The following is a 111,918-nucleotide window of genomic DNA, read 5'->3' as shown; positions in this document are numbered from 1 at the left end:
GGCGCGCGCCATGGCTTCCAGGAAGTAAAACACGTAGGCCGGGCCCGAGCCCGACAGCGCCGTCACGGCATCGAGCTGCTTTTCGCTGTCCACCCACAGGTACTCGCCCGTGGTGGCCATGATGGCCTCCACGCTCTGGCGTTCTGCGTCCGATACGCCCGGGCGGGCGTACAGCGCGCTCATGCCCTTGCCCACCAGGGCCGGGGTGTTGGGCATGGTGCGCACGATGCGCTCGCTGCCCAGCCACTGGGCGATGCTGTCCGAGCGGATGCCGGCGGCCACGCTCAGGTGCAGGGCGTCCTGCGTGTGGGCACGCGCCTGGGCGGCGGCGTCCTTGAAGGTCTGGGGCTTGACGGCCCAGACTACGATGCGGGCGCGCTGCAGGGCCGGGCCGGCCTCAGTCTGGGCGTCGATGCCGTAATTCGCGCGCAGGGCTTCGCGCGCCTGTTCCCAGGGTTCGACGACCTCGATCTGGCTGGCCGGGTGGCCCTGGCGGACCAGGCCGCCGATGATGGCGCTGGCCATGTTGCCGCCGCCCATGAAGGCGATTGGGGGAAGGGAAAGGGACGTGGGGAGGGACATGGAAAGCACAGTTTGTTGTTGTGGTTGGGGAAGGTCGGGCATCACTCCATCACCCGGCCGTTGCCGCGGTAGATGCCCAGGGAGGTGTAGCGCGAGGCCACCTGCCTGCCGGGTGGCAGGGCCAGCGTGAAGTCGCCCAGGTCCACGCTCAGACCACGCTCCAGGGCCTTGCGCACGCCGGCGGCCGACGGGTCGTCGCCGGCCGCGCGCAGGGCCTCCACGGCAAAGCGCAGGTTGATGCAGCCCTCCAGGCTCAGCAGCGAGGGGCTGGCGTCGCCCGCGCGGGCCAGGCTGGCCTGGTAGTCGCGCACCACGCGGCGCGCGCCGTTCCAGGGGCTGGGGTACAGCATCGAAGTCATGATGCCGGCCACCTTGCCCTGCAGCTGGTCGGTGAGCACACGGCCACCGACCACATTGAGCACCGCCACGCGCGCGCCCGGCCCGGCCGCGCCCTGGTAGGCCGCGATGAAGGCGGGCGCCGCCTGCCCCGCGGCGATCAGCACCACGGCATGGGGTTGCGCGCGCTGAACCTGGGCCACCGTGTCCGGCAACTCGCCCAGGCGGATCTCTGCGGGCTGGCGGCCCGCAAAGGCCTTGCGCGCGCTGTCGAGCCCGGCGCGGCCGAAGGGTTGTCCTGGTAGACCAGGGCCACCCGGTCCATGCCGATGGTGGGCAGGATACGCGCAAAGCCCTCGAACTCGTCGCCGTTGCCGGCCTTGGTGTGGAACACCCAGCGGCTGCCGGGCAGCGACTCCTGGCGCAGCAGGTCGGCGCCGCTGGAGACGCCGACCACCGGCACCTTGAGTTCCGCCAACACCGGCTGCAGCTGCTGCAGCGAGCCGGTGCCCACCAGGTTCACGAAGGCAGCGATGCCCTTGCCCGCCAGCGTGCGCGCATTCGCCACCGCGCGCTCGGGCTCGTATCCGTCGTCGAGGTAGTGGATGGCCAAGGGCCGCCCGCGCACGCCCCCGGCGGCGTTGATGCTGGCCAGGCAGGCGTCCGCCCCCTTGCGGTACTCCTGCCCGTATTCGGCGAAGGCGCCGCTGAACGGAGCGGTGGTTCCCAGCTGGATGGGCGCGAGCGGGGTCTGCGCATGCAGCACCGCGGGTGCCAGCGCCCACAGCAGGACCGGGATGGAAAAACGTGCAAGCAGCATGGACAGCCCCTTGAAGCGCAAACGGACAGGAACGGACGGGGGATGGCGCACCGAAGCGCTCAGTGGGCGCGACCGCCCAGGTAGAGCTCGCGCACCTTCTCGTCGCGCATCAGCGCGCCGGCGTCGCCCGTGAGCGCCACCGCGCCCATGGAGAGCACGTAGGCGCGGTCGGAGATGCGCAGCGCCTCCATCGCGTTCTGCTCGACCATGAGGATGGTCACGCGCTCCTGGTCGCGCACGTGGACGATGGCGTCGAACACCTCGTGCAGCACCTTGGGCGAGAGGCCGGCCGAAGGCTCGTCGAGCAGCAGGATGCCTGGGCGCGGCATGAGGGCCCGTGCCAGCGCGAGGATCTGCCGCTCGCCGCCCGACATGGAGGCCGCGCGCATGTCCAGCTTGCGCGCCAGCACCGGGTACAGCGCGCACAGCTCGTCCATGCGCCGTGCGCACTCGGCCTTGGGCAGGTAGTGGCCGCCCACCTGCAGGTTCTCGCGGATGGTCAGAGCACTGAAGACGTTGTCCGTCTGCGGCACGAAGCCCAGGCCACAGTGGCGGATCTTGCGGTGCACGGGGATCTGCGAGACATCCTCGCCGCGCAGCGTGATGCGGCCGCTGCGCGGCAGCAGGAAGCCGGCGATGGTCTTGAGCAGCGTGCTCTTGCCGCAGCCGTTGGGCCCCAGCAGGGTCACGATCTCGGAGCCCTGGGCCTGCAGACTCATGCCGCGCAGGATGTCGATCTCGGCCGTGTAACCGGCCACCACATCGTGGATTTCTATCATGCGGCCTCCGGGCTCGGTTCGGTGGGGCGGGATGCGGTACCCAGGTAGGCCTGCAGCACGCGCTCGTTGCGGGCCAGCTCTTCGGGGGGGCAGCTGGCGACGATCTCGCCACGGTCGAGCACCACGCAGCGCGTGCAGACCTCGCGGATGAAGTGCATGTCGTGCTCCACGATCACCAGGGTCATGCCCTGGGCGTTGAGCCGCTGCAGCGCCGTGACGATGTCGCGGCGCAGGTTGGGGTGCACGCCCGCCGTGGGCTCGTCGAGCAGCAGCATGCGCGGCCGCGCCATCAGCGCGCAGACGATGCCAAGCAGCTTCTTCTGCCCGCCCGAGATGGCCGATGCCGGCAGGTCGCGCACGGGGGTCAGCAGCAACTCGCGCAGCAGATGCTCGGCCCGGTCGCGGGCGTCGCGCTCGGCATGGCGGGCACCGCGCGTGGCCAGCAGGGTGTCCCACACGCCGTGGTGGGCCGTGGCGGCGGCCATGGCCACCTCCATCACCGACATGCGGGTGGGCATGGACGGCAGCTGGAAGGTGCGCGCCATGCCGGTGCGCACGATGCGGTGCGCGGTGAGCCGCTCGATGGACGTGCCGGCGAAGTGCACGCTGCCCGCATCCGCCGGCGTGAAGCCGGTGATGACGTTGAGCAGGGTGCTCTTGCCCGAGCCGTTGGGCCCGAGCAGGCCGACGATCTCGCCCTGCGCGATCTGGATGTTCACGTCCGACAGGACCTGGTTGCCGCCGAACGCCTTGGCGACGCTGCGGACTTCGAGGAATGCATTCATGGGTGCGGTGGTGGTCATGGCATCTTTCTCAGCTTCTCGGGGATCAGGCCCTCGCTGCGCCACAGCAGGCAGGCCAGCAGGATGGCGCCGATCAGGCCCAGGCGCAGCGCGCCGGCCAGGTCGGAACTGAAGTGGAAGTAGTCCTTGGCAAACGGCACCAGCGCATAGGCGCCCTGCACCAGCACCACCCCGGCGAGCACGCCGGCCGTGTTGCCCATGCCACCGATCATCACCATGGTCCACAGCAAAAAGGTCTCCGACGCCACCATGTAGTCAGGGCCGGCGAAGCTCATGTAGTGGGCGTAGAGCGAGCCCGCCAGCGCCGTGACGGCGGCGCCGGCCATGATGGCCCGCGTCTTGAGCGATCGCAGGTCGTAGCCCATGCAGATCGCCAACTGCGGTTCCTCGCGCGTCAGGCGCAGTGCGCGGCCGAAGCGGCCATTGGCCAGGCGCCGCACCAGCAGCGCGAAGGCCGCGACCAGTGCCAGCACCAGGGCCAGGAAGGCCAGTGCGCTCCACGGCCGGCCGAGCCCGTCGAACAGCGAGGGGATGGCGCTGATGCCGTTGGCGCCGCCGGTCAGCCAGTCCTCGTTGGTGGCCACGGTGCGCAGGATCTCGGCGATGGCCAGGGTGGCGATGCCCCAGTAGTCCGAGCCGAGCTGGCGCCCCAGGCGGGCGATGCACCAGCCCAGCAGCATGGCCACGAGCACGCCGCAGCCGGCGCCCGCCAGCGGCGGCCAGCCGGCCTGCACCGCGATGCCGGTGGCGTAGGCGCCGATGCCGGCAAACGCGATGTGGCCGAAGTTGAGCAGGCCGGCATAGCCCGCCTGCAGGTTCAGGCCCAGGGCCATCAGGCCGTAGATGCCGGCGATGGTCAAGGTGGAGATCAGGAAGTCAAACACGGCGCACCTCGCGGTCGAACAGGCCGTAGGGCTTGAAGAGCAAGGCCAGCAGCAGGATCAGGAACGATGCGGCGCTGATGTAGGAGACCGGCAGGAAGGCCAGCGGCTTGCCCACCAGCCAGCCGAAGTCGAGGTTGGTGACCAGGGTCTCGGTCAGCGCGATCAGCGCTGCGCCGGCTACCGCCCCCAGCGGGTTGCCCAGGCCGCCCAGGATGGCGGCAGCGAACACCGGCAGCAGCAGGTCGTGGCCCAGGTTGATGTGGGCGCCGGTGGACAAGGCCAGCAGGCTGCCGCCCAGGCCGGCGATGGCGCCGCTGGCGAAGTTGACCAGGCGCGTGGTGCCCTCGGCGTTCAGGCCCGATGCCGCCGCGAGCGCCGGGTTGGTCGACAGCGCCCGCATGGCGCGCCCCGTGCGGGTGAAGAACAGCAGCAGAGTGAAGAGCGCCAGCAGCACGGCCGTGGTGCCCATGGCGGCGATCTGCCTGTGCGACAGGCGCACACCGCCCAGCACCACGGGCTCGGTGATCGGCAGGTTGAACATGCGCGGGAAGGAGCCCGCGACACCCTGCGCCACGGCCACGACCAGCATGGCCACGGCGAGCGAGCCAATCATGGCGATGGCCGGGCCCGAGCGCAGCAGGCGGCGGAACACCAGCAGGTGCAGCACCAGCGTGAGCAGGCCCGTGAGACCGCAGGCAGTGGCAATGGCCAGCGGCAGCGGCAGGCCCCAGGCGAACAGGGCATAGGTGGCGTAGGCACCGAGCATGGCGTACTGCACGTGCGCGATGTTGGGAAACTTGACCAGGCCGTAGACGGTGCTCAGGCCCAGCGCGACGAGCGCGAGGTCCGAGGCACGCAACAGCGTGTCGAAGAGGAGTTGAAGCATGGAAACGGGTCGGTGGGCCCGGCCCCGCGCGCAGTGCGCGGTGTGCCGGGCATCAGGGGATGCCGCGCCCGAAGGGGGGCGCGGCGAGAGGCTGGCAGGGGATCAGCGTGGCACGACCTTGCCGTCGTACCTGAGCTTGGCGTAGGGCGGGTCGGTGCGCTGGCGCTCCGCATCGAGGACGATGGGGCCGGTCACGCCCACATAGCCGCCCTTGCCCAGCTCCTTGAGCGCTGCCTGCACGGCGGCGGTGTCAGTGGATTTGGCCTTGTTCATTGCGGCGGCTGTCATGAGCACGGCGTCGTAGGCATAGCCGGTGTACGAGGTCTTCATGCCTTCCTTGTACTTGGCGGCAAAGGCGTCGGCATAGGCCTTGCCCGCCGCGCCGTATACCGAGCCCACTTCCATGCCGAGCTGGCCCTTGGCGATCTCGGGCGCGGTGTCGGACAGGCTCATCGAGATCAGGATGGCGTACCAGGGCTTGCTGCGCAGGCCCAGCTCCATGGCCTCGCGGTTGATCACCGCCGATTCCTGCCCATAGGCGGTGTAGATGTAGGCATCGGGGTTGCTGCGCGACATCTGCTGCAACTCGCGCCGGTAGGTGGACTGGCCCGCGGTGTAGAGCACCTCGGTCACGACCTTGCCGCCGAGCTTCTCGAACTCCTGCTTGAAGCCATGCACCACCCCCTGGCCGTAGGCGTTGTTGGGCGCCACCATGGCCACGTTGCGGTAGCCCAGGTCCCACACGTCCCTGGACGAGAACTGGTTGCCCTTGTCCTCCAGGCCGATCAGGTTGAACGAGCTGGCGCCCAGATCGCGGATCTTCACGCTGGTGCTGGCGATGTTGATGTGGGCCACGCCCTCCTTTACCAGGTACTGCGCCATGGGCAGCGTGATGCCCGAGGAGTACTCGCCGATCACCACGGGCACCTTGTCCACGCTGACCAGCTTGCGCGCCGCGTTCAGGGCCGTGGTGGCGTTGCCACCCGAGTCTTCCACGATCACGCTGAACTTCTTGCCGAGCACGCCGCCGTCGGCATTCACCTTGTCGACCGCCAGGGCAACCGCGCGGCGCACGTCCTCGCCGACCGTGGCATTGGCACCGGTGAGCGAGAGCACGGCGCCCATCTGCACGGTGTCCTGCGCCAGCACATGCGAGGTGACGGCCAGGCTGAAGGCGAACGCCATGGGCGCCCGGAGGGTTCGAAATTTCATGGACATGGAAGCTCCGTTAGGTGGATGGGTCAAAAAATCGGCTCGCGCCGCAATGCACGGGGTGCAGGGGGATGCCTGTAGGAGTGCCAGCCCGAACGGAGAGGGGGTCCCATGGCGGTGTGGCGACGACGCCCAGACCCTCACAAAGTAGCCAAATGCCACCTTATTGAACCCAATTCGTTTTGATTTAAATCCAACAAATCATCAATTGGATCCAATTCTATACATGCGGATCCAATATGACAATGGCATTGCGGCCTGTAGCCCAAGTTCTGATCCAATAGCGCCATGAGATCCCGCACCACCAAACCGCTTGCGCTGCACCAGGTCATCCGCGACGCGCTGCGCCACGACATCCTTGGCGGCAAGCTCGCCGCAGGCCACCAGTTGCGACAGGACGCACTGGCCACGCAGTTCAACGCCAGTCGCATCCCCGTGCGCGAGGCCCTGCGCCAGCTCGAGTCGGAAGGCCTGGTGGTGCACCACCTCAACCGCGGGGCGGTGGTGGCCGGCATGAACGTGCAGCAGATCTGCGAGCTGCTGGACATCCGTGTGGCGCTCGAATGCCATGCCGCCCGGCTGGCCGTGCCCAACATGGTGGAGCGCGACTTCGAGGCGATGGAGCGCATCCTGGACGACTACAGCAAGAGCGACGTGGTGGGCGACTGGGCCGAATACAACCGCCAGTTCCACCTGGCGCTGTCGGCCCCGGCCAACAACATGCGCCTCAAGCGCCTGATCGAGGAGTACTGCCTGAACACCGACCGCTACACCCACCTGGCCATGTCCACCGCCACGGGCAAGGACAAGCCGCAGTCCGACCACTACCAGCTGGTGGCCGCCTGCCGTGCGCGCGACGTCGCCAAGGTGGTGACCCTGCTCGAAGAGCACATCGACAACACCCGCAAGGAGTTGCTGGCCACCGCGCGCGAGCAGCAGATGCAGGGCGCGGACGGCACGGGCCAGCTGCAGCTGGGCTGAGAGGCCCTGCGGCCCGAGCCGGCAAGTCGGCGCGGGCTACCGGGCGGGCTGCACCAACAGGGCGCAGCCTGCACGCCGAAAGGGCCCCGGTGCACCAGGGCCGTGCCATGGGGCGTGCCAGGCCGGGCAGGGAAAACACCGAGCGCGCAGATTCGGCCTTCGTATATCTTCTCGTACACATAAAAGTATACGAATAGGTCAAATGCAGGAATGCGGCAGAGCATCTGGCACAGCTCTTGCATATTTCGTATACGAAGAGATATACAGATTCACCTCACCGCCTCTCCCGAGGCTTCACTCTCCCTGAAAGAAAGCGACCATGCTCTATTACTTTGCCTACTGCACCTGGCTCAACGATCCCGAGATCCGCCGCTACTGGCCGACGACCAAGGCCATCACCAAGGCCCACGCGGCCAACCACCGCCTGCAGTTCCATGCGGCCGGCGAGCGCAGCGACCGCGGCTGGTGCCACCTCAACGGGGTCTCCGACGCCGTGGGCAACAACGCCCTGGGCGTGGTGTTCGAGCACGAACCCCACCAGCTCAACGAGGACTACGACGACTTCGAACGCTTCTTCCTGACCGTGCACGGCGAGGACGGCAAGGCCTACGACTGCTGGACCTACCGCTTGTCCAAGCCCGGCATGGCCATGCGCCCGCCGAACTTCTACTGGGAGCACATCCCCACGGGCCTGGCGGCATGGAAGTTCCCGGCCGAGTACATCGCCTCGGTGCAGGCCACGTTCGACACGGCAGCACCCTGCCCGCGCGCAGACCGTCCCAACCCGTCGGCCATTCCGGGCAAGTCCGCCGAAAGCCGCTGAGCCACCGCCCACCCCTTGCGCGTACCTGAAAGGACCTCTCCATGCGTTTCCTGAAGCCACCATTCCGCAGCGGCCTGCTCTTGCTGGCGGCCGCCATTCCACTCCTGGGCCAGGCCCAGGCGGCCAGGCCCCTTGCCGCGGAGTTGCCGGCGGAGATCAAGGCGCGCGGCGTGCTCCGGGTGGGCTCGCAGCAGACCTTTCCGCCCATCGAATTCCGTGAGCCGGGCAAGAGCGAGGTCACCGGCGCCAGCCGCGACCTGCTGGCCGAGGTGGCGCACCGCCTGGGGCTGAAGCTGGAGTTCGTGCAGGCCGAATACTCCGCGCTCATCCCCGGCCTGGAGGCCGACCGCTTCGACCTGGCCTCGGGCGGCATCAGCGACACGGAAGAGCGCGAGCAGAAGGTGGACTTCGTGAACTACCTGTTCTCGGGCGGCAGCATCCTGGCGCTGGCGGCCAACAAGGAGCGCCTCGATACCATCGACGACTTCTGCGGCAAGGGCGTGGCCACCCTGCTGGGCAGCCGGGTCATCATGGCCCAGGTGGAGGCCGCGTCCGAGCGCTGCGTGAAGGGCGGCAAGCCAGCCATCCGCGCAGAGCAGTTGCCCTCGGCGCCCGACGCGCGCATGCAGCTGGACCTGCGCCGCGTGGACGGCTACCTGGGCGACTTCCCGGCCCTGGTGTACATGGGCCAGCAGTTCCCGGACCGTTACCGCATCGTCGGCGGCAACTACATGCTCACGCAGTACATCACCTCCTGGGGCTTCGCCAAGAACCGCACCGCCCTGCGCGATGCGGTGCAAAAGGCCACGCAGTCGATGCTGGACGACGGCAGCTACAAGAAGCTGCTCGACAAGTGGGGCGTGGGCGGTGCCGCCCTGCCGGCCATCAGCGTCAACCTTCCCGCGTCCAAACGCGGCAAGTAACCCTTGCGGGGGCGGCCTGCCGCCCCTCCCCTGCCCCGACCGGAACCTCGTGTGACCTCCGCAACCCCTCCATCTCCCTCTCCAGCCACCGTGCGACCGCGCCGTGTGGTGCACCGCCGCCCCTGGGGCCCGTGGATCTTTGCCGCCCTGGTGCTGGCGGCCCTGGCCGTGCTGCTGCACGCTGCGATCAAGGCCCAGGTGATGAAGCTCCCGGTCTTCCTGGAATACCTGTTCAGCCGCCTGGTGCTGGAAGGTGCCATCAACTCCCTGATGCTGGGCACCACCGCCCTGCTGCTGGCCGGCGTGGTCGGGCTGGTGGCGGCGCTGATGCGCGTGAGCGGCAACCCCATCCTCACGGCGTTCGCATCGACCTACATCTACCTGTTTCGCGGCACCCCCATGCTGATCCAGCTGATCTTTTGGTTCAACGCCTTTCCGATCATGTTCCCGCAGCTGCACATCGCCATCCCGTTCACCAGTTGGGTGCTGCTCGATGCGCCGATGACCGCGGTCATCACGCCCCACGTGGCGGCGCTGATCGGGCTGAGCCTGGCCGAGGGCGCCTACATGGCCGAGATCATCCGCGGCGGTTTCCTGGCCGTGGACAACGGCCAGCGCGACGCCGCCCGTGCCATCGGCATGCCGCATGGCCTGCTCATGCGCAAGGTGGTGATCCCGCAGGCCGCGCGCATCATCGTGCCAGCCGCGGGCAACCAGTACATCCTGCTGCTCAAGTCCACCTCGCTGGCCTCGGCCATCGGTTACCTGGAGCTGCTGCGCATCTCCACCGACATCTATGCAGCCAACTTCCACGTGGTCGAGCTGCTGGCCGTCGCAGGCTTCTGGTACCTGGTGATGACGGCCTTTGCCACGGCGCTGCAGACCACCCTCGAGAAACTCTTTCCCCACCGCTAGCAGACCATGTCCCAGCCGTCCCCCAACGCCATCGAATTGATGGAAGTGACCAAATTCCGCGGCACGCAGTGCGTGCTGCGCAATGTCAGCGCGCAGGTCCCGCGCGGCCAGGTGGTCGCCGTGCTCGGCCCGTCCGGCGCCGGCAAGTCGACCCTGCTGCGCTGCGTGAACCACCTGGAGACCATCGACGGCGGCACCATCGCCGTCGACGGCGCGCTCGTGGGCTACCGCCAGCGCGGCGATGCGCTGCACGAGCTCAGCGACCACGAGATCAGCCTGCAGCGGCGCCGCACCGGCATGGTGTTCCAGAGCTTCAACCTGTTTCGCCACCTGTGCGTGCTCGACAACGTGATGTCCGGCCCGCTGCACGTGCTGCGCAAGCCGCGCGCCCAAGCGCGCGACACCGCGCAGGCACTGCTGCGCCGAGTCGGCCTGGCAGACAAGGCCCAGGCCTACCCGCACCAGCTCTCGGGCGGACAGCAGCAGCGCGTGGCGATTGCGCGCGCGCTGGCCATGGAACCCTCGGTGATGCTGCTCGACGAGCCCACCAGCGCGCTCGATCCCGAACTGGCCCAGGAGGTCATCGCCGTGATCCGCCAGCTCGCCGAGGACGGCATCACCATGCTGATGGCCACGCACGAGATGGCCCTGGCGCGCGATTTTGCCGACCGGGTGCTGTTCATGGTCAACGGCGAGATCGTCGAGGACGTGCTGCCGGCCCGGCGCTTCTTCGAGGGCCCCGCGAGCGAGCGCGGCCGCCAGTTCTTGGCCCACCACCTTTCCCACTGACATTCTCACCGACCGAACGAGACTTCGCCATGAACCACCCCTTCCACCACCTGCACCATGTTTGCATCGTCGTGCACGACCTGGACAAGGCCGTCGCTTACTACGAGAGCCTGGGCATGGGCCCCTGGTTCGACTACCCCAAGGGCCAGCCCTATGTGGCCTTCGAAGTGCCGAACAAGGCCGCCTCCGACGCCATGCGCTACAAGTGCCTGGACCTCGGAAACTTCCAGCTGCAGCTGTGCCAGCCGTCCTTGCTAGACTCGCCCCAGCGGCAATTCCTCGACACGCGCGGGGAAGGCGTCTACCACCTCGGTTTCGAGGTGGAGGACTGCGACGAGGCCGAGGCCCATGCGCGGCAGGCCGGCGTGCTGCCGACCGCCCGGGGGCGCCGCGCCGACCGCTCCGGCTTCACCTACTTCGACACGCGCGCCGATGCCGGCGTGGTGCTCGAAGTGCGCCGCACGGCCTGATGCCACCCCGAAATCCGTTCGCCACAATGGGAACCCCATGACCCGCAACCACAACGGCTCGGCGCCGATCATCCAAGACGTCCACCAGCAGCTGCGCGACCGCATCCTGTCGCACGAGGTCAAACCCGGTGAACGCCTGGTGGAAGACGACATCTGCGCACTGCTCTCGGCGGGCCGCACCCCCGTGCGCGAAGCCCTGCTGCGCCTGCAGGGCGAAGGCCTGGTGAGCCGCAGCCGCGGCTGGGTGGTGGGCACGGGGGCACCGTTGGCGGTGCGCAGCATCTTCGAGAGCCGCATGGCGATCGAGGGCTATGCCACACGGCTGGCGGCCGAACGGGCCCCGGCCGAGGCGCTGCAGGAGCTGCGCCAGATCCTCGTGGCCATGGACGCGGCCGAGGCGGTCTCGCGCAGCGAGGTGAACCGGCTCAACCAGATCTTCCATCGCCGCGTGGTCGCGCTCTCGGGCAACGCCTACTTCGTCGAGCAGCACGAGCGCACGCAATTCCAGTACTGGAGCCTGCGGCTGCCGGTGATCTTCGCCAAGGACCAGCTGGCGCACTCCGCCAAGGAGCACCACGAGATCCTCGCGTCCCTGGAGCGGCGCGACGGCGACCGTGCCGAGCAGCTCACGCGCGAGCACATCGCCACCACGATGCGCATAGTGGCCGACGCGCTCGACGAACGCTGACCACCGTCCCGCCGCCATGACAGCCCGGCACCTGCAGGCTGGCGACAGCCATCTCTATCCCGGCGTGCGCCTGGGCCTTGGTCCCGCGGGCGACGTGACCCGCTGGCAACCTGGCGACCCGGTGCTGGTCGAGTTTTCCGATCTCACCGTGGGCGAAGGCCGGCTTGCGGCCGGGCCACCGGGTGGCTGGCTGCTCCAGCTGGCGGCGCGGACTACGGCCAAGGGCACGGCCCTGTCCGCCCAGGCCTGGTGGATCGATCACCACCCGAACAAGTCCGGCCTGCTGCGGGTACGCCGGCCCACCGCCTAACGCAGGCCTCCACTTTTTTCCGCCACATCCATGTCCGCCCACACCACGGGCAGCCTGCTCCTGATGGGGGCCATGGCTGGTTTTTCCGTGTCCGACGCGCTGGTCCAGCACGCAGGGGCCGGGCTCGGCGCCGGCCAGCTTGCCTGGCTGCGCTATGCCCTCTTGCTGCTCACCGTGCTGCCCCTGGCCGTGCACCGTCCCGGCCTGCTGCGCTCCGGCCGCCCCCTGCTCCAGCTGGGGCGTGCCTGCGGCCTGGTCGGCTCGGCGGTGCTGTTTCTGCAGGGCGTCAAGACGCTGCCCATTGCCGATGCCACGGCACTGGTCTTTGCCTCGCCGCTGTACGTGACGCTCCTGTCGATCATGCTGTTGCGCGAGCGTTTCGGGCTGCTGCGCAACGCGCCGGTGCTGCTGGGGTTTGTGGGGGTGCTCATCGTTGCCCAGCCCGGCGGCGCGGGCTTCGATGGCGCCATGCTGTTCCCGCTGTTGTCCTCGCTGGCCTGGGCGGCCTCGGTGGTCTGCACCCGGCTGCTCAGCGGCAGCGACCCGGCCCCCACCACCATGATCTACTCCGCCGTGCTGGGCGTGCTGGCCCTGTCACCGACAGCGCTGCAGATGGACCTGGCAGCCATCGCACGGCAGTGGCACTGGCTCCTGGCCATGGCCGGCAGCTGGTGCCTGGCGCAGTGGCTCATCGTCTGGGCCTACCGTGTGGCGCCTCCCTCGGCGATTGCGCCGTTTTCGTACTCCCAGCTGCTCTGGGCCGGGCTGCTGGGCTGGCTGGCCTTCGGCCAGGTGCCCGACCGGCATACGCTACTGGGCATCGCGGTGATCGTGCTCAGCGGCCTGTGGGCTGCATGGATGGCGCGGCGGCGTTGACCTGGGAGCCGGCACTGCGGCGCTGGAGCACCGCAATCAGCACATGCGCCGCCACCGCCAGGACCACCAGCACCGATGCGCCCAGGCCCCAGACCACCCACGCCAGCACCGCGACGGCGCCGGACAGGGCGGGCACGGTTTCCAGCGCCGCCTGGACCACCGGCCCCACGGAGGCGAGCATGGCTCCGAAATCCTGCGCCAGCGTGGGCGGTATCCAGGCCTTGATCCATTCGGGCAACAGCACTGCAGGGTCGATGGCAGCAGTGCCACCGGCCAGGGCCCCTGCGCTGCCCACCGCCCAGGCCGTCACCGCATGCACGCCCCAGCAGGCCAGGGACCACAGGGCCAGCAGCATGAGCGAGAGAAACCAGGTGATTGTGTAAAACATGGGCGTGCTGTCCTTTCAAGATGGCAAGCCCCGGAGTATTGGCAGCTCAGCAGGAAAGGAACAGCAGCCACGGCCGGATCCACAATCAGGTTTTTACGAACCAATGCCGCCATTTTTGGCAGGCAAAATCTGCATGGCATGCGGGCCTGCGGACGGCCCGCCCGCCCGGGGGTCAGATCGGCCGCGTCAGATACACCGCCTCGCGCCCCACGATGGGTTCGCGCGTGGGCATCAGCACCGTGCAGTCGTCGCACAGCGCGCGGATCTCCACGGTGCCGTCGGTGGCGATGAGTTCGTCCTTGGCGAAGGTCTCGAAGCCCTGCACCGGGCGCGTGAACGCGAAGTCCGGCGTGAGCACCATGCAGGTCTCGAGCAGCTCGAAGCGGCGCTGCGGGCCGGGGGCGGCGCGGTCGGCGCGCGGGGCGGTCAGACCGAAGTGGGCGATGAAGTCCTGCGCCACCTGGGTCGCCAGGTCGGCCGCCGATTGCAAAAAGTGCTGGCCGCATTCGACCACCATGGCTACGCCGGCATCGCCCAGGGCCTGGCCGTGGCGGCCGTGCTGGATCAGCGGCGTGCCGGAGCCCAGGCCGTTGGGCATGACCATGTGCACCGGCGGCAGGCCGATGGCCAGGGCCGCCGCCGAGTTGCGCTCGTAGGCCGGGTAGACCCAGAAGGGCTGCACGTCCTGGCTGGTGGAGTGGATGTCCAGAATGTGATCGGCCGCGGCCACCACGGGGCGCAGTTCGCGCGCGCGGCGCAGCTCGGGGCTGTCGTCGCTGCCATCGAGCTCGGCCGCCGACCAGACGCGGTTGAGGTTGTGCACCAGCTGGCGGCTCTCGAACGGGCGGGATTCGTCGAACGACTCGTAGGCCGCCACGTTGGCAAAACTGATGGTCAGCGTGCCGATGAGCGGGCGCACGCCGCTGTCGAGCAGGTGCGTGGCCGCGACCATGCCGCAGATCTCGTTGCCGTGCGTGAGCGCATTGACCAGCACATGGGGGCCGGGCTTGCCCGATTCGAAGCGGTGCACGTAGTCGATGCCGACATTGCCCTGGCGGTAGGCGGACAGGTCGCGGGGCAGCACTTCAAACAAGGGCGGGTTCTGGCTCATGGTGGGAGGGTTTCATTAACTGATAAGACAACACATCATTGTCGGTCCAAACGGGCGGGCATGCACGCCGCGCCGTGGCGACCTGCACGCGGTGTACGATGCCCGCCGACTGTTCATTGCCCTGAAAGCACCATGCCCAGCCTGCCCAGCCTGCGCCTTGTCCCCCTGGCCGATGTGGCCCATCTGCTGCCTGCCGACTGCGCCCTCGCCGAGCGCCTGCGGGCCGATCCCGAAGAATTCAGCGAGGAGACCGCCGCCTGGATCACCGGCGACCTGCAGTGGCCCGAACTGCACCTGGACACGCCGCTCGTGGCCGATGGCGGGCTGCACCGGCTGGCGCAGGCGCAACCCGAGCCCGTGGCCCTGCCCCGCCGCGCCCCCCACCTGCTGCTCGTCGAAGGCAGCCTGCGCATCGACGGCGCGCTGACCGCCAGCGACACCGATGGCACCACGAACCTGGTGGTGCTGGGCAGCCTGCAAGCACAGCACGCGGTGATCGGCGGGCAACTGGTGTACGTGAAGGATGTGCTCACGGTGGAAGAACTGCTCTGGGGCCACGATGACCACGGCGACCTGCACGTGGACGGAGGCCTCGCCGCGCGCGTGGCGCTGTTCACCGACGGGTACCACGTGCAGGTGGCCGGCGGCGAGCAGGTGGAGTTCCTCCTCGACGAGGTGCGCGGCGTGCCCAGCCTGGCGGAGTTTTCTGCCGAGGTGGCCGGCCTGGTGTTCCTGCCCGGGTACTTCGACGGCATCGACGATGGCACGGACGGCATCGGCGATCTGCTGGACCGCGAGCGCGTGGTGGAGGCCGTGCGCGCCAGCGAGAGCCCCGTGCGCACCAGCGCCGAGATCACCGCCGACATGCCGCTGGCCAGCGACCTCTTCGCCGACGAGGCCATCAGCGTGGCCAACATTCTCGCGGCGGTGAATTCGCCCATCGTCACGCACAAGGAGAAGAAGGCGCCCGGCTGGTTTGGCCAGACCGACTTTTCGCTGTGCCGCCGGCATGTGGATGCCGAGGGCGACCAGCGCGACGACAACGTCTTCATCACCGTCTGGAAGACCTGGGACTTTTACCTCTCGGTGGAGCACGAGCCCACGCGCAAAGGCCTGCTGGCACGCCTGGCGGCAGCCGTGCTGCGCAAGCCCATCCCGTTCAACGAGGTGGCGACGCTGCTCTACCGCGGCTACACCGAGGGCACGGGCGACGGCTGGAAGGTGCTCGACGACGAAGCGCCTGCCGAGGCGCGAGAAGCCTGTACCCAGGCCTGGCGTGGCGTGCTCGACTACCTGCGCCGTGCCGTGGGCCAGTCGCGCGCCGGCTACCCGCTGTACCGCCGGCTGCAGGGCACGCTCACGCCCAAGCACATCGAGCAGTTCACCAGCCTGCCTTATTTCACCGAGGAGTACAACGACTGGTGGGACAGCGACAGGAACGGCACCTGGCAGGGCGACGTGTGGGTGGGCGCACGCCAGCCCTGCCTGCACGAGGGCGAGCCCTATGGCCGTGCGCTCAAGCTCAGCTGGGAGAACGGCGAGCCCCGTCCCGGGGACGACCCGGACGACATGTACAGCGCCTACCAGCTCGACGTCGACGAGGCCCGCACGGGCCCGCCGCTGGTGGATTTCAGGTACGCCCAGCGGCAGAGCGAAACCAAGACCCCGCTGCCACGCGGGGCGGTGGACCACATCGCGCGGCTGCTGCGCATGTTGGCCCAGGTGGAAGCCAGGATCCGGGGCGCGCACGAGAAGCAGCAGGCCGAGCGCGCCGAGGCCCAACGCATCGAGGCCGCCGTGCGCCTGCTGGCCACGCCCCCGCTGGCACCGGACCTGCCCGATGCCGCCGTGTTCCCGGCCGAGCTGATGCTGCTGTCCGGGCAATGGCAGGCCGATGGCGAGGGCTATGTGGCGGCGATACGCGCCCACCAGTTGGCCCTGCTCACCCGCGCCGAACAGGGCAGCAAGGACGACGACAACGAGGACACCGACGACGAGGAAGACGGTGACGGCACCGCCCGGATCCCCGAAGACCCACGCAAGGCCAGCGCCCCCACGGTGCTGCAACTGGCCCGCGTGGTGAACCGCCATGCCGACGAGGCGTTGGCCGAGCGCTTTCGCCAGCGCTTTGCCTTTGCCCCGGACGCCTATGTGCGCACGGCAGCCAAGGCCGGACAGTTCATCGGCCCGGCCCTGCTGCTGTCGGACGGCCGCATCCTCGCGCGCATCGGGCCCACCTACAGCGATGCCGTGCACTGGGTGCAGATCGAAGGCGTGACCGTGACCTTGCTGACCGCGCTGCAGGGCCTGGGGCGTTCGGCCGACGGGCACTGCTTTGCCCAGAGCGACGGCACGCACATCACCACGCACCAGGGCTATGGCGGCCCGCTGATCGCGCAGTTGCCGCTGCCACGCGGCAACGAGGGCATCCCCGCGTCCATGGGCCTGGTGGCGGGCGCGCTGGGCCAACGCTGCGACGAGATCATCCCCTTCAACGACGGCCAGCGCGTGCTGCTGCGCAACCCCACCGGCATCTACCTGATCAGCGCTGCCCAGGGCGTGCAGCGCCTGCACCCGCAGGAGTTCGACGAGGGCGAAGACGGCGAGGACGATGGCGGCCCCTACACCTGGCCCAAGAACCACGAGGACGCCGCCGAGGGCGAGCCCCCAGGCAGCCTGCTGGCCATGGACATGCTGCACATGGCCCTGTCGCCCGACGAGCGCTTCATCGCCCTGGGCGACCAGGACAGCACGCACATCCTGCTCGACGCCCAGGGCCGGCCGCTGCGCACGCTGGACACCCACTCCTCCTACCCGCACCACGCCCGCTTCTCGCATGACAGCACGTGGCTGTGGTTCAACTCCTGCCACCTGTACAACGGCATCACCAGCGCCACGCGGGTGGATGACGCGCAGGACGGCGAGGGCACGCTCGTGAACACGCGCTGGCGCGTGTACGCCTCGGCCACGCTGCCGGGCCTGGTGGTCATGGGCGATGCCGACGGCTACATCCATGCCCTGGACGGCGAGGGCAACATCCTGTGGCGCCACCATGTGGGCAGCACCATCAGCGCCGTCGAGGCATCGGCGGACGGCAGCACGCTGCTGGTGGGCAGCTACGGCGGCTACCTGGCCGTGCTGGAGCGCACCGAAGCGGGCCTGGACCCGTATTCCATCGGCACCTCGCCCTACACGGAGGTGCGCCGCTGGATCTTCTGGGACAACGAGCCCGCGCCGCTGCGCTGGTGACGAGCGCAGCCCCGCCCGGGGCCGCTCAGAAATGCGGACCGGGCCCTTCCCGGGCCAGCGCATCCTGCGCATTGCGCAGCGGGCAGACCTTGAGCGACAGGCAGCCGCAGCCGATGCAGCCATCGAGCTGGTCGCGCAGCGCGGTCAGGGTGCGGATGCGCTCGTCGAGGTCTTCGCGCCAGCGCTCGGACAGGCGGCGCCAGTCGGCCACCGTGGGCGTACGGCCTGCGGGCAGGGCCTGCAGCGCCTCGCCGATGGCCGCCAGCGGCACGCCCATTCGCTGGGCGATCTTGATCACCGACACCCGGCGCAGCACCGAGCGCGGGTAGCGCCGCTGGTTGCCTGCGCTGCGCACGCTGGCGATGAGGCCCCGCGTTTCGTAGAAATGCAGCGCCGAGACGGCCAGTCCGCTGCGCCGGGCCACCTCGCCCACCGAAAGATCGGCGGCCAGCTCTGCCATGGAATCGCCTGGTGCGTCGTCGTGCTGCTTCATGACCCTGCTCCTAAAAGTGCCCGTTGACCTCAACTTAGCTTGAGGTTGAATACTAACAGCCTCTTCAACGATTTCAGGAACCCACCCATGTCCCAGATCGCCTCGCGCCTCACCTCCGCCCACGCCGCCACACTCGCCCACATCAACCCCGAGGGCGTGTACGACCCCGCCCCCAATGGCTACACGCACGTGGTGGTCGCGCCCCTGGCGGGCCGCACGGTCTATGCCTCGGGCCAGGGCGGCGAGAACCTGGCGGGCGAGCTGTCGCCCGACTTTGCCGAGCAGCTCGCACATGCCCTGGACAACATGCGCCGCGTGCTGGAGGCGGCCGGCGCCACCGTGCATGACGTGGCGCGGCTCACGCTGCTGGTCGTGGACCACACCGAAGCCCGCCTGGCCCTGTGGACCGAAGCCGCACGCCGCGTGTGGGGCGACGCACCCACGCCCGCCTGCACGCTGATCCCGGTGCCGCGCCTGGCGCTCGACGGCATGCTGGTCGAGGTGGAGGCCACCGCCGTGGTTGCAGCGGCGCGGGCATGAGACCACCACGCTCCCCGGCGCCCTGAAAAAAGAGCCACCATCCGTCATCGCGACCACCCCGGATGTGGCGTACCATGCTGCGCAGCGGTCCCATCCGGAGACCCAACCAGGAGGACCCATGGCCAAAGGTGAACAGCGCAGCAACAAGATGGCTAAGAAGCCCAAGAAGGACACGTCGATTCCCAAGGAATCCCACGGCTCCGACCGTCCCATGCCGCCCGTGACAGCCGTGCTGCCACGCGGCAAGGACAAGAACAAGTAAGCCAGCCAGCATCCGGCCCACCGCCGGACCGAACAACAGCCCCCGCTGCCTCCCGGCAGCGGGGGCTGTTTTCCTGGTTCAGACGATGGGACCGGGTGCAAGCCTGGCCAGCCAGTCCTCCTGCGGCTCGGGCCGGCCATAGAGGTAGCCCTGGTAGAGGATGTCGGGCGCACGCTGGCGCAGGAAGTCGGCCTGGGCCCGGGTCTCCACACCTTCGGCCACCACGCGCAGGCCGAAGTGGCTGGCCACCGACAGGATGGCCTGCACCAGCACGCCATCGTCGGCACTGGTGGGGGCATCGTGCACGAAGGAGCGGTCGATCTTGATCTCGTGGATGGGCAGGCGCTTGAGGTAGGCCAGCGAGGAGTAGCCGGTGCCGAAGTCGTCCAGCGACATCTCCACCCCCAGCGCCGCCAGCTCGCGCATCTTGCCGACGGCATCGTCGAAATCGTCGATCACCAGGCCCTCGGTGACCTCCAGCGTGAGCAGGCGCGGGTCGGCGCGGGTGGATTCGAGCAGCGCACGCAACTGCGGCACGAAATTGGCCTGGCGGAACTGGCGCGCGCTGAGGTTGACCGACAGGCGCAGGCGCTGCCCGCTCATCACCGGCAATGCCAGCAGCGCGCACGACTGCGCCAGCACCCAGTTGCCCAGGCCCACGATCAGGTCGGACTCCTCGGCAATGGGAATGAAGGCACCGGGCGCCAGCAGGCCATCGCGCGGGTGCTGCCAGCGCACCAGCACCTCGGCGCCCGTGAGCTGCCCCTGCGCATCCACCTGCGATTGCAGGAACAGCCGCAGCTCGTCGTCCGCAATCGCCTGGCGCAGCGTGCGCTCCACCAGGAAGCGCTGCTCCGCCGCCTCGCCCATGCCCTGCTCGAAGAAGGCCGAGCGCCCGCCCCCGGCCTGCTTGGCCCGGTGCAGCGCCGTGCCCGCGCGGCGCAGCGCCTCCTGAGGCGAGTCGGCCGGGCTCTGCGGGTACAGCGTGATGCCGATGCTGGCACCGAGCTGGGCCTCGTCGGCATAGCCCTCCAGCCGCAGCGGCTGCAGCAGCAGGGCCTGCACCTGCTCGGCAAAGGCCAGCGCCCGGCGGCTGGCCTGCGGCGCCTGGCTGGCCAGGTCGTGCAGCACGATGGCGAACTCGTCGCCGGCCACGCGCACCAGCAGGCCCTGGTCGGGCAGCAGCTCGGACAGGCGCAGCGCCACGGCGCACAGCAGCCGGTCGCCCATCTCGCTGCCGCGCGCGTCGTTGAAGGTGGTGAAGCGGTCCAGGTCCAGCAGCACCAGCGCATGCAAGGCCCCCGGCACATTCGGCGCACGCCCGGAGCGCCACTGCAGGGCCGACAGCCGGTCCATCAGCATGGTGCGGTTGGGCAGGCTGGTGAGCGCGTCGAAGTGGGCCAGGCGGTGGATCTCGTCGGCCGCGCGCTTGCGCTCGGTGATGTCCTGCTTGAGCTCCACATAGTGGGTGATGTGCCCATCGGACTGGCGGATGGGGGCCACCACCACCGCCTCGATCACCTCGGCGCCGTCCTTGCGGCGGTTGACCTGCTCGCCGCCCCAGTTCTCCCCGCGCTCCAGCGTGTCGCGCAGGCCCAGGCGCTGTGCAGGCGCCATGCCGTTGCTGGAGACCCGGGCCGATGGCTGGCCCAGCACCTCGTCGCGCGCATAGCCCATGCGGGCCAGGAAGGCGGCGTTGACGTACTCGATGCGCCCGGCCAGGTCGGTGATGACGATGCTCTCGGGGCTCTGCTCCACGGCGCGCAGCAGCTTGCGCAACTCGGCCTCGCTGTCGGCCAGGCTCGAAGCGGTCTGCTGCGCCTCCTGCACACGGCGCAGGTAGCTGCGGCGCGACAGCAGCGTGGCAGCCGCCGTCACGGACAGAACGCCCGTGAGGTAGGCCAGGTAGGCCAGGCGGTTGCCATAGCGGGCGTCCGGCAGCCAGCCGTGCAGGTCGGCCCAGAGGAAGACCAGCATCAACACGCCTGTGCAGCCCGTGAGCCACAGGGTGGCGCGTGCGCCCAGGATCCAGCCCGCAAACACGATCAGCACCGGAAAATTGAGCAAATTGGGCCCGCGCAGGCCGCCATTGCTGGCCGCCACCATGGCCACCACGCCCCACACCCCCCAGACCAGCACCAGCGCCGCCTGGTGCCAGCGCCCCATGCGGCCCAGCACCACGGACAGGGCACCCATGCCGCCCGCCCCCAGGTTGAGCAGCACATGCGTCCATGACAGCGGGGCGTCCAGCAGCAGCAGCGCGGCGATCAGCGTGCCGGTGACCGCAACCACCCACGCGCCGGCCCGCACCAGTTGCTGCGTGGTGGTGTCGTCGCGGTCGGAGGGCAGCAGGTGGGCAACAGCGCGCATGGTCGTCATCAAAGCGGTGGCAGCCGATGAATTGGCATGGTAACGCGATACATCGCGTCTATCGAGTCCTCAATTGCCACAGGCCGGCCCGGTCACCGGCCCCGCGCCGGGGCACCCCGGCTATTCGGCCTCGGCGGCGTCGCCCGCAGCGGGTTCGCGCACGCCCGATCCCTTGCCCTTGGACTTGGCGCGCGCGTCCTTCTTGGCCTGGCGCTTGGCGTCCTCGGCCAGGCCGGCGGCGCGCCAGGCCTCGAACTCGGTGGGCGTCTCCAGGGTGATGCGCCCCAAAATGGCCGTGCGAAAGTCGGTCATCACGATCTCGGCGGTCTTTTGCAGGTTCACCCGGCCGCCGCCCAGCATGGCGCCGCGCTTCCTGCCGATGGCTTCGAGCAGCTCCTCGTCGTGCATGGTGGCCATGCTCCCGGCAGGCAGGCCCAGTTTGTAGCGCGCCTCCAGCAGCGGCGCATAGTGCTGCTGCAGGCGGCGCAGCAGCTCCAGCGCCACCAGCTCCTCGTCGTAGGCATTGCGGCCCACGGCGCCGCTGGCGGCCAGGTTGTAGCCGCTTTCGGGAATGATGATGCGCGGCCACAGCATGCCGGGCGTGTCCCACAGGTAGAAATCATCGGCCAGCGTGATGCGCTGCTCGATCTTGGTGATGCCGGCCTCGTCGCCGGTCTTGGCCTGGCGCTTGTTGGTCAGGGTGTTGATCAGCGTGGACTTGCCCACGTTGGGCACGCCGCAGATCAGCACCCGCATGGGCTTGGCCATGCCGCCCCGGTTGGGCGCGAGGCGGTGGCAACCGTCGATGAGCTTGCGCGCGGGTGCGGCCTCCGACGCGTCGAGCGCCACCGCGCCCGTGCTGAGCTGGGCGTTGTACCAGTCCAGCCACAGCGCCGTGCGCGCGGGGTCGGCCACGTCCTGCTTGTTGAGCACCTTGAGCGTGGGCTTGTGCCCCGTGAGCTCGACCAGCAAGGGGTTGGCGCTGGAGCCGGGCAGGCGCGCGTCCAGCACCTCGATCACCACGTCGATGTCCTTGACACGTTCGGTGATGGCTTTCTTGGTCAGGTGCATGTGACCGGGGAACCACTGGATGGCCATGCGGGGGTACTTTCTAGTCGAACGGATCGGAAATCGGGGTGGCAAGGATAATCGCGGTTTGCCCTGGCGCTGTTTTAGCGCCTTTTCGGCATATTTTCTGCCAGCCATCGCCATGCCAACCAACGACAACACTCCCCGCAACCCCCAACAGGCCAAGGCCGACAAGGAGATGCTGTTCAAGGGCGTCACCTGCGCCCTCATCGGGCTGGTGATCCTGCTGGCGCCCTACGTCGCCAGATCGGGTGGCGTGCGCGATCTCATGGCCCAGGCCACCTTGGTGGGCTGGTTCGCTCTGGTGCTGGGCGGGGGCTTCATCGTGCAGTACCTGCTGCGCCGGGCCAAGCGCAAGCGGTGATCGGCGCCGGCACGCCGCCCGTGGCCCCGGTCGATGCCGCCCGGGCGATGTTTGCACAGCTGCAGCAGCAGGCTGCGGCGATGGGCATCACCCTGCGCGCGCCACCGCCTGAGCCTACCAGTTGTTGTGGGCGGGGGTGCAATGGGTGTGTGTGGGAGGGGTTCTTTGCTGCGGCTGAGTATTGGCGTGAGGAGGCGTTGCTGCAGTTGGGGTGACGGTGCTGTTGTTGCCCAGGCGTGGTTCAGCGGCCTGGTCTTCGTGGTTATTGCGTGCTTGGATTGAGGGCGGGAGCCGGGGTGTGCGCCCGGCGGCGCACCTACCTTCTTTTGCTTCGCCAAAAGAAGGTAGGCCAAGAAAAGGCGACCCCGCTGCCCGTGTCCCCTGCGCTTCGCTCCGGGGCAACCTGCGATGCTCGGTCCTGGGGTGCACCGCGGAACTCGCTGCGTTCCCCCTGCGGGTGAACTCCGCTCAAACATCCGCGGTGAGTCAGACAACGATGCGCGTGTCCTTCGGCACGCGCTCACCCCAGGCCCTGCGCTTCTCGGCACGGTCAGAAGGGGGTGGGAACGGGCCCCATACGGGCCATTGCTTCGCTCGGCCTGTGGTCCTTCGCTGCGCTCGGCTCGCCAGGACGATCGCCCAGCTCGTCGGCAGCGCGCAGCGCGTCACCGACACCCGGCGCAGCTGCGAAGCAGCAGCCGTTTTTGACCCCGCTCCCCACCCCTCTGGCTGCGCCGAGAAGCGCAGGGGCTCGGGTGGGTGCATGTGCCGCAGGACACATGCACTTCGTGATCTGGCTCGTCGATGCTGTTTGAGCGGAGTTCGAAGAACGCAGCGAGTTCATCGACGCCCACCCCAGATCCGAGCATCACAGGCTGCCCGCAGCGAAGCGAAGGGACGCAGACAGCGGGGTCGCCTTCTCTTTGGTGACTTTCTCTTGGCGACGCAAGAGAAAGTTACTGCGCCGCCGGGCGCACATCCCGGCCTCCGCCTTCAACCCACAGCAGAAGCCACCACAAACCAAACTCTCAGCCCAAACCACCCACGGCCATGTACTGCTCCCGCCAAGGCTCAAACGGCAAGGTATCCGCCGCCTCAATAGCCTTCTGCGCCGCCACGGAGTCATGCGCCATCTGCTCGAACCGCGCCTGCTGCGCATCGCTCCACGGCAAGGCCAGCAGCGTGTTCTGCGCCTTGGCCGATTGCTGGAAGGCAAACCGCTCGAAGTTGCTCTCGTGGTCCTGCACCATGCTGGCCAGCACGCGCGCCGAGGGCGTGCGCTCGGGCGCTTCCATCAGCGCACGCGCATCGCGCAGCGCGTCGCTGTAATCCGTGGTGCCGTGCGTGGCGTCCAGCGCCGCAGCCAGAGGCACGCACTCGGCCAGCACCTCGGCGCCCCAGGTGGTCAGCGGCACGGCCTGGCCGGCGCGCTGCAGCAGCAGGCCCGGCTCGCGGCCGCGCTCGGCCGTGAGGTGCTGGTTGTGCTGGAGCTCGGCGATCTCCTCGGGCGTGTCGGGCGGGCTGTCGGACAGCAGGCAGTGCAGCAAGAACACGTCCAAGAGGCGCATGGTCTGCGCCGTGATGCCCACGGTGACGAAGGGATCGAGGTCCATCAAGCGCACCTCGACGTATTCCACGCCGCGCTCGCGCAGCGCATGCAGCGGGCGCTCGCCGGTCTTCACCGTGCGCTTGGGGCGGATGGTGCCGTAGAACTCGTTCTCGATCTGCAGCAGGCTGGTACCGAGCTGGTTGTAGTCGCCGCCGGGGTTGCGCACGCCCACCGTCTCGTAGGCCGGATAGGGCTTGGTCAGCGCCTCGTGCAGCGAGTTGGCGTAGCCCTTGAGGCCGTTGTAGCTCACCGCCAGCGTGGCCTGGGCGTCGCTCTGGTAGCCCAGGCGCCCCATGCGCAGCGAGGTGGCGTGCGGCAGGTACATGGCCTGGCCCCTGTCGCCCAGCGGCAGCAGGCGGTGCTCGCGCCCCTGCACGAAGCAGGGGCACAGCGCGGGCGAGGCGCCGAACAGGTACAGCAGCACGAAGGCATGCCGGCGGAAATTGCGGATCAGCGCGAAGTAGTCATCGCTGCCCACGCCGGGCAGCGACCAGTTGTAATGGATGCCCGAGATGGTCTGCATGCGCCGGCCATAGCGGTGGCCCAGGCCCATGCGGTAGACGCTCTTGGCGCGGCCCACGTTGGAGCTGCCATAGCGGCCGATCGGGATCGTCTCGTCGGTGGGCAGGCCGCAGGGCATGCTCGACGCCCACATCAGCTCGCCGCCCTGGGCCTGCAGTGCGCGGTGCACGAACTGGTGCACCTCGGCCAGCTCGTTCAGGCAATCGTCCACGCCCTTGTGCGCGCCGGTGATCAGCTCCAGCTGCGATTCGCTGTAGTCGGTGGTGATCAGCGGGTGCGTGAGCGCCGAACCCAGCGCCGCCGGGTGCGGCGTGAGCGCCAGCCCCCCGCTGGGCAGCACGCGCAATCCCTCCTTTTCGATGCCGCGGCGTATCCCCGCCAGGGCGTCGGCGGGGTAGGCGGTCAGTCGTTCCTGCAAAGTTCTCATATCTTTATTACCGATCTCGTGTCGGCCCGGAACTTAGCACGGCGCACGATTGCGCGTGTGGATCTGGCTTAAACCCTGGCCGCCAAGGCCTTGCTCACCTCGTTGGTCCCCTGCGCTGCGCCGCTTTGTGGTACTTGCTCGCCGGCGCGCTCGGTCACGTCCGAGAGGCGGGCCGCGAGCTGCTCGGGGGTGTCGGCGCCAACGCCTAGGTGAATACCCTGAGTCAACGTGATGTGCGCCGCCTCGAAGGTGCCGGCGCCTGCGCACAGGATGGTGCGCGTGGGCGCGCTCTCGTGCGCCAACACCAGCATGGCGGGCACCACGGCCTCGGGCTTCAGGGCGTCGAGCACTTCCTGGGGCATCAGGCCCTCGGTCATGCGCGTGGCGGCCGTGGGCGCCAGCGCGTTCACGTGGATGTTGTACTTGGCCCCCTCAATGGACAGGGTCTGCATCAGCCCCACCTGGGCCAGCTTGGCGGCACCGTAGTTGGACTGGCCGAAGTTGCCGTACAGGCCGGTGGACGACGTGGTCATCACGATGCGCCCGTACTGCTGGGCCACCATGTGCGGCCACACGGCCTTGCAGCAGTGCGCGGCGCCCATCAGGTGCACGTCCACCACCAGGCGGAAGTCGTCCATCTCCATTTTGCTGAACGACTTGTCGCGCAGGATGCCGGCGTTGTTCACCAGGATGTCCACCCGGCCCCAGGTGTCGATGGCCTGCTGCACCATGGCCTGCACGGCCACGTAGTCGGTGACGGATGCGCCGTTGGCAATCGCCTCGCCGCCGGCCGCGAAGATCTCGTCGACCACGGCCTGCGCCGCCCCCACCGAGCCGCCCTTGCCATCCACCGCGCCGCCCAGGTCATTGACCAGCACCTTGGCGCCGCGCGCCGCCAGTGCCAGTGCATGCTGGCGACCCAGGCCGCCACCGGCGCCCGTGACGATGGCCACACGGCCCTTGAAATCGATACCCATGGTCAATGTTCTCCTGTGGTGGTTGGCTTTGAAATGGCGGCCTGGATCGCGCCGCGACAGCGCAGCGACTGTAAGCCACATCGCGCCGCAGGCCGGTACCGTGCGTGACTGCTGGCCGTGCAGGCAAAATCGCGGCTGGCGCCCCACCCTCGCCCGGGCGCCGGGCACTTGCGCCCCTTTCCCCCTCTCCAAGGATCTCCCATGAAAGCAACCTGGAACGGCGTGACCATCGCCGAAAGCGACGACACCGTGGTGGTCGAAGGCAACCACTACTTCCCCGAAGCCTCGCTCAAGCGCGAGTACGTCACCTTCAGCAACCACAAGACCATGTGCGCCTGGAAAGGCCAGGCCAGCTACCTCTCGCTGCTGGTCAACGGCGAAATGAACTCCGACGCCGCCTGGTTCTACGCCGATCCCAAGCCCGAGGCCGACGAGATCCGTGGCCGCGTGGCCTTCTGGAAGGGCGTGAAGATCGAGGCCTGAAACGCGGCAGCAGTTATCCCTGCCAGCACTGGACAATCATGTGGATAAGTTTTGGCAAGCCCTGTATGGCATCGCCAAGCCATTGATTCACAAGGGAAACCAATGCAGCGCCCATTTTTTGGGCAGCCCGGCACGGCCGACATCTGCGGGTTATCCCTGATGGCACTGGACAATCGTGTGGATAACCCCGGACAAGTTCTGTATGACCGATGCAAGTGCTTGATTCACAAGGCAATACTACGCACCGCCCATTTTTGAGGCAGCGCCGGACCGCTCACCACCCGCCGGTTATCCCAGCCTTCGCTGGACAATCATGTGGATAAGTTTTGGCAAGTTCTGTATGGGCGATCCAAGTCATTGATTCACAACGGGAATGGATGCGGCGCCTGTTTTTTAGGCAAAGGGCGTCCGGTTATCCCTGCCAGCACTGGACAATCATGGGGATAACTCTGGAGAACCGCTGTATGACCGTCCCAAGTGCTTGATTTGCAAGGCTTATCCCTGCGTTGATGAAAATTCAGGCACTTCGGCAAAGACCCTGTGAAGCCCCCTCTGCTTTCAATTTGATAGCATCGCGCCCCGCACTTTGTCCACACCCATGACCGCACCCGCCCTCCCCTGCAGTCCCGCTTCCGAACGCAACCAGCCCCCCATCCTGGCGGTGCTGCGCGGGTTGCTGCCCGATACCGGCACTGCGCTCGAAATCGCCAGCGGCACCGGCCAGCACGCCGCCTTCTTCGGCGCCGCCCTGCCCGGCTGGGCCTGGCAGCCCACGGACCTCAAGGACGAACTGTTCTTCGCCATCGCCGGCTGGGCCCTGCAGGCCGGTGCCACCAACGTGCAGCCCGCCGTGCTTCTGGACGTGCGCTCCGGCACCTGGCCCGATGGCCAGGCGCCCTTTGCCCAGGCCTTCGACCTCATCTACTGCGCCAACATGCTGCACATCGCCCCCTGGGCCTGCTGTGCGGGGCTGATGCAGGGCGCGGCGCGCCACCTGGCCCCCGGTGGCCGGCTGGTCACCTACGGGCCCTACATCGAAGACGGCGTGCCCACCTCGCCCGGCAACCAGGGCTTCGACGCCACCCTGCGCGCCCAGAACCCGGCCTGGGGCATCCGCAACCGCGCCGACGTGGAGCGCGAAGCCGCAGCCGCCGGCCTGCACCTGGCCGAGCGCCACGCCATGCCCTCCAACAACCTTTTGCTGGTGTGGCAACGCACCCCAGCCCCAGGCAACACCGCATGACCCAGCCCGCCATCCCCTTCTTCACCGCCCGCATCGAGCCCGATGGCGCCCAGTGCGATGCCTGGCCCGAACAGCCGCTGCTCGTCTCCATCGAGCAGGGCGGCATCGACTGGCCCAGCTCCTGCCGCAACGGCACCTGCCGCACCTGCATCGGGCAGTTGGTGGAAGGCCGTGTGCGCTACGAGATCGAATGGCCGGGCCTCTCGCCCGAGGAAAAGGCCGAGGGCTGCGTGCTGCCCTGCGTGGCCTACCCCGAGACCGATGTGGTGATCCAGGGCAGCATGATTTAGGAAGCCCCCCCTGAGTCGCTTCGCGCCTTCCCCCCAGGGGGACGCCGCCCCTGCGGCGGGGCGGCCCTTGCACGGCGGCACTGGTCTTGGGGCGCGCCAGTTTTTCGGGCACACGAACGTATCAGCCGCTGATTTGCGCCAACATGGCGCCCCTGCGTGGACGCAGGACTGCCCGGGTGCATTAAAATCAGTAACTTCCGGGGCAATATGCTCCGTCGACGTGCGGCAGCGCCGCATCGCATGTTCTTTGGGCGGTTTCTTGGAGGTGTGTGCCGTGTGGCGACCTCCGGCCACGGGAACCTGCGCTGCGCACGCTCGCCAGCCGTCCCCACAGAAAGCCCAAGCCTTCCATGAACACCCCCCTCACCCCCGTGCCGATCTCGCCCGTCGAGGACATCGTGGCCGAGATGCGCGCCGGCCGCATCGTCATCCTGGTCGATGAAGAAGACCGCGAAAACGAAGGCGACCTGGTGCTGGCCGCCGACCATGTCACTCCCGAGGCCATCAACTTCATGGCCCGCTTCGGCCGCGGCCTGATCTGCCTGACGCTGAGCCGCGAGCGCTGCGAGCGCCTTCGCCTGCCGCCCATGGTCACGCGCAACGGCACCAAGCACGCCACCGCGTTCACCGTCTCCATCGAGGCGGCCGAGGGGGTGACCACCGGCATCTCCGCCGCCGACCGCTCGCGCACCGTGCAGGCCGCGGTGGCACCCAACGCCCGCGCCGAAGACCTGGTGCAGCCCGGCCACATCTTCCCGCTGCAGGCGGTGGACGGCGGCGTGCTCATGCGTGCCGGCCACACCGAAGCCGGTTGCGACCTGGCCGTGATGGCCGGCTGCAGCCCCGCCTCCGTGATCTGCGAGATCATGAAGGACGACGGCACCATGGCCCGCCTGCCCGACCTGCAGCTCTTCGCGGCCGAGCACGGCCTGAAGATCGGCACCATCGCCGACCTGATCGAGTACCGCAGCCGCAACGAAACGCTGGTACAGAAGGTCGGCACGCGCACGCTGCAGACCGCTGCCGGCGAGTTCACCGTGCACGCCTTCCGCGACCAGCCCAGCCAGGCCGTGCACCTGGCGCTGGTCAAGGGCCAGTGGGGAGCCGACGACGTGGTGCCCGTGCGCGTGCACGAGCCCCTGTCGGTGTTCGACGCGCTCGAGGTCAACCGCTCCATGCACTCCTGGGGCCTGGATTCGAGCCTCCAGTACCTGGCCGCCCAGGGCAAGGGCGTGGCCGTGCTGCTCAACTGCGGCGAGACAGCCGAGCAACTGCTCGAGCAGTTCGAAGGCACGGCCCGCGCCGCCCAGGCGCCCGAACGCGGCCGCATGGACCTGCGCACCTACGGCGTGGGCGCGCAGATCCTGCGCGAGTGCGGCGTGCACAAGATGCAGCTCATGGGCCAGCCTCGCCGCATGCCCAGCATGGCCGGCTACGGCCTCGAAATCACCGGCTTCATCCCCAAAGAGTAAAAGAACAGGATCACCACTATGTTTGGCGCAGAAAAAGGAACAGCGGACAGGCTGGACGGCAGGAAGCTGCACATCGGCATCGTGCAGGCCCGCTTCAACGAGAGCATCACCAACGCCCTGGCCGCGGCCTGCCGTGCCGAGCTGCAGGCCCTGGGCGTGCAGGAAAAGCACATCACCCACGTGCTGGTGCCCGGCGCGCTCGAAGTGCCCGTGGCCCTGCAGGCCATGTGCGAGGCCGACGAGTACGACGCGCTGATCGCCCTGGGCTGCATCATCCGCGGCGAGACCTACCACTTCGAACTGGTGGCCAATGAATCGGGCGCGGGCGTCACGCGCCTGTCGCTCGACTACCAGATCCCGATTGCCAACGCCATCATCACCACCGAAAACCTCGAGCAGGCCATTGCCCGCCAGAGCGAAAAAGGCACGGACGCGGCCCGCGTCGCCGTGGAGATGGCCAACCTGCTGGAAGACCTGTCATGAGCGAAAGCAACAACTACGGTGACGACGACAACGGCACCGGTGCCACCAGCAGCCACCCGGCCAAGCGCCCGCCCAAGCAGGCACGCACCGGCCTCAAGAGCACCGGCGTGCGCAAGGCGGCTTCCAAGTCGGGGCGCAGCCGCGCGCGCGAATTCGCGCTGCAGGCGCTGTACCAGCACCTGGTGGGCGGCAACGCGCCCGAGGCCATCGACGCCTTCACGCGCGACCTGGCCGGCTTTCACAAGGCCGACTCGGTGCACTACGACGCGCTGCTGCACGGCAGCATCAAGATGGCCGCCGACATGGACGCGCTGATCACCCCGCTGCTGGACCGCAAGATGGCCGAGATCTCGCCCATCGAGCACGCCGTGATGTGGATCGGCGTGTACGAGTTCCAGCACTGCCTCGACGTGCCCTGGCGCGTGGTGCTCAACGAGTGCATCGAGCTGGCCAAGGAGTTCGGCGGCACCGACGGCCACAAGTACGTGAACGCCGTGCTCAATGGCCTGGCCCCGCGCCTGCGCGCCGCCGAAGTCGCAGCCGACAAGGGTGCTGCAGCCGCAGCAGCAACAGCCCCCAGCGACGCAGCAGCACCCGAGGGCGGCGAAGACGCCCAGGCCTGATTGACCGAGCCTCATCGCAGGCTTTCCTGCCCCGGGCATGCACGGCCCGGCGGGCTCCCCCCACAATGCCCCGCGCGGGCAGGACCTCCACCCAGCCATGAAATTCTCCTCGCGCGCCGAGCGCATCGAACCGTTTTACGTGATGGAGGTGGCCAAGGCCGCCCAGGCCCTGGCACGCGAGGTAGCGGCCACCAGCGAGCCGATGATCTTCTTGAACATCGGCGAGCCCGACTTCACCGCCCCGCCCCTGGTGCAGGAGGCCGCCGCCCGCGCCGTGCGCAACGGCGCCACCCAGTACACCAACGCCCTGGGCCTGGAGCCCCTGCGCGAGCGCATCAGCGCCTGGTATGCACAGCGCTTCGGCGTCAACGTGCCGGCCCGGCGCATCGTGGTCACGGCCGGCGCATCGGCTGCGCTGCAGCTGGCCTGCCTGGCGCTCATCGAGTCCGGCGACGAGATCCTCATGCCCGACCCGAGCTATCCCTGCAACCGCCACTTCGTGAGCGCAGCGGACGGCAAGGCCGTGCTCGTCCCCACCACCGCGGCCGAGCGCTACCAGTTGAGCGCCGAGAAGGTGCGCGCCGCCTGGACCGACAAGACCCGCGGCGTGCTGCTGGCCTCGCCATCGAACCCCACGGGCACGTCGATCGCGCCCGGCGAGCTGCGCCGCATCCACGAGGTCGTGCGCGCGCACGACGGCATCACGCTGATCGACGAGATCTACCTGGGCCTGTCGTACGAAGAAGAGTTCGGCCACACGGCGCTGGCCATCGACGAGAACATCGTCAGCATCAACAGCTTCAGCAAGTACTTCAACATGACCGGCTGGCGCCTGGGCTGGATGGTGGTGCCCGAGGCCATGGTGCCCGTGGTCGAGCGCCTGGCGCAGAATTTGTTCATCTGCGCGAGCACGGTCTCGCAGCATGCGGCGCTGGCCTGCTTCGAGGCCGAGAGCATCGCCGAGTACGAGCGGCGGCGGGCGGAGTTCAAGGCACGGCGCGATTTCTTCATTCCCGCGCTGCAGTCGATGGGGCTGTCGGTGCCTGTCATGCCGGATGGTGCTTTTTATGCCTGGGCGGATTGCTCCAAGGCTGCTTCTCGGTTGGGTGTGAATGGCAGTTGGGATTTTGCGTTTGAGGTGATGAAGCGGGCGCACGTGGCGATTACGCCGGGGCGGGATTTTGGGACTGCTGAGACGGAGAGGTTTGTGCGGTTCTCTACTGCGAATTCGATGGCGCAGTTGGAGGAGTCGGTTGCTCGGTTGCGTCGTTTGTTGGGGTGATCTGAGTAGTGGTTAGGTCTGCTCTTTTTTTGAAGGCGGAGGCCGGGTCTCGGCCCGGCGGCCGAGGTACCTTTCTTTGCTTCGCCAAAGAAACGTACCCCAAAGAAAGGCGACCCCGCTGCCCGTGTCCCCCTCGCCGGTGGCGAGGGGGCAACCTGCGATGCTCGGTCCTGGGGTGTGCCGCAGAACTCGCTGCGTTCTTCGAACTCCGCTCAAACAGCTGCGGCAAGCTAGACAACGAGGCGCGTGTCCTGCGGCACGCGCTCACCCCAGGCCCTGCGCTTCTCGGCACGGTCAGAGGGGGTTGGGAGCGGGCTCCACACGGGCCATTGCTTCGCTCGGCCCGGGGTGCCGTCGCTGCGCTCGGCCTGGGCAGGGCGGCTACGCCGCCCGTCGGCAGCGCGCAGCGCGTAACCGCCCCCCGGCGCAGCTGCGCAAGCAGCAGCCGGGTGGTACCCGCTCCCCACCCCTGCTGGCTGCGCCGAGAAGCGCAGGAGCTGGGGTGGGTGCGTGTGCCGAAGGACACACGCACTTCGTCATCTGGCTCGTCGCTGCTGTTTGAGCGGAGTGCGAAGCACGCAGCGAGTTCAGCGACGCCCACCCCAGATCCGAGCATCGCAGGCTGCCCCCGTTCGCCCGACAGGGCGATCGGGGGACGCAGACTGGGGGTCGCCTTTTCTTTGCCCACTTTCTTTTGGCGACGCAAAAGAAAGTGGGTGCGCCGCCGGGCGCACATCCCGGCTCCCGTCCTGTGCAAAAGCATGCAGCGACCACTACACAAGAGGCAAGCAAATGGCTTTTGAATTCCCAATCAGGATCTATTGGGAAGACACCGACGCGGGCGGAATAGTCTTCTACGCCAACTACCTCAAATTCTTCGAACGCGCCCGCACCGAATGGCTCCGCTCCCTCGGCATCGGCCAACAACAACTCAGGGAACAAACCGGCGGCATGTTTGTCGTAACCCACAGCCAGGTCCGCTACCTGCGGCCAGCTAGGCTCGACGACGAACTCATTGTTACCGCCCAGCTGCAGGAGGCAGGCCGCGCATCGTTGACAATACTGCAGCGAGCGCTCCTGAAACCGGAGCAGCCAATGACCGACAATGCGTCCGCGTTGCTGCTCAGTGAAGGCACCATCCGCATCGGCTGGGTGGACGCCGCCACCCTCAGGCCCGCAAGAATACCGAGCACCCTTCTGGAACAACTCTCAACAAACACATGAATTCCCAAAACATGTCCATCCTCAGCCTGGTGCTGCAGGCCAGCTGGGTGGTGCAACTCGTCATGGCGCTGCTGCTGGCCGTCTCGGTCGCCAGCTGGGCTGCCATCTTCCGCAAGCTGTTCGCGCTCAAGCGCATCAAATCGCTCAACGACGACTTCGAGCGCGACTTCTGGTCCGGCACCAGCCTGAACGACCTGTTCGCCAGCGCCGCGCAGAACGCCAAGAACGCCGGCCCCATGGAACGCATCTTCGCCAGCGGCATGCGCGAGTACCAGAAACTGCGCGAGCGCCGCATCACCGATGCCGGCACCCTGATGGACGGCGCACGCCGCGCCATGCGCGCCAGCTTCCAGCGCGAGATGGACGTGGTCGAATCCAGCCTGTCCTTCCTGGCCACCGTGGGCTCGGTATCGCCCTACGTGGGCCTGTTCGGCACGGTGTGGGGCATCATGCACGCCTTCACCGGCTTTGCCGGCATGGAGCAGGTGACCCTGGCCACCGTGGCCCCGGGCATTGCCGAAGCGCTGGTGGCCACCGCCATCGGTTTATTCGCAGCCATCCCGGCCGTGATCGCCTACAACCGCTTTGCCCGCGACATCGACCGCGTGGCCACGCACCAGGAGACCTTCATCGAGGAGTTCTCCAACATCCTGCAGCGCAACCTGGGCGCGCAACAGCCCACCTCGGCCTCCGGCCACTGAAAACAGGAAGGGAGCCCGCATGCCCGCCATGGCGTCCCGCGGCCGAGGCCGCCGCACCATCAACGAGATCAACATGGTCCCGTTCATCGACGTGATGCTGGTGCTGCTCATCATCTTCATGGTGACGGCGCCCATGCTCACCCCCGGCATGGTCGACGTGCCCAGTGTGGGCAAGGGCCGCAACCTGCCCAAGGTGGTCGCCCAGATCGTGGTGAACAAGGACGGCTCGCTGCAGCTCAAGACCCCCGAGGCCACGCGCAGCATGAGCCAGCGCGAGATCGGCGAGGCCGCGCTGCGCTGGCAGAAGAACCAGACCAGGGAGACGGCAGTCATCATCACGGCCGACAAGGGCGTGATGTACGACAACGTGGTCAAGGCCATGGACGCCCTGCAGAAGGCGGGCGTCCAGCGCGTGGGGCTGTCCGTCAAGCAGGGCGGCTAGCAAGCCAGGCAGACAACGCTTTGGGCGCCTGGCACGTTGTGTGTATGCGCTGCCAGCGGTAGACAAGCCACTGACGCCCATTTCATCCCTCCACGGAACCGACGACCCTGCAAAGCGCTCCACCCCTTCCATGCACGCCCAAGACGACCGCGACCAGTTTGCGCCCCCCGCCCCCCCTGCCCGCCTGCGAGCCATCTCGCTGGCGGTGCTGGTGCACCTGGCGCTGATCGGCGCACTCACCTGGGGCGTGAACTGGAAGGCCAGCTCCGACCAGCCCGCCGTGCAGGCCGAGCTGTGGTCTGCCGTACCCCAGCAGGCCGCGCCACCCGAGGTGACGCCGCCCACGCCCCCCACCCCGCCCACGCCACCCGAGCCACGGCCCGTTCCCACACCCGCGCCGCCGCCGCCGCCCCCCCCACCGCCGCCGCGTGCCGTGGAGCCCGACACGCGCGAAGCCGACATCGCCATCGAGCGCGAGAAAAAGCGCCTGGAGCAGGAGAAAAAAGCCCGCGCCGAGAAGCTCGAACGCGAAAAGCGCGAGCGTGAGCGCAAGGAAGACGAGCGCGAGGAACGCCTCGAAAAGGAAAAGAAGGAAAAGCTCGCCGAGCAGAAGAAGGCCGAGCAGGAAAGGGAAAAGCAAAAGAAGCTGGCCGAGGAAAAGCGCAAGGCCGAAGAGGCCAAGGATGCAAAGGAAGCCAAGGAAGCAGCCGCCAAGAAGCAGCAACAGCGCGCCGAGGCCGAAGCCAAGCAGCTGGCCGCCCAGCGCGAGGCCAACCTGCGCCGCATGCAAGGCCTGGCGGGCTCTGAGGGCAACGAGAAGTCGACCGGTACCGCCCAGCGCGACTCCGGCCCCTCGGGCAGCTACGGCGGCCGCGTGGCCGCCAAGGTCAAGCCCAACATCGTCTACCCCGATGCGATCTCGGGCAACCCGCGCGCCGAGGTCGAGGTGCGCCTGGCGCCCGACGGCACCATCGTCGGCAAGCGCCTGGTGCAGTCCAGCGGCAACAAGGCCTGGGACGACGCCGTGCTGCGCGCTCTGGACAAGACCGAGACCCTGCCGCGCGACGTGGACGGCCGCGTGCCGGCCTCGCTGACCATCGGGTTCAGGCCGCAGGACTGATCCCGGCGCCAGAGAACGCTCCGGGCCGCGCGCAAGGCGCGCGGGACGCCATGCGGTGGCCGGTCTACTCCGGCTGGATCCCCGCCGCCTTGATGATCTTGCCCCAGCGTGCCAGTTCACCGAGCTGGAACTTCGCCAGTTCTTCCGGGCCCATGAAGGATGCCTCCTGGCCGGTCTGCTCGATCACCTGGCGCACCGCCGGCGTGGCCAGTGCATCGCGCACCAGGCTGCTCAGCCGGTGGACCACGGGCGCAGGCGTTCCGGCGGGCGCATACAGCGCATTCCAGTAGCCGAACTCGTAGCCCGGCAGCGACTCGCCGATGGCCGGCACGTCGGGGACCAGCGGCGAGCGGCGCGCACTGCTCACGCCCAGGGCGCGCAGCTTGCCGGCCTTCACCTGCGGCAGGCTGGTGGTCAGGTCCACAATCATCAGGTCGATCTGTCCGCCCACCAGGTCCATCACGGCCGGTGGGTTGGCCTTGTAGGGCACGAAGTTGAACTGGGTGCCGGTCGACTGCTGGAACAGCTCGGTGGCCACCTGGGCCGACGAACTGCCCGAGCCGTAGTTGAGCTTGCCGGGCGAGGCCTTGGCCAGCGCCACCAGCTCGGCCACGTTGCTGGCCTTGACCTGGGGGTTCACCACCAGCGCCAGGTAGCCGCGCGCCAGCAGCGAGACGGGCGCGAAATCCTTGATCGGGTCGTAGGCGATCTTCTTGAGCAGGTGGGGATTGGCCGACTGCGTCGTGTTGGTCGTCATGAACACGGTGTAGCCGTCGGGCTGGGCGCGTGCGACGTACTGCGCGGCGATGCTGCCGAACGCACCGGCCCGGTTGTCCACGACCACGGCCTGACCCGTGGCCTTGGCCATTTCCGCAGCCACGCTGCGGGCCAGGCCGTCGGTGGCACTGCCCGGCGTGGAGCCGATCACGATGGTGATGGGCTTGGCCGGAAAAGCCTGGGCCAGCACACCGGTGCTGAACAGGGCGGCGGTGAGGGGAGCGAGCGCGGCGAGCGCCAGCACAGAGCGGCGAAATGGCATGTTTGTCATCCTGATTATTGGTTTGGGGTCGCAGAGAGAAGCCTGGAGAGAAACGGAGAGGTCAGGCCAGGTCAGTTCAGCGCAGCAGATTCCAGCCTGCCAGCAAGGCGCCCAGTTCCTGCTGCTGCCGCTCGGTGAGCGGCCAGGCCGAGGGCGGGCGCGTGGCTCCGCAGGAGTTGCCCATCAGCTGCAGCGCGGCCTTGACCACGGTGACGTTGGTGCCGTTGTTCTCCTGCGCACGCAGTTCCTCGAAAGGCAGCATCTCGCCGATCAGGCGCATCGCCAGCGCGTGGTCGCCGGCCTCCAGCGCCTGGAAGATGGCCACGGACCGCTCGGGCAGCACGTTGATCAGCCCCGACGTGAAACCGCGCGCACCCACCGCGTAGAACGGCGGCGCCCACACCTCCGCCAGGCCGCAGACCCAGGCCAGGTTGCGGTCTTCCACGCGGCGCATGGCCTGTGCCAGCAGCAGCGGCGTGGGCGACGCCCACTTGACCCCCATCACCTCGGGGATGCGGCACAGCGCCTCCACGGCGGCGAGGCCGATGTTCTCGTTGCGCAGGTACAGCACCAGCGGCAGCCCGCCGCCCGCCTCGGCGATGCGCTGCACATAGGCCACCACGCCACGCGGCGAAACAAAGGGATCTGGCGGCTGGTGCACCATCAGCGCATCGGCCCCCGCATCGCGCGAGACACGGGCCAGGCGGCAGGCCTCGCCCACGCTGCGGCCCACGCCGGCCAGCAGCGGCACGCGCCCCGCCACGCACTCGGCGGCGAACTGCACCGCCTGCTCGGCCTCCCCGGCCTCCAGGCCATAGAACTCGCTGGTGTTGCCATTGGCCACCAGCACCTGCACGCCGGCCTGCACGGCCCGGTCCACCACCGGGCGCAGCGGCGCGGCGGTCACCGCGCCATCGGCACCGAACGGCGTGACCAAAATGCCCGAAATACCGCCGAGTGCGCTGCGCAGCGCCGGCCCCTGGAATGAACTCACAATGCAGCTCCTGGATACAGTGAAACAATGGGATCCACTGTAAAAAGCCACCCAGGCAGTGTCCAATCCAAACAGGCGATGGCGCCATTCAAGAAATAGATCGTGTTCCAGCTCTCCCAATTGCGCTGCTTCGTGGCCGTCGCCACCGAACTGCACTTCGGCCGCGCTGCCGCCCTGGTCAACATGACGCAGCCCCCGCTCACGCGCCAGATCCAGCTGCTGGAGCACGAGGTCGGGGTGCGCCTGCTCGAGCGCGCGGGCGGTGCGGTGCGCCTCACGCCCGCGGGCGCCACCTTCCTGCGCGAGGCCGAAGACATCCTGCGCCGCAGCCAGGCCGCCACGCTGGCGGCGCGCCGGGCCATGCGCGCCGATGCCGGCAGCGTGACGCTGGGTTTCATCGCCGCGTCCAGCTTCGCCCTCCTGCCCCGGGTGCTCGGTGCGATCCGCGCCGGCCTGCCCGACGTGCACGTGGTGCTGCGCGAGATGCAGAGCGTGGACCAGCTCGAAGCCCTGGCCGGCGACCGGCTCGACCTGGGCATCGTACGGCCCTTCGCACCGCGCAGCTTCGCTGCTTCAGCACCTCTGCTGCAGGAGCCCCTGGTGCTGGCCGCGCCCGCCAGCCATCCGCTGGCCCAGGGCGGGCCGATGCCGCTGGCGGCGCTGCAGGGCCAGCCCTTCATCGAGTTCTGCCCGTCGGAAACACGCTACATCTACGAGCTGATCGCCGGCCGCCTGCGCGCCGAGGGCGTGGCGCCAGACACCGTGCTCACGCTCAGCCACACCCATTCGATCCTGGCGCTGGTCGATGCGGGCTGGGGCGTCGCGCTCGTGCCCCAATCGGCCATGCGGCTGGGCTATGCGAATGTCGCGTTCCGGCCGCTGCGCGACCCGGCGGGCCTGCATGCCGAACTGCACCTTGCCTGGCGCAGGGAGAGCCGGCACGAGGTGGCGAACACCGTGCGGGAGGTGGTGGTGGGGGCTTTCGCTGCTGTGGCACAGGCATCGGCGCACCCGCCGATCCCTGCCCGCTAGAACCTCTTGCGCGTCCCGGCAGGCACCGGCCGCCTCAGCACCGGTAGTCGCCGATCCGGGGCGCACCCGCGGGCTTGCCCGCCTCGATCCATTCCAGCTTGTCGCGCAGAAAGGCCAGCGCGCCTTCCAGCTGGCCCTTCTTGTCCTCCAGCCGCTCGATCTGCGTGCGCAGCACCTCGACCGTCCGCGCCCTGGAGCGCGCGCCCCGGCGGTATTCCTCGTTGAGCGCCGCAATCTCGCCCAGCGAATAGCCCAGCGACTGCTGCAGGCGAACCATGCGCACCGCGACCAGGTCGTCCTCGGTGAAGGTCTGGTAGGCGCTGGAACCGCCCAGTTGCCCACGCCGCGGGGTGATCAGGCCCTTCTTCACATAGAACCGGACCGTGTCCTGCGGCAGGCCTGCGGCCCGGGCGAATTCGGAAATCAGCATTGCACTGGCGGCTTGACCTTGGACCATGGTCCATACTTATAACAGGGCGCTTGTTCATCTTTTTCCGGATCGTTCTCCATGGCACACAAGCACCCCGCCCTCGCACAGGTTCAACTCGGCCGCGCCGGCCCCATGGTCGGGGCCCAGGGCCTGGGCTGCATGGGCATGAGCGAGTTCTATGGCGCCGCCGATGCAGCGCAGTCGCAGGCCACGCTGGCGCAGGCAATGGACCTGGGCGCCACCCTGCTGGACACCGCCGACATGTACGGCCTGGGCGCCAACGAAAGCTTTCTCGCCCCCTTCGTGCGGGCGCACCGGGGCCGCGCCGTCATCGCCACCAAGTTCGGCTACACCCGCACCGCCGACACTCCCGGCGACTGGAGCCTGGACAACCGGCCCGCCTACATCCGCGCCGCGGCAGAGCGCTCGCTGCAGCGCCTGGGGATCGACACCATCGACCTGTACTACATGCACCGGCGCAGCCAGGAGGTGCCGCTGGCCGACTCCATCGGCGCCATGGCCGACCTGGTGCGCGCCGGCAAGGTCCGCGCGCTCGGGCTGTGCGAGGTGACGGCCGACGAACTGCGCACGGCACACGCCATCCATCCCATCGCGGCACTGCAGTCCGAATGGTCGCTGTTCAGCCGCCAGATCGAGCGCGAGGTGCTGCCATGCGCCGTGGCGCTGGGGATCGCCATCGTGCCCTATGCCCCGCTGGGGCGCGGGCTGCTCACCAGTGGCAGCTTTGCCGGCCAGTTGGGTGCCGACGACGCCCGCAGGAACTTCCCGCGCTTTGCGGCAGACAACCAGGCGGCCAACGTCCGCCTGGTGGCCCAGGTCGAGCAGTTGGCCGCCGCCCGCGGGCTCTCGGCGGCGCAGCTGGCGCTGGCCTGGCTGCACACGCAGGCACGTCTGCTGGGCGCCACCGCCGTGCCGATCCCCGGCACCCGCAAGCCCTCCCGGCTCCAGGAAAACGCGGCGGCTGCCTCCATCACGCTCACTTCAGCAGACATGGCGGCACTGGAGCCTCTGGCCAGCGCCGTGCAGGGCATGGCGATCTAGGGCCTGCGTGCGGGACGAATGCCTGCCCGCTCACCATGGCAAGGTAAACGTCTTGCAGTTGGTGAACGACTTGATCGCCTCCTGCACCCCTTCCTTGTAGCCCAGGCCCGAATCCTTGATGCCACCGAACGGGGTCAGCTCGATGCGGTAGCCCGGCACCTCCCAGAGGTTGACGGTGCCGACCTGCAGCTCCTTGGCTAAGCGGGTCACGTCGTCCAGGCGGTTGGTGCAGATGCCCGACGACAGGCCGAAGGCCGTGCCGTTGGATATGCAGATCGCCTCGTCGATGTTGCGAAAGGTCAGGATGGGCGACACGGGGCCGAAGGTCTCCTCGCGCACCACGGTCATCTCCGGCCGCACCCGGTCCAGCACCGTGGGGGAGTACAGCGCGCCCTCGCGCACATTGCCCGCCAGCAAGCGCGCGCCCTGGGAGATGGCCTCGTTCACCACCTTCTCGAAGTGGCGGGCCGCGGCCTCATCGATCACCGTGCCCATCTCGGTGGCCTTGTCCATCGGGTCGCCATAGCGCCATGCCACCGTCTTGGCCACCACGCGCTCGGTGAACTCGGCCGCCACCTTCTCATGCACCAGCATGCGCTTGACCGCCGTGCAGCGCTGGCCCGAGTTCTTGTACGAGCCCTGCACCGCCAAGTCGCTGGCCTTGTCCAGGTCGGCATCGTCCATCACGATCAACGGGTCGTTGCCGCCCAGCTCCAGCACCATGCGCCGGTAGCCGGCCTTCGACGCAATGTACTTGCCAATGGCCACCCCGCCGGTGAAGGTGACCAGATCGACGTGGCGGTGGGTCAGCAGCTCGTCGGCGATCTCTCGCGGATCGCCGGTCACCACCTGCAGCATCTCCACGGGCAGGCCGGCCTCGTACAGCAGGTCGGCAAAATAGTAGGCCGACAGGGGCACCTTCTCCGAAGGCTTGAGCACCATGCGGTTGTTGGTGGCCACGGCCGGCACCACCTTGTGCGCCACCTGGTTCATGGGGTGGTTGAAGGGCGTGATGGCCGTGATGACACCCAACAGCGGCTCGCGCGTGGTGATCACCTTGCGCTTCTTGCCGTGCGGCGTGAGGTCGCACGAGAACACCTGCCCATCGTCGCGCAGGGCCTCGTTGGCGCCGAAGTTGAGCACGTCTGCCACGCGCCCGATCTCGTAGGTGCTGTCCTTCTTGCACAGGCCCGACTCGGCGGTGATGATGTTCGATGCCTCGTCGGTGCGCTCGCGCAGCAGCGCCGCCGCCCGGTTGAGGATGGCCGAACGCTCGTAGCGCGACAGCGTGGGCACATAGGCCTGGGCGATGTCCATCGCCCGGCGCACGTCCTCCACGCTGGCCATGCCCACCGTGCCCACGCGCTCGCCGCTGTAGGGGTTGACGACGTCGATGCTGCGCTCCGTGCGCACCCTGGCGCCGCCGATGCGCAGGGCCTCCGCGCGGAAGTCCGCGCTTTCCATGATGCAACTCATGCTGCCTCCTTGAGTGCTGCCGTGTTGGCTCCGATGAAGTTCTTGCCGCGTGCGCCGGTCAGCGCATGAGCCACCATCTGCTGCGCCTGGTCGTCACTCACGCCGTAGTCGGCAAAGCGCGTCCTCACGCCCAGTTCCTCGATGAAGCGGGCCAGCCGGGCCGGCGCGCCGGCCAGGTTTCCCAGCGCGCTTTCCAGCACGGCGTCGCGCTCCGGGCTCTGGCCAATGGCCCGCTCCAGCACCATGGGCAGCGGAAAGCTGCAGGCAATGCCGTGCGGCAGCCCGTAGCGCAGCGTCATCTCGTACGAGATCGAGTGCGCCAGTGCCGTGCGCGTGTTCGAGAAGGCCATGCCGGCCTTCAGGGCCGCCAGGGCCATGCGACCGCGCAGCACCGCGTCGTCCAGGTGCTCCATCAGCTGCGGCAGGGCATCCAGGATTTCATGCACCGCCGCCACCGCGAAGGTATCGGACACGGGGTTGGCATTCACGTTCCAGATCGCCTCCAGCGCATGCGACAGCGCGTCCAGCCCGCTTTGCAGCGTGACCGAGGCGGGCAGCGACAGCATGAGCTCGGGGTCGATCAGCGCAATGCTCGGCCAGGTCTCGGGCAGGTGCAGCGAGTACTTCTTCTGCGCGCCGCGGTCCCATACCGTGGCCCAGGGCGTCACCTCGCTGCCGGTACCGGCCGTCGTCGGCACGGCGATGAGCGTCTTGGTCCGCGCTGGCGTGAAGGCCTTGCCGGACGCCAGCAGCGCCACCAGCTCGGAGAAACGCCCGCTGGGCGTGGCCACCATCAGCGCCTTGGCGGTATCGATGGCACTGCCACCGCCCACCGCAATGATCACCTCGGCACTCGCGGCCCCACCGGACCAGAAGGCGTCGTAGACCGCCGCAAGCTCCGCGACGTCCGGGTTGGGACGCACATCGTCGATCACACCGGCCAGCTGGTCGCCCAGCAGGCCCTCGATGCGGGCCACCAGGCCCAGCTGGCGGGCCTCCGGAAAGGTGACCAGCAGCGCCCGCCGGCCGCCCAGCAGCTTTGGCAGAGACAACAGTTCCCCTGCCCCGTAGACGCTGCGTACGGGGTTCAAGTATTCATGTGGCATGGAGAGACCTCTAGACGGAGGGAAAAGCGTGGTTCAACGCGAGGTCGAACACGTCGAAATTGCGCAACCGCCGACCGGGGGCGACGCCCTTCAGGGGCCGGTTGAACAGCAGCGGCACCTTCTGCTCCGAGATGCCGCCGTGCGAGCGCAGGGGCACGGTCAGCCCGCTCAGGTCGTGCCGCGCCTCACTGGTGCCCAGCACCGTGAGGTGGTCCGACACCACCACCAGGTCGCCTATGCGGTCGCCCGCCAGCTCGAAGCGGGCCACCGCCTCCTCGCGCGTCAGCACCACCTCCACGCCCGGCAGGGCCTGCAGCGCGCTGCGCACGCCCTCCAGCGCGGCGCCGGCATTCACGTAGATGGTCGCGAACGAGCCCAGGGCGCCGTGGTGCACCACGTAGGGGTCGGTGATGGGCAGGATCACCCGCGTGCTGCCAGCGCCCAGCTGTGCATCCAGCTCCTGCTGCAGGTAGACCACGCGCGGGTTGCCGGCGGCGTCGGTCTTGGGGCTCATGCCATGGTCGGCGGTGAGGCCGATGACCGCACCCAGCGCATCGAGCTGGGCGAGGTAGCCGTCCATCATCGCGTAGAAGGCATTGGCCTCCGGCGTGCCCGGGGCGCACTTGTGCTGCACGTAGTCGGTGGTCGACAGGTACATCAGGTCCGGCCGGCGGGTCTCCATCAGGCGCACACCGGCCGCAAACACGAACTCGCTCAGGTCAGCGCTGTACACCGAGGGCACGGGCCTGCCCACCAGCTCCAGCACATTCTCGATGCCGCACTCGGCCAGCGTGGCCTTGTCGGCCTTCTCGGCCGAAAAGCAGATGCCCTTGAGGCCATGGCCGAGCAGGGTGCGCAGCTTGTCCTTGGCCGTCACCGCCGCCACCAGCGCACCGGCGTTCGCAAAGGCCGCCAGCAGCGTCGGGGCACGCAGGTACTCGGGGTCGTTCATCATGACCTCGCGGTCGGCAGCCACGTCGTAGAAGTAGTTGCCGCAAATGCCGTGCACCGAGGGCGGCACGCCGGTCACGATGGACACGTTGTTCGGGTTGGTGAAGCTGGGCACCACGCAGTCCCCGATCAGCGAGCCGCCCTGGGCCTGCATGCGCGCCAGGTAGGGCGCGACGCCTGCCTGGATGGCCTGGGTCAGGTAGTCGGGCTCGCAGCCATCCACGCAGACCACCACCACCGGTGCGGCGGGCCTGGCGTATTGCCGGCCATTGGCCTGCACGAAGTCGATCACAGCAGCATTCATCAACGGGCTCCTTTTTGAATCCAGGCACGCAGCCGGGTCGAGATGGCATCGGCCACCATCACCATGGCGATGATCACGGCGATGCAGGTGGCGGTGTCCTGGTACTGGAACAGCTTCATGCTGCCCACCAGTTCGAAGCCGATGCCGCCCGCGCCCACCATGCCCAGCACGGTGGCCTGGCGCAGGTTGGTCTCGAAGCGGTACAGCACCACGGCGATCCATGCGGTCACCACCTGGGGCAGCACGGCAAAGATGATGGTCTGTATGGGCCCGGCCCCGGTGGAGCGCAGCGCCTCGATCGGCCCCTGGTCGATCTCCTCGATCGACTCGGAGAAGAACTTGCCCAGCATGCCCGCGCCATGCACGGCCAGTGCCAGCACGCCCGGAAACGGTCCCAGCCCCACCGCGGCCACGAACACCAGCGCCAGGATGATCTCGTTGACGCCCCGCGTCACGTTGAACAGCTGGCGGGTGAGCTGGTAGACCACCACGTTCGGCGTCAGGTTGCGCGCGGCGAAGAAGCACACCGGAATCGCCAGCACCACGGCCAGCAGGGTGCCCCACACGGCGATCTGGATGGTCTCGATCGCCGGAACGATCAGCTTGTCCAGAAACGCCCAGTTGGGTGGCAGCATGCGCCCCAGAAAGTCGCCGATCCACGGCAGGCCCTTGGCCAGCTCGCCAAAGCTGACCTGCGCGCCGCGCGCGGCCCACCACAGCACGCCGACGAACAGCGCACCGAGGCCGATGCGCGGCCACCACCCCAGCCCGCCGCTGGGCCGGGCCACCAGAAAAGTGTAGGAACCGATGTTCATGCGCCTGCCTCCTCAAGTTCCAGCTGGCGCAGCGCGGGTGCGGCTGCGGCCGCCACGGCGGGGGCGCCGCGGCTGCGGGCGTCGCCCTCGTCCAGGCCGGGGTAGATCCGCTTGAGCACCTCGTCCGTCAGGCCCTCGGGCCCGCCGTCACAGACGATGCGCCCGCCCGACACGCCCACGATGCGTTCGCCGAACTCGCGCGCATAGTCGATCTGGTGCAGGTTGCAGACCACGGTGATGCCCAGCTCGCGGCTGGCCTGTTTGAGGTAGTTGAGCACCGTGCGCGAGGTCTTCGGGTCCAGGCTGGCGACCGGCTCGTCGGCCAGGATCACCTTGGGCTGCTGGGCCAGCGCACGCGCAATGCCCACGCGCTGCTTTTGCCCGCCCGAGAGCGTGTCGGTGCGCAGCCCGGCCTTGTCCTGCAGCTCCACACGGCGCAGGCACTCCCGCGCAATCGCCACGTCCTTGCGCGGAAAGATCTGCAGCCATGACAGCACCGAAGGCACCGCCCCCATGCGGCCCGTCAGCACGTTCTTCTGCACCGACAGGCGGGGCACCACGTTGTAGTGCTGAAAGATCATCGCCACCTGGCGGCGCAGGCCGCGCAGGCTCGCGCCGCTGGGCCGGGCCAGTTGCCCGTCGATGTGGATCTCGCCGCTCGTGGGCTCGGCCAGGCGGTTGATGCAACGCAGCAGCGTCGACTTGCCGGCGCCCGAAGGCCCCAGGACCACCAGGAACTCCCCCGGCGCCACGTCGAGGTCGATGCCCGTCAGCGCATCGAAGTCGCCGTAGCGCTTGCTCAGGCCACGGATCTTGATCATTTCATGGCCCTCAGGTCGAGGTTCAGGATCTTGGCCGTCTCGCGGATGATGTCGTAGGCCTTGTCGTTCGTGGGATGAAACCCGTTGAGCATCCCCTGGTCCGACCATGGGATGTCCTTCACGTCCAGGAAGGCGGCCTGCACGCGCTTCTTGAGGTCCGCGTCCAGGTCCTTGCGCCAGACGGTGGGCGACTCGGGGATCGGGTCCGACTTCCACACCACCACCAGGTCCTCGCGCTTGGCCAGGCCCTTGGCGATGGCCGCATCGAGGATGCGGTCGGCAATCGCCACGGCCTCGATCTTCTTGTTCTGCACCGCCACGGCATTCGAGTCGTGCGAGCCGGAGAAGACGACCCGGCCAAAATCCTTGTCGGTGTTGAAGCCCTCCTTCATCAGGCCGGCCTTGGGGAACAGGTGGCCCGAGGTGGACGTCGGGTCCACGAAGGCAAAGGTCTTGCCCTTGAGGTCGGCCACGGTCTTGATGCCGCTGTCCTTGTGGGCCACGATGAGCGCGTGGTAGAAGGCCCGGCCGGCCTTCTTGGTCTCGGCCACGGCGAAGGCCTCGATGGGCGCCACGGTGGTGCCCATCACGTACGAGAAGGGGCCGAGGTAGGCCACATCGAGCCGCTTGGAGCGCAGGGCCTCGATCACGCCGTTGTAGTCGGCCGCCACAAAGGGCTTGACCGGCATGCCCAGCGATTTGGACAGCATGTCCATCATGGCCTGGCTGTTGGCGATCATGGCCCGCGAATCCTCGGAAGGAATCAGGCCCACCGTCAGGGTGCCGGCTGCGGCCCTGGCCGTGGCACTCAGGCCCACCAGGGAGGGGGCCAGCACCAGGGATGTGCTGGCCAGCAGGGATCGTCGCGTGAATTTCATCGATGTCTCCTAAGGGTTGGGTTTGAACCTCTTGTGTGCGCATGCCTCACGGGGCCCGACGCATGGCCCTACTGTCGGCGCTCGCGCACTATCTGGCAAATTCAACTTTTTTCACCGTTGCATTCATTCAATCTATAGTTGGCACGGGATAACACGGAGACGAATGCCATGCGCCTGACACAGCTGAGGTCCTTCCACGCCGTGGCCACGGAGGGCAGCTTCACGCGCGCGGCCCAGGCCCTGCACGTGAGCCAGCCCACGGTGACCACCCAGGTCAAGCAACTGGAGGAGCTGTACAAGGTGGAGCTGTTCCACCGCACCGGCCGGCGCATCCGCCCCACGGAGATCGGCGAGCGCTTGCTGCAGCTGTCGCGCCAGATCTTCGGGCTGGAGCTGGAGGCCGTGCAGGTGCTGCGCGATGCGGGTGAGCTGCGCTCGGGCCACCTGCGCGTGGCCGCCGTGGGGCCCTCGCACGTCACGAAGATGCTGGCCGCCTTCAACCAGCGCTACCCGGACATCAACATCTCGGTGGGCACCGGCAACTCCGAGGACGTGCTGACCCGCCTGCTCGACTACCGGGCCGACGTGGGCGTGCTGGCGCAGGTGCTCAAGGACAAGCGCTTCGTGTCGGTGCCGTACAGCGAGCACCCCATCGTGATCTTCTGCAATGCAGACCACCGGTTTGCGCGCCGGCGCAGCATCCGCACGGCAGAGCTGCAGGGCGAGAAGCTGATCCTGCGCGAGCAGGGCTCCACCACGCGCAAGGCCATCGAGTCGGCGCTCAAGGCCGCGGGCGTGCAACCCACGGTGGTGATGGAAGTCGCCAGCCGCGAGATCATCCGCGAGGCCGTGCTGCAGGGCCTGGGCGTCGCTGCCGTGTCAGAGGTGGAATACGTGCCCGGCGCGGGCCTGCACGCGGTGCGCATCAGCGACGCGCAGATCAAGACCTACGCCCACGTGGTCTGCCTGGCCGAGCGCCGGGACATGCGCCTGATCCGGGCGTTCTTCGAGATCATCGGCCGCGATTCCTGAAACCAGGTTCTGAAAACAAAAAACCCGGTGGCCGCCAAGGCAGCCACCGGGTTCTTGCATCGCTTCTCTACAGGGCCGTGCCTTGTCGTCAACAGGCCCGCCCCTCGCTCTCTCTTGTAGAACTACCTAAGAGTTTTTTCGCCGCTCTTATCGGTCGCGCCGCTCCATGCGGCGGTTCAGGTTCAGGGCGCCCAGGGTGCAGGCCACGCCCGACAGCAGGTACACCGTCACGGCCAGCAGGCCAAACTGGGCCGACAGGCCCAGGGCCACCAGCGGGGCAAAGGCCGCGCCGATGATCCAGGCCAGGTCGGCCGACAGGGCGGCGCCCGTGTAGCGGTTCTTGGGCGAGAAGTTGGCCGTCACCGTGCCCGATGCCTGGCCGTACGACAGGCCCAACAGCACAAATCCCAGCAGCAGGAACATGGTGCTGCCCACTTCGCCAGAATTGAGCAGCACCGGCGCCATGAAGCTGAACACACCGATCAGCACCGCCATGCCGCCCAAGAGCTTGCGCCGGCCCAGGTGGTCCGACAGCCAGCCCGAGACCATGATGGCCCCGGCCGCCAGGAAGGCGCCGACGATCTGCACGCCCAGGATCTGGGTTACGGGTTGGTCCGTGTAGAGCGTGATCCACGACAGCGGGAACACGGTGACCAGGTGGAACAGCGCAAAGCTGGCCAGCGCCGCAAACGCGCCCAGCAGCACGTTGCTGCCTTCGTCGCGCATCACCTCGTGCACGGGCACGGGCTGCAGCTCACGGTCCTGCAGCAGCTCGGTGTACGACTGGCCCACCACCAGGCGCAGGCGGGCGAACAGGGCCACCACGTTCACGGCAAACGCCACGAAGAACGGGTAGCGCCAGCCCCAGGCCAGGAACTCCTGTACCGACAGGTTGGCGTACAGGTAGGCGAACAGGCCGGCCGCCAGCACGAAGCCCACGGGCGCGCCCAGCTGGCCGATCATGGCGTACCAACCGCGGCGGTGCTTGGGCACCGACATCGCCAGCAGCGACGGCAGGCCGTCCCACGAGCCGCCCAGCGCCAGGCCCTGGCCGATGCGCAGGATCAACAGCGCCACGATGGCGGTGGTGCCCAGGTCCTTGTAGCCGGGCAAAAAGGCCATGCCCACCGTGCACACGCCCAGCAGGAAGAGCGCAATGGTCAGCTTGGTGCCCCGGCCCCAGCGCCGCTGGATGGCCATGGAGATGGCGGTGCCGATGGGCCGCACCACGAAGGCCACGGCCAGCAGCGCAAAGGCCGCCAGCGTGCCGTCCAGGCGCGACATGAAGGGGAACAGGAACGACGGGAAGACCAGCACGCAGGCGATCCCGAAAACGAAGAAGTCGAAATACTCGGACGAGCGTCCGATGATCACGCCCACGGCAATTTCGCTGGGGGTGACGTCTTCATGGGTGTCCGCGCGGGAGAGGGAAGCGTGGCCTTCTTCAAAGCCATTCGCCGGGTAGATCGCAGAGGCGGGACTGCTCATGAACAGGGCTCCTTTGTTGTGTAACTGATACACCCACGTTTTACACCCAGCAGCCCGGCCCGACAAGGGCGGTTTCACCCACGTTCTCGCAGGACAAATGCCCATAGGCTGTCTCTGCAGGGATTTCGGTACTGGCAGTGTGTTCGCTGGCTGCCCCAAAAAGGGGCAAAAACTTGACCTTGGACAAAATGTCCAATGGACAAATTTGGCTGCTCTATTACATTGAGCGGCAAATTGTCATTCGCGTTTACCCCTAAACGCCTTTGTTGGGCCCATCACATGTTCAAACTTCCCCAACTTCGCGGGCCGGCATGGCTTGCGTTGGCGGCCACCGCCACCAGCCTCGCCGGCTGCAGCAAGGCCGTCGTCCTCAATCCCGCAGGCGACATCGCCTCGCAGCAGGGCCACATGGTCGTGCAGGCCACCTTGCTGATGCTGATCATCATCGTGCCGGTGATCGCCCTCACGCTGTGGTTCGCCTGGAAGTACCGCCAGAGCAACACCGCCAACACCGAAGAGGACTACGACCCCGACTGGCACCACTCCACCACGCTGGAGCTGGTGATCTGGACCGTGCCCCTGTTGATCATCATCGCGCTGGGCGCGCTGACCTGGATCGGCACCCACAAGCTCGACCCTTACCGCCCGCTGGACCGCATCTCGGCCACCAAGCCGCTCGAAGCCCAGGCCACCCCCATGGTGGTGCAGGTGGTGGCCATGGACTGGAAATGGCTGTTCTTCTACCCCGAACAGGGCATTGCCACGGTGAATGAGCTGGCCGCCCCGGTGGACCGCCCCATCCTGTTCAAGCTCACGGCCACGTCCACGATGAATGCCTTCTACGTGGCCGACCTGGCCGGCATGATCTACGCCATGCCCGGCATGCAGACCGAGCTCAACGCCGTAATCAACAAGCCGGGCGTGTACCCCGGCATCGCCTCGCACTACAGCGGCTCGGGCTTCTCGGGCATGACCTTCAAGTTCCACGGCCTGAGCCAGGGCGACTTCGAGCAGTGGGTGGCCAAGGCCAAGACCGAAGGCAAGGCGCTGGACAAGACCACCTACCTGAACCTCGTCAAGCCCAGCGAGCGCGACCCCGTGCAGCGCTTTGCCAGCGTGGAAACCGGCCTGTACGACAAGGTGCTCAACCGCTGCGTCGAAGAAGGCAAGATGTGCATGCACCACATGATGTCCATCGACGAGCGCGGTGGCGAGGCCTACATGAAGGCCATGGGCCTGAACCTGCCCCAGGACGTGTGCACCATCGACAACGCCGGCCAGATCGTGGCCGCACTCGAAGCGCGCCACGCCACGGTCCACGACCGCACCCTTTCCCGCCAATGATCCGCGCCTAAGAGACTGACGAACATGTCCACCTCACCCGTTGTAACCGAACCGCATTGGGCCCTGGGCCGAATCACCTGGGACTCGATACCCATGGCGCACGAGCCCATCGTGCTGATCACCTTCATCGGTGTCGTGCTGGGCGGCCTGGCCGTGCTGGCCGGCATCACCAAGTTCCGCCTGTGGGGCACCCTGTGGCGCGACTGGATCTGCAGCATCGACCACAAGAAGATCGGCATCATGTACATGATCCTGGGCGTGGTCATGCTGCTGCGCGGCTTTGCCGACGCGCTCATGATGCGCCTGCAGCAGGCCATGGCCTTTGGCGACAACATGGGCTACCTGCCGCCGCACCACTACGACCAGATCTTCACCGCCCACGGCGTGATCATGATCTTCTTCGTGGCGATGCCACTGGTCACGGGCCTCATGAACTACCTCGTGCCGCTGCAGATCGGTGCGCGCGACGTGTCCTTCCCGTTCCTCAACAACTTCAGCTTCTGGATGACCACCGCCGGCGCCGTGCTGGTGATGGTGTCGCTGTTCCTGGGTGAGTTCTCCACCGCGGGCTGGCTGGCGCTGTCCAACCTGGGGGCGCAGAACCCCGGGGTGGGGCTGGACTACTACATCTGGGCGCTGCAGATCGCCGGGGTGGGCACTACGCTCTCGGGCATCAACCTGATCGTCACCATCATCAAGATGCGCGCACCCGGCATGAACCTCATGCGCATGCCCATCTTCACGTGGACGGCCCTGTGCACCAACGCACTCATCGTGGCCTCGTTCCCCGTGCTCACCGCCGCGCTGGTGCTGATGTCGCTGGACCGCTATGTCGGCACCAACTTCTTCACCAACGACCTGGGCGGCAACGCCATGCTGTACGTGAACCTGATCTGGATCTGGGGCCACCCCGAGGTCTACATCCTGATCCTGCCCTGCTTCGGCATCTTCTCCGAAGTGGTGGCTACGTTCTGCAAGAAGCGCCTGTTCGGCTACACCTCCATGGTGTACGCCACGGTGGTGATCACCATCCTGTCGTACCTGGTGTGGCTGCACCACTTCTTCACCATGGGCTCCGGCGCCAGCGTGAACACCTTCTTCGGCATCACCACGATGATCATCTCGATCCCCACGGGCGCGAAGATCTTCAACTGGCTGTTCACCATGTACAAGGGCCGCATCCGCTTCGAGCTGCCCATGCTGTGGACCCTGGCCTTCATGGTCACCTTCGCCATCGGCGGCATGACCGGCGTGCTGCTGGCCGTGCCCCCGGCCGACTTCGTGCTGCACAACAGCCTGTTCCTGATCGCCCACTTCCACAACGTGATCATCGGCGGCGTGCTGTTCGGACTGTTCGCCGGCATCAACTACTGGTACCCCAAGGCCTTTGGCTACAAGCTCGACCGCTTCTGGGGCCTGTGCTCCTTCTGGCTGTGGGTGGTGGGCTTCTACGTGGCCTTCATGCCGCTGTACATCCTGGGCCTGATGGGCGTCACGCGCCGTGCCAACCACTTCGAAGACCCCTCGCTGCAGATCTGGTTCGTCATCGCCGCCATCGGCGCCTTCCTGATCGCCCTGGGCATCGGCTGCCTGCTGATCCAGATCGTGGTGAGCTACCTCAAGCGCGACCAGCTGCGCGACCACACCGGCGACCCATGGGACGCCCGCACGCTGGAGTGGGCCACCTCGTCGCCCCCGCCGGACTACAACTTCGCCTTCACCCCCAAGGTGTACGAGATCGATGCCTGGTGGGACATGAAGAAGCACGCCTATGCGCGCCCGCTCACCGGCTTCCAGCCTATCCACATGCCGGCCAACACCGGCGCGGGCGTGATCATCTCGGCCCTGTCGCTGGTGCTGGGCTTCGCCCTCATCTGGCACATGTGGCTGCTGGCCGGCCTGTCCTTCGCGGGCGTGGTGCTGGTGTCCATCATCCACACGTTCAACTACAAGCGTGACTTCTACATCCCCGCCGCGCAAGTGGCGGAGACCGAGAACCTGCGTACCCAACAACTGCGTGCCAGCCATGTCTGATATCACCTACAACCAAGCCGCCGCCGCCATCACGGCCGGTGGCCCCACGGCCGCCACGCTGGCGCGCCGCGAGTACCACCTGGCGCACGAGCCCCACCCCGAGAACGGCACCGCCCTCGGGTTCTGGCTCTACCTGATGAGCGACTGCCTCATCTTCGCCGCGCTGTTCGCCACCTACGGCGTGCTGGGCCGCAGCTACGCCGCCGGCCCCACCGGCGCGCAGCTGTTCGATCTGCCGCTGGTGGCCATCAACACCGCCTTCCTGCTGGCGTCGTCCATCACCTTCGGCTTTGCCATGCTGCAAAAGCAGCAGAACAAGGTGGGCGGCACGCTCGCCTGGCTGGCCATCACCGGCCTGTTCGGCCTGGGCTTCCTGGCGCTGGAGCTGTACGAGTTCCACCACCTGATCCACCAGGGCGCAGGCCCGCAGCGCAGCGCCTTTTTGTCGGCCTTCTTCACGCTGGTCGGCACCCACGGCCTGCACGTCACCTTCGGCCTGATCTGGCTGGTGGTGCTGATGCTGCAGATCAAGAAACACGGCCTGATCCACGAGAACAAGCGCCGCCTGATGTGCCTGTCGATGTTCTGGCACTTCTTGGACGTCGTCTGGATCGGCGTCTTCACCTTCGTGTACCTGATGGGAGTGCTTTGACATGGGCGCCGCACAACACACCGCCAACGCTGGCCACGGCCATGACGACCACCACCACGACGACCACCATGGCGACGTGGGCCCGCACAGCAGCTTCTCGGGCTACATGGTCGGCTTCGTGCTGTCCATCATCCTCACCGCCATCCCGTTCTGGCTGGTCATGTCCAAGGTGATCGCCGACCGCAACACCGCCGTGCTCGTGCTCGGCGGCTTCGCGGTGGTGCAGATCCTGGTGCACATGGTCTGCTTCCTGCACATGAACGGCAAGGTCGAGGGCGGCTGGACGCTGCTGTCCACCATCTTCACCGTGGTCTTCGTGGCCATTGCCATCAGCGGCACCTTGTGGGTCATGTTCCACATGAACGCCAACATGATGCCCGACCACCCCACGCCGACCCCGCCCACCCACACCGAAGGCGGCGCGGCAGGCCACCACACGCCCTGACGTGCGCATGCGCCCCGACGCCAACACGGCGGGGCCGCAACCCTTGCAAAGCGGCCGCTCCCAGCGGCCGCACCTGTTTTGGGGCCCGTGCCATCGAGCAAGCAAAGGAATCCCGGATGATGACCGCAACCCCTACAGCCCCTACGGCCCCCGCAGCCTCGCGGCGCCTGCGCCGCGCCCTGCTGCTGGTGGTGGGCATCGCCCTGTTCCTGGGCTTCGTGGCCCTGGGCACCTGGCAGGTGCAGCGGCGGGTGTGGAAGCTCGACCTCATCGAGCGCGTGGACCAGCGCGTGCACACCGCCCCCGTGGCCCTGCCACCGGCCGCGCAGTGGCCCGGCATCACGGCCGACACGCATGAATACCTGCCCGTCACCGCCACCGGCCACTGGCTGCCCGGCAAGCCCGTGCTCACCCAGGCCGTCACGGCCCTGGGGTCGGGCTTCTGGGTGCTGAGCGCACTGCAGCAGGCCGACGGCACCCAGGTGCTGGTCAACCGCGGCTTCATCCCCCAGGACCAGCGCGCCGAATGGGCCAGCAAGGCGGACAGCGCAGAGCCCGCCACCGTGCAAGGCCTCATCCGCATCACCGAGCCCAAGGGCGGCTTTTTGCGCAGCAACGACCCCGCCGCCCAGCGCTGGTTCTCGCGCGACGTGGCGGCCATTGCCCAGGCGCTGCAGCTGCCCCGCGCGGCGCCCTTCTTCATCGACGCCGGCCTGCCCCAGCGCGGCGTGGCCAACCCCACGGCGGAAGCGGTGGAAGTGGCCGGCACCGCCGCCGCCACGGCGGGCACCACCTGGCCGCGCGCCGGGCTCACCACCATCCGCTTTGCCAACAGCCATGCGGTGTACGCCCTCACCTGGTACGGCCTGGCGCTGATGGTGCTGGGCGCGGGCTGGTTCGTGGTGCGCCATGAACAGCGCCGAAGCAGCAGCGCGGCCCGGTAGGTAGACTCCGTTCGTCCTACCCGCCCGATATGCCCCTCCATCGCCTCGTCAAAAGCGCCGAGTTCTTGCGCAACCCGCGCGCTGCCGATGCCGCCGCGGGCATCAAGAACCTGCAGCAGCTCATCCAGCTGCGCTGGATGGCCGTCATCGGCCAGGTCTTCACCATCGAGGTGGCGCACCACAGCCTGCGCCTGACCATCCCCCTGCACCAGATGCTGATGGTGGTGGGCTGCCTGGCCGTGTTCAACGTGGTCAGCCTGCTGCGCCTGCGCACGGGGGTGCAGGTGCGCAATGTGGAGCTGTTTTTGGCGCTGCTGGTGGACGTGGCCGTGCTCACCACCCAGCTGTACTTGAGCGGCGGCACCAGCAACCCCTTTGTCTTTTTGTACCTGCTGCAGATAGCGCTGGGCGCCATCCTGCTGCGCGGGGCCTATATCTGGAGCATGGTGGCCATCAACACCGCGTGCTTTGCCCTGCTGGCCAACTACCACCTGCCGCTGGAGCTGCCGCAGGATTTGCACCAGGGCCTGTCGAGCCTGTACGTCATTGGCCTGCTGGTGTGCTTTGTGCTCAACGCGATCTTGGTGGTGGTGTTCATCACCCGCATCAACCTGAACCTGCGCGAGCGCGACGCCCGCCTGGCCGCCGCGCGCAGGCGCCGGGTGGAAGAAGAGCACATCGTGCGCATGGGCCTGCTCGCATCGGGCGCCGCGCACGAGCTGGGCACGCCCCTTTCGACCCTGGCCGTGATTCTGGGCGACTGGCAGCACGACCAGGAGCTGATGGGCGACGAGCTGCTGCGCGAAGACATCGAAGAAATGCGCACCCAGGTACAGCGCTGCAAGAGCATCGTCAGCGGCATCTTGCTGTCGGCCGGCGAGGCGCGGGGCGAAGAATCGGCCCAGACCACCGTGCGCACCTTCGTCGACGCCCTGGCCGACGAATGGCGCACCACGCGGTCGATACCCGCGTTCTCGTACCGCAACGACTTTGGCGACGACACGCCCATGGTGTCGGACACCACGTTGAAGCAGATGGTTTTCAATGTGCTGGACAATGCACGCGACGCCTCGCCCCAGTGGGTGGAACTGCTCATCACCCGCGACGACAAGGCCGAGGTGCCCGCCCTGTGCATGACCGTCAACGATGCAGGCCCCGGCTTTGCGCCCGGCATGCTGGACCACTTGGGCGAGCCTTACCAGTCCACCAAACAGCGCCCCGGCAGCGGCCTGGGCCTGTACCTGGTGATGAACGTGGCGCGCACCCTGGGCGGCAGCGTCACGGCCCGCAACCGCACGGGCGATGGCGAAGGCAGCGGCGCACAGGTCAGCATCCGCCTGCCCCTGGCGGCGATTGCGATGCCGCGCGGGCACCGGCCTGCGTGATGGCTGCGAATTTGCGTTGAATGGACAGCCAAGCGAACCAGCAACTTTTGTAGCCAGACAAAGTCGAATTCGTACTAGTACAAAACCCGGACCCGAGCGCCATGGACGAAACCACCACAATCAGCAGCAGCCCCGCAGCAGACGCATCCCCCAAGGATGCGAAGGAAAAGCGACAGCTGCTCATCGTGGAAGACGACGAGGCCTTTGCCCGCACCCTGGCCCGCTCGTTCGAACGCCGCGGCTACCGCGTGCTCCAGGCCGCCAGCCTGCCCGAGGTGGAGGCGTTGCTGACCCAGCACACCCCCGGCTACGCCGTGGTCGATTTGAAGCTCAAGGGCGACGCATCCGGCCTGGCCTGCGTACAAAAGCTGCACGCCGCCAGCGAAGCCATGCTCATCGTCGTGCTCACCGGCTTCGCCAGCATCGCCACCGCGGTGGAGGCCGTGAAGCTGGGCGCCTGCCACTACCTGGCCAAGCCATCGAACACCGACGACATCGAGGCCGCGTTTGGCCTCAAGGCCGGCGACACCGAGGTGGACGTGACCAACCGCTCCAGCTCGCTAAAGACGCTGGAGTGGGAGCGCATTCACGAGGTGCTGGCGGAGACGGGGTTCAATATCTCGGAGACGGCGCGGCGGTTGGGGATGCACCGCCGCACGCTAGCGCGGAAGTTGGAGAAGCAGCAGGTCAGCTGAGACAAAAAGCGGCAGGGGAAAGGAGCCGAGCGGCCTCCGCCGAGGGTTACAGATGGCGCCCATCCAGGAACACCGTGCCCAGCACCCCACGGTACACAGGCAGCACCATGCTGGGCGGCCACTTCACCGGCGGGTACTGGATCCGAAGCTTGAGGAGGACAGTGCTGCCCTGCTTCTCGGGCTCCCCCGTCGGGCATTGCAGTTGGGCCTCTTCCACCAGGCTGGTCTTGCTGACCAACTTGGTGGACAGCACCGTGCACTGCACGCTGCCCACGGCCCGCGCCCCGTGCTTGCGCTCCAGGTAGGTCAGCGCACCCCAGGCACCGCCACCAAACGCTCCCACACAGACCAGCGACAGGACCAGGTAATAACCGACCGGTGACCTCGACATCCACTCTGCTATCAGCGCATGGATGCCCCAGACCTCACCCAGGGAGCGCGCCTGCGCCAGATCGCGCTCCATCTCGGCCCGCCCCAGCGAGCCACCCACGAATGCCACACCGGGGCCCAGGACGAGTGCCGCGGCCAGGGCCACATCCACAAACCGGCGCCCTGTTTCCAGGGTGGGCTGGTAGTGCTCTTGCATCAACCCCAGCCCGGCCAGGCCCAGGCCTGCAAAGAACACGATGGCGATCAATAGCTTCAGGAGGTGCTTCATCGTGGGTGGTGCTGGGCCGTAGCGATGGAATGGGGAATTTCATCGTATCGGGTTCCGCGGGCGGGCCGCTTGACGTGTTGTCCAGGGCGGCAGGCCCCAGGCCCGCTCCCTCCCGCCGCCACCATCAGCGCGCAGTCGGCCAAGTGGACAAAGCCTGGTCCACCACCGCATCCAGCACCTCTCGGCTGAACCCCGCCTTGGCCTGCACCCCCATGCCGTGCAGTACCGTGCACAGGTAGGTGGCCAGCGCCGCACAGTTCGCCGTGGGCGGCAGGTCGCCCTCCTGCTGGGCGCGCTCGAAGCGCTCGCGCAGCAACGCCTCGCCGTTGGCCCGCGCATCGATCAGCGCGCGCCGCACGGGCTCGGCATCGTCCGACCCGGCCAGCACGCCATTGATGCCTAGGCACCCCGTGTGGTCCGGGTAACGCGTGTTGAGCTCCACGGCATTGCGCAGGATGTACTCCGCCACCCCACGCGATGTCGGCTGCGTGAGCCCCGCTGGGATGAAATCCATGTAGTGCTCGTAATACCGCTCCAGCGCACGCAGGAACAGCGCTTCCTTGTTGCCGAACGCCGAGTACAGCGCGGGCCGCTCTACCCCCGTGGCCTGCACCAGGTCGGTGTACGAGGCGCCCTCGTAGCCCTTGCGCCAGAACACGCACAGCGCGGCATCCAGCGCCACGTTCACATCGAACTCTCGCTGCCGCCCCATCAGACCACTGCCTCGGCTTTTTTCATAACGGTCGATATTAAACCGCTTGACCCTTCATGTCGAATTTCATAACATTCGTTATTATAACGATTGTTATGTTTCGACCCGAGTCATCGTGGCGAGGGCGATCAACTCACCCACACAGGAGTTTTTCCATGCAGAAATCATTGGCAGGCAAGGTGGCGCTCGTCACGGGCGGCTCGCGCGGGCTGGGCGCGGCCACCGCGCTGGCGCTGGCCGACAAGGGGGCCGACGTGGCCATCAGCTATGTGGCGTCTGCCGACAAGGCGCAGGCCATCGTCGAGCAACTCAAGGCCAAGGGCGTGCGCGCCCTGGCCGTGCAGAGCGACCAGGCAGACCCCACGGCCGCGAAGCCGCTGCTCGATGCCGTGCTGGCCCACTTCGGCCAGCTCGACATCCTGGTCAACAACGCCGCCATTGCCGTGCAAGGTAAGGCGGTGGGCGACCCTGGCCTGGATACCGAAGGCCTGGACCTGCAATGGCGCATCAACGTGCTCGGCGCCGTGGCCACCACGCGCGCCGCAGCGCCCCGGCTGGCCGACGGCGGGCGCATCGTCTTCATCGGCTCGGGCCTGGGCAGCCGCGTGGCATTTGCGGGCGTGGCCGACTATGCCGGCACCAAGGCGGCCATCGTCGGTTACGCCAAGGGCGTAGGCCGCGACCTGGGCCCGCGCAACATCACGGTGAATGTGGTGCAGCCCGGCATCATGCCCACCGACATGGCCGCAGGCGCAGCCGGCAACCTGCCCGACAGCATCATGGACCTGCACGCCATACGCCGTATCGCCACCGTGGAAGAAGTGGCCGCCGCCGTGTGCTTTCTGGCCGGGCCAGAAGCTGGCTATATCACGGGCGGCGTGCTCGACGTGAGCGGCGGCTTCCAGATCTGACGCAGGGGCGCGCACGCATGGCCACCGTCATCGGCATCATCGGCGCAGGCGAAGTCGGCAGCCACATTGCGCGCGCCGCCATTGCGAGCGGCTACCGCGTAGTGATCGCCAACTCACGCGGGCCCGAGACCCTGGCGGCGCTGGTCGCCGAACTCGGCCCCCAGGCCCGCGCCGCCACCGCGGCCGGCGCTGCGGCGGCTGGGGACTTCGTGGTCATCGCCGTGCCCCTCAAGCTGGTCAACAACATGCCCGTGCGGGAGCTGGCGGGCAAGATCGTGATCGACACCAACAACTACATGGCCTGGCGCGACGGCCTGTACGCGGTGGTCGAATCGGGCGAGGCCACCGAGCACGAGCTGCGCCAGCAGCAGTTGCCCGCGTCGAAGATCGTCAAGGCCTTCACCCACATCCAGGCGCCGCGCATCCTCACCGCCGGGCAGCCCGCAGGCACGCCCGGCCGGCTGGCGCTGGCGGTGTCGAGCGATTACCCAGAAGCGGTGGAGCTGGTGGCGCGGCTGTATGACCAGTTTGGGTTTGATGCGGTGGACCACAGCCCGTTGAGCGAGTCGTGGCGCAGTCGGCCTAGGCAACCGGCGTGGACGGCGCATTGGAGGCAGACGCGGGAGGAATTGGCGGGAAATTTAGCGAGAGGGCGGCGGAGTCTACAGGCGTGAGACCTCCTTGCCTTTGGTCGGGCGTACCACTAGCCGCGAAACCCAGCGCTGCCACCGCCAACAGTTTATCACTGCAATTTTTCGGACGAAGATTTTACCGCATATAAACGATATGCGAACCACCCGATTTGGTTTTTATTTCCAATTTATTGCTTCTATTTGCAGCGTAAATAATTATATCAGATAATTTATTAACACGCTTGCCCAGCGCATTCCTTGCACCGAAAGCATTCAACCCTGTAGTAAAAACAATATGAACCCTTGCACCCGAGAAAATATACCGATCATGCGCTAATCGACGAAAATCAACAGACACTTCCTCACATGAAACACTTATACTCGAGTTTACAAGCGCAAGTTGAGAAATTATGGCAGCAGGCTTTAAACACGCGCCCCTCCCCAATGTTGTTGTAAATATTTTAAAGCTTCCTCCAGAAACAATTTTTGTTGCTATGTGACATATTAACTCCATTGATTCAGAATTTATATATTTATCATAAACAACCACCTCATCTTCGGCAAGAAAATATTTATCAAGGACGTCAAAATCAACCACTCCACCAGCATCCAAGTTTAGCGAGCGAATAGGATTATCCCCGTGAATCTGCCCAGAAAAAACAGAAGACACAGACAGAAGCTCCAACCCTAACGCATTTAATTTAGCCACTTGGGGCGCCTGCGGCCAAGAGTTTGAAACAAATATATTTCCACCCGAAAAATACCCAGCTGACGCATAGCAATTTATGTCAGGAGGCAACAAACCAATTGCGCGCGGAGAATCATTCTTCAGTCCGACAACGAATCTATTTTGACTTTGCATAGCAGCAAACCAAGTTTGAAAGTACATGTTCCCTCCCAAATTCGCATTGTAATCATTCAGAATCTCCTGATTTATATCAATCTTAGATGACAGCACCACACCAGACATAACTTGATTAGCACGGCCAGAAAAAACCTCTCCCAAAGCCGTAAAATGTGCAGCACTTCTCATTGAGCATTACCTTCATTAGAGATAGCGCTCATTTTATTCTCAAGGAGCTTACTAGATAGCTTATAAGCCTCGTCAAAAAATCCGGTGGGCCAATTTTCCAAAAATTCACCCCATTCATTTATTTTCATTTCATGGGGATGCCGAGGGGATTCTGGAATGTATATAAACTTAACATCTTTAGGCCGAATTTCCAAAGCCCCAACTCTTTTAGCACGGAAATTCGAAATTGCAAGCTGAATACCTCTCACAAAATGCTCACTATGGGTTTCAATAATAAATCTTCGACCACTCACACTTGCTGAACCTATCACTTCCGCAAGCTTTGTCTGAACACTAGGATGAAGATGCAATTCGGGCTGCTCTATAAGAAGGGTTGAGCCATCTGGCATGACTGCAATTTGCACCAATATAGGGAGAATTTGCGATATTCCAAACCCAACATCAGAAATCGCTTCACCCTGATTTCCCTCCCTACCAATAATCAGCTTAACAAGCTCATCGGGGTTGCGTGTGTCTACCATACGATTTGGGAAGAGCATGGCCATCCACTGTTCTAACTGAGCCAGTCGCTCACGGTGTACAGGTTGCGCAGATCGTTCTTTTGAGGCTCGAGCTTTCAGATTTGCCAACACGCTGGGGGTATGTTCACCTGTAGCCCCCACAGACAGTAAATGGGCGGTTCTTCCATATGATCGAGAAGGACTTCTCCGCAAGGGGCCAATATAAAAATATTTTCTTTCTAGATTTCTAAAAATTGCATCCACAATATGTCTTGCAACGTTAATTGAAAAACCTAGCAAGTACATGTGCTTAGCGCCAATAGATTTCTCCGACTCTATATCGTATCTATTATCTATTCGAGTAGAAATTCCCGAAATCCAGTTTTTCGCCATTTCCTCACTAGAAAGAGCTTCCTCCTTAAACATCGCCGCCAAATGCTTAGCCGCTCGCTCAGACAAGTATGTCACAAAGCTATCTCTTGTCTTTTTCTTGATGATATTAATGAAATAATCCGGGTCATTCCCCTGAGTTATTTTCAGCTCAAGAATTCGAGCCTGCTCAGTAATATGATCACGACCAAGAGTCACCTCGAACTCCCAGGCTTTTCCATCAGCGCCAAGAGAGAAATCTATAGCACCATCAAAGGTCAATGCTATTTTTATATTTTTATCAATCTCATGATTGTGAACGTAATCTCTGTATATACCAAGATCAACATACTCGCCCTGCGCAGCCAAGGATTCATTTTCATTGGCAGATGACGCAGTTTGCTTCATGGCAAGCAACGCTTTTATTAAAGACGACTTCCCCGAACTATTGGGGCCCAGAAGAATATTTATATTAGAAGAAAAATCAATGTCAACAAAATCAAATCGCTTAAAATCCACCAACTTTAATTGTATTAATTTCATAATTTCCTCAGTTCATGAGCGCAAGCCAATCAAACATTCAGAATAGCAAAAAAAATTAATTGCGCAAGATAAAAATCACCTGAAGACGTACCAAATCGCCGAAAGCTGAAATTGGTCTACGACTGCAAAACGTAGCGAAATCAATAAAAGCGCAGGGCCAGCCTGCACTACAGGACCAACATGGCCCAGGCGTCACGTGACACTGAAGGGCCCACCATCGCAATAACCCAGAGACCCACTAAATGCTCGCTGTTGTAGAGCGCTCGTAGAAACGAGTCTTTGTCAAGCATGTAATATCAAGGCGAGGCATCTACCGCGCCGGCACCCCACCCCGCCACTGCCCCCAGTTCCGCACAATGTGGTCCACCACCCGCGTGCCCACCAGCGCCACGTTCTCCACCGTCTCCGCAAAGCCCCCGGCCGTTTCGCCCGGCGCAGGGTCCAGGTGCGCCAAGGTGGTTTCGTTCGGGTTGCCCTGGTCAAAATTGACCGCGCCGCGCAGGCTCATCAGGCGGTCGGTGCCGTGGGTGCGCTTGACCACCAGGGCGATGGCGGCGGCCTCCATCTCGGTGATGACGTAGTCATCCGCACCGTAGAGCTTGGCGATGTACTGGGCCTGGCGGGACATGCCGGGGCCGTGGAAGAACGTGTCGCCGGTCATGTGGGTGCCGCTGGTCACGGCGGGGCTGCGGCGGGCTGCTGTGTCGGGGTAGCGCAGGCGATAAGTGCGCGCGCTGTCGGAGTCCTTGAGGGGCACGTCCACCGTGAGGTTCATGGCCCAGTCCACCAGCAGGGGGTTGAGCTGAAAGCGGCGGTATTCCTCGTAGCCCTTGCGTGGCATGAAGGTGGGCGCGCCGGCCGTGTTCTCTTCAGGCGCCCAGCGGTGGCCCAGGTCGTAGTCCACCAGCCAGGTGCCCCAGCTCACATCGGCAATGGTGCCGCGCTGCGGCGGCGTGCCGGCCACGCCGGAGATCACGTAGTACGACTGGGCGAAATCGAACTTGGGGTTGAGCAAGATCGCCTGCATGGACGCGGACGAATTGACCTTGCCCATGCCCAGCACGGCGCCGCACACGCCGTCGGCGTTGCAGTACACGGGGCCCAGGGCCCCTGGCACGGTGATGGGGGTGGCGTCTTTCCAATACCGCTCGTACCAGTGCTGGAACTCACCCGCGCGGTCGCCGGTGTTCTTGCCGATCTCGAACATGGCGGCGACAAAAACCTTAACGCGGATGGGCGTGGGGGCCGTCGCAGAGGGTGCCGTGGCACAGCCCGTGATGGAGGCCGCAGCCAGGGCCAGCAACAGCCAGCGCGCGGGACGGAAAGAAGCGTTGTTGAAGAGCATGGAAGTCACCTTGGCAAGGGAAATGAAAGTGGCTGTGCCTTGTGGGCGGCACATGCCAACGGCACCGCAAGAAATGCGCCATTGTGCGCCGCTAAATCCGTGGCGGATCAGTGTGGCCGGTAGCGCTGGATCAGGGACACGATCGCTTTGCCAGCGTCGTCCTTGCGTCGCTGTGCACGCATGCGCGCAGTGTTCCCCATCCATCCTGTGATGTCAGGGTCGGCCCCCTGCTGGAGCAGCAACTCCACCATTTCCGGATAGTCGCGCTGAACCGCCAACGAGAGCGGTGTCTCGCCAATCGTGGCCTCGTCATGCGCGTTGACGTTGGCACCCTGCAGGGTCAGCCACTCAGCCACCCGGTAGTGCTCGCCCTCCACGGCGTAGTGCAGCGGGGTGCGGCCCAGGTCATCGAATGCATCGAGCGCGTGGTTGCCTGCGGCCAGCAATCGACGCAGTTCTTTCTGGTCGCCATCGGCCGCCGCACGGTGCAGGCGCTCTTTCTCGAACCAGTCGTCATCCATGGGCATGGCCCCGAGGGTAACCCGCCAGCGCAGCCATGGGCTCGCCAGTCCATTGAGGGCAAGCCCTAATGCACATGAATTAATTCAAGTGCATTATTCACCCCATGATGCCTGCCCTTGCCTCGTCTGCCGATGATCCTTCGCCGCCAGCCCCCTCCCCCACCGACCCGCAAGCCACCCGCACCCGCCTGATCGAAGAGGCCATGCACCTCATGGCGCGCGAGGGGATGAATGCCGTGTCGCTGCGGCGCATAGTGATCGCGGCGGGGGCGCAGAACCCTTCGGCGCTGCACTACCACTTTGGTGGGCGCGATGAGTTGATCGAAGCGATCACCAACTTCTTGCAGCAATGGCTGGAGCCGAGGGCCTGTGCGCGACTGGAGGCGCTGGCCAGCCAGCCGGGCTACACCGTGCGCGATGTGGTGGAAGCCGCCTTCGGCCCCGTGATCGCCATGCTGGGCGAGCCCGCGCTGGGGCGCGATGCCGTCAACTTCATCGGGCGGCTGGGGTGGGACTATGGCGAGAAGGGCCAGGTGATCTCTGCCGCACTGCACCGCCGCACGCTGGAGCTGACCCTGGCACGGCTGCAGGCGCTGATGCCCGGCGTGGGGCGCGAGACGATCCAGTTTCGGCTGCTGCTGACCATGAACGCCGTGTACTACGGCATCTCGTACCGCAGCTACATGCGGCGCTCGCCGTTCGGGGCGATGGAGCTGTCCATGCCCGGCAACGAGGCGCGCGAGCAAGAAGAGTTTTTGGCTTATCTGGTGGCTGGGTTGAGCGGCTAACAAAGCCTCCCTGGCGTCGTTGTTCTGTCTTGCCGTACCTGCAGTACTGTCTGCGACAGAAGCGCCTAGCCAGAGAGGCTTTCTTAACCGCTTTGAACCACCTGTGATGAACCGCGCGTGTGCGTTGCCTGGGCAACGCACCTGCAGCGCCAGCTTGCGCCCATTTTTTATCCACCACTTCCCACACCATCAAGGAGACAAGCATGCAAAAGAACAAAAGAGATATCGGCAACCACCATACCGGCGCGCCGCTGCGCCGCACGCTGCTCAGCCTGAGCCTGGCCGCAGCACTCACCGCCTGCGGTGGCGGCGGGCAGGCGCTGGTGGATGGCGGCACCACCACTACGGGCGATTTCACCATCAGCACGCACGAGCTGGCCAGCCGCGCCAAGGCGGCGCGCACACCGGGCACGGCAGGCGTGGCGGTGGCGGCGGGCAGCAAGCTGGCCACACAGTTCGGCGCGGCGGGGCCGGATCTGAACCGGGTGCGCTACACGCGCTACGGGCTGGCGGCCAATGCGGGCAAGCCGGTGGATGCGGTGCTGGTGGCGATGCCGGGCACGCTGGCCGCGTCGCACAGCTACCTCATCCTGGCCGAGAACCTGGTGCGCCGCATGTGGGCTGACCACAAGGCGGTGGTGGAGGTGTGGGGGGTGGACCGCCGCTCCGTGGCGCTGCAGGACATGGAGGGACTGCAGATCGCAGAGCGCGAGCGTGATGCGGCGCTGGGCCTGAATTTTCTGTACGGCGGCGAGCTGGGGCTGCCGCTGCCGGCCCAGCTGGCGCGGCGCGCGGTGTTCCATGAAAGCCGCGAGATCCCCTTCCTCGCGGACTGGACGCCGCAGGTGCATTCGCTGGACCTGGATGCGGTGGTGACCGCAGCGCACACGGTGGCGCGCGATGGCAACGTCTTCTTGGGTGGGCATTCGGCAGGCACGGGCTTTGTGGCGCGCTATGCGGCCACGGACTTCAACCTCACGGGCAGCGGGCCCGCGCAGCCGGGCTATGCCAAGCTCAAGGGGCTGGTGCTGTTCGAGGGGCCGGGTGGTGCGCTGGCAACGAGCGCACCCACGGCCGCGCAGCTCGATGCGGTGGTGCGCGCGGCCGATGGCGGGCTGTATGCGGCCGTAGCCTCGGGGGCCGAGCCGGGCTTTGTCTCGCGCCCCGGCCTCACGCCGCGCGTGAGCGCATCGACCGAGATCGCGGGCATGCAGATGGCCTTCGAGGGCACCATCAACGGCACCCAGGCACTGCTGCAGGCGGACCAGGGGGGCGTGGCGGGCAACAACGTCTACAACCGCGTGGCGGACTTCACCAAGCGCGACTTCCCCGTGACGGCGGGCGCGGCCATCGGCACCTTCATGGACGACGACAACCTGCAGCGCACGGTGTTCTATTCGGTGTCCATGGGCGCCCTGGGCCCGGCGCGTGCCGACGGCCTGCGCACCTGGCTGGACAATACCGACCCGCTGCCTGCAACGGCGTACCGTGACTTCGGCCCGCAGCCGGCCACGCTGGTGGCCAACCCGCCCGCCTGGGGCAAGGAGGTGGAGCCCACCAACCTCAAGCGCCTGTCGCGCGCGCTGTACCTGGGCAACACCACCTACAGCGACTGGTACTACCCCAGCTCGGGCCTGCTGCTGGGCAACGCCGAGGGCAGCGGCGGCGCCAACCTGGGGCTGGATACCAGCGCCCTGTCGCTGCCCGCCAGCCAGGGCGGGCGCGGCCGCGCCGACATCGTGAACCAGACGCAGGCGCGAAAGATCGACATCCCCGTCATCGCGTTTGGCGGCACCAACGGCCTCACACCCGTGGCCGGCATCTGGCGCGGCTTTGCCGAGGCCATTGCGCCTTGTGCCGCGCCCAGCTGCAAGGCCGGCATTGCGCGCACGCCCGCCGGCCAGCCCACGCTGGTGGCTAACCGCCAGTACGGCGGGGTGGAGGGCGGCTTCGAGGTGCACATGAGCGAGGGCTACTCGCACGTGGACATCGTGACGGCCGACGACGATGCGACGAACAATGTGATCCGGCCACTTGCAGCATTCCTGCAGCGCAATGCGAGCGCGGGGGCCGGCAAGTGATGCGGGGCCTGCTCCTGTCACTGTCGCTGGGTGGCGCCACCATGGCCCATGCCGCAGACCCTGCCCTTCTGGACTGCCTGGGTCCGGTGCAGCACGAATCGCCGGCACCCGGCTCGGCCGAGTGGAAGCAACGCGATGCCGACAACATGGCCTGCGCACGCCAGCGCATCGACGATTTTGCGCAGCAACCCGCCGCGCTGTTCACGCCCGGCAAGACGCCCGCGCTCGACGCCTACCGCAACCCGGCCAGCCATGCCGACAAGCGCTTTCGGTACACCGAGGCGAGCACACCATCTTCCGCATCGGGCAAGCCGATTGCAGCGGAGATCTACCGCCCCTGCGCCGCAGGCACCTGCACCGGCATGCCGGCAGGCCTCAAGACCTTTGAAGCGCCCTACCCTGCGGTGGTGATCGTGCACGGGGGCTACAGCTCCAAGCGGCTGCACCGCTCGGCCGCGCAGGTGCTGGCCGAGGCCGGCTACATGACGATTGCGCTGGAGACCACGGCGCCCATGGGCACGCACGGGCCCGATGCGCAGAGCGTGGTGGACTGGGTGTTTGCCACACCCAAGGCGCCGGTAGCAGGCGCCAACTTCTTCCCGCACTGGGAGCAACTCGACACGCGCATGGTGGGCATTGCCGGGCACTCGCAGGGCGGCAGCACGGCCAGCCTGATCGGCCAGGCGGACAAGCGCATCCGCGCCATCGTGGCCTGGGACAACCTTACCGCGCTGAAGACCGGCTGGGTGGACAAGATCGGCATGGACCCGCCGGCCGACCTGGCCCTGCGCACGCCGGCGCTGGGCATCGGCGCCGACTATTACTTCAAGGTGGTGCCGACCACCGAAGCGCCCGAGCCCGCCAAGGCCAACACGCAGGGCGGTCGGGGCCGGGGCGCCGAACCCCACCCCAAGGACCCGGGCTACCAGGAGCTCAAGGGTGCGGGGGTGGACACCATGCTGGTGGTGCTGCGCGCGGGCACGCACCTGGACTTCTCGCTCTTCGGCGGGCCGGCCAGCCGGTATGGCGAGGGTGTCATCAACTACTACACCCTGGCCTGGTTCGACCGCTACCTGAAGGGTGCGCACGACCCGGCGCTGGCGGCCGATGCGTACCGGCGCCTCACGGCACAAACGTTTGATGATTCGGCCGACCGGCACAACATCAGCCAAGGGCTCTACGACAAGGCCGCCGCGGGCGATTCGGACCTGAAGGGCAACCGCCCCTACCTGGTGGGCGGCACGCCGGTGCGCGACCGGCTGTCGTTCTACTTCACGTCGCGCTGCGCGATCACCAAGCCGGGCAGCACGGTGCGGGTGGGGTCGGAGGACATGCGGGCAGCGGGCTGCCGGTGACCGGTGCGGCGGGCCCGCAGCGCTGCAGGAGCTTGTGGCGCAGGGCCTTGCCGCCAGTCAGGGACAATGGCACCCCGCCCCGCTCACCGACTCCATGCCCGCTCCACGCTCTCCCGCCTCCGCCCCGTCTGCCGCACGCAGCTGGGCCCACACCCGCATCACGGCGACCGCCGAGCAGCGGCGCGTGCTGGACTCCACGGCACCGGCCATCATCATCAGCGCGCTGGCGGGCACGGGCAAGACGACCACGCTGTGCATGAAGGCCTGCAACCTGCTGGCCAGCCTGCAGGGCCAGCGCGAAGCGGCGGCGCCGCCACGCATCCTGGTGCTGGCGTATTCGCGCGCCGGGGTCACGGCGATACGCGACCGCATGCTGCAGCTGCACGGCGCCGTGCCGCGCAGCATGGAGGTGCTGACCATGGAGCAGCTGTGCGAGGCCGTGCTCAAGGAACAGGGCGACCCGGTGGAGCGGCTCGACGACCCGGTGCGCCGGCGTTTTCTGATCCTGCAGGCGCAGCAGGCCCTGCGGCTGGAGCTGGAGCGCAATGACGGCAGTGGTGGCAGTGGCGGCGAGGGCATCGACGACGCCCTGCTGGGGCAGAACGTGGACATCGATGCCTTTCTGGCCTTCGAGGCGCTGGCCAAGAAGAAGCTGCTGGAGCGCGAGGTGGAAGATTCGGGCCTGGACCTGCGCGCGTTTTGCGAAGACCGCGACCTGGACTACGGCCTGTGCCGCCTGTACGGGCAGTACGAGCGCATGCGCGTGGGCATGAACCACGAGCCGCGCTTTTATGCCGAGGGCGACTGCACCTTCGAGCTGTGCCGCCAGCTGGGTGGGCTGGACTGGGACCAGCCCTTCGAGTGGCTGCAGGGGCGCTACAGCGCCGTGCTGTTCGACGAGCTGCACGACCTGGACGAGGGTGCGCTGACGGTGCTGCGCAAGCTGGTGCAGGGCGGCAATGGCTTCTTCGTGGGCGCGGGGGATTTCAACCAGCACATCCACGAGGGCTCGTTCTCGGTGTTCGGCGGCGGCATGCAGCGCGTGCGCGAGTGCCTGCCGGCCGACACGCAGGTGCTGAGCATCAACACCACGCGCCGCTTCGGTGCCGATATCTGCGCAGCGCTGAACCCGCTGTTCGGCGTGGAGTTTGCGCCGGTGGCCGGCAGCTCGGACGCGTTTGCCCACCTGACCTACGACAGCGACGAGCACTGCGCCGCGCAGCTGGTGGAGCTGCATGGGCAGATCGTCAACGGCTGGGGCGACTTGCAGCAAGCCAAGGGCGACCAGGGCGCACAGCACCACAGTGCGCTGAACGTGGTGCTGCGCAACCCGCAGGACAGCATCTTGCTCGAATGGGTGTTCGGCCACGAGGGCGTGCACTACGGCTGCCAGGGCATGAGCCCCTTCTACCTGCGCCGCGAGGTGGCGCTGGCGCTGGCGCTGATGTGGGCGCTGCAGGGCGATGACGGCCATGAGCGCTACCTCACCCCGGGCATCGTGGGCGCTGCCGTGGAGGGCCTGCTGCACTATGGCCGGCGTACGGCGCGCAGCGGTGCGGCGGACCTGGACCTGCTGGCCCAGGGCCAGTTCGACAACGCGGGCTGGACCGACCTGCCCGGCGCCGACGAGGGCAGCAAGCTGGCCGCTACGCTGCACAGCGGTGCCACGCGCATGCGCCGCTACATCGCGCACGGCACGCTGAACCCGAATGCGCCCGAGCTCAAGGACGCCTGCGCCGAGATCATGGCCCTGCCCGCGGCGGCGCGGGCCGCCGTGCTGGCCGATGCCGGTGCGTTCTGCCAGCACCCGCTGGTGCGGCGCATCTTTGCCGATGCGCCCATCAACGGCACGGAGCGCAGCGCCTGCATGGCCAGCCTGGAAAGCCTGGCGGGCCTGGCCCATGGCCTGCCCGTGGCAGAGCTGCTGGGCCGCCTCACGCTGCTGGTGACGGCGAGCATCGGCATGCACCAAAGCCAGGAGCCCATCAGCCTGCGCCTCTTGAGCGTGGACGCCTGCAAGGGCCGCGAGTTCACCTTTGTGGCCGTGCCCTTCGTGGAGCGCGGGCGCTTCCCGGGCCCCGCATCGCACCAGGAGGCCTACCGCGAGCGCAACATGCTCTACGTGGCCACCACGCGGGCGCGGGCGGCGCTGTGGGTGCTGGAGAGTGCGGCCAAGCCGGTGTGGCCGGGGCCGGTTTAGGGCCTGGCTTGGCAGCCAGCCGCCCAAGCTTATTGAGGCGTAATGTTGTAGTCCTTGACGATCTTTGCGTAGAAATCGTAGTCCTGGCGCACAAAGGAAGAGAAGCCATTGACCGAGCCTCCGGTAATCCCCAGGCTGATCTCGGCAATCTGCTTCTTCATATCCGAGGTGTTGAGAATTTTCTGAACCTCCTGGTTCAGCCTGGTGACGATAGCCGGTGACGTGCCCGCAGGTGCCGCCAACCCCACCCAGGCGACGTACTTGTAGTTCGCAACACCCGCTTCCGCCAGCGTCGGCACGTCTGGCAACGTCGACAGGCGCTTGTCACCCGTCACCGCCAGCGCCCTGAGCTTGCCACTCTTGGCGACGGGGACCGCAGTGGGAGACGTCTCGAACATCAGGTCGATATGACCCGCCAAAAGGTCGGCCTGGGCAGGTGCTCCGCCCTTGTAGGCAATGCTGAGCATGTCGGTGCCGGTCATCCGCATGAACATCTGGGCAGAGATATCCTGCGGGCCGCCTACGCCCGAGTTTCCAACGGTCAGCTTGCCGGGGTTGGCCTTTGCGTAGGCCACCAGTTCTGCCACGTTCTTGAACGACCACTTCGGATGAACGATCAACACGTTCGGCTGATCGGCAATGTGGATGATCGGCGCAATGTCCTTCAAGGGGTCGTAGGGAAGCTTGGCGTAGATGTGCTTGCTGGAGGTCAACCCGGCATGGGCCAGAAGGAGGGTGTAGCCATCATTGGGCGCCTTGGCAACATAGTCGATGCCGATGTTTCCACTGGCTCCGGGCCGGTTGTCCACCACGACGGGCTGGCCCAAATTCTCGGACAGCTTTTGGCCCACGATCCGGGCGACCATGTCGTTGCTTCCGCCGGGTGGATATGCGACGACCAGCTTGATCGGTTTTGAGGGGTAGGCGTCCTGGGCGTTCGCGGTGGACGCCATGCCGGCAATACCTGCGATCACAAGCGCAATGGGGAGATGAAAGACGGTCTTCATAAATGGCTCCTGGGAGTTGACTCTGTTGATGCAAGGGGGATCGGTCGGCAAGGGGGGCGTGTTTCGATGCAGCGTCCTCCCTCAGTGCAAGACTGCTTCGATGGATGCAGCCCAGTCCAGGACCGCTGCGTCGCCCAATGGCGGCCCCGCCAGGCTGAGCCCCACAGGAGCGGCGCCGGGTTCGTGGCAGGGCAAGGAGATCGCACAACCGTCCATGAAGTTGACGATGGACGGATTGCGCAGCATCAGCGCGTTGGATTCGAAATACATCGTTTCGCTGGCGACCAGGTCTGCAATGCCGGGAGCGATCGTCGGCACGGTAGGCATCAGCCAGCCGTCGAATCCGTCAAAACGCGCCGCGATTCGGCGCTGCCAGTCGGCGCGCCTGGCCAGCAGATCGATGTACGCCTGCGCGGAGATATCACGACCGCGCAGGATGCGGGACAGCACGCGCGGGTCGTAGCTTGCGGCACGGCGGTCGATCAGCTCGGCATGCCAGGCCCAGGACTCTGCGGCACTGAAGCCCCCAGCAGCGTTGATGTGGGCCAGCTCGCTGAATTCGGGCACGTCCAGGTCGACCACTTGCGCCCCCGCAGCCGAGATCCGGTCCAATGCGTGCCGAAACGCGCAGGCCACCACAGCGTCCATTCCGTCCTGCACCAGGGTCGTGGGCACTGCAAAGCGGGCTTGTTTCAAGGATGGTGTACGGGGTGCGTGGGGCGTGCCGGAAAGCACCGCGTCCATCACGGCGCAGCCCTGCACGTCGGCAGCGAGCACGCCCACCGTGTCGAGCGCCGGCGACAGAGGAACAAGGCCTTCAGCCGAGATGCGCCGCGCCGTGGGCTTGAACCCGGTAATGCCACACAGCGCGGCTGGAATGCGCGCCGAGCCGCCCGTGTCACTGCCGACACTTGCCACGCACATACCGTCTGTAACGGCTACCGCTGCACCCGAAGAAGAACCACCGGGAATGCGTTGCTCATGCCGCCGCCAGGGGTTCGCCGGTGTGCCGTGATGGGGGTTGATGCCCAGGCCGGAATAGGCAAACTCGGTCATGTTCGTCTTGCCCACCAGGACGGCGCCGGAGGCCAGCACGCGCTGCACGACCGCAGCATCCCGCTCAGCCGCAGGGGCGTCGTGCAACACGACGGAGCCCGCCAGTGTGCGCGTCCCTGCCACGTCGAACAAATCCTTGATCGAGATGGGAACGCCTTCCAGCGGTGAGCGTTTCTGGCCCGCCGAACGCATGCTGTCGCTGACCTGTGCCATGCGCAACGCACGTTCTGCGAACACCTGGGTGAAGGTACGCGCGCCCTCTCCCGCCGGGTCGGCGATGTGATCCAGCGCCGATTCCGTCAGCGCGAGGGAACTGGTCTGGCCATTGTCCATGCCCGTACGGGCACCGTGAAGTGTGAGGGTGGGGTGTGGTTGTTGAGACATCGCGATGCCCTTGGCTGTCAGGCGATGACGGGCAGTGCCGTGCATCGGTAGGCGTGTGTGATGCGACGGTCCAGGCGGGCATCGAACAGTTCCATCCGGAAGTTGGAGGAAGGCCGAACGCCGCCGATGGCGCCCAAGGTGCCGCAACTCATAGCAAAGCCTTCCGCTGGCGACGGATTGCTGGCCCCGTAACGTGCCAGCAGGTCCGCAGGATCGCGCAGCGCAGCCAGCGTACCTTCCTGGTACAGGCGGAACTCACCGGCTTCCTCAATCCACGAGCGCAGCACCAGATCGTCCCAGTGGTCCTGCACGTCGGCCAGGCGCCAAGCGTTGCGCGCCACCGGCTTCGGACAGATTTGCTTCGAGAGCGCAACGCTGTGGGCTTCGAGTGTCCGGTCCGTGTGGTCTGACGCCAGCGACACGAAGTATTCGCCTGCGTGGAAGAAGAGGAAAGGTTCCGCTTCGCCCGACGTTCCATCGCCCACCACTTGCACGGCGTCGGCCTGGCTCAACTGGTGGGCGGCCACCCGGTAGAAAAGCGGGACCGCACTGGGACGCGGTACGCCAATCGCTTCGAGCTCATGGATGTGGTGCTCAACGGCGTGTGCATCGCGACCGGTCCAGCCGGCAACGACCAGACAGTTGAACTCGACTTCGAGACGTCGATGGACATCCCGCCCCGGGAAATCAAAGGAAAGAGGCATGGCTAGGGTTTCTCTTTTAGAGATCAAACAAGAAGGGGCGACCGGGTGTCGAACGTTCGATCTCCTGCGCGAATTGCATGGAGTTTTCGACGTGGCCATTCGATGCGACGCAAGCGCGGGACAAGCCCCAACGGGCTGCCTCCAACACGCTTGCATGCGCGACCAACGAGAGGAGAAGCCCGGCGGCCGATGCGCAACACACTGCTGCAGTCTTCCCACCAAAGCTTCGGGCCATGAACGTCTCCTCGTTGTTGAGGCTGCAATGGTCGCAGTCGACATGGCGATGGCAAAACGGATTAAATCAATCGGCACCCATCAACGAAACTTCAGCAGTTCCGTGGTCCAGGGGCCTGGCCCGCAAGCGCACGAGTGGCTTCTTCGGACCTACAAACGGACTGCAACCGGCATGCGTCGTCGCTTGCGCTGCTGAAGTGAGGCGCCAGCCCAACCATGGCCCAGGTAGTCCTGTGCAGCGCGTGATCACCACCCGTGAAAGGCTTTGTCGTGACGCGCGATCAAGCCTCGGAAGAGCGTATGAATGCAGGCTTCGTCCTTCACCTCAGGAAGGTGCAATCCAGCCATCGAGTTGGCGGAACTCCTCCTGGATCGGATTGCGACCAGGCGCTTGGACATGCTGCGCCCAGAGGCGTTCAAACCTGCAACCAAAGCTTGGCGTGTGACGCAGGAGGCCTGATGTCAGGGCGGCGTCGCGAGGGCATTGCGGGTCGATTGCGCGAAGCGGGTCGCATGTTGCAGTGCGCCCTCCACGACCACGTCTATCGCAGCCCAGGTGGCGTCACGCCGGTAGCTCAGAACGAGTTCGAGCGGGCGCAGGACGATGCTGGAAGCGACTTGCACCAGTTCACCACGCGCCACTTCGTCCTGCGTTACCGCGGGCGGCAATGTCGCCACGCCGAAGCCCTGCCGTGCGAGTTGCCGAAGCACGGAGATGGCCGTGACGCAATGCACCTGCCGCACCTTCTCGCCCGCAGTTTCCATATCCCGCAGCACGTTGGCGTGCGGCTGCGACCCGCGGGTGAAAGTGATCACCGGCAAGTCCAGCACCTGCTCCCACGGTGACTCGCCGATGGCCAGCGCGGCCTCCGGTCCGGCAAACCAGGCCATGGTCATCGCACCGAGGCTTCGGTTGACGATGTGTTCTTCAACCACGGCATCGGTCTGCAATGCGACATCCAGGCTGCCGCGAAGCAGATGTGCGTGCAGGTGCGATGTCGGTTCGATGGTCAGTTCGAGCGACAGCCGAGGGTGGGTGACAGCTAGCTCACGGACCATCGGTACGAGCCAGGAATGCGCGATCGATTCGATGCACCCGACACGTACCATGCCTTCCGCCTCGGAGCGGCCGGTCACCGACGCCTTCAATTCGCGCTCCAGCCGCAAAATCTGCTCGGCCTGCGCCAATGCCGTTCGCCCACAATCGGTCAATCGAACCTCGCGGCTGTCACGCTCGAACAGCTGGACGCCCAGCTCTTCCTCAAGCGCTGAGATGCGGTTGGAAATTGCCGCTTGCGTGACGTGCAGCTTGTCCGCCGCCGCTCGGAAGCTGCGCAGGCGGGCGACCCAGATCAAGGCATCCAGGAACCGAGTGTTCACGCTGACTCCTATCGTAGAGTTGACCGGCGACTTGCACCAGGAACGGATGAAAAGCGCTTGCAGTCAGGCACGGCGTATCTCGTTCGGTCCCACGCGGGATGTCAATGCGGTGCTTGCACGAGATCAGCGGCGCGCACTTCGCGCATGAAATCGAAGGCATGGACTTGGGTGGAAGTCCCGAGGTCCAGGTGGCGCAGCATGGATACTACTTGTGCATGCGCTTCAGGCTGCAGAATTTCGGCAAACACCATCGGCGACAAGTTGCCGAAATCGCCACCAGGCAATGGTGTCGAGAGTTCGGCCACGGGCTCCAGCCAATGGAATCCAGCCACGCCCGCAAGCTTGCCCAGATTCGACAGGAGTTGGCCTTGCAGTTCTTGGGACAGGTTGAGCGGCAGTTCAAGGAGTATGCCGCCTTGTCCCGTGCCAACGCCACCCACATGCGGCACGCTGCAGACCCGCCGCATGGTGTCGCGCATGCGGGTGAACACTTGCTGGGACCATTCGGTCTGGTTGCGGAAAGCGAACTGGTACGCCGGTGACGAAAAGACATCCAGAGCGTCGGTACGGTACAGCGCCAGGTAGCGGCGCGGTCCCTGCCGGGAGCAGTAGCGTCGCGCCCACCGGAATCCGGGGATCAGAACGCGTTCGCGCAGATGCTCCGATTCATACCAGTGGTTCATGTCTGCCTCGTATTCGTGCTCTACGTTGGTCCAGATGAACAGCTCTCCGGGAAGTGACTTGATCTGCATGTGAGGAACTACAAATGGTGAGCGCCTGATGCTAGGCAGCGGCGTAGCCCATGCCAAACGAAGAATTCGATTCGCCAGCGATAGGAAAATCTTGTCGCGGCTGCGCCTCCTAAAGCAGGGATTCATTTGCCGTCGCTCACAGCACCCGCTTGCGGATCTGCACCACCACCACTTCCGCGATCAGCACCACCGCGAAGATGGCGAGCAGCACCAGGGCGACGCGGTTCCAGTGGAAGAGATTGAGCGCGGTGTCCAGCGCCATGCCGATGCCACCCGCGCCCACCAGCCCGAGCACGCCGGATTCGCGGATGTTGATGTCCCAGCGCAACAGGGCGACCGACCAGAAGGCTGGCTTGATCTGCGGCCAGTAGCCGTACCAGACCTGTGCCAGTGTGGAGGCACCCGCCGCCTGCAGCGCCTCGATCGGGCCGCGTGGCGTCTGTTCGATGGCTTCTGCAATGAGCTTGCCCACGAACCCCACCGAGCGCAGCGCAATGGCCAGCATGCCGGCCAGCGGCCCCGGCCCGAAGATGGCGACGAACAGCAGCGCCCACACCAGCGAGTTCACCGAGCGGCTCGATACGAGCAGCACGCGGGCGATGAAGTTCAGCGTCCGATTGCGCGTGAGGTTGGACGCCATCAGCCGCCCCAGCGGAATGGCCAGTGGCAGCGACAGCAGCGTGCCCAGCGTGGCCATGTGCAGCGTTTCCACCAGCGCAGCGTAGATGGTGTCGGGGGAATGGCCCCAGTCGACCGGCCACATGCGGCTGAGCAGGTCGCCACCTCGCGCCGCGCCACGCGGCTGGCCGAACAGCTGCTCTCGCTGGCGCGGGCGCAACAGATCGAATCGCTCGCTGCGGTACAGAACGAGGCATTCGACCTGGGTGAACTGGTGAGCGAGATCGCCATCGGCCTGTCACCCCTCACCGCCCGCAAGCACCTCGACTTTCAGCTGGACGCCAGGCCCTTCGTGATGGAGAGCCAGCGCTGGATGGTGCGCGAGGTCCTTGCGAACCTGCTGCGCAACGCCATTGAATTCACGCCCGGGCACGGCCAGCTCGGCGTGCGCATCGAGGCCATGGAGCAAGGCGGCGTGCGCCTCATCGTGTGGGACACCGGGCCCGGCATGTCGCCCGGGATGCAGGCCATGGCGTTTACACCATTCGCCCGTGAGCCCTCGGCCCGGCCCAGCAGCGGCGCGGGGCTGGGGCTGGCCATCTGTGCGGACCTGGCGCGCACCATTGGTGCAGAACTCAAGCTGGGCAACCGGGTTGACGGCGAACGGGTTCTGGGGCTGGACGTGGAGTTTGCCTGGCGCCACGTGGTACCGGGTCACAACTAGCCCGCCCCCTCTCGCGCCATGCGCAGCGCCCCCTCGCTCTCGCCGCCATGCGAGGCGAAGCCGTGCCAGGCCAGCGCATCCGCCACCATGTAGATCCCCAGCGCGAGCAGCCCCACCATCAGGCAGCGCCGGAACCACACGGCCGACACGCGCTGGCGGATGCGGGTGCCCAGGGCCATGCCCAGCAGCGCGGGCAGCAGCATCCAGGCCGAGAGCACGAGGGCGGACGCGGGGTAGCTGGCATTGAGCGCCAGGCCGCCGGCCAGCGCGATGGTGGAGACGGTGAAGCAGATGCCCATGGCCTGCACCAGCGCATCGCGCTGCAGCGCCAATGCTTGAAGGTAAGGCACCGCGGGCACCACGAAGACACCGGTGGCGGCCGTGACCCAGCCGGTGGCAAAGCCGACCAGGGGCGAAAGCCAGCGCTCGGCCCGGGGCGGCACCGACAGGCGCGCACCCACCAGGCCCCAGCAGCCATAGGCGATGAGCGCCCCGCCCAGCAGCGCGCGCGACCAGGCACCGGCCGGCGCACCCAGCACCCAGGCCCCGAGCCAGGTGCCCGCGCAGATGCCCAGTTGCATGCCGCCCAGGCGGCGCAGCAGCGGCAGCACGCTGGCCCAGGGGCGCAGTTGCCAGACATTGGTGATGAGCGAGGGCACGACCAGCAGGGCCGCGGCCTCGGCCGGCGCCATGAGCATGGCCAGCAGGGCCATGGAGACGGTGGGCAGCCCCAGGCCGACGATGCCCTTTACACCGCCGGCCATCAGAAAGACAGCACCGGCACCCGCGAGCCAGACCCAGGAGTGGGCGCCGAACAGGCCGGTCACCATGGCTGTCGCCCCAGCTTGCGGGCCTGGCACATGGGACGATTTTGAAATTGTGCTGAACTCATCGTGGGTGCTCCGTGCGGTACCTGCCAGGCATGGCAGGTGGACGGATGCCATTCTTGGCAAGGCGGGCCGCGCTGGAAATGCGGAATGCGGTGCACCCAGCCTCAGGCTGGGCCGAAGGCTGTTGTGGTACGTTGTGGCCCATGCGCTTTGACCTGACCGATCTGCGGCTGTTTTTGAACGTGCACGAGGCCGGCACCATCACCGGCGGTGCCGAGCGCAGCCACATGGCGCTGGCCTCGGCCAGCGAGCGCATCCGCGGCATGGAGGACGCGCTGGGCGTGCCCCTGCTGCTGCGCGCGCAGCGCGGTGTGGAGCCAACGCCGGCCGGCCACACGCTGCTGCACCATGCGCGGCTGGTGCTGCAGCAGATGGAGCAGTTGCGCGGCGACCTGGGCGAGTACGGCGCGGGCCTGGCGGGCCATGTGCGCGTGCTGTGCAACAGCTCGGCGCTGAGCGAGCACCTGCCGCAGGCGATAGCGGGTTTTCTGGCACGGCACCCGCGCATTTCGGTGGATGTGGAGGAGCGCTCCAGCCAGGAGGTGGCCGATGCGGTGCGCGCAGGCCTGTGCGACATGGGCCTGGTGTCCGATGCGGTGGATCTCGAAGGCCTGGCCAACCAGGTGCTGCGGCCCGACCCGCTGGTGCTGGTGGTACCGCAGGGCCACGAGCTGGCCGCGCGCCGCAGCGTGGCGCTGGCCGAGGTGGCGCACCTGGACTTCATCGGCCTGGCCGAAGGCAGCGCGCTGCAGGCCCTGGTGGTGCGCCACGCCCAGCGCCAGGGGCAGCGGCTGCGCTACCGGGTGCGGCTGCGCCAGTTCGAGGCGGTGTGCCAGCTGGTGGGCCTGGGGGTGGGCGTGGGCATACTGCCCCGTGCGGCGGCCATGCGCCACGCCCGCGCGCAGCATGTGAAGGCCGTGCGCCTGACCGATGCCTGGGCGAATCGGCAACTGGTGCTGTGCCTGCGCGACCTGAATGCCCTGCCCCAGCATGCCCAGCAACTGGTACAACACCTGACCTTGCAAGAAACACCACCTGCCGCACCATGACGACGAATGCCACCGACCTGGAAGGCGTGTACCGCGCCTACATCGCCTGCCTGAACGCACAGCGCTGGGAGGAGCTGCAGCACTACGTGCATGCCGAGGCGTCGCACAATGCGCGCCACCTGGGCGTGGCGGGCTACCGCGCCATGCTGGAGCAGGACTACCGCGACATCCCCGACCTGCAGTTCCACATCGCCCAGCTGGTGGCCGATGCCGGACCTCTGCAGGGGAATGTGGCGGCGCGGCTGCAGTTCGACTGCACGCCGGCGGGCGAGTTTCTGGGCCTGCCGGTGAATGGGCAGCGCGTGCAGTTCACCGAGAACGTGTTCTATACCTTCCGCGATGGCAAGATCGCCGAGGTGTGGTCGGTGATCGACAAGGCGGCGATCGAATCGCAGCTTTGATTCTCGGCCCGCAGTGCGACACCCCACATCCAGTGGTAAAACCGCTCCACCCTGTTTCACACCCGCACCATGAGCTACGACCTTCGTGTTTGGGAACCACCCGCCGGCCAGGCCACCCCGGCCTCGTTCGAGGCAGCGCTGCGCCGCTGGTTCGAGCTGGAGCTTGTAGAGCCCGGCCCCAACCCGAAGTTCGCGGCCCTGGCCGCGCAGATGGCAGCGTACAAGGACTACGGGGACGCGCCCTGGGTCGGCGATCCGGTGGCGGAAGCCAAGGCCTGCCGCAAGGCGGTGTGGACCTTCCAGCTGCCCGCGGACAACCGCATGCAGTTGCTGGTGGCCGTGGTGAGGCGGGCCAATGCGCTGGGCCTGACGGTGCTGGACGACCAGCTGGGGCTGGCGCTGGCAGCGCCCAACCAGGTGCTGCCGCCGGAGCGCACCGACTTCTGGAAAGAGGCGATGCAGGTTCTGGAAGGGGCGCCCCGGGGCACTGCTGGCGCCCCCGCCCCCACGCCCAGGCCGCCGCCCCCGCCCGCTGCAGCGCCCGTGCCTGCGCCGGCCCCCATGACCATGGCGCTGGTGTCGGCGCGCGACGAGATGCGCTCCGTGCTCGCCTCGCTGTTGCCGCAGCACGGCTTCATCTCACCGCGGGTGGCGCTCGATCTGCCGTACTACCGCGCCCAGGCGGAGGCGACCTATTTCCGAACCACCCCGGCGGGGGGCCAGGGCGTGGTGCTGCTGACGTCGACGACCAACCAACTGCCTTGCCTCACCATCGACGTGAACGTGTTCAGCGAAGAGATCGCCAACATCCTGCGGGCCGTGTTTCCCGAGCACGATGAGATGTACTTCCGGCGCCAGCTGAATTTTCACGTCGGTATTTTTCATGGCGTCCCTGGCTATGTACCCATCCGGTCCACGGCCGACCTGCAGCGCATGGTGCAGGAGGTGCAAGACCCTGTGGGCCCCATCCTCGAGATGACGCGCACGCCACAAGGCATGCACGCCATCATGGCGGGCGCCACCGTGTTCCCCCTGCCTCCCGGCAATCCCCGGGGCCACAAGACACTGGCCGAACATGCCCAGCAGAACTTCGGCTACGCCGCGCTGGTCAGTGCCTGGCTGTACGGCGGCGACCAGTTCCAGGCCATGGCCCAGAAGAAGCGGGAGACCGAAGAACGGCTGGCGCCTGTGGGCAAGAAAGACGTGGTGCTGGCACGGGTGGAGCGGGTGCTGGCCTACCTGCGTGCGCAGGTGAAGCGAAAAGTCCAATAGGACTTCAGCGCGCCCGCTCCAGCAGCCACTGCTCGGCCTCGCCCTGCTGCTTGAAGCGCGCCCAGTCGAGTGCGGTCTTGCCATGGGGGTCCTTGCGCGCCAGGTCGATGCCCCTGGCGGCAAACCACTGCAGCGCCTGCACCCGGCCCCGGCCGGCGGCCAGCATGGTGGGGGTCTCTCCCCGGCTGGCCAATGCGGGCTCATCCAGCGGCTGGCCTTGCGCGGCCAGCCATTCCAGACAGGCGATGCAGCCGCTTTGCGCGGCCATGTGCACAGGCCCCCAATCCCAGCGGTTGCGGGCCGAGAGGCCGGCCCCGGCCTGCACCAGGCGCTGGGCCACCGCCAGGTGGCCGCCGTAGAAGGCGCGCAGCAGCGCGGTGTCGCCCAGCTCGCTGTCCTTTTGCGTCTGGCGCAGGTCGGGTTGGGCACCTGCGGCGAGAAGTGCCTCGATGTGCTCCATCTGGCCCCGGTGGGCGGCCAGCATGAGCACGCTGGAGCCGTTGGGCGCCAGCAGGTTGGGGTTGGCGCCAGCGGCCAGCGCGGCGCGCAGTGCTGAGGCGTCGCCTGCGTTCTGGGCGTCGAGCAGGCGACCATCCACGGCGGAGTACGACACGGCGGGCGCTGCCGTCTCTGCCACCGGAGCGCGGCGCGCGGTGCCCGCCACCTTGGGCCCCACGACCCACCAGGCCACCAGGGCCAGCACCAGCAGCGCGCCCCAGGCCGGGCGGGCATGTTGGGCCCGTGCGGGCCGCTGCATGCCGGCCGCAAAGCGGCCGCGCCGGTGCGCCCAGGCCTGGGCCAGTGACTGGCCCAGCGCCGTGGCCGCGGCCTCGCCGCCCAGGCCAGGGGTCAACCGCACCAGCGTGTCGCCGGCTCCGCGCGCATACACGGCGTGGTAGCGGTGCTCGCTGGCGCCGCTGCCCGTGGCGTACAGCAGCTTGTGCACCAGGGTGCGGCTGGCATCGCCGGGCACGGTGTCGGCGCGCGACCAGAGCCAGGAGTGGCGGCGCGCAGTGATGCCGCCGTCCTGTACGGTCAAGGTCCAGCGGCGGGTGGCGGCATGCAGGGCCAACGCGGCCAGGCCGATCCAGGCGCCCGCCGCGAAGAACCCGCGGGGCAGCGCCAGGCCCTGTGCGCCCAGGCGCCCGTTGATGGCCGCCTCCAGCGCCAGCCCGGCGAGCACCAGGCCGGCGGCCCAGCGCCAGCCACTTTGGCTGAATTCGTAGGTCCATGCCTCTCGGGTCTCCTGCAGCGTGACCGCATGGGGCAATGGCAGGGGGCCTTCGTCCACGTCCTCGGCTTCGCCCAGGGGCGCAATGGGCACCACCTGCTTCCAGGCCGCGCGCCGGTCGAAGCGGTCGGGCAGTTCGTCGCCCCCGCCGAAGCCGCGCGGTGCGGCCTGCACGGGCAGGTCGTAGGTCAGCTCCACCGAGCCGCCGGGGCTGTGCAGCAGCTCCAGCCGCCAGTCCACACGCTCGCCCGAGCGCTGGGCGCCATGCGGGGGCGCATCGGCCGGCAGCTCGAAGCGCGCGACCAGCCGCAACCCGCCATCTGCGGTGCGCTGCATGCGCGCCGCTTCGGTGAAGGACTCGACGCAGCGCTCGGGCGAGCCGGAGCTCGATTCGTCCACCCGGTACTGGGCCAGGCGCAGCTGCGGGCGGTGGTCCTGCTGGTGGGCGGCGCGCTCGGGCAGCAGCAGCGTCAGCTCCACCGGGTGGCCGGCGCGCGGCTGGGACGGCAGCGCCGAGAGCGCCGCGCCCGCATAGCGCCAGGCCAGGCGCGCTTGGTGCAGCGCCAGGCCGATCAGGCCCACGCCCACCATGACGAAGATGGAGATGAAGGCCTTGGCGTACCAGGGCGCGCTGTTGCTGGCCCACAGCAGGGCGGCCATGGGGAAGGCGATGCCGCACCAGAAGACGGTGAAGAACCAGGTGGCGCCCGCCGACTTGCTGGCCGCGCCCTTTTGCAGGGGCTTGGGCGAAACGCCCTGCGCTGCCTCCTCCTTCCTGCCGCCCCCGCCCAGCAGGATATGCACGAAGAACCAGCCCGCCACCAGCCCCACGCCTGTGAAGACCAGGGCAAAGGGCACGCGGAAAATCTGCAGCCCCCAGCGGATGGAAGGGTCGATGAGGGCCTGCGCGGGCGCCTGCGGGTTGACCATGATGGTGATGGGATGCCCACGGGACTGGGCGCTTTGCAGCAGCCCGTGCCAGTGCTGGTGCCAGTCGCCGATGTTGTCGGCACCGGCCTCGGGGTCAAGCCCCACCCGGGTGCCCTCGTACTGCCGCCCCGCGAATTCGTAGCGGTAGCGGGCGTGCACCCGGTAGGTGGTGCTTTCGCTCGACGTGTGGCGCTTGAGCTCGGTGCCCAGCACCTGGGCCGCCACCGGCTGCCAGCTGCGCACCTCCAGCGCCGCGCGGAGCGTGTGCGCCAGGGGCTGGATCCCCGCGAAGTAGCCGCCCAGGCCAAAGGCCGCTGCGAAGAGCCCGCTGAACAGCAGCATCCCCAGGCGCTTGCCCAGGGTGTCTATCTCTTCGGGGTTGTTCTCTCTTGCCATGGATGTCCCTCCATTTCTTTTTGTTGTTGTTATGGGCGAAGAATGCAGGCCAATCATGACAATTGCATGACAAACCGGTGGCGACTGTGTTGCAAATACGTGGCAGCTCAGCCCTGCTGCAGCGCCTGCAGGTAGGCGCAGAACATGTCGGCCATGGCGTCGGCATAGGCCCCTATCTCGGCCTCGGTGCGCGGGCTGGCAGAGAAGCGGCTGCCCAGGGCGGCCATGGTTTCGGTGACCATGTCGCCCGCCAGCGCGCGTTGCGCGGCGGGAACCTCGGGCAACAGCTCCTGCATGAAGGCCTCGATGATGCCGTCGGCATTGGCACGCACGGCCTGCGCTTCGGGGGCATCGCGGTACAGCGGGGCCGCGTCGTGCAGGGCGCTGCGCATGCCGGCCTCCTCGCACTCCGAGCGAATGAAGGCATGCACCAGCGTGCGCAGGCGCACCAGCGGCGGCTGGCCGGCATCGCTGAGGATGCTGCGCAGCATGTCCTGTGTCTGCTGCCATTCGTTGGCCTGCAGGCGGAACAGGATGGCCGCCTTGTTGGGGAAGTACTGGTAGACCGAGCCGACGCTGACGCCGGCCTTCTCGGCCACGCGGGCGGTGGTGAAGCGCGCCGCCCCTTCCTTGGCCAGAACCTGAACAGCGGCCTCCAGGATGGCGGCCACAAGCCCGGCCGAACGGGCCTGCTGGGGCTGCTTTCTCGAGGAGATCTGGGGACGGCGGGCTTCGGTCATGGGGGTCCAAAAGGGCGGCAGCGAATGCGACTGGTGAATGCGACGAATTCATCGCATACTCAAAACGCGACGAATTGATCGCATTCTACGGGAGTGCCCACCAGGCGCTTCGATCCAGGACAAGTCCATGAACACACTGAACACCCTTCCCCTGGCGCCCCTGCTGGAGCGCCTGTTCGAGCAGGCCGATGCGGCCACCAGCCCGGCCCTGCCCGGCATCTCGCGCGAAGAGCGCGAGCGCCTGATGCACAGCAAGACCGAGTACCTCGATTTCTACAGCCGCATCAAGGACCTGTGGCTGCCGGTGTCGCGCAGCACGGGCACCCTGCTCTACTTACTGGCGCGCAGCACGGGCGCGCACCACATCGTCGAGTTCGGCACCTCGTTCGGCATCTCCACCCTGCACCTGGCCGCGGCGCTGCGCGACAACGGCGGCGGGCGCCTGATCACCAGCGAGTTCGAACCGAACAAGGTGGCCCGGGCGCGCGAGCACCTGGCCCAGGGCGACCTGGACGACCTGGTGGAGGTGCGCGAGGGCGATGCCCTGCACACCCTGTCCAGCGGCCTGCCCGAGGCCATCGACCTGCTGCTGCTCGATGGCGCCAAGGCCCTGTACGCCGACGTGCTGGCGCTGGTGGAGCCCCGCCTGCGCCCGGGCGCGCTGATCGTGGCCGACAACGCAGATTTCAGCCCCGACTACCTGGCGCGCGTGCGTGCGCCGGGCAGCGGCTACCTGAGCGTGCCCTTTGCCGGCGATGTGGAGCTGTCGATGCGACTGGGCTGAGCGGGCAGGCAAAGAAAAAGCGGCCCCGCGGGGCCGCTTTTTCTTGGGAAGGACCGGTCAACGGTCCCTCGGGGTGCCTATCAGGCGGCCACGCCGTCTGCCACGTCCTTGAACTCGGCGATCTTGTCGAAGTTCAGGTATTGGTAGATCTTGTCGCCGTTCTGGTTGATGACACCGATGTCGGCCAGGTACTCTTCCTTGGAAGGAATGCGGCCCAGCTTGGAGCAGATGGCCGAGAGTTCGGCCGAGCCCAGGTAGACGTTGGTGTTCTTGCCCAGGCGGTTGGGGAAGTTGCGGGTGCTGGTGGACATCACGGTGGCGCCCTCTTTCACCTGGGCCTGGTTGCCCATGCACAGCGAGCAGCCGGGCATTTCCATGCGGGCACCGGCCGCGCCGAACACGCCGTAGTGGCCTTCTTCGGTGAGCTGGTGCGCGTCCATCTTCGTGGGCGGGGCCATCCACAGCTTGACGGGGATGTCCTTCTTGCCTTCGAGCAGCTTGGAGGCTGCGCGGAAGTGGCCGATGTTGGTCATGCACGAACCGATGAACACTTCGTCGATCGCGGCGCCGGCCACGTCCGACAGCGTCTTGGCGTCATCGGGGTCGTTGGGGCAGCAGACGATGGGTTCGGTGATCTCGGCCAGGTCGATCTCGATGATTTCGGCGTAGTCGGCGTTCTCGTCGGGGGCCAGCAGCTGGGGATTGGCCAGCCAGGCTTCCATGGCCTTGATGCGGCGGCCGATGGTGCGTGCGTCGGCGTAGCCCTGGGCGATCATGTTCTTGAGCAGCACGATGTTCGAGTTGATGTACTCGATCACGGGTTCCTTGTTCAGGCGCACCGTGCAGCCGGCGGCAGAGCGCTCGGCCGATGCGTCGGACAGCTCGAACGCCTGCTCGACCTTCATGTCCGGCAGGCCTTCGATTTCCAGGATGCGGCCCGAGAAGATGTTCTTCTTGCCCTGCTTGGCCACGGTGAGGTGGCCGGCCTTGATGGCGTACAGCGGAATCGCGTGCACCAGGTCGCGCAGCGTGACGCCGGGCTGCATCTTGCCCTTGAAGCGCACCAGCACCGATTCAGGCATATCGAGGGGCATCACGCCCGTGGCGGCGGCAAACGCCACCAGGCCGGAGCCGGCAGGGAAGCTGATGCCGATGGGGAAGCGGGTGTGCGAGTCGCCGCCGGTGCCCACGGTGTCGGGCAGCAGCATGCGGTTGAGCCAGCTGTGGATGATGCCGTCGCCGGGCTTGAGCGAGATGCCGCCGCGCGTGCTGATGAAGTCGGGCAGCTCGTGGTGCATCTTCACGTCCACGGGCTTGGGGTAAGCGGCCGTGTGGCAGAAGGACTGCATCACCAGGTCGGAGCTGAAGCCCAGGCAGGCCAGGTCCTTCAGTTCGTCGCGGGTCATGGGGCCGGTGGTGTCCTGCGAGCCGACCGAGGTCATGCGTGGTTCGCAGTACGTGCCGGGCACCACGCCCAGGCCTTCGGGCAGGCCGCAGGCGCGGCCGACCATCTTCTGCGCCAGGGTGAAGCCCTTGCCGGTAGCGGCAGGCACCTGGGGCAGGCGGAACAGGGTGGAAGGTGCCAGGCCCAGGGCCTCGCGGGCCTTGGCCGTGAGGCCGCGGCCGATGATCAGCGGAATGCGGCCACCGGCGCGCACTTCGTCGAACAGCACTTCGCTCTTGACGGTGAACTCGGCGATGACCTGGCCGTCCTTCAGTGCCTTGCCGGCGTAGGGCAGCAGCTCGATCTCGTCGCCCATGTTCATCTGGCTCACGTCCAGCTCGATGGGCAGTGCGCCGGCATCTTCCATGGTGTTGTAGAAGATGGGAGCGATCTTGCTGCCCAGGCACACGCCGCCGAAGCGCTTGTTGGGCACGAACGGGATGTCTTCGCCCGTGAACCACAGCACGCTGTTGGTGGCCGACTTGCGGCTGGAGCCGGTGCCGACCACGTCGCCCACATAGGCCACCAGGTTGCCGCGGGCGCGCAGATCTTCAATGAACTTGATGGGGCCGCGCTTGCCGTCTTCTTCGGGCGTGATGCCGTCGCGCTTGTTCTTGAGCATGGCCAGGGCATGCAGCGGGATGTCGGGGCGGCTCCAGGCGTCGGGCGCGGGCGACAAGTCGTCGGTGTTGGTTTCGCCGGTGACCTTGAGCACGGTGAGCTTGATGCTCTGGGGCACTTCGGGGCGGCTGGTGAACCACTCGGCGTCGGCCCAGCTTTGCAGCACGGACTTGGCGAAGGTGTTGCCCTTGTCGGCCTTTTCCTTGACGTCATGGAACTGGTCGAACATCAAGAGCGTCTTCTTGAGCGCTTCGGCGGCGACGGAGGCCACGGCCGCGTCGTCCAGCAGGTCGATCAGGGGGGTGAGGTTGTAGCCGCCCAGCATGGTGCCCAGGAGCTGCGTGGCGCGCTCGCGGCCGATCAGCGTGCAGACTTCAGTACCGTGGGCCACGGCGGCCAGGTAGCTGGCCTTGACCTTGGCGGCGTCGTCCACACCGGCAGGCACGCGGTGCGTGATCAGGTCCACCAGCGTGGCCTCTTCACCAGCGGGCGGGTTCTTGAGCAGTTCGATCAGCTCGCCGGTCTGCTTGGCCGTCAGGGGCAGCGGTGGGATGCCCAGCGCGGCGCGCTCGGCCACATGGTCACGGTAGGCTTTCAACATCATTTTTCTCCGGTTGCGTTCTAAAGTGGGGTGGTTGCGCCGGGGCTGCACAGGCCGTGCGGCGCGGGGGTACCGTGTCTCGTCGGGTTCTGGTTATTTGGTGGTGGTGGCAGTGGCCGTGGCGGCAGGCGCGGGGTCAAACACGCTCTGGGGCGGCGCCTTCTTGGCGGCCTCGGCCACCAGGGTCTGCTCGGCGCTCATGCACTCGTCGGCCAGGCGCTGGCCGAGCTTCTGGTTCATGAGCATGGACTTGTTGGCGATCTGCAGCCACACGGCGCCGCCCTTCTGGTCTTCCAGACGCACGGCGCCGGTGCTGGTGACCACGGGGGTCATGTGGTACTTGAAGCCCTTGCCCTCGATGTGAAAGCGCCCGGGGATGGCGGGATCGGCCGTCACGTTGACGAAGGCGCCCAGCTCGCAGGCGATGCGGCCGGTGTGCACCTTCTGGGCGATGGCCTGTTCTTCGGGGCTCAGCGCGGCATCGGCCGCGATGAGGCCGGACGCCACCTGGTTGGCCGCCGTGTTCAGCTGCTGGCGGCTGCTGGTGGGCTCGGCCTTGGCGGTCTTCTTGGCAGGGGCCTTGTCCTTGGCCTCGGCGGTCTTGGCCGCGGGCTTGGCGGCCGGCTTGGCGGCAGCCGTTTCCTTCTTGGGAGCGGCTTCTTTCTTGGCAGCGGGCGCGCTCTTCTTGGCGGGCTCTGCAGCGGACTGCGCCAGGGCAAGGCCAGGGGCCACCAGCATCAGGGCGGACGTGAGAATCAGTGATTTCATGGGGAGAGTCCTGCTTAAGGTTTCAAGCGTGGTGGGGAGCGGGGGAAGCAAACCAGTGGGCCACTTCGGGCGGCAGTGCGCGCCCGGTCTGGTGGGCGCGTTCGAGCACCTGCCAGTAGTAGCGGTAGCTGGCGCGGTCGTGCAGGGTGCCATCGTGGCTGATGGGCGCCCAGTCGGCCTGCGCCGCGGAAACAGTGATGCGGGCGGCCACGTCGATCTCGTCCTGCTGCGGCGCGAAGGCCTGCAGGATGGGGCGGATCTGGCCGGGGTGGATGCTCCACATGCGGGTGTAGCCAAGTTCCTGCGAGGCGCGGGTGGCGGCGGCCTGCATGGCAGCGGTGTCGGAAAACTCGGTGACCACGCAGTGCGATGGCACCTTGCCGTGCGCGTGGCAGGCGGCAGCGATCTCGAGCTTGGCGCGCACCACCAGCGGGTGCTCGAACTGGCCGCGCGAGCCCATGGCCGCCGCGGGGATGGCACCGCCATGCGCGGAGACAAAATCCATGAGCCCGAAGCTGATGCTCTGCACGCGCGGGTGCGCGGCGATCTCGAAGGCGCGGTGCACGGCAGCGGGCGATTCGATCAGCACGTGCAGCGGCAGGTGGCCGGCCGATGCGGCCAGCAGCGCCTTCTCGGCGTGCAGCACGTCGTCGACCGACTCGACCTTGGGCACCATGATGTGCGACAGGCGGTGGCCGGCCTCGCCCGCAATGGTGGCCATGTCGTTGGCAAAGGCGGCGTGGTCCACGGTGTGCACGCGGGCAGCCACGCGCGCGCCATCGGCAGCGTTAAGCGCCAGCGATGCGACCAGGGCGGCGTGCTCGCGCTCCTGGCCCACGGGGGCGCCGTCCTCGCAGTCGAGCGTGACGTCGAACACGCAGTGGCCGAACTCGGCGCTCATCTCGGCCTGCAGCTGCAGGCTCTTTTTCATGCGCGCTTCAACGCCGCTGTAGTGGTCGCACACGGGCAGGCGCACAGCGGCTGCCTGGGCGCCCAACAATACGCTGGCAGGGTGTGCGGGTGCGGACACGGTGCTCATGATGGACGGCGCTGCGCAACGATGAACATGCGCGGAAAGGCCAGCAGGCGGTTGCCGTCGCTGCGCTCGGGGTAGGCCTCGGCGATGCGGCGCTCGTACTCGGCCAGGAAGCTGGCGCGCAGGGCGTCGTCCGGCAGCGCGTCGAGGAAGGGGCGCAGGCCGGTGCTGCGCAGCCAGTCGACGATGGAGCCGGCCGTGGGCATGACGTGCTGGTAGACGGTGTGCCACACGTCCACCTGGGCAGCCTCCCTGGCCAGCATGTCGTAATAGCCGCCGATGGTGGCCAGCTCGGTGCGCACGCTGTCGGCGTCGCCGATGGGCTCGCGCCAGGGCGACTGCCCGGCGATGTCGCGCATCAGGCGGTGCGAGGGTTGTTGCCGGTTGTCGGGCATCTGGATGGCCAGCACGCCGCCGGGGGCGAGCAGGCTGAACAACCGGGGAACCAGGGTTTCGTGCCCCGCCACCCATTGCAGGGCAGCGTTGGCGTAAATCAGGTCGGGTGCCACGGTGGGCACCCAGGTGGCGATGTCGCCTTGTTCGAAGGCCGTGCCGGGCAGGCGCTCGCGCGCGCTGGCCAGCATGGCCGCCGAGGTGTCGATGCCGGTGACCTGCGCCTTTGGAAAGCGCCGCACCAGCAGCTCGGTGGAATTGCCCGGCCCGCAGCCCAGGTCCACCACATGGGTGGCCTCTGCCAGGGGCACACGCGCCAGCAGCTCATCGGCCGGGCGCGTGCGCTCGTCCTCGAAGCGGCGGTAGAGCGCGGGGTTCCAGTCGGCCATGAAGGACTTTTGGCTACCGATTACAGCAGGTGCTTGACGCCGTCTTGCTCGCCTTGCAGCTCGGCCAGGGTCTTGTCGATGCGCTCTTGCGAGAAGGCGTCGATCTCCAGGCCTTCGACCAGCTTGTACTCGCCGTTTTCGCAGGTGACGGGGAAGCCGAACATGGTGTCCTTGGGGATGCCGTACTGGCCGTCCGATGGGATGCCCATGGTGACCCACTTGCCGTTGGTGCCCAGGGCCCAGTCGCGCATATGGTCGATGGCGGCGTTGGCAGCCGAAGCAGCCGACGACAGGCCGCGCGCTTCGATGATGGCGGCGCCACGCTTGCCCACGGTGGGCAGGAAGGTGTTGGCGTTCCATTCCTGGTCGTTGATCATCTTGGCGACGCTTTCGCCGTTGATGGTGGCGAAACGGTAGTCGGCGTACATCGTGGGCGAGTGGTTGCCCCAGACGGTCAGCTTCTCGATGTCGGCCACGGCCTTGCCGGTCTTGGCAGCGATCTGGCTGGCAGCGCGGTTGTGGTCCAGGCGCAGCATGGCGGTGAAGTTCTTGCGTGGCAGGTCAGGTGCCGACTTCATGGCGATGTAGGCGTTGGTGTTGGCAGGGTTGCCGACAACCAGCACCTTCACGTTGCGCGAAGCCACGGCGTTCAGGGCCTTGCCCTGTGCCGTGAAGATGGCGCCGTTGACGGCCAGCAGCTCGGCGCGTTCCATGCCTGGGCCACGTGGGCGCGAACCGACCAGCAGCGCGTAGTCGGCGTCCTTGAAGGCGGTCATCGGGTCGCTGTGGGCTTCCATGCCGACCAGCAGCGGGAACGCGCAGTCGTCCAGCTCCATCATCACGCCCTTGAGCGCCTTCTGGGGGCCTTCGACAGGAACTTCGAGCAGTTGCAGAATGACCGGCTGGTCCTTGCCCAGCATTTCGCCGGAGGCGATACGGAACAGCAGTGCGTAACCGATTTGACCAGCGGCGCCGGTGACGGCAACGCGAACGGGCTTCTTGCTCATGGTGAGAACTCCAGGGAAGTGAGGAAATCAGGGGGTGTGTGCAACGCAAGCACCAGCGCCTGTTACCAGCAGCCCGTGCCCCGCAAAACAGCCTTGGAGTGTACCGCCGATTCAATACCCCGGTCAATTTGTCTTATGTCTTATATAAGATATGATCGGGACCCTGAAAAAGCAAACTGGGGAAGGTGTGCGCCTGCCCGTTCGCAGCGCACCACACGCCCCCAGAAACAGCCCCATTCTCGACTGCCATGTCCTCGCTACCGCTCAACGCCGACACCCCTGCACAGCCCGCGGCCAGCGCGGGGTCTGCCACGCCGGCTTTCAGCCCGCTGTACCAGCAGATCAAGGGCCTGATCCTGCAAAGCCTGCAGCAGGGCGAGTGGAAGCCCGGCGAGGCCATTCCCAGCGAGATGGAGCTGGCCGCGCGCTTTCGCGTGAGCCAGGGCACAGTGCGCAAGGCCATCGACGAGCTGGCGGCCGAGAACCTGGTGATGCGCCGCCAGGGCAAGGGCACCTTCGTGGCCACGCACGCCGAGCAGCATGTGCAGTACCGCTTCCTGAAGCTCATGCCCGACACCGGCGACGCCCGCGTGGAGGGCCGCGCCCAGCGCCAGGTGATCGACTGCAAGCGCGTGCGCGCCAGCGCCGACGTGGCGCGCGCGCTGGCGCTGCGCAGCGCCGACCCGGTGGTGCAGGCGCGGCGCGTGCTGTCGTTTGCGGGCGTGCCCACCATCCTCGAGGACATCTGGCTGCCGGGCCAGGCTTTCAAAGGGCTGACGGCAGACCAGCTGGCCAGCTACCAGGGCCCGACCTACGCGATGTTCGAAATCGATTTCGGCGTGCGCATGGTGCGCGCCGAGGAGAAAATACGAGCCGTGTTGCCTGATACCGAACAGGCTGCGGTGCTGAAGGTGGCACCGGGCACGCCGCTGCTCAGCGTGGAGCGCATTGCGTATACCTACAACGACGTTCCGATGGAGTTACGGCGCGGGCTGTACCTCACGGACACCCACCACTACCGTAATGAACTGAGCTGACACTACCCTGGCAACTGAGCGGAAATGTCGGCATTAGGGGCGACTTGAAACCGCGTGTGTTGCGTTGCAATAGAATTTTGCGTTCTTTGCATGTCCAAATTACAAAGCAGTTACATCCACGAAAGCACAAAACATGACCGAACTCGCCAAAAAACGGCCTGAATTCCGCAACATCAATGCCTTCAAGGACCTGACCACCTACCGCATGACTCCTGCAGCGTGGGTCTCGATCCTGCACCGCGGCAGCGGGCTGATCATGTTCCTGTTGCTGCCTTTCATCATCTGGATGTTCGACACCTCGGTGTCGTCCGAAATCTCGTTCGCCCGCTTCACCGCTGCGTTCAACATCGGCATCGGCTTCGTGCCCGGCTGGTTCGTCAAGCTCGCGGCCCTGGCCCTGATCTGGTCGTACTTGCACCACTTCACCGCCGGCCTGCGCCACCTGTGGATGGACGTGAGCCACAGCGCCGTGAACAAGCAGTTCGGCAAGACTTCGGCCCTGGCCGTGCTCGCCATCAGCATCCCCCTGACCCTGGTGCTGGGTGCCAAGCTGTTCGGCCTGTACTGACCGCTCGACAAACCCCATAAAAAAAAGGCAGCGGCCGCTGCCCCAAGTGCCCCACGCAGAACAAGACAAAAGGAAAACATCCATGTCCGTCAATTACGGTTCCAAGCGCGTCGTCGTCGGCGCCCACTATGGCCTGCGCGACTGGCTCAGCCAGCGCGTTACCGCCATCCTGATGGCGCTGTTCACGCTGGCCCTGCTGGTCCAGGTGATCTTCAACAAGGGCCCCATGGGCTACGACAAGTGGGCCGGCATCTTCTCGGCCCAGTGGATGAAGGTGCTGACCTTCACCGTGATCATTTCGCTGGCCTGGCACGCCTGGGTCGGCGTGCGCGAAGTCCTGATGGACTACATCAAGCCCGTGGGCCTGCGCCTGGTGCTGCAGGTTTTCACCATCGTCTGGCTCGTCGGCTGCGCCGGCTGGGGCATCCAGGTTCTGTGGCGTCTCTGATTGATCCCCCCGCGACTGAAGGCAAACAACAATGAGCTACTCCAAAGCTAACATCACCAAGCGCAAGTTCGACGTCGTCATCGTCGGCGCCGGCGGCTCCGGCATGCGCGCCTCGCTGGAACTGTCCCGCGCAGGCCTGAACGTGGCCTGCCTGTCCAAGGTCTTCCCCACCCGCTCGCACACGGTGGCAGCGCAGGGCGGCGTGTCCGCATCGCTGGGCAACATGAGCGAGGACAACTGGCACTACCACTTCTACGACACCATCAAAGGCTCGGACTGGCTGGGCGACCAGGACGCCATCGAGTTCATGTGCCGCGAAGCACCGAACGTGGTGATCGAGCTCGAACACTTCGGCATGCCGTTCGACCGCAACCCCGACGGCACCATCTACCAGCGCCCCTTCGGTGGCCACACCGCCAACTACGGTGAAAAGCCGGTGCAGCGCGCCTGCGCCGCGGCCGACCGCACCGGCCACGCCATGCTGCACACGCTGTACCAGCAGAACGTGAAGTCCAAGACCAACTTCTTCGTGGAGTGGATGGCGCTGGACCTGATCCGCAACACCCAGGGCGACGTGGTCGGCGTGACCGCGCTGGAGCTGGAAACCGGCGACCTGTACGAGCTGCACGCCAAGGCCGTGCTGCTGGCCACCGGCGGCGCGGGTCGCATCTTCGCGGCATCGACCAACGCCTTCATCAACACCGGCGACGGCCTGGGCATGGCGGCACGCGCCGGCATCCCGCTGCAGGACATGGAGTTCTGGCAGTTCCACCCCACCGGCGTGGCCGGCGCGGGCGTGCTGCTGACCGAAGGCTGCCGCGGCGAAGGCGCCATCCTGCTCAACAGCAATGGCGAGCGCTTCATGGAGCGCTATGCGCCCACCCTGAAGGACCTGGCACCGCGTGACTTCGTGTCGCGCTCGATGGACCAGGAAATCAAGGAAGGCCGTGGCTGTGGTCCGAACAAGGACTACATCCTGATGAAGCTGGACCACCTGGGCGCGGACACCATCCGCAAGCGCCTGCCATCGGTGGAAGAGATCGGCCACAACTTCGCCAACGTGGACATCACCAAGGAACCGATCCCTGTGGTGCCCACCATCCACTACCAGATGGGTGGCATCCCCACCAACATCAACGGCCAGGTCGTGGTGCACGACGGCCAGCAGAACCACGTGGTCAACGGCCTCTACGCCGTGGGCGAATGCTCGTGCGTCTCGGTGCACGGCGCCAACCGCCTGGGCACCAACTCGCTGCTGGACCTGCTGGTCTTCGGCAAGTCGGCCGGCAAGCACATCGTGAGCTACGTGAAGGGCTTTGGCGACAACCTGGCCGTGCCTGCCGACGGTGCAGAGCGCACCCTGGCGCGCCTGAACCAGCTACAGGACTCGACTGAAGGCATCTACGCCCAGGACGTGGCCAACGACATCCGCTCGAGCATGCAGCAGCACGCCGGCGTGTTCCGCACGCAGGCCAGCATGGACGAAGGCACGGTCAAGATCAACGCCATCCGCGAACGCGTGGGCGGCGTGACCCTGAAGGACAAGTCCAAGGTCTGGAACACGGCCCGCATGGAAGCCCTGGAAGTCGACAACCTGATCGAAGTGGCCCAGGCCACGATGACCTCGGCCGCGGCCCGCCGCGAATGCCGTGGCGCGCACACGGTGTACGACTACGAGCACCCTGCCGACCACGCCGAGTTCCCGCTGGGCCGCAACGACAAGGAGTGGATGAAGCACACCCTGTGGCACAGCGCGAACAACAGCCTGACCTACAAGCCTGTGAACCTCAAGCCCCTGACGGTGGACAGCGTGCCTCCCAAGGTCCGTACGTTCTGATTCAGCAGCAGCCTCACGAAAGAACAACATGAAGCGCACCTTTCAAATCTACCGCTACGATCCGGACAAGGACGCCAAGCCCTACATGCAGACCATCGAGATCGAACTCGACGGCCACGAGCGCATGCTGCTGGACGCCCTGGTCAAGCTCAAGGAGCAGGACCCGAGCCTGTCGTTCCGCCGTTCGTGCCGCGAAGGCGTGTGCGGCTCGGACGCGATGAACATCAACGGCAAGAACGGCCTGGCGTGCCTGACGAACATGAACACCCTCAAGGGCACCATTGTTCTGAAGCCCCTGCCCGGCCTGCCGGTGATCCGCGACCTGATCGTGGACATGACGCAGTTCTTCAAGCAGTACAACTCGATCAAGCCCTACCTCATCACCGAGGACCTGGCCCCCGAGAAGGAACGCCTGCAGAGCCCCGAAGAGCGCGAAGAGCTCAACGGCCTGTACGAGTGCATTCTGTGCGCGAGCTGCTCCACGAGCTGCCCGAGCTTCTGGTGGAACCCCGACAAGTTCGTGGGCCCCGCCGGCCTGCTGCAGGCCTACCGCTTCATCGCCGACAGCCGCGACGAAGCCACGGGTGCGCGCTTGGATAACCTGGAAGACCCGTACCGCCTGTTCCGCTGCCACACCATCATGAACTGCGTGGACGTGTGCCCCAAGGGCCTCAACCCCACGATGGCCATCGGCAAGATCAAGGAACTGATGGTGCGCCGCACTGTCTGACCCTCTTGAGACCCGTACTGCCATGTCCGAGACCCTGACCCCCGTCGCCCAGACGCCGGCCCCTACCGACCTGCTGGACGACCGCGAGCGTGCCAAGCTGCACTGGCGCTCGCGCCGCGGCCTGCTGGAGAACGATCTCTACATCGAGAACTTCTTCGCGCTGCACGGGGCCACCATCAACTGGCGTCAGGCCTACGGCATGACCCAGTTGATGGACCTGGCAGACAACGACCTTTTGGACCTGGTGCTCGCCCGCCGTGAGCCCGAAGGTCCGCTCGATACAGAAGAAGTGCGTGAAGTACTCGGCATGCTGCGGCTCAGTGGTGGCGCAGCGCGGCCCCGGGCCTGACCTGGAGACAGGGCCCCTTACCACCGGAATTCCGGCAAACCTACCCAAGGAAAGTAACAATGAAGCTAGCTGACAACAAAGCCACCCTGTCGTTCAGTAACGGCAGCCCCAGCGTGGACCTGCCGGTCTACCAGGGCAGCATTGGCCCGGATGTCATCGACATCCGCAAGCTGTACGCGCAAACGGGCATGTTCACCTATGACCCGGGCTTCCTGTCGACGGCAGCGACCCAGTCGGCCATCACCTACATCGATGGCGACAAGGGCGAACTGCTGTACCGCGGCTACCCCATTGAGCAGTTGGCCCAGAACTGCGACTTCCTGGAAACCTGCCACCTGCTGCTGTACGGTGACCTGCCCAACGAAGCCCAGAAGACCGACTTCACCAGCCGCGTGACCAACCACACCATGGTCAACGAGCAGATGCAGTTCTTCCTGCGTGGCTTCCGCCGCGACGCGCACCCCATGGCCGTGCTGACCGGCCTGGTGGGCGCCCTGTCGGCCTTCTACCACGACAGCACGGACATCAACAACCCGCAGCACCGTGAGATCGCCGCCATCCGCCTGATCGCCAAGATGCCCACCCTGGTGGCCATGGCGTACAAGTACGGCGTGGGCCAGCCCTACATGTACCCGCAGAACAACCTGAGCTACGCAGGCAACTTCCTGCGCATGATGTTCGGCACGCCCTGCGAAGAGTACAAGGTCAACCCCGTGCTGGAACGCGCGCTGGACCGCATCTTCATCCTGCACGCAGACCACGAGCAGAACGCATCGACCTCGACCGTGCGCCTGTGCGGCTCGTCGGGCACCAACCCGTTTGCAGCCATCGCCGCCGGCGTGGCCTGCCTGTGGGGCCCTGCCCACGGCGGCGCCAACGAAGCAGCGCTGAACATGCTGTATGACATCCAGGCCCAAGGCGGCGTGGAAAAGATCGGCGAGTTCATCAAGCAGGTCAAGGACAAGAACTCCGGCGTCAAGCTCATGGGCTTTGGCCACCGCGTGTACAAGAACTACGACCCCCGCGCCAAGCTCATGCAGGAAACCTGCAACGAAGTGCTGGCCGAACTGGGCCTGGAAAACGACCCCCTGTTCAAGCTGGCCAAGGAACTGGAAAAGATCGCCCTGGAAGACGACTACTTCGTGCAGCGCAAGCTCTACCCGAACGTGGACTTCTACTCCGGCATCGTGCAGCGCGCCATCGGCATCCCCGTGAACCTGTTCACCGGCATCTTCAGCCTGGCCCGCACCGTCGGCTGGATCGCCCAGCTGAACGAAATGATCGGCGACCCCGAGTACAAGATCGGCCGCCCACGCCAGCTGTTCACGGGCTCCGTGCGCCGCGACGTGCCGCCACTGAACAAGCGTTGATTGAGCGCTTGGCGCTGCGCTTTGAAGGCTTCGGTCTTCTTGGCACAGACAGGAAAGCCCGCTTCGGCGGGCTTTTTTATTGGGCTGATTTATCCATACTCCACGCCACAACAGTACGCTTGTCCGCTCGCATTGGGTGAAAGCAGCCGCAATTCGACAAAGGCATCAGGAGGCCTAAGTGCCACAGCGCTTCTTCAGTCATGGAAGTACTCAGTTCCTCGGCCCGCGATGAACAGGCCCGAAGGCAGCTGCGTATTACGGCCCTCCTGGACATCCGGTTCGGCACCGTGAACACCGAGCTCGACACCGTGGCCACAGGTGAGCAGAGGGCAGGCCAACCCATCGCGGAGGAGCAATTTGGGCTGTGGGCTAGACTTCCGCTTTCGGCCAGCAGCGGACGTTCACCTGTGCTATCCACCGCCGCTGGGCACCGCAGGGTGCTGCCCCGAAAAAAAAGTCGCCCGAAGATCGTACACACCACGGCCGCCGCGCGGGCCTGCCCCACCCATCGCCCAATCTCACCCAACTGGGTGCGCGCGCTACCTTTGTGACACCCGACACAGACGGATCACCGCTGTTCGACAAAGATTGGTCTACCCCCTTACGTGCGCACCGCACCGCTGCGCGCGCTGCACAAGGCGGGCTGTCTTTTTTATCATTTGAACCGAGAGGGTTTCGACCATGCCAGTGACGACCACCGCCGCCCCCCCAATGTCCAGCCCTTCGCGCGCCCCGCGCCAGCGTCAACAGCACCCCCGCAGTGGCCGCGCACCTGCGGCCCGCCTGGCGCTGGCGGCACTGCCGCTGTTGCTGTTGGTGGCATGCGGTGGCGGTGGTGACGATGCCGAGCCGGTGACCCCGCCGCCGGTGGTGGTGCCCGTCACCGGCTACACCGTGGGAGGTACCGTCGCAGGCCTGGGCGAGGGGCGCAACCTGGTACTGCAGGTGCAGGGGGCAGACGATTTGACCGTTGCCGCCAACGGCAGCTTCGTGATGGGGCGCCGCTTCGAGAGGTCCGGCATTGCCGTCGTCACCGTGGCCTCGCACCCCGAAGGCCAGCGCTGCAACGTGGCGCAGCCAACGCAAGTCGTGAACGAAGCCAACATCACCAACGTGTCCGTGCGCTGCGAGACCCTGCCCGCCGGCACCCGCAACCTGAGCGGCGTGGTCACGGGCCTGGTGCCGCGCAGCCCGCTGGTGCTGCAGAACAACCAGGGCGACGACCTGACCATCAAGGCCGATGGGCGCTTTTTCTTCAACACGGCGGTCGCCAGCGGCGCCACCTACGCGGTGCAGGTGCAGACGCAGCCGGCCGGCCAGACCTGCAGCGTGGCCAACGCCAGCGGCACGGTGGGCAGCAGCAGCGACGTGCGCTCGGTGCAGGTCACCTGCACCGGCCTGCCCCAGGCCGCGCCCGAGGGCGCCTGGGCTTCCGAGTATTGCTCCTCGGGCTTCGACGTCAGCACGCGCGAGTATTTGAACATTGTGCGTGAAGGAGATTTGCGTGCCATCGCTACCCAGGGCTCGGTAACCAGGTGGGGCCTGTTCTGCAGCCCCGGCAGCGAGGCGCTGACCGGCCGGCCAGCGGTACGCGTCGAGTTCGACCGGCAGGAAACCCGCGGCTCCCTCACCGCCTTCTGGGGCATGCAGACCAGCAGCGCGGGCACCAAACGCGTGGTGTGGGCGCGCAAGGGTCCCTACCTGTGCCTGCTCCCGCGCAAGACGTTCGACCAGCCCGACCCCGTCAAGGACTACCCCACCATCGCTAGCGTGGAGCAGGACACGGACGAGTCCATCCAGGCGAAGGTTTGCTATTTGAAGTCGCCCAGCTGAGGCGCCTGGGACAAGGCAGGCCCGGGGCCAGGCCGGAGTGCGCTGGCCGGCTGCCGGCCGTTGCACCCTGCCCGGCAGGTGCCTGCCCGCAGACGCTGTGGCTCCACCTGCGCTGTCCACAGAGCTGCTTGCGCTTCGGGCCACCATCGCGCACGTAGATGGCGGGCGGAGGGGGCCGTGGCGCACCTGTTGCGCCTTGCGCATTTTTGTAGCCCGCCCGCAGGCTGCGCCGCCTGTGAAGGCAGGATTTCAGACCTGCAAAAAACCCTCTTGAAACTCTTTTGGCCGGCTCTATTTTTCCTTCCGAGCCGGCCAGGACGGTGTCCTGCCGGTGTGTTCATCAACCCACCCCTTGGAGGACCCACCATGTATGCATCGCTGTTGAATCATCCAGGCAGCCTGTTCGGTCATTTCGAGCGGCTGCGCCGTGAACTCGACGACGTGTTCGGCGCTGCCAGCCTGCCGAGCGCCATCCGATCCGTTGCCTCTGGCACCTTGCCGGCCCTGAACGTGGGGCGCACGCCGTCGAGCGTGGAGGTGTATGCCTTCGTGCCCGGCCTGGATCCGTCGAAGATCGACGTGGACCTGGACCGGGGCATTTTGCGCATCTCGGGCGAGCGGGCCAGCACCATTCCGCAGAACGACTCCAGCGTGCAGGTCTATGCGCGCGAGCGGCGCAACGGCGCGTTCTCGCGCACCGTTTCGCTGCCGGACGACATCGACCCCGAAAAGGTGAGCGCGAGCTACCGGGACGGCGTGCTGCAGGTGAGCATCGCCCGCAAGGAAGCGCCCCAGCCCACGCGCATTGCCATCCACTGAAGGCCGACGGAACCCACAAACCATCGAGGAGAACCCATCATGACGCAGCAACAGCAACAACAAGTCGCCACCACCACCGGCGCTGCCGCCGCCAACGCCCGTGGCAACAGCGCGGTGGAGCAGGATCTGCAGCATTCGGTGCTGCCGGCCGTGGACGTGTTCGAGAACCCGCATGGCATCACCTTGCTGGCCGACATGCCCGGCGTGCCGCGTGAGCAACTGGATATCAAGGTGGAGGGCGAATCGCTCTTGATCGAGGGCACGGTGCAAACCCGCATGCCGGAGGGCCTGGAGGCGGTGCATGCCGAGGTGCGCGTACCGCGCTACCGCCGTAGCTTCGTGCTCAGCCGCGAGCTGGACACCGCCGGCATCCAGGCACAGCTCAAGGATGGCGTGCTGTCACTGCACATTCCGAAGAAGGCCCATGCGCAGGCGCGCAAGATTCCCGTGGCGATCCACTGAGCTGCGGGGGGGCACACAACACCACCATTGCCGGAGAATGAACATGAACCCTATGGCAGCAAAACCTAAGCAGGGTGTGGGCTCCCTGTGGAGCGAAATGTCCAGCAGCTGGCGTGGCCTGTTAGCCCGGGCCCGGCAGGCCTGGGTCCAGCACAAGCCGCCGCTGCGGGCGCCAGTTGGCCGAGCAGCCGATGATGAAGCCGGCCCGTTGCGCAACCCGGTGTCACGCATCAAGGGCTGGGCCTTCATGTCCGCCGCGGTGCTGGAGGATGAGCGCGCAGTGATCGTGCGGATCGATGCGCCGGGCATGCAGCGCGAGGATTTCAGCATCGAGGTGCAGGAGCGCGCGCTGAAGGTGCGGGGCGTGCGGCGCTCACAGTTCCACCAGGCCCGCACAGGCGGGTGGCAGGTGTCGCAGTGGGCTTACGGCTCGTTCTGCCGCTACCTGGCACTGCCTGCGCGCGTGCAGGCCGCGCAGGGCGTGGCCGTGTACCGCGACGGGGTGTTGCGCATCGAGATACCGAAAGCCGAGCGCGATGCCGTGAGGCACATTCCGGTGCGGTCAGCCTGACCGCGGCCAGGGCCCTGTGGGAGCAGCAGCGGGACCAGTAGGCCCGCAGGCTCCCAAGGGGTTGCGCGGCGGGCCGTCTCACTCAACGCGCCGACATGGTTCTTGAAATCACCATGGCAGCCCTTATTTCCACGGGCATCAAAAAAATTCTGGAGCACATGCCATGCCTATCGAGTTCCTTCGTGAAATTGCCGATGCCGAGTTGCCGCTCGGTGTGTCGGACGAGGGCCAGATCGACAAGCTCAGGGTGTTGGCGGCTGCGGGGATGGTCACGGCATCGTTGCCGCCAGCGGGCACTGGCGGGCCGGCCCAGGTGCTGACCGTGACGGGCCTGGGTCGCGCCACGCTCAAGGTGCGCGAGTTGCGCCGGCAGGAGCCCCTGCTGATGCACTTCACCTGAGCCCCAGGGGGCACGGCCCGGGCCGTGCCCTACCCTTGTTTCAGTCCCGCTCAGGACTGCTGCGATTCAGCGGCGCCCCGGCCCGCCAAACCGCTCCCGATACGCCTGCGGCGTGATCCCCAGGTGCCGCACAAACAGCTGCCGCAGCGCCTGCTCCGACCCCATGCCCACGCGCGCGGCCACGGTTTTCAGCGGCAAAGCGGCCTGCGGCTGGGATGTTGACTCCAGCAACCGCCGCGCCCCTTCCAGCCGCGCGGCATCGACAAACGCCGATGGAGTTTGCCCCGTCTCCTGCACGAACACCCGCCGAAAGTGCCGCTCGCTCATGGCCGCGCGGGCGGCCAGAGCGGCCAGGGGCATGGGCTCGGCCAAGTTCTCAAGCACCCAGGTCTGCACGGCCTGGATGTCGCGGTGGGCGGTGCCCTGGCTGGCCAGTTGCACGCTGAACTGGGATTGCCCGCCGGGGCGCTTGAGGTACATGACCAGGTCGCGCGCCACCTCCAGCGCCAGGGCGTGGCCAAAATCTTCTTCCACCAGGGCCAGGGCGAGATCGATGCCGGCGGTGACGCCGGCGGATGTCCACAGCGCGCCGTCGCGCACGTAGATGGCGTCGGGGTCCACGTCGATGGCGGGGTAGCGCTGGCGCAGCAGGGCGGCCACGCTCCAGTGGGTGGCGGCGCGCCGGCCGTCGAGCAAACCGGCGGCGGCCAGGAAGAAGCTGCCGGAGCACAGGGCGATCATGCGGCCCACCCGCGGGGCCACGCGGGCGGCCCAGGCGACGAGGTCGGGCGAGGCGGCGAGCACCTGCTCGATGTTGCGCGAGCCGACCAGCACCACGGTGCAGCCGGGGCCGCCCTCTCCTTCTTGCTGTCGTTGCTCCAGCTCGGCAAGGGTGTGGGTGGCCGTGAGGGCCATCAGGGTGTCGGACTGCACGGCCCCCGCCTGGGCCGCGACCACGCGCACCACGTAGCCGTCGGGCCGGCCGTGCTGGCGCAGGTGGACGTTGGCGTAGTCGAACACGGACATGGGGCCCACGGCCTCCAGCGCCTTGAAGCCGGGGTAGACGACGAGGTCGATGCGGTGGGGCTGGCCGGCGGGGTGGTGATGGTGCTGATCCATGGGGTCGGGGATGCGGGAAACGGCGCCCGACTATACGGGAGGCCATGTCCGCCAAGGCCATGAACGATGGAATTCGGCCATACCCCCAAGGTCTGCGGCCATGGGTTTCTGCATGCGCTGCACATGGCCTACAGTCATGCAGTCCACCCGTGCCCGGAGGTCGCAGAACCTCAGGCCCCCTCCCCTTTACCAACCCATTACCCCAACACCATGACCATCAAATCCAAAGCCGCCGTGGCCTTCAAGGCCGGAGAACCCCTGCAGATCGTCGAGATCGACGTGGCGCCGCCCAAGAAGGGCGAGGTGCTGATCCGCATCACCGACACGGGCGTGTGCCACACGGATGCCTTCACCCTGAGCGGTGACGACCCCGAGGGCCTGTTCCCCGTGGTGCTGGGCCATGAGGGCGCGGGCATTGTGGTGGAGGTGGGCGAAGGCGTGACCAGCGTGAAGCCGGGCGACCATGTGATTCCGCTGTACACCGCAGAGTGCGGCGAGTGCCTGTTCTGCAAGAGTGGCAAGACCAACCTGTGCGTAGCGGTGCGCGCCACGCAGGGCAAGGGCGTGATGCCCGATGGCACGACGCGTTTCAGCTACAACGGCCAGCCGATCTACCACTACATGGGCTGCTCGACCTTCAGCGAGTACACGGTGGTGGCCGAGGTGTCGCTGGCCAAGATCAACCCCAAGGCCAACCCCGAGCAGGTGTGCCTGCTGGGCTGCGGCGTGACCACGGGCCTGGGCGCGGTGAAGAACACGGCCAAGGTGCAGGAGGGCGACACGGTGGCAGTGTTCGGCCTGGGCGGCATTGGCCTGGCGGTGATCCAGGGCGCCAAGCTGGCCAAGGCGGGGCGCATCATCGCCATCGATACCAACCCGAGCAAGTTCGACCTGGCCAAGACCTTTGGTGCCACGGACTGCATCAACCCCAAGGATTTTGACAAGCCGATCCAGCAGGTGATCGTGGAGATGACGACCTGGGGCGTGGACCATTCGTTCGAGTGCATCGGCAACGTGAACGTGATGCGTGCGGCGCTGGAATGCGCGCACCGCGGCTGGGGGCAGTCGGTGATCATCGGCGTGGCGGGTGCGGGGCAGGAAATCTCGACCCGCCCCTTCCAGCTGGTGACGGGCCGCAAGTGGCTGGGCACGGCCTTTGGCGGCGTGAAGGGCCGCAGCGAGTTGCCCGGCATGGTGGAAGACGCCATGGCCGGCAAGATCCAGCTGGAGCCGTTTGTGACGCACACCATGGGCCTCAAGGACATCAACGAAGCGTTCGATTTGATGCACGAGGGCAAGTCCATCCGCTCGGTTGTGAAATACGCCGCTTGAGGCTCTGCTGAACATGTCCACGTCGTTTGAACTGCTCAGCGAGCACGCCTGCTTTGGCGGCGTGCAGCGCTTTTACCAGCACGCCTCCACCGAGATCGGGCTGCCAATGAAGTTCTCGGTTTACCTGCCGCCAGCGGCGCAGCAGGGGCCCGTGCCGGCCCTGCTGTACCTGGCGGGGCTGACCTGCACCGAAGAGACCTTCATGGTCAAGGCCGGGGCGCAGCGCCTGGCGGCCGAGCTGGGCCTGGCGCTGATCGCGCCCGACACCAGCCCGCGCGGCGCCAATGTGCCGGGCGAAGCCGAAAGCTGGGACTTTGGCGTGGGCGCGGGCTTCTACCTCGACGCCACGGCCGAGCCCTGGGCGCGCCACTGGCGCATGGAAAGCTATGTGATGAAGGAGCTGCTGCCGCAGGTGGCGGCGCAGCTGCCCGTGGATGGCGAGCGCCTGGGCATCTTCGGCCACTCGATGGGTGGGCATGGCGCGCTGACGCTGGCGCTGCGCCACCCGGGGCGGTTCAAGAGTGTGTCGGCGTTTGCGCCGATCTGCGCGCCCACGCAGTGCCCCTGGGGCGAGAAGGCCTTCACCGGCTACCTGGGTGCGGACCGCACGGCCTGGATCGAGCACGATGCCACGGTGCTGATGCAGCACCAGCCGGTGGCGCCCTACCCTGAGGGCATCCTGATCGACCAGGGGCTGGCCGACAAGTTCTTGCCCACGCAGCTGAACCCGCGCCTGTTTGAGGAGGCCTGCCAGGCCATTAGCCAGCCGCTCACGCTGCGCCAGCACGCGGGCTATGACCACGGGTACTACTTCATCCAGAGCTTCATGGCGGACCACCTGGCGCACCACGCCGGGCTGCTGGCAGCGGGCTGAAGGCTGGGCGCGCGGTCAGTGCACCGCGCCGCCGCCGGCCTTGATGTCATGCGCCACCGCGAGCGAGGTGGCGGCCATGGTGCGCACCGCCTGTGTCACCGTTTCGCGGGCCAGGCTGGGCGCGCCGGGGTGGTGCGTGGCCATGCTGGGCAGGTAGGGCACATGGATGAAACCGCCACGCAGGGCCGGCCTGCGCGTGGCGATGTGGTGTGCCAGCGCGTAGAAGATGGCATTGCAGTTGTAGGTGCCGGCCGTTTGCGATACCGATGCGGGAATGCCCTGCTCGCGCAGCGCCGCCACCAGCGCCTTGATGGGCAGGGTGGAGAAATACGCGGCCGGGCCGCCGGGCACCACGGGCTCGTCCACCGGCTGGCGACCCGCGTTGTCGGGGATGCGCGCGTCCACGATGTTGATGGCCACGCGCTCCACCGTGATGTCGGCGCGCCCGCCGGCCTGGCCCAGGCAGAGCACCAGCACCGGGTCGAGCTCTTCGATGGCGGCGATCAGCACGGGGCCCACCTCGGCAATCACGCAGGGCAGCTGGCGTGCCACCAGGCGGTAGTCGCCGCCGATGCGCTCGCCATCGAGCACGCGCACGGCCTCCCAGGAGGGGTTGATGGTTTCGCCATCGAAGGGTTCGATGCCGGTGATGAGGATGTTGCGGGTCATGGGGTGGCCATCCTAGGCCGGAGCGCGCCGGCAGGGAAATGGATTTCCGGCATGCGTCGTATCCACGGCGTGAATGGAGGGTGCTGCATTGCACTTGGGTTAGATTGAGGCCATGAACCTCGCCGCGATGGACCTGAACCTGCTGCTCACGTTCGAGGCGCTGTACGAGACCGGCAGCGTGACCCTGGCCGGCCAGCGCCTGAACCGGGCGCAACCCTCGGTGAGCAATGCGCTGGGCCGGCTGCGCCACGCGTTCCAGGACGAGCTGTTCGTGCGCACGGCCGACGGCATGGTGCCCACCGAGCGCGCGCAGGCGCTGATCCCCGGCATTGCGCTGGCGCTGGAGCAATTGCGCCGCGCGCTGGCACAGGGCCTCGACTTCGACCCGCTGGCCGCGCAGGGCCGGCGCTTCACCATGGCCACCAGCGACTATGCCGACATGGTGCTGGTGCCGCACATCGTGGCCCTGCTGCGGCGCGAGGCGCCCGGCGTGGCGCTGCGCGTGGCGCGACTGAACCGCGAGACGGTGTACGAGCAGCTCGACCAGTCGGGCATCGACCTGGCGATTGGCGGCCTGCTCGATCCGCCCAAGCGCATGCTGCAGCAGCGGCTGTACGAGGAGCGCTTTGTCTGCATCGGCGACTGCGAGCGGCTGGGCCCGCCGCACGAGGCCCTGGACCTGGAGACCTACCTGGGCCAGCCGCATGCGCTGTTCGTGCCCAGCGACAACGGGTCGAGCAGCGGCGTGATCGACGTGCACCTGGCACGCCTGGGGCGCGAGCGGCAGGTGCTGGCCACCTTTGCGCACATCGCGGCACTGCCCTTTGCCGTGCGCGGCACCGACCTGCTGGCCACCATGGCCGAGCGGGTGGCGCGCCTCATGGCGCCCGAGGGCACGGCCATCCGCGCCCTGCCGCCGGAGCTGCAGGACACGGCCTTCGGCATCGACATGGTCTACGGCCGCCGCTCGGAAAACGACCCCGCGGCCCGCTGGCTGCGCGCCCTGGTGGTGCGGGCGGCGCTGCAGGTGGACGACAACGCGCCAGGGGACTGACCGCACGGGGCCAAGCAAGCGCTAAGGGGACGCTAAGACGGCGTTAATGTGCACTTAAGTCTGGGGCGGGAGACTGCCGCCCATGCCCCAGATCCTCGTCCGGCCCGGCCCTTTTTCCGTCTCCTCCAGCCCCCACGCCGCGGGGGCAGCACTGCTGCAACAGCAGCAGAACCAGCGACGATCTGGCGGTAATGCGCCCGTAAGTCCCAGGCCCGGAGACTGCCCTCCATGCGCCTGACCCTGCCCCCGCCGCAGCCTCTGCTGCAGTCTCCACCCTCCGCCCCGCACGCCACCCGCCCGCTCCCCTCGGCACCGCCGCGGGCGCTGCACCCGGCCTGGGCGGTGCTGCTGGTCAGCCTGTGGCTGGCCACGGTGTGCAACGTGCCGCTGTGGCGCGAGGTGGCGGCGCTGCCCGGCCAGGGTAGCCTGCGCGGCTGGGGCTTTGCGCTGGCCTTCGGCGCCATCGTCACGGCGGGCAATGCAGGGCTGCTGGCCTTGCTGGCCTGGCGCTGGACACTCAAGCCCGCGGCCGCGCTGCTGGTGCTGATGGCGGCGTTTGGCGCTTACTTCATGCTGGCCTATGGCATCGCCATCGACGCCAGCATGCTGACCAACGTGGTGCAGACCGATGTGCACGAGGCCGGCGACCTGCTGAGCCTGCGCATGCTGCTCACCGTGGCCGCGCTGGCCGCGCCGCCGCTGGTGTGGCTGGTGCGCACGCCGGTGCGGCGCCTGTCGCCGATCAAGCAAGCGGGGCACAACGCCTTGCTGCTGGCGGGCTCCGTCGTGGTCATTGTGGCCAGCGTGCTGCTGGTGTTCCAGGATTTCTCGTCCACCATGCGCAACCACACCAAGCTGCGCTATTTGATCAACCCGCTCAACAGCGTGTACGCACTGGGCAATGTGGCCACCAAGCCCCTGCGCATGGACAACCACACGCTGATCCCCGTGGGCCGTGACGCCCACCTGGGCGCCAGCTATGCGGGCCAGGCCAAGCCGCCGCTTTTGGTGCTGGTGCTGGGCGAGACGGGGCGCAGCGGCAACTTTGGCATCAACGGCTATGCGCGCGACACCACGCCGCTGCTGTCGGCCCGCGGCAAGGAGCTGGTGAGCGCGGGCAACGCCTGGTCGTGCGGCACGAGCACGGCGGCATCGGTGCCGTGCATGTTCTCGCACCTGGGCAAGAGCGGCTACGAGGGTCGCTCGGCCAACTTCGAGAGCCTGATCGATGTGCTGCACCATGCGGGCCTGGCCGTGCTGTGGCTGGACAACCAGTCGGGCTGCAAGGGCGTGTGCGACCGGCTGGGCGACACCAACACCGCCAACCTCAAGGACCCCGAGCTGTGCACCCACAAGGGCGAGTGCCTGGACCGCATCATGCTCAAGGACCTGGACGCGCGCATCGCCTCGCTGCCAGCCGAGCAGCGCCAGCGCGGCACGGTGGTGGTGATGCACCAGCTGGGCAGCCATGGGCCGGCGTACTTCAAGCGCTCGGCGCCCGATGCCAAGAAGTTTCTGCCCGAATGCGCATCCACCGCGCTGCAGGAGTGCAGCCGCCAGCAGGTGGTGAACGCGTACGACAACAGCGTGGTGGAGACGGACCGCTTTCTCGACGGCGTGCTGCAGTGGCTGGGCCGGCAGGACGCCACGGCCCAGACGGCCATGGTGTACGTGGCCGACCATGGCGAGTCGCTGGGCGAGAACAACATCTACCTGCATGGCCTGCCCTATTCCATCGCGCCCGATGTGCAAAAGCACGTGCCCTGGATCACCTGGCTCTCGCCCGCGATGCAGGCGCGCATCGGCGCCAGCACGGCCTGCCTGCAGCGCGACCTGCGCGAGCGGCGCATCACGCACGACCACTATTTTCATTCGGTGCTGGGGTTGATGGATGTGCAGACGGGGGCTTACCAGCCGGAGCAGGACATGTTCACGCCGTGCCGGGATGCGGGGGCGGCGCAGGCGAAGGCTGATGCGCCGGTGGCGGCGCAGCGCAAGTCCTGAACGGAGCGGCAACGCACGAGCGCGCGGAGCGCTCGGATTCTTTCCCTGGCGTGCACAGTCTGTGCACTGCAGACCGGTTTTTCAAACCGGCATGGCGACCTATCTTCGGTGATCCCATTCACCAGCAAGAAAGTTGTCTCCCATGCCGGATCTCATCATCGTTGCGCACGTCAAGGCCAAGCCCGGCCATGAAGCGGCGCTGGTTGCCGCCCAGGTCGAACTGGTCGGCGTTGTCCGCAGCCTGCCGGGCTGCATTGCCTACGAACTGCACGAAGCCGAGGGCACGCCCGGCGAAGTGGTCTTCTACGAGCGCTGGCGCGACCGCGCGGCGTGGGAGGCACACATGGCCGGGCCCCACATGGATGCGTTTCGCGCCAACGCGGGGCCGATGATCGGCGTGTTCGAGCTGTTCCAGATGCGGCAGGTGGCTTGATGGTGGTGCGTGTGCTGAACACCCCCCTGCTGCGCGCCGCGGCAGTCGCCCTGGCTGCCGTGCTGGCCGCCACGTCCACGGCCCATGCGGGCGATGCCCCGGCGCTCGAGCGCTGGCGCTCGTACACCGGCGTGAGCTGGGACCCCAAGGCCCCTGCGGCAGGCCGGTTTGCGAACTCGGTCAATGCACCGATTGCCGGGCTGCATTTCGACGCACGGGGCCGCGCCTTCGTGAGCACGCCGCGACTGGTGTCGGCCGATGCGCCGGCCACGCTGAGCATTCTGGACACCCGCGCCCAAAGCGGCCCAGCGCGGCTCACGGCCTTTCCGTCGCAAGCCGCCAATGCGGTCGGCGGCCCCGGGGGCGCGGTGTTGCGCAATGTGCTGGGCTTTTACGTGGACCGGCACAACCAGTGGTTGTGGGCGCTGGACATGGGCTTTGTCGCGGGCGAGAAGGTGGCGCCCGAGGGCGCACAGAAACTGGTGGTGCTGGACCTGCGCACGGGCCGTACCGTCAAGGCCATTGCGCTCGATGGCGTGGCCGACCGCACGGGCAGCTTTCTGAACGACGTGGCGGTGGACGAGCGCCGCAAGGTGGCGTACATCGCCGACAGCGGCATGCGCAGCGCGCCCGACAACCAGGTCGGCCTGATCGTGGTGGACTTTGCCAGCGGCCAGGCGCGCCGCGTGCTCGACAAGCATGCCAGCCTGCAGATCGAGCCGGGGGTGAAGGTCGTCTCGCACGGCGAGGAGGTCTGGCCCGGCAACCCGCTGCTGCTGGGCATCAACGGCGTGGCACTGTCGCCCGATGCGCAGACGCTGTACTGGACGGTGACCACGGGCACGCGCCTGCGCGCCGTGCCCACGGCCCTGCTGCGCGATGCGGGCGCCAGCGATGCCGAGCGTGCCGCCGCCATCCGCGACCTGGGCGCGGTGGGCGGCAACACCGATGGCATCGTGGCCGATGCGGCCGGCCGCGTGTACATCACCGACGTGACGCGCAACGGCATCGTGCGCTACGACCCTGCCACCCAGGCCCTGGCCCTGCTGGCCGCCGATGAAGGTGTGCAGTGGCCCGACACGCCGGCCATCGGCCCCGGGGACGCGCTGTACTTCACGTCGAGCCGGTTGAACCACCACTTTGCGGGCGCGGTGAAGGCGGGGGAAGAGCGCTACGAGCTGTGGCGGCTGCCGATCATCCAGCGGGCAGGTGCTGCCCGCGCGCGAACCAGTCCTTGAGAAAGGCCACGCACAGCGAGACCTTGCGCGGCACCAGCCGCCGCTCGGGGTAGATGGCGTAGAGCACCAGCGGCGGGCGCTCGACAGTGGGGAACAGCTCCACCAGGGTGCCCGCGGCGATCTCTTCGCGCGCCACGAAGTCGGGCAGCACGGCAATGCCCAGGTCGGCCATCACCAGGCGCTTGAGGAAGAGCGTGCTGTTGGCGCGCATGCGCGGGGCCACGCTGACATGCGTGTCGCCCGCCCAGCGCAGCGGCCAGCGCGCGCCCGCCGTGGCGTAGGCATACGCAAAGCAGGCATGGCCCGCCAGGCCATCGGGAGACCCGGGGTGGCCCTGGCGTGCCAGGTAGGTCGGCGTGGCGCACACGTGCAGTTCGAACGCCGCGATGCGCTGGGCCGTGTAGCTCGAATCCTTGGGGTCGGTGGTGGCGCGCAGGCCCAGATCGAAGCCCTCGGCCAGCAGGTCCACGTGGCGGTCGCCGAGTTCCAGGTCGAGCTCGACCTGCGGGTGCGCAGCCGCAAAATCCGTGAGCGCCGCACCCAGGTCGGCCAGGCCCAGGGCCATGGGCGCGTTCAGCCGCAGGCGGCCCGCAGCCGCGCCTGCCGCACCTGCGGCCTCGGTGTCGGCCTCTTCCACGGCCAGCAGCACTGAGCGAGCCCGCTCCACATAGGCGGCGCCCACCTCGGTCATGGACACGCGGCGCGTGGTGCGGTGCACGAGGCGCGCGCCCAGGGTCGCCTCCAGCTCGGCAATGGCCTTGCTGGCGGCGGATGCGGACATGTCGAGCTCTGCCGCGGCGGCGGAGAAGCTTTCGAGCTCTGCCAGGCGGATCAGCAGGCGGAAGGTGGCGAGTCGTTCCATGGCCTGGACTGTAGCCGGGCTGGGCGGGTGCAGAGGGTTTCAAGGGGATGGCACGGCCAACTGCCGCTTTGAGGGCGTGCTTTGGTTGAAGGCGGAGGCCGGGATGTGCGCCCGGCGGCGCACCTACCTTCTTTTGCTTCGCCAAAAGAACGTAGGCCAAGAAAAGGCGACCCCGCTGCCCGTGTCCCCCTCGCCGGTGGCGAGGGGGCAGCCTGCGATGCTCGAAGCTGGGGTGCGCCTCGCAACTCACTGCGTTCCCCCTGCGGGTGAACTCCGTTCGGACATCTGCGGCGAGTCAGATGACGAAGCGCGCGTGTCCTTCGGCACACGCGCCACCCCAGCTTCTGTGCTTCTCGGCACGGTCAGAAGGGGGTGGGAGCGGGCTCCACACGGGCCATTGCTTCGCTCGGCCTGTGGTCCGTCGCTACGCTCGGCTCGCCAGGGCGATCGCGCCCACACCGTCGGCAGCGCACAGCGCGAACCGACCCCAGGCGCAGCTGCGCAGCAGCAGCCGTCCCTGACCCCGCTCCCCACCCCTGCTGGCTGCGCCGAGAAGCGCAGGAGCTGGGGTGGGTGCGTGTGCCGCAGGACACACGCACTTCGTGAACTAGTGTGCTGTCCCGCAGATAACTGGCATTAGTCGTGCATGCCTTTTGGGTATCCTTGCAACGGAGATACCGCA

The 111,918-nt window shown here is 66.9% G+C and carries 109 protein-coding genes and 2 pseudogenes (1 of these 111 only partly in view); 64 read left to right on the top strand and 47 right to left on the bottom strand.

Annotated features, from left to right (window positions below):
- The 7 genes and pseudogenes from proC to AC07PA_RS27945 all read right to left on the bottom strand — a co-directional run.
- Positions 1-582, bottom strand: the 5' portion of a protein-coding gene (proC, locus tag AC07PA_RS27975; RefSeq protein ID WP_494610244.1) for a pyrroline-5-carboxylate reductase. The gene continues 270 nt to the left of window position 1, outside the view; only the first 582 of its 852 coding nucleotides appear in the window; its start codon is at positions 580-582; its stop codon lies beyond the left edge, outside the window.
- Positions 583-623: 41 nt separating this feature from the next.
- A pseudogene (locus AC07PA_RS27970) lies at positions 624-1,738 on the bottom strand (ABC transporter substrate-binding protein).
- A 59-nt stretch (positions 1,739-1,797) separates the two neighbouring features.
- On the bottom strand, positions 1,798-2,517 hold the full coding sequence (locus AC07PA_RS27965) for an ABC transporter ATP-binding protein (protein WP_494610243.1): 720 nt from the start codon (positions 2,515-2,517) through the stop codon (positions 1,798-1,800).
- Complete coding sequence (locus tag AC07PA_RS27960; protein WP_494610255.1) at positions 2,514-3,302, bottom strand: ABC transporter ATP-binding protein; 789 nt, start codon at positions 3,300-3,302, stop codon at positions 2,514-2,516. Before AC07PA_RS27960 ends, AC07PA_RS27965 begins: the two co-directional genes overlap by 4 nt.
- A gap of 14 nt (positions 3,303-3,316) precedes the next feature.
- Complete coding sequence (locus AC07PA_RS27955) at positions 3,317-4,204, bottom strand: branched-chain amino acid ABC transporter permease (protein WP_494610242.1); 888 nt, start codon at positions 4,202-4,204, stop codon at positions 3,317-3,319.
- The gene (locus AC07PA_RS27950; RefSeq protein WP_494610241.1) at positions 4,197-5,090 is read right to left on the bottom strand and encodes a branched-chain amino acid ABC transporter permease; all 894 of its coding nucleotides are present in this window, start codon (positions 5,088-5,090) and stop codon (positions 4,197-4,199) included. Before AC07PA_RS27950 ends, AC07PA_RS27955 begins: the two co-directional genes overlap by 8 nt.
- A 102-nt stretch (positions 5,091-5,192) precedes the next feature.
- Positions 5,193-6,275 carry an ABC transporter substrate-binding protein gene (locus AC07PA_RS27945; RefSeq protein ID WP_494610254.1) on the bottom strand — a complete coding sequence of 361 codons (1,083 nt, stop codon included), beginning with the start codon at positions 6,273-6,275 and terminating at the stop codon, positions 5,193-5,195.
- Between the two features lie 315 nt (positions 6,276-6,590).
- Between AC07PA_RS27945 and AC07PA_RS27940 the strand changes: the two genes are divergently transcribed.
- The 9 genes from AC07PA_RS27940 (at position 6,591) to AC07PA_RS27900 (ending at position 13,077) form a co-directional block, all read left to right on the top strand.
- Complete coding sequence (locus AC07PA_RS27940) at positions 6,591-7,283, top strand: GntR family transcriptional regulator (protein WP_494610240.1); 693 nt, start codon at positions 6,591-6,593, stop codon at positions 7,281-7,283.
- Positions 7,284-7,602: 319 nt separating this feature from the next.
- Positions 7,603-8,106 carry a gamma-glutamylcyclotransferase family protein gene (locus AC07PA_RS27935; protein WP_494610239.1) on the top strand — a complete coding sequence of 168 codons (504 nt, stop codon included), beginning with the start codon at positions 7,603-7,605 and terminating at the stop codon, positions 8,104-8,106.
- Positions 8,107-8,147: 41 nt separating this feature from the next.
- Positions 8,148-9,029, top strand: a complete 882-nt coding sequence (locus AC07PA_RS27930) for an ABC transporter substrate-binding protein (protein ID WP_494610238.1) — start codon at positions 8,148-8,150, stop codon at positions 9,027-9,029.
- A gap of 90 nt (positions 9,030-9,119) precedes the next feature.
- Entirely contained in the window at positions 9,120-9,944 is an 825-nt protein-coding gene (locus AC07PA_RS27925; protein ID WP_494610237.1) for an amino acid ABC transporter permease, read from the top strand.
- Between the two features lie 6 nt (positions 9,945-9,950).
- A complete protein-coding gene (locus AC07PA_RS27920; RefSeq protein WP_494610236.1) occupies positions 9,951-10,733 on the top strand; it encodes an amino acid ABC transporter ATP-binding protein in 783 nt (260 codons plus the stop codon).
- 29 nt (positions 10,734-10,762) lie between these two features.
- A complete protein-coding gene (locus tag AC07PA_RS27915) occupies positions 10,763-11,203 on the top strand; it encodes a VOC family protein (protein ID WP_494610235.1) in 441 nt (146 codons plus the stop codon).
- 37 nt (positions 11,204-11,240) lie between these two features.
- Positions 11,241-11,891 carry a GntR family transcriptional regulator gene (locus AC07PA_RS27910; protein WP_494610234.1) on the top strand — a complete coding sequence of 217 codons (651 nt, stop codon included), beginning with the start codon at positions 11,241-11,243 and terminating at the stop codon, positions 11,889-11,891.
- Between the two features lie 16 nt (positions 11,892-11,907).
- The gene (locus AC07PA_RS27905) at positions 11,908-12,201 is read left to right on the top strand and encodes a hypothetical protein (protein WP_494610233.1); all 294 of its coding nucleotides are present in this window, start codon (positions 11,908-11,910) and stop codon (positions 12,199-12,201) included.
- Positions 12,202-12,231: 30 nt separating this feature from the next.
- Positions 12,232-13,077, top strand: a complete 846-nt coding sequence (locus AC07PA_RS27900) for a DMT family transporter (RefSeq protein ID WP_494610232.1) — start codon at positions 12,232-12,234, stop codon at positions 13,075-13,077.
- Here AC07PA_RS27900 and AC07PA_RS27895 read toward each other — a convergent pair.
- Both AC07PA_RS27895 and AC07PA_RS27890 read right to left on the bottom strand, forming a co-directional pair.
- A complete protein-coding gene (locus tag AC07PA_RS27895; RefSeq protein WP_494610231.1) occupies positions 13,037-13,465 on the bottom strand; it encodes a hypothetical protein in 429 nt (142 codons plus the stop codon). The two genes, AC07PA_RS27900 and AC07PA_RS27895, sit on opposite strands and share 41 nt — an antisense overlap.
- Positions 13,466-13,637: 172 nt before the next feature.
- Positions 13,638-14,576 carry a M14 family metallopeptidase gene (locus tag AC07PA_RS27890; RefSeq protein WP_494610230.1) on the bottom strand — a complete coding sequence of 313 codons (939 nt, stop codon included), beginning with the start codon at positions 14,574-14,576 and terminating at the stop codon, positions 13,638-13,640.
- A 132-nt stretch (positions 14,577-14,708) separates the two neighbouring features.
- Between AC07PA_RS27890 and AC07PA_RS27885 the strand changes: the two genes are divergently transcribed.
- Positions 14,709-17,825: a WD40 repeat domain-containing protein gene (locus AC07PA_RS27885; RefSeq protein WP_494610229.1), complete on the top strand. Its 3,117-nt coding sequence runs from the start codon at positions 14,709-14,711 to the stop codon at positions 17,823-17,825.
- 25 nt (positions 17,826-17,850) lie between these two features.
- Here the strand turns inward: AC07PA_RS27885 and soxR are convergent, their stop codons facing one another.
- Positions 17,851-18,318: a redox-sensitive transcriptional activator SoxR gene (soxR, locus tag AC07PA_RS27880; protein ID WP_494610228.1), complete on the bottom strand. Its 468-nt coding sequence runs from the start codon at positions 18,316-18,318 to the stop codon at positions 17,851-17,853.
- An 87-nt stretch (positions 18,319-18,405) separates the two neighbouring features.
- Between soxR and AC07PA_RS27875 the strand changes: the two genes are divergently transcribed.
- Positions 18,406-18,858, top strand: coding sequence for a RidA family protein (locus AC07PA_RS27875; RefSeq protein ID WP_007855009.1), 453 nt, complete (start codon positions 18,406-18,408; stop codon positions 18,856-18,858).
- Positions 18,859-18,976: 118 nt separating this feature from the next.
- Complete coding sequence (locus AC07PA_RS27870; RefSeq protein ID WP_007855012.1) at positions 18,977-19,120, top strand: hypothetical protein; 144 nt, start codon at positions 18,977-18,979, stop codon at positions 19,118-19,120.
- Positions 19,121-19,198: 78 nt separating this feature from the next.
- Here AC07PA_RS27870 and AC07PA_RS27865 read toward each other — a convergent pair whose 3' ends face one another.
- Positions 19,199-21,490, bottom strand: a complete 2,292-nt coding sequence (locus AC07PA_RS27865; RefSeq protein WP_494610227.1) for a putative bifunctional diguanylate cyclase/phosphodiesterase — start codon at positions 21,488-21,490, stop codon at positions 19,199-19,201.
- Between the two features lie 120 nt (positions 21,491-21,610).
- Positions 21,611-22,588: a ribosome biogenesis GTPase YlqF gene (gene ylqF, locus AC07PA_RS27860; RefSeq protein WP_145699086.1), complete on the bottom strand. Its 978-nt coding sequence runs from the start codon at positions 22,586-22,588 to the stop codon at positions 21,611-21,613.
- Positions 22,589-22,700: 112 nt separating this feature from the next.
- Between ylqF and AC07PA_RS27855 the strand changes: the two genes are divergently transcribed.
- Together AC07PA_RS27855 and AC07PA_RS27850 are read left to right on the top strand one after the other, a co-directional pair.
- Complete coding sequence (locus tag AC07PA_RS27855; protein ID WP_494610226.1) at positions 22,701-22,943, top strand: hypothetical protein; 243 nt, start codon at positions 22,701-22,703, stop codon at positions 22,941-22,943.
- Between the two features lie 47 nt (positions 22,944-22,990).
- Complete coding sequence (locus tag AC07PA_RS27850; RefSeq protein ID WP_494610253.1) at positions 22,991-23,158, top strand: oxidoreductase-like domain-containing protein; 168 nt, start codon at positions 22,991-22,993, stop codon at positions 23,156-23,158.
- A gap of 813 nt (positions 23,159-23,971) precedes the next feature.
- On the opposite strand, the gene gshA is transcribed toward AC07PA_RS27850, so the two are convergent.
- Both gshA and AC07PA_RS27840 read right to left on the bottom strand, forming a co-directional pair.
- Positions 23,972-25,501 (bottom strand): glutamate--cysteine ligase, encoded by a 1,530-nt coding sequence (gene gshA / locus AC07PA_RS27845; protein ID WP_494609788.1) that lies wholly within the window; start codon positions 25,499-25,501, stop codon positions 23,972-23,974.
- Positions 25,502-25,569: 68 nt separating this feature from the next.
- Positions 25,570-26,478 (bottom strand): SDR family NAD(P)-dependent oxidoreductase, encoded by a 909-nt coding sequence (locus tag AC07PA_RS27840; protein ID WP_494609787.1) that lies wholly within the window; start codon positions 26,476-26,478, stop codon positions 25,570-25,572.
- Positions 26,479-26,679: 201 nt separating this feature from the next.
- Here AC07PA_RS27840 and AC07PA_RS27835 point away from each other — a divergent pair, with 201 nt between their 5' ends.
- The 11 genes from AC07PA_RS27835 (at position 26,680) to tolA (ending at position 35,841) form a co-directional block, all read left to right on the top strand.
- On the top strand, positions 26,680-26,961 hold the full coding sequence (locus AC07PA_RS27835; protein ID WP_494609786.1) for a DUF427 domain-containing protein: 282 nt from the start codon (positions 26,680-26,682) through the stop codon (positions 26,959-26,961).
- A gap of 598 nt (positions 26,962-27,559) precedes the next feature.
- Entirely contained in the window at positions 27,560-28,204 is a 645-nt protein-coding gene (locus AC07PA_RS27830; RefSeq protein WP_145699081.1) for a DUF938 domain-containing protein, read from the top strand.
- The gene (locus AC07PA_RS27825; protein ID WP_145699080.1) at positions 28,201-28,494 is read left to right on the top strand and encodes a 2Fe-2S iron-sulfur cluster-binding protein; all 294 of its coding nucleotides are present in this window, start codon (positions 28,201-28,203) and stop codon (positions 28,492-28,494) included. The genes AC07PA_RS27830 and AC07PA_RS27825 overlap by 4 nt, the downstream gene beginning before the upstream one ends.
- 350 nt (positions 28,495-28,844) lie before the next feature.
- Positions 28,845-29,966, top strand: a complete 1,122-nt coding sequence (gene ribBA, locus AC07PA_RS27820) for a bifunctional 3,4-dihydroxy-2-butanone-4-phosphate synthase/GTP cyclohydrolase II (protein ID WP_007858486.1) — start codon at positions 28,845-28,847, stop codon at positions 29,964-29,966.
- Between the two features lie 18 nt (positions 29,967-29,984).
- Entirely contained in the window at positions 29,985-30,449 is a 465-nt protein-coding gene (ribH, locus tag AC07PA_RS27815) for a 6,7-dimethyl-8-ribityllumazine synthase (protein ID WP_007858487.1), read from the top strand.
- Positions 30,446-31,072: a transcription antitermination factor NusB gene (gene nusB / locus AC07PA_RS27810; protein WP_494609785.1), complete on the top strand. Its 627-nt coding sequence runs from the start codon at positions 30,446-30,448 to the stop codon at positions 31,070-31,072. The genes ribH and nusB overlap by 4 nt, the downstream gene beginning before the upstream one ends.
- A gap of 97 nt (positions 31,073-31,169) precedes the next feature.
- A complete protein-coding gene (locus AC07PA_RS27805; RefSeq protein ID WP_494609784.1) occupies positions 31,170-32,354 on the top strand; it encodes a pyridoxal phosphate-dependent aminotransferase in 1,185 nt (394 codons plus the stop codon).
- A gap of 792 nt (positions 32,355-33,146) precedes the next feature.
- Positions 33,147-33,578, top strand: a complete 432-nt coding sequence (gene ybgC, locus AC07PA_RS27800; RefSeq protein WP_007861829.1) for a tol-pal system-associated acyl-CoA thioesterase — start codon at positions 33,147-33,149, stop codon at positions 33,576-33,578.
- The gene (tolQ, locus tag AC07PA_RS27795) at positions 33,575-34,279 is read left to right on the top strand and encodes a protein TolQ (protein WP_007861827.1); all 705 of its coding nucleotides are present in this window, start codon (positions 33,575-33,577) and stop codon (positions 34,277-34,279) included. Before ybgC ends, tolQ begins: the two co-directional genes overlap by 4 nt.
- 19 nt (positions 34,280-34,298) lie before the next feature.
- Complete coding sequence (locus AC07PA_RS27790; RefSeq protein ID WP_494609783.1) at positions 34,299-34,721, top strand: biopolymer transporter ExbD; 423 nt, start codon at positions 34,299-34,301, stop codon at positions 34,719-34,721.
- A 130-nt stretch (positions 34,722-34,851) separates the two neighbouring features.
- Entirely contained in the window at positions 34,852-35,841 is a 990-nt protein-coding gene (tolA, locus tag AC07PA_RS27785; RefSeq protein WP_494609782.1) for a cell envelope integrity protein TolA, read from the top strand.
- Between the two features lie 64 nt (positions 35,842-35,905).
- On the opposite strand, the gene AC07PA_RS27780 is transcribed toward tolA, so the two are convergent.
- Together AC07PA_RS27780 and AC07PA_RS27775 are read right to left on the bottom strand one after the other, a co-directional pair.
- Positions 35,906-36,880: a Bug family tripartite tricarboxylate transporter substrate binding protein gene (locus AC07PA_RS27780; protein WP_494609781.1), complete on the bottom strand. Its 975-nt coding sequence runs from the start codon at positions 36,878-36,880 to the stop codon at positions 35,906-35,908.
- Between the two features lie 76 nt (positions 36,881-36,956).
- Positions 36,957-37,874, bottom strand: coding sequence for a dihydrodipicolinate synthase family protein (locus tag AC07PA_RS27775; protein ID WP_494609780.1), 918 nt, complete (start codon positions 37,872-37,874; stop codon positions 36,957-36,959).
- Between the two features lie 102 nt (positions 37,875-37,976).
- On the opposite strand from AC07PA_RS27775, the gene AC07PA_RS27770 reads away from it, so the two are divergent.
- Positions 37,977-38,906, top strand: coding sequence for a LysR family transcriptional regulator (locus AC07PA_RS27770; protein ID WP_494609779.1), 930 nt, complete (start codon positions 37,977-37,979; stop codon positions 38,904-38,906).
- Between the two features lie 34 nt (positions 38,907-38,940).
- Here the strand turns inward: AC07PA_RS27770 and AC07PA_RS27765 are convergent, their stop codons facing one another.
- Positions 38,941-39,336: a MerR family transcriptional regulator gene (locus AC07PA_RS27765; protein WP_007851373.1), complete on the bottom strand. Its 396-nt coding sequence runs from the start codon at positions 39,334-39,336 to the stop codon at positions 38,941-38,943.
- A 78-nt stretch (positions 39,337-39,414) separates the two neighbouring features.
- Here AC07PA_RS27765 and AC07PA_RS27760 point away from each other — a divergent pair, with 78 nt between their 5' ends.
- Positions 39,415-40,398, top strand: a complete 984-nt coding sequence (locus AC07PA_RS27760) for an aldo/keto reductase (protein WP_494609778.1) — start codon at positions 39,415-39,417, stop codon at positions 40,396-40,398.
- 30 nt (positions 40,399-40,428) lie between these two features.
- Here the strand turns inward: AC07PA_RS27760 and phnY are convergent, their stop codons facing one another.
- The 6 genes from phnY to phnD are packed head-to-tail and all read right to left on the bottom strand — an operon-like array spanning position 40,429 to position 46,749.
- Positions 40,429-41,874: a phosphonoacetaldehyde dehydrogenase gene (gene phnY, locus AC07PA_RS27755; RefSeq protein ID WP_494609777.1), complete on the bottom strand. Its 1,446-nt coding sequence runs from the start codon at positions 41,872-41,874 to the stop codon at positions 40,429-40,431.
- Entirely contained in the window at positions 41,871-42,980 is a 1,110-nt protein-coding gene (gene psrA, locus AC07PA_RS27750; protein WP_494609776.1) for an iron-containing alcohol dehydrogenase PsrA, read from the bottom strand. The genes phnY and psrA overlap by 4 nt, the downstream gene beginning before the upstream one ends.
- 10 nt (positions 42,981-42,990) lie before the next feature.
- The gene (gene phnA / locus AC07PA_RS27745; protein WP_494609775.1) at positions 42,991-44,235 is read right to left on the bottom strand and encodes a phosphonoacetate hydrolase; all 1,245 of its coding nucleotides are present in this window, start codon (positions 44,233-44,235) and stop codon (positions 42,991-42,993) included.
- The gene (gene phnE / locus AC07PA_RS27740) at positions 44,235-45,050 is read right to left on the bottom strand and encodes a phosphonate ABC transporter, permease protein PhnE (protein ID WP_494609774.1); all 816 of its coding nucleotides are present in this window, start codon (positions 45,048-45,050) and stop codon (positions 44,235-44,237) included. Before phnE (AC07PA_RS27740) ends, phnA begins: the two co-directional genes overlap by 1 nt.
- The gene (gene phnC, locus AC07PA_RS27735) at positions 45,047-45,871 is read right to left on the bottom strand and encodes a phosphonate ABC transporter ATP-binding protein (protein WP_494609773.1); all 825 of its coding nucleotides are present in this window, start codon (positions 45,869-45,871) and stop codon (positions 45,047-45,049) included. Before phnC ends, phnE (AC07PA_RS27740) begins: the two co-directional genes overlap by 4 nt.
- Positions 45,868-46,749, bottom strand: a complete 882-nt coding sequence (gene phnD, locus AC07PA_RS27730) for a phosphonate ABC transporter substrate-binding protein (protein WP_494609772.1) — start codon at positions 46,747-46,749, stop codon at positions 45,868-45,870. Before phnD ends, phnC begins: the two co-directional genes overlap by 4 nt.
- A 168-nt stretch (positions 46,750-46,917) precedes the next feature.
- Here phnD and AC07PA_RS27725 point away from each other — a divergent pair, with 168 nt between their 5' ends.
- On the top strand, positions 46,918-47,781 hold the full coding sequence (locus AC07PA_RS27725; protein WP_494609771.1) for a LysR substrate-binding domain-containing protein: 864 nt from the start codon (positions 46,918-46,920) through the stop codon (positions 47,779-47,781).
- 147 nt (positions 47,782-47,928) lie between these two features.
- On the opposite strand, the gene AC07PA_RS27720 is transcribed toward AC07PA_RS27725, so the two are convergent.
- Positions 47,929-49,269 (bottom strand): MFS transporter, encoded by a 1,341-nt coding sequence (locus AC07PA_RS27720; RefSeq protein ID WP_007851377.1) that lies wholly within the window; start codon positions 49,267-49,269, stop codon positions 47,929-47,931.
- A gap of 279 nt (positions 49,270-49,548) precedes the next feature.
- Between AC07PA_RS27720 and cyoA the strand changes: the two genes are divergently transcribed.
- From cyoA to AC07PA_RS27685, 7 genes are all read left to right on the top strand, one after another.
- Positions 49,549-50,613, top strand: coding sequence for a ubiquinol oxidase subunit II (gene cyoA, locus AC07PA_RS27715; protein WP_007851379.1), 1,065 nt, complete (start codon positions 49,549-49,551; stop codon positions 50,611-50,613).
- Positions 50,614-50,637: 24 nt separating this feature from the next.
- Positions 50,638-52,647, top strand: a complete 2,010-nt coding sequence (gene cyoB, locus AC07PA_RS27710) for a cytochrome o ubiquinol oxidase subunit I (protein ID WP_494609770.1) — start codon at positions 50,638-50,640, stop codon at positions 52,645-52,647.
- Positions 52,640-53,299, top strand: coding sequence for a cytochrome o ubiquinol oxidase subunit III (gene cyoC, locus AC07PA_RS27705; RefSeq protein ID WP_007851384.1), 660 nt, complete (start codon positions 52,640-52,642; stop codon positions 53,297-53,299). Before cyoB ends, cyoC begins: the two co-directional genes overlap by 8 nt.
- 1 nt (position 53,300) lies before the next feature.
- Positions 53,301-53,744, top strand: a complete 444-nt coding sequence (cyoD, locus tag AC07PA_RS27700) for a cytochrome o ubiquinol oxidase subunit IV (RefSeq protein ID WP_494609769.1) — start codon at positions 53,301-53,303, stop codon at positions 53,742-53,744.
- 119 nt (positions 53,745-53,863) lie between these two features.
- Positions 53,864-54,688, top strand: coding sequence for an SURF1 family protein (locus AC07PA_RS27695; RefSeq protein ID WP_494609768.1), 825 nt, complete (start codon positions 53,864-53,866; stop codon positions 54,686-54,688).
- A 29-nt stretch (positions 54,689-54,717) separates the two neighbouring features.
- A complete protein-coding gene (locus AC07PA_RS27690) occupies positions 54,718-56,073 on the top strand; it encodes an ATP-binding protein (protein ID WP_494609767.1) in 1,356 nt (451 codons plus the stop codon).
- 101 nt (positions 56,074-56,174) lie between these two features.
- Complete coding sequence (locus AC07PA_RS27685) at positions 56,175-56,768, top strand: response regulator transcription factor (protein ID WP_494609766.1); 594 nt, start codon at positions 56,175-56,177, stop codon at positions 56,766-56,768.
- A gap of 46 nt (positions 56,769-56,814) precedes the next feature.
- On the opposite strand, the gene AC07PA_RS27680 is transcribed toward AC07PA_RS27685, so the two are convergent.
- Both AC07PA_RS27680 and AC07PA_RS27675 read right to left on the bottom strand, forming a co-directional pair.
- Complete coding sequence (locus AC07PA_RS27680) at positions 56,815-57,426, bottom strand: hypothetical protein (protein WP_494609765.1); 612 nt, start codon at positions 57,424-57,426, stop codon at positions 56,815-56,817.
- A gap of 124 nt (positions 57,427-57,550) precedes the next feature.
- On the bottom strand, positions 57,551-58,138 hold the full coding sequence (locus AC07PA_RS27675) for a TetR/AcrR family transcriptional regulator (RefSeq protein ID WP_494609764.1): 588 nt from the start codon (positions 58,136-58,138) through the stop codon (positions 57,551-57,553).
- A gap of 155 nt (positions 58,139-58,293) precedes the next feature.
- Between AC07PA_RS27675 and AC07PA_RS27670 the strand changes: the two genes are divergently transcribed.
- Together AC07PA_RS27670 and AC07PA_RS27665 are read left to right on the top strand one after the other, a co-directional pair.
- Positions 58,294-59,049 carry an SDR family NAD(P)-dependent oxidoreductase gene (locus tag AC07PA_RS27670; protein ID WP_494609763.1) on the top strand — a complete coding sequence of 252 codons (756 nt, stop codon included), beginning with the start codon at positions 58,294-58,296 and terminating at the stop codon, positions 59,047-59,049.
- 17 nt (positions 59,050-59,066) lie between these two features.
- Positions 59,067-59,723: an NADPH-dependent F420 reductase gene (locus tag AC07PA_RS27665; RefSeq protein ID WP_494609762.1), complete on the top strand. Its 657-nt coding sequence runs from the start codon at positions 59,067-59,069 to the stop codon at positions 59,721-59,723.
- A gap of 94 nt (positions 59,724-59,817) precedes the next feature.
- On the opposite strand, the gene AC07PA_RS27660 is transcribed toward AC07PA_RS27665, so the two are convergent.
- From AC07PA_RS27660 to AC07PA_RS27645, 4 genes are all read right to left on the bottom strand, one after another.
- The gene (locus tag AC07PA_RS27660; RefSeq protein ID WP_494609761.1) at positions 59,818-60,714 is read right to left on the bottom strand and encodes a hypothetical protein; all 897 of its coding nucleotides are present in this window, start codon (positions 60,712-60,714) and stop codon (positions 59,818-59,820) included.
- The gene (locus AC07PA_RS27655; protein WP_494609760.1) at positions 60,711-62,126 is read right to left on the bottom strand and encodes an AAA family ATPase; all 1,416 of its coding nucleotides are present in this window, start codon (positions 62,124-62,126) and stop codon (positions 60,711-60,713) included. The genes AC07PA_RS27660 and AC07PA_RS27655 overlap by 4 nt, the downstream gene beginning before the upstream one ends.
- Positions 62,127-62,436: 310 nt before the next feature.
- Positions 62,437-63,471 carry a purine-nucleoside phosphorylase gene (locus AC07PA_RS27650; RefSeq protein ID WP_494609759.1) on the bottom strand — a complete coding sequence of 345 codons (1,035 nt, stop codon included), beginning with the start codon at positions 63,469-63,471 and terminating at the stop codon, positions 62,437-62,439.
- Positions 63,472-63,578: 107 nt separating this feature from the next.
- Positions 63,579-63,992 carry an ankyrin repeat domain-containing protein gene (locus AC07PA_RS27645; RefSeq protein WP_494609758.1) on the bottom strand — a complete coding sequence of 138 codons (414 nt, stop codon included), beginning with the start codon at positions 63,990-63,992 and terminating at the stop codon, positions 63,579-63,581.
- A gap of 104 nt (positions 63,993-64,096) precedes the next feature.
- On the opposite strand from AC07PA_RS27645, the gene AC07PA_RS27640 reads away from it, so the two are divergent.
- The 4 genes from AC07PA_RS27640 (at position 64,097) to AC07PA_RS27625 (ending at position 70,416) form a co-directional block, all read left to right on the top strand.
- The gene (locus AC07PA_RS27640; protein ID WP_494609757.1) at positions 64,097-64,780 is read left to right on the top strand and encodes a TetR family transcriptional regulator; all 684 of its coding nucleotides are present in this window, start codon (positions 64,097-64,099) and stop codon (positions 64,778-64,780) included.
- Between the two features lie 203 nt (positions 64,781-64,983).
- Positions 64,984-66,861, top strand: a complete 1,878-nt coding sequence (locus AC07PA_RS27635) for a hypothetical protein (RefSeq protein ID WP_494609756.1) — start codon at positions 64,984-64,986, stop codon at positions 66,859-66,861.
- Positions 66,861-68,216, top strand: coding sequence for an alpha/beta hydrolase family protein (locus AC07PA_RS27630; protein ID WP_494609755.1), 1,356 nt, complete (start codon positions 66,861-66,863; stop codon positions 68,214-68,216). The genes AC07PA_RS27635 and AC07PA_RS27630 overlap by 1 nt, the downstream gene beginning before the upstream one ends.
- 94 nt (positions 68,217-68,310) lie before the next feature.
- Positions 68,311-70,416 carry a UvrD-helicase domain-containing protein gene (locus tag AC07PA_RS27625; RefSeq protein ID WP_494609754.1) on the top strand — a complete coding sequence of 702 codons (2,106 nt, stop codon included), beginning with the start codon at positions 68,311-68,313 and terminating at the stop codon, positions 70,414-70,416.
- 29 nt (positions 70,417-70,445) lie between these two features.
- On the opposite strand, the gene AC07PA_RS27620 is transcribed toward AC07PA_RS27625, so the two are convergent.
- From AC07PA_RS27620 to phnE (AC07PA_RS27595), 6 genes and pseudogenes are all read right to left on the bottom strand, one after another.
- A complete protein-coding gene (locus AC07PA_RS27620) occupies positions 70,446-71,423 on the bottom strand; it encodes a Bug family tripartite tricarboxylate transporter substrate binding protein (protein ID WP_494609753.1) in 978 nt (325 codons plus the stop codon).
- 81 nt (positions 71,424-71,504) lie between these two features.
- Positions 71,505-72,863, bottom strand: a complete 1,359-nt coding sequence (locus AC07PA_RS27615; protein ID WP_494609789.1) for an amidase — start codon at positions 72,861-72,863, stop codon at positions 71,505-71,507.
- Between the two features lie 17 nt (positions 72,864-72,880).
- A complete protein-coding gene (locus AC07PA_RS27610; RefSeq protein ID WP_494609752.1) occupies positions 72,881-73,567 on the bottom strand; it encodes a DUF2848 domain-containing protein in 687 nt (228 codons plus the stop codon).
- A gap of 696 nt (positions 73,568-74,263) precedes the next feature.
- Positions 74,264-75,181, bottom strand: coding sequence for a LysR family transcriptional regulator (locus tag AC07PA_RS27605; protein ID WP_494609751.1), 918 nt, complete (start codon positions 75,179-75,181; stop codon positions 74,264-74,266).
- A gap of 101 nt (positions 75,182-75,282) precedes the next feature.
- Entirely contained in the window at positions 75,283-75,933 is a 651-nt protein-coding gene (locus tag AC07PA_RS27600; protein WP_494609750.1) for a hypothetical protein, read from the bottom strand.
- A 136-nt stretch (positions 75,934-76,069) separates the two neighbouring features.
- A pseudogene (gene phnE, locus AC07PA_RS27595) lies at positions 76,070-76,708 on the bottom strand (phosphonate ABC transporter, permease protein PhnE); the annotation flags it as partial.
- On the opposite strand from phnE (AC07PA_RS27595), the gene AC07PA_RS27590 reads away from it, so the two are divergent.
- Positions 76,673-77,275 carry a sensor histidine kinase gene (locus AC07PA_RS27590; RefSeq protein WP_494609749.1) on the top strand — a complete coding sequence of 201 codons (603 nt, stop codon included), beginning with the start codon at positions 76,673-76,675 and terminating at the stop codon, positions 77,273-77,275. The pseudogene phnE (AC07PA_RS27595) and the gene AC07PA_RS27590 overlap by 36 nt on opposite strands.
- On the opposite strand, the gene AC07PA_RS27585 is transcribed toward AC07PA_RS27590, so the two are convergent.
- A complete protein-coding gene (locus AC07PA_RS27585) occupies positions 77,272-78,105 on the bottom strand; it encodes a sulfite exporter TauE/SafE family protein (protein ID WP_494609748.1) in 834 nt (277 codons plus the stop codon). The two genes, AC07PA_RS27590 and AC07PA_RS27585, sit on opposite strands and share 4 nt — an antisense overlap.
- A 203-nt stretch (positions 78,106-78,308) precedes the next feature.
- Between AC07PA_RS27585 and AC07PA_RS27580 the strand changes: the two genes are divergently transcribed.
- The 3 genes from AC07PA_RS27580 to AC07PA_RS27570 all read left to right on the top strand — a co-directional run bounded on the left by AC07PA_RS27580 (position 78,309) and on the right by AC07PA_RS27570 (position 80,887).
- Positions 78,309-79,214, top strand: coding sequence for a LysR family transcriptional regulator (locus tag AC07PA_RS27580; protein ID WP_494609747.1), 906 nt, complete (start codon positions 78,309-78,311; stop codon positions 79,212-79,214).
- Positions 79,211-79,615, top strand: coding sequence for an ester cyclase (locus AC07PA_RS27575; RefSeq protein ID WP_494609746.1), 405 nt, complete (start codon positions 79,211-79,213; stop codon positions 79,613-79,615). The genes AC07PA_RS27580 and AC07PA_RS27575 overlap by 4 nt, the downstream gene beginning before the upstream one ends.
- Before the next feature lie 69 nt (positions 79,616-79,684).
- Positions 79,685-80,887 (top strand): hypothetical protein, encoded by a 1,203-nt coding sequence (locus tag AC07PA_RS27570; RefSeq protein WP_494609745.1) that lies wholly within the window; start codon positions 79,685-79,687, stop codon positions 80,885-80,887.
- A gap of 4 nt (positions 80,888-80,891) precedes the next feature.
- On the opposite strand, the gene AC07PA_RS27565 is transcribed toward AC07PA_RS27570, so the two are convergent.
- The gene (locus AC07PA_RS27565; protein ID WP_494609744.1) at positions 80,892-83,444 is read right to left on the bottom strand and encodes an ankyrin repeat domain-containing protein; all 2,553 of its coding nucleotides are present in this window, start codon (positions 83,442-83,444) and stop codon (positions 80,892-80,894) included.
- Positions 83,445-83,551: 107 nt separating this feature from the next.
- Positions 83,552-84,184, bottom strand: coding sequence for a TetR/AcrR family transcriptional regulator (locus AC07PA_RS27560; RefSeq protein WP_494609743.1), 633 nt, complete (start codon positions 84,182-84,184; stop codon positions 83,552-83,554).
- Between the two features lie 127 nt (positions 84,185-84,311).
- Between AC07PA_RS27560 and AC07PA_RS27555 the strand changes: the two genes are divergently transcribed.
- On the top strand, positions 84,312-84,968 hold the full coding sequence (locus AC07PA_RS27555; protein WP_494609742.1) for an O-methyltransferase: 657 nt from the start codon (positions 84,312-84,314) through the stop codon (positions 84,966-84,968).
- 80 nt (positions 84,969-85,048) lie between these two features.
- Here AC07PA_RS27555 and acnB read toward each other — a convergent pair whose 3' ends face one another.
- The 5 genes from acnB to AC07PA_RS27530 all read right to left on the bottom strand — a co-directional run bounded on the left by acnB (position 85,049) and on the right by AC07PA_RS27530 (position 91,227).
- A complete protein-coding gene (acnB, locus tag AC07PA_RS27550) occupies positions 85,049-87,634 on the bottom strand; it encodes a bifunctional aconitate hydratase 2/2-methylisocitrate dehydratase (protein ID WP_494609741.1) in 2,586 nt (861 codons plus the stop codon).
- Positions 87,635-87,727: 93 nt separating this feature from the next.
- A complete protein-coding gene (locus tag AC07PA_RS27545; protein ID WP_494609740.1) occupies positions 87,728-88,402 on the bottom strand; it encodes a hypothetical protein in 675 nt (224 codons plus the stop codon).
- A gap of 22 nt (positions 88,403-88,424) precedes the next feature.
- Entirely contained in the window at positions 88,425-89,441 is a 1,017-nt protein-coding gene (locus AC07PA_RS27540; protein WP_494609739.1) for an HpcH/HpaI aldolase/citrate lyase family protein, read from the bottom strand.
- Positions 89,438-90,220 carry a trans-aconitate 2-methyltransferase gene (gene tam, locus AC07PA_RS27535; protein ID WP_494609738.1) on the bottom strand — a complete coding sequence of 261 codons (783 nt, stop codon included), beginning with the start codon at positions 90,218-90,220 and terminating at the stop codon, positions 89,438-89,440. Before tam ends, AC07PA_RS27540 begins: the two co-directional genes overlap by 4 nt.
- Before the next feature lie 20 nt (positions 90,221-90,240).
- Positions 90,241-91,227 carry a malate dehydrogenase gene (locus AC07PA_RS27530; RefSeq protein ID WP_007848463.1) on the bottom strand — a complete coding sequence of 329 codons (987 nt, stop codon included), beginning with the start codon at positions 91,225-91,227 and terminating at the stop codon, positions 90,241-90,243.
- A gap of 248 nt (positions 91,228-91,475) precedes the next feature.
- Here AC07PA_RS27530 and AC07PA_RS27525 point away from each other — a divergent pair, with 248 nt between their 5' ends.
- The 12 genes from AC07PA_RS27525 (at position 91,476) to AC07PA_RS27470 (ending at position 101,651) form a co-directional block, all read left to right on the top strand.
- The gene (locus AC07PA_RS27525) at positions 91,476-92,264 is read left to right on the top strand and encodes a GntR family transcriptional regulator (RefSeq protein WP_007848465.1); all 789 of its coding nucleotides are present in this window, start codon (positions 91,476-91,478) and stop codon (positions 92,262-92,264) included.
- A gap of 133 nt (positions 92,265-92,397) precedes the next feature.
- Entirely contained in the window at positions 92,398-92,832 is a 435-nt protein-coding gene (gene sdhC, locus AC07PA_RS27520) for a succinate dehydrogenase, cytochrome b556 subunit (RefSeq protein WP_007848467.1), read from the top strand.
- 82 nt (positions 92,833-92,914) lie between these two features.
- Complete coding sequence (sdhD, locus tag AC07PA_RS27515) at positions 92,915-93,280, top strand: succinate dehydrogenase, hydrophobic membrane anchor protein (protein WP_007848471.1); 366 nt, start codon at positions 92,915-92,917, stop codon at positions 93,278-93,280.
- A gap of 31 nt (positions 93,281-93,311) precedes the next feature.
- On the top strand, positions 93,312-95,117 hold the full coding sequence (sdhA, locus tag AC07PA_RS27510; RefSeq protein WP_007848474.1) for a succinate dehydrogenase flavoprotein subunit: 1,806 nt from the start codon (positions 93,312-93,314) through the stop codon (positions 95,115-95,117).
- A gap of 28 nt (positions 95,118-95,145) precedes the next feature.
- Complete coding sequence (locus AC07PA_RS27505) at positions 95,146-95,847, top strand: succinate dehydrogenase iron-sulfur subunit (protein ID WP_007848477.1); 702 nt, start codon at positions 95,146-95,148, stop codon at positions 95,845-95,847.
- A 22-nt stretch (positions 95,848-95,869) separates the two neighbouring features.
- Positions 95,870-96,196 (top strand): succinate dehydrogenase assembly factor 2, encoded by a 327-nt coding sequence (locus AC07PA_RS27500; protein ID WP_007848479.1) that lies wholly within the window; start codon positions 95,870-95,872, stop codon positions 96,194-96,196.
- 59 nt (positions 96,197-96,255) lie between these two features.
- Positions 96,256-97,566, top strand: a complete 1,311-nt coding sequence (locus AC07PA_RS27495) for a citrate synthase (RefSeq protein WP_007848482.1) — start codon at positions 96,256-96,258, stop codon at positions 97,564-97,566.
- 681 nt (positions 97,567-98,247) lie between these two features.
- Positions 98,248-99,399, top strand: a complete 1,152-nt coding sequence (locus tag AC07PA_RS27490) for a hypothetical protein (RefSeq protein ID WP_494609737.1) — start codon at positions 98,248-98,250, stop codon at positions 99,397-99,399.
- Between the two features lie 366 nt (positions 99,400-99,765).
- Positions 99,766-100,218, top strand: coding sequence for an Hsp20/alpha crystallin family protein (locus AC07PA_RS27485; protein ID WP_145699214.1), 453 nt, complete (start codon positions 99,766-99,768; stop codon positions 100,216-100,218).
- Positions 100,219-100,257: 39 nt separating this feature from the next.
- Positions 100,258-100,680: an Hsp20/alpha crystallin family protein gene (locus AC07PA_RS27480; protein ID WP_494609736.1), complete on the top strand. Its 423-nt coding sequence runs from the start codon at positions 100,258-100,260 to the stop codon at positions 100,678-100,680.
- Positions 100,681-100,723: 43 nt separating this feature from the next.
- Complete coding sequence (locus AC07PA_RS27475; protein WP_494609735.1) at positions 100,724-101,251, top strand: Hsp20/alpha crystallin family protein; 528 nt, start codon at positions 100,724-100,726, stop codon at positions 101,249-101,251.
- A 163-nt stretch (positions 101,252-101,414) separates the two neighbouring features.
- Positions 101,415-101,651, top strand: a complete 237-nt coding sequence (locus AC07PA_RS27470) for a hypothetical protein (RefSeq protein ID WP_494609734.1) — start codon at positions 101,415-101,417, stop codon at positions 101,649-101,651.
- 66 nt (positions 101,652-101,717) lie between these two features.
- On the opposite strand, the gene AC07PA_RS27465 is transcribed toward AC07PA_RS27470, so the two are convergent.
- On the bottom strand, positions 101,718-102,770 hold the full coding sequence (locus AC07PA_RS27465; RefSeq protein WP_494609733.1) for a GlxA family transcriptional regulator: 1,053 nt from the start codon (positions 102,768-102,770) through the stop codon (positions 101,718-101,720).
- 216 nt (positions 102,771-102,986) lie between these two features.
- Between AC07PA_RS27465 and AC07PA_RS27460 the strand changes: the two genes are divergently transcribed.
- Both AC07PA_RS27460 and fghA read left to right on the top strand, forming a co-directional pair.
- The gene (locus AC07PA_RS27460) at positions 102,987-104,102 is read left to right on the top strand and encodes an S-(hydroxymethyl)glutathione dehydrogenase/class III alcohol dehydrogenase (protein WP_035206466.1); all 1,116 of its coding nucleotides are present in this window, start codon (positions 102,987-102,989) and stop codon (positions 104,100-104,102) included.
- Positions 104,103-104,115: 13 nt separating this feature from the next.
- Positions 104,116-104,976, top strand: a complete 861-nt coding sequence (gene fghA / locus AC07PA_RS27455) for an S-formylglutathione hydrolase (RefSeq protein ID WP_494609732.1) — start codon at positions 104,116-104,118, stop codon at positions 104,974-104,976.
- Between the two features lie 15 nt (positions 104,977-104,991).
- Here the strand turns inward: fghA and pcp are convergent, their stop codons facing one another.
- Positions 104,992-105,645 (bottom strand): pyroglutamyl-peptidase I, encoded by a 654-nt coding sequence (pcp, locus tag AC07PA_RS27450; RefSeq protein ID WP_494609731.1) that lies wholly within the window; start codon positions 105,643-105,645, stop codon positions 104,992-104,994.
- A 112-nt stretch (positions 105,646-105,757) separates the two neighbouring features.
- Between pcp and AC07PA_RS27445 the strand changes: the two genes are divergently transcribed.
- From AC07PA_RS27445 to AC07PA_RS27430, 4 genes are all read left to right on the top strand, one after another.
- Entirely contained in the window at positions 105,758-106,699 is a 942-nt protein-coding gene (locus AC07PA_RS27445; protein ID WP_494609730.1) for a LysR family transcriptional regulator, read from the top strand.
- Positions 106,700-106,927: 228 nt separating this feature from the next.
- Positions 106,928-108,703: a phosphoethanolamine transferase gene (locus AC07PA_RS27440; RefSeq protein ID WP_494609729.1), complete on the top strand. Its 1,776-nt coding sequence runs from the start codon at positions 106,928-106,930 to the stop codon at positions 108,701-108,703.
- 142 nt (positions 108,704-108,845) lie between these two features.
- Entirely contained in the window at positions 108,846-109,136 is a 291-nt protein-coding gene (locus AC07PA_RS27435; RefSeq protein ID WP_494609728.1) for a putative quinol monooxygenase, read from the top strand.
- Positions 109,137-109,147: 11 nt separating this feature from the next.
- The gene (locus tag AC07PA_RS27430; protein WP_494609727.1) at positions 109,148-110,374 is read left to right on the top strand and encodes an L-dopachrome tautomerase-related protein; all 1,227 of its coding nucleotides are present in this window, start codon (positions 109,148-109,150) and stop codon (positions 110,372-110,374) included.
- On the opposite strand, the gene AC07PA_RS27425 is transcribed toward AC07PA_RS27430, so the two are convergent.
- The gene (locus AC07PA_RS27425; protein ID WP_494609726.1) at positions 110,331-111,236 is read right to left on the bottom strand and encodes a LysR family transcriptional regulator; all 906 of its coding nucleotides are present in this window, start codon (positions 111,234-111,236) and stop codon (positions 110,331-110,333) included. The genes AC07PA_RS27430 and AC07PA_RS27425 overlap by 44 nt on opposite strands.
- Positions 111,237-111,918 lie beyond the last annotated feature (682 nt).

It is taken from the genome of Acidovorax sp. GW821-FHT09B03 (assembly GCF_059418305.1).
The sequence above is the reverse complement of the archived record's forward strand: the minus strand, read 5'-3'. Positions and strand labels throughout refer to the sequence as shown.

Coding starts and splice junctions, on each gene's coding strand:
- AC07PA_RS27965 (WP_494610243.1), bottom strand. CDS start 2,517: ATGATAGAAATCCACGATGTGGTGGCCGGTTACACGGCCGAGATCGAC.
- AC07PA_RS27960 (WP_494610255.1), bottom strand. CDS start 3,302: ATGAATGCATTCCTCGAAGTCCGCAGCGTCGCCAAGGCGTTCGGCGGC.
- AC07PA_RS27950 (WP_494610241.1), bottom strand. CDS start 5,090: ATGCTTCAACTCCTCTTCGACACGCTGTTGCGTGCCTCGGACCTCGCG.
- AC07PA_RS27945 (WP_494610254.1), bottom strand. CDS start 6,275: ATGGCGTTCGCCTTCAGCCTGGCCGTCACCTCGCATGTGCTGGCGCAG.
- AC07PA_RS27940 (WP_494610240.1), top strand. CDS start 6,591: ATGAGATCCCGCACCACCAAACCGCTTGCGCTGCACCAGGTCATCCGC.
- AC07PA_RS27935 (WP_494610239.1), top strand. CDS start 7,603: ATGCTCTATTACTTTGCCTACTGCACCTGGCTCAACGATCCCGAGATC.
- AC07PA_RS27930 (WP_494610238.1), top strand. CDS start 8,148: ATGCGTTTCCTGAAGCCACCATTCCGCAGCGGCCTGCTCTTGCTGGCG.
- AC07PA_RS27920 (WP_494610236.1), top strand. CDS start 9,951: ATGTCCCAGCCGTCCCCCAACGCCATCGAATTGATGGAAGTGACCAAA.
- AC07PA_RS27915 (WP_494610235.1), top strand. CDS start 10,763: ATGAACCACCCCTTCCACCACCTGCACCATGTTTGCATCGTCGTGCAC.
- AC07PA_RS27910 (WP_494610234.1), top strand. CDS start 11,241: ATGACCCGCAACCACAACGGCTCGGCGCCGATCATCCAAGACGTCCAC.
- AC07PA_RS27905 (WP_494610233.1), top strand. CDS start 11,908: ATGACAGCCCGGCACCTGCAGGCTGGCGACAGCCATCTCTATCCCGGC.
- AC07PA_RS27900 (WP_494610232.1), top strand. CDS start 12,232: ATGTCCGCCCACACCACGGGCAGCCTGCTCCTGATGGGGGCCATGGCT.
- AC07PA_RS27895 (WP_494610231.1), bottom strand. CDS start 13,465: ATGTTTTACACAATCACCTGGTTTCTCTCGCTCATGCTGCTGGCCCTG.
- AC07PA_RS27890 (WP_494610230.1), bottom strand. CDS start 14,576: ATGAGCCAGAACCCGCCCTTGTTTGAAGTGCTGCCCCGCGACCTGTCC.
- AC07PA_RS27885 (WP_494610229.1), top strand. CDS start 14,709: ATGCCCAGCCTGCCCAGCCTGCGCCTTGTCCCCCTGGCCGATGTGGCC.
- soxR (WP_494610228.1), bottom strand. CDS start 18,318: ATGAAGCAGCACGACGACGCACCAGGCGATTCCATGGCAGAGCTGGCC.
- AC07PA_RS27875 (WP_007855009.1), top strand. CDS start 18,406: ATGTCCCAGATCGCCTCGCGCCTCACCTCCGCCCACGCCGCCACACTC.
- AC07PA_RS27870 (WP_007855012.1), top strand. CDS start 18,977: ATGGCCAAAGGTGAACAGCGCAGCAACAAGATGGCTAAGAAGCCCAAG.
- AC07PA_RS27865 (WP_494610227.1), bottom strand. CDS start 21,490: ATGCGCGCTGTTGCCCACCTGCTGCCCTCCGACCGCGACGACACCACC.
- ylqF (WP_145699086.1), bottom strand. CDS start 22,588: ATGGCCATCCAGTGGTTCCCCGGTCACATGCACCTGACCAAGAAAGCC.
- AC07PA_RS27855 (WP_494610226.1), top strand. CDS start 22,701: ATGCCAACCAACGACAACACTCCCCGCAACCCCCAACAGGCCAAGGCC.
- AC07PA_RS27850 (WP_494610253.1), top strand. CDS start 22,991: ATGTTTGCACAGCTGCAGCAGCAGGCTGCGGCGATGGGCATCACCCTG.
- gshA (WP_494609788.1), bottom strand. CDS start 25,501: ATGAGAACTTTGCAGGAACGACTGACCGCCTACCCCGCCGACGCCCTG.
- AC07PA_RS27840 (WP_494609787.1), bottom strand. CDS start 26,478: ATGGGTATCGATTTCAAGGGCCGTGTGGCCATCGTCACGGGCGCCGGT.
- AC07PA_RS27835 (WP_494609786.1), top strand. CDS start 26,680: ATGAAAGCAACCTGGAACGGCGTGACCATCGCCGAAAGCGACGACACC.
- AC07PA_RS27830 (WP_145699081.1), top strand. CDS start 27,560: ATGACCGCACCCGCCCTCCCCTGCAGTCCCGCTTCCGAACGCAACCAG.
- AC07PA_RS27825 (WP_145699080.1), top strand. CDS start 28,201: ATGACCCAGCCCGCCATCCCCTTCTTCACCGCCCGCATCGAGCCCGAT.
- ribBA (WP_007858486.1), top strand. CDS start 28,845: ATGAACACCCCCCTCACCCCCGTGCCGATCTCGCCCGTCGAGGACATC.
- ribH (WP_007858487.1), top strand. CDS start 29,985: ATGTTTGGCGCAGAAAAAGGAACAGCGGACAGGCTGGACGGCAGGAAG.
- nusB (WP_494609785.1), top strand. CDS start 30,446: ATGAGCGAAAGCAACAACTACGGTGACGACGACAACGGCACCGGTGCC.
- AC07PA_RS27805 (WP_494609784.1), top strand. CDS start 31,170: ATGAAATTCTCCTCGCGCGCCGAGCGCATCGAACCGTTTTACGTGATG.
- ybgC (WP_007861829.1), top strand. CDS start 33,147: ATGGCTTTTGAATTCCCAATCAGGATCTATTGGGAAGACACCGACGCG.
- tolQ (WP_007861827.1), top strand. CDS start 33,575: ATGAATTCCCAAAACATGTCCATCCTCAGCCTGGTGCTGCAGGCCAGC.
- AC07PA_RS27790 (WP_494609783.1), top strand. CDS start 34,299: ATGCCCGCCATGGCGTCCCGCGGCCGAGGCCGCCGCACCATCAACGAG.
- tolA (WP_494609782.1), top strand. CDS start 34,852: ATGCACGCCCAAGACGACCGCGACCAGTTTGCGCCCCCCGCCCCCCCT.
- AC07PA_RS27780 (WP_494609781.1), bottom strand. CDS start 36,880: ATGCCATTTCGCCGCTCTGTGCTGGCGCTCGCCGCGCTCGCTCCCCTC.
- AC07PA_RS27765 (WP_007851373.1), bottom strand. CDS start 39,336: ATGCTGATTTCCGAATTCGCCCGGGCCGCAGGCCTGCCGCAGGACACG.
- AC07PA_RS27760 (WP_494609778.1), top strand. CDS start 39,415: ATGGCACACAAGCACCCCGCCCTCGCACAGGTTCAACTCGGCCGCGCC.
- phnY (WP_494609777.1), bottom strand. CDS start 41,874: ATGAGTTGCATCATGGAAAGCGCGGACTTCCGCGCGGAGGCCCTGCGC.
- psrA (WP_494609776.1), bottom strand. CDS start 42,980: ATGCCACATGAATACTTGAACCCCGTACGCAGCGTCTACGGGGCAGGG.
- phnA (WP_494609775.1), bottom strand. CDS start 44,235: ATGAATGCTGCTGTGATCGACTTCGTGCAGGCCAATGGCCGGCAATAC.
- phnE (WP_494609774.1), bottom strand. CDS start 45,050: ATGAACATCGGTTCCTACACTTTTCTGGTGGCCCGGCCCAGCGGCGGG.
- phnC (WP_494609773.1), bottom strand. CDS start 45,871: ATGATCAAGATCCGTGGCCTGAGCAAGCGCTACGGCGACTTCGATGCG.
- phnD (WP_494609772.1), bottom strand. CDS start 46,749: ATGAAATTCACGCGACGATCCCTGCTGGCCAGCACATCCCTGGTGCTG.
- AC07PA_RS27725 (WP_494609771.1), top strand. CDS start 46,918: ATGCGCCTGACACAGCTGAGGTCCTTCCACGCCGTGGCCACGGAGGGC.
- AC07PA_RS27720 (WP_007851377.1), bottom strand. CDS start 49,269: ATGAGCAGTCCCGCCTCTGCGATCTACCCGGCGAATGGCTTTGAAGAA.
- cyoA (WP_007851379.1), top strand. CDS start 49,549: ATGTTCAAACTTCCCCAACTTCGCGGGCCGGCATGGCTTGCGTTGGCG.
- cyoB (WP_494609770.1), top strand. CDS start 50,638: ATGTCCACCTCACCCGTTGTAACCGAACCGCATTGGGCCCTGGGCCGA.
- cyoC (WP_007851384.1), top strand. CDS start 52,640: ATGTCTGATATCACCTACAACCAAGCCGCCGCCGCCATCACGGCCGGT.
- cyoD (WP_494609769.1), top strand. CDS start 53,301: ATGGGCGCCGCACAACACACCGCCAACGCTGGCCACGGCCATGACGAC.
- AC07PA_RS27695 (WP_494609768.1), top strand. CDS start 53,864: ATGACCGCAACCCCTACAGCCCCTACGGCCCCCGCAGCCTCGCGGCGC.
- AC07PA_RS27690 (WP_494609767.1), top strand. CDS start 54,718: ATGCCCCTCCATCGCCTCGTCAAAAGCGCCGAGTTCTTGCGCAACCCG.
- AC07PA_RS27685 (WP_494609766.1), top strand. CDS start 56,175: ATGGACGAAACCACCACAATCAGCAGCAGCCCCGCAGCAGACGCATCC.
- AC07PA_RS27680 (WP_494609765.1), bottom strand. CDS start 57,426: ATGAAGCACCTCCTGAAGCTATTGATCGCCATCGTGTTCTTTGCAGGC.
- AC07PA_RS27675 (WP_494609764.1), bottom strand. CDS start 58,138: ATGGGGCGGCAGCGAGAGTTCGATGTGAACGTGGCGCTGGATGCCGCG.
- AC07PA_RS27670 (WP_494609763.1), top strand. CDS start 58,294: ATGCAGAAATCATTGGCAGGCAAGGTGGCGCTCGTCACGGGCGGCTCG.
- AC07PA_RS27665 (WP_494609762.1), top strand. CDS start 59,067: ATGGCCACCGTCATCGGCATCATCGGCGCAGGCGAAGTCGGCAGCCAC.
- AC07PA_RS27660 (WP_494609761.1), bottom strand. CDS start 60,714: ATGAGAAGTGCTGCACATTTTACGGCTTTGGGAGAGGTTTTTTCTGGC.
- AC07PA_RS27655 (WP_494609760.1), bottom strand. CDS start 62,126: ATGAAATTAATACAATTAAAGTTGGTGGATTTTAAGCGATTTGATTTT.
- AC07PA_RS27650 (WP_494609759.1), bottom strand. CDS start 63,471: ATGCTCTTCAACAACGCTTCTTTCCGTCCCGCGCGCTGGCTGTTGCTG.
- AC07PA_RS27645 (WP_494609758.1), bottom strand. CDS start 63,992: ATGGATGACGACTGGTTCGAGAAAGAGCGCCTGCACCGTGCGGCGGCC.
- AC07PA_RS27640 (WP_494609757.1), top strand. CDS start 64,097: ATGATGCCTGCCCTTGCCTCGTCTGCCGATGATCCTTCGCCGCCAGCC.
- AC07PA_RS27635 (WP_494609756.1), top strand. CDS start 64,984: ATGCAAAAGAACAAAAGAGATATCGGCAACCACCATACCGGCGCGCCG.
- AC07PA_RS27630 (WP_494609755.1), top strand. CDS start 66,861: ATGCGGGGCCTGCTCCTGTCACTGTCGCTGGGTGGCGCCACCATGGCC.
- AC07PA_RS27625 (WP_494609754.1), top strand. CDS start 68,311: ATGCCCGCTCCACGCTCTCCCGCCTCCGCCCCGTCTGCCGCACGCAGC.
- AC07PA_RS27620 (WP_494609753.1), bottom strand. CDS start 71,423: ATGAAGACCGTCTTTCATCTCCCCATTGCGCTTGTGATCGCAGGTATT.
- AC07PA_RS27615 (WP_494609789.1), bottom strand. CDS start 72,863: ATGTCTCAACAACCACACCCCACCCTCACACTTCACGGTGCCCGTACG.
- AC07PA_RS27610 (WP_494609752.1), bottom strand. CDS start 73,567: ATGCCTCTTTCCTTTGATTTCCCGGGGCGGGATGTCCATCGACGTCTC.
- AC07PA_RS27600 (WP_494609750.1), bottom strand. CDS start 75,933: ATGCAGATCAAGTCACTTCCCGGAGAGCTGTTCATCTGGACCAACGTA.
- AC07PA_RS27590 (WP_494609749.1), top strand. CDS start 76,673: ATGGCCCCAGTCGACCGGCCACATGCGGCTGAGCAGGTCGCCACCTCG.
- AC07PA_RS27585 (WP_494609748.1), bottom strand. CDS start 78,105: ATGGTGACCGGCCTGTTCGGCGCCCACTCCTGGGTCTGGCTCGCGGGT.
- AC07PA_RS27580 (WP_494609747.1), top strand. CDS start 78,309: ATGCGCTTTGACCTGACCGATCTGCGGCTGTTTTTGAACGTGCACGAG.
- AC07PA_RS27575 (WP_494609746.1), top strand. CDS start 79,211: ATGACGACGAATGCCACCGACCTGGAAGGCGTGTACCGCGCCTACATC.
- AC07PA_RS27570 (WP_494609745.1), top strand. CDS start 79,685: ATGAGCTACGACCTTCGTGTTTGGGAACCACCCGCCGGCCAGGCCACC.
- AC07PA_RS27565 (WP_494609744.1), bottom strand. CDS start 83,444: ATGGCAAGAGAGAACAACCCCGAAGAGATAGACACCCTGGGCAAGCGC.
- AC07PA_RS27560 (WP_494609743.1), bottom strand. CDS start 84,184: ATGACCGAAGCCCGCCGTCCCCAGATCTCCTCGAGAAAGCAGCCCCAG.
- AC07PA_RS27555 (WP_494609742.1), top strand. CDS start 84,312: ATGAACACACTGAACACCCTTCCCCTGGCGCCCCTGCTGGAGCGCCTG.
- acnB (WP_494609741.1), bottom strand. CDS start 87,634: ATGTTGAAAGCCTACCGTGACCATGTGGCCGAGCGCGCCGCGCTGGGC.
- AC07PA_RS27545 (WP_494609740.1), bottom strand. CDS start 88,402: ATGAAATCACTGATTCTCACGTCCGCCCTGATGCTGGTGGCCCCTGGC.
- AC07PA_RS27540 (WP_494609739.1), bottom strand. CDS start 89,441: ATGAGCACCGTGTCCGCACCCGCACACCCTGCCAGCGTATTGTTGGGC.
- tam (WP_494609738.1), bottom strand. CDS start 90,220: ATGGCCGACTGGAACCCCGCGCTCTACCGCCGCTTCGAGGACGAGCGC.
- AC07PA_RS27530 (WP_007848463.1), bottom strand. CDS start 91,227: ATGAGCAAGAAGCCCGTTCGCGTTGCCGTCACCGGCGCCGCTGGTCAA.
- AC07PA_RS27525 (WP_007848465.1), top strand. CDS start 91,476: ATGTCCTCGCTACCGCTCAACGCCGACACCCCTGCACAGCCCGCGGCC.
- sdhC (WP_007848467.1), top strand. CDS start 92,398: ATGACCGAACTCGCCAAAAAACGGCCTGAATTCCGCAACATCAATGCC.
- sdhD (WP_007848471.1), top strand. CDS start 92,915: ATGTCCGTCAATTACGGTTCCAAGCGCGTCGTCGTCGGCGCCCACTAT.
- sdhA (WP_007848474.1), top strand. CDS start 93,312: ATGAGCTACTCCAAAGCTAACATCACCAAGCGCAAGTTCGACGTCGTC.
- AC07PA_RS27505 (WP_007848477.1), top strand. CDS start 95,146: ATGAAGCGCACCTTTCAAATCTACCGCTACGATCCGGACAAGGACGCC.
- AC07PA_RS27500 (WP_007848479.1), top strand. CDS start 95,870: ATGTCCGAGACCCTGACCCCCGTCGCCCAGACGCCGGCCCCTACCGAC.
- AC07PA_RS27495 (WP_007848482.1), top strand. CDS start 96,256: ATGAAGCTAGCTGACAACAAAGCCACCCTGTCGTTCAGTAACGGCAGC.
- AC07PA_RS27490 (WP_494609737.1), top strand. CDS start 98,248: ATGCCAGTGACGACCACCGCCGCCCCCCCAATGTCCAGCCCTTCGCGC.
- AC07PA_RS27485 (WP_145699214.1), top strand. CDS start 99,766: ATGTATGCATCGCTGTTGAATCATCCAGGCAGCCTGTTCGGTCATTTC.
- AC07PA_RS27480 (WP_494609736.1), top strand. CDS start 100,258: ATGACGCAGCAACAGCAACAACAAGTCGCCACCACCACCGGCGCTGCC.
- AC07PA_RS27475 (WP_494609735.1), top strand. CDS start 100,724: ATGAACCCTATGGCAGCAAAACCTAAGCAGGGTGTGGGCTCCCTGTGG.
- AC07PA_RS27470 (WP_494609734.1), top strand. CDS start 101,415: ATGCCTATCGAGTTCCTTCGTGAAATTGCCGATGCCGAGTTGCCGCTC.
- AC07PA_RS27465 (WP_494609733.1), bottom strand. CDS start 102,770: ATGGATCAGCACCATCACCACCCCGCCGGCCAGCCCCACCGCATCGAC.
- fghA (WP_494609732.1), top strand. CDS start 104,116: ATGTCCACGTCGTTTGAACTGCTCAGCGAGCACGCCTGCTTTGGCGGC.
- pcp (WP_494609731.1), bottom strand. CDS start 105,645: ATGACCCGCAACATCCTCATCACCGGCATCGAACCCTTCGATGGCGAA.
- AC07PA_RS27445 (WP_494609730.1), top strand. CDS start 105,758: ATGAACCTCGCCGCGATGGACCTGAACCTGCTGCTCACGTTCGAGGCG.
- AC07PA_RS27440 (WP_494609729.1), top strand. CDS start 106,928: ATGCGCCTGACCCTGCCCCCGCCGCAGCCTCTGCTGCAGTCTCCACCC.
- AC07PA_RS27435 (WP_494609728.1), top strand. CDS start 108,846: ATGCCGGATCTCATCATCGTTGCGCACGTCAAGGCCAAGCCCGGCCAT.
- AC07PA_RS27425 (WP_494609726.1), bottom strand. CDS start 111,236: ATGGAACGACTCGCCACCTTCCGCCTGCTGATCCGCCTGGCAGAGCTC.